Here is a 115343-nt window from a genome sequence, read left to right as displayed (position 1 = left end):
AAAGGAATGAGAGGAAAAGGGACAGACGGGTATATCAGCAAAAACCTTGTTGCTGGTTATACACATATTCATTTTGGCTCCAATCCAAGGATCGTGGATAATTGGATTCAAAGATGTCAGGAGGCAAAACTTCATGTTTAGAGGGACGCCATTGATGATCCAAGGAACCCATTCTGATGCGGGAAAAAGCGCAGTGGTAACGGCATTATGCAGGATATTTGCAAGAGATGGTCATAAAACCGCACCGTTTAAATCGCAAAACATGGCGCTTAACTCCTATATTACCAAGGATGGGAAGGAAATTGGCAGGGCGCAAGGCGTCCAGGCGGAAGCAGCTGGTGTGGTGGCCAGCACCGACATGAATCCCATTTTGATCAAGCCTACCGGTGACTACCAATCACAAATTGTGGTGCATGGGAAGCCTTTCCAAAATATGAAGGCAGGTACTTATCGGCAAGAATTCTACGAGAAAGGTCTACAAGTAATAGAAAAGAGCTATCTTCGCCTTCAAAGGGAACACGAGATCATCGTAATAGAAGGGGCAGGGAGCCCTGCCGAGGTGAATCTTAATGATCGGGAGCTGGTGAACATGCGTATTGCCAGGTTGACCCATGCACCTGTCATTCTTGTCGGTGATATCGAAAAGGGTGGAGTATTTGCTAGCCTTGTCGGTACATTGCAACTTTTAGAAGAGGAGGACCGCAAAAGGGTCATCGGCGTGGTCATCAATAAATTCAGGGGGGATGTGTCCCTGCTAGAGCCTGGGCTGGAATGGTTTGAGGCATATACCGGTGTTCCAGTTTTAGGTGTGATCCCTTATGTTTCTGGTTTACATATTGAAGCCGAGGACTCTGTCGTCCTTGATAGCTATTCCAAAGATAAAGATGAAACGAAAGACTTGGATATCGCGGTGATTCGCTTCCCATACATCTCAAACTTCACTGATTTGGACCCACTCTTTTCTGAGGAGGATTGCCATGTGAGGTATGTACAAAAGTCGGAAGAACTCGGAAGACCGGACATGGTCATCCTCCCTGGCAGTAAAAATACGTTAGGTGATCTGCAATTTTTACATGAAAGTGGACTTGGGAACAGGATACATACGCTGGCTGAACAAAGGACACAAATATTCGGGGTTTGCGGGGGGTATCAAATGCTTGGTGATGAGGTTGTGGATGAATACGAGGTGGAATCTTCGCTAAAAAGTGTTTCAGGACTTGGTCTCATCCCCATGAGAACACGTTTGGAAAAGGAGAAGAAAACCGTTCTTTCCGAGGGGATACTAGACTATGAGGGGAAACATTTTTCTATTAAAGGATATGAAATCCACATGGGGGTGACTATATTCCATGAAAGAGAAAATGGAAAGCCCTTTGCAGTGTTGGCAGACCGGACAGATGGGGTGCAAATGGACAATATTATAGGTACATACTTCCACGGGATCTTCCATAATGACAGTTTCAGAGAGGAGCTGTTGAACACACTGAGACGGAAGAAAGGGCTGTCTCCCATTATAAACAGGCTCTCTTTTGAAAGAAAAAGAGAAGAGTCGTTTGATAGATTGGCAGATGTTGTGAGTATGAATCTTTCCATGGAAAAGATTAAGGAAAAGATGCTTGAATTTCAGGCGTTAAGCAAAAAGGAGGCAAGGGAAGCGCATGGGAAAAATGTATAACATCAAGCCTATCAACCTATTGCAAGGTGAGAAGATGGAGGGGTATTTAAACTCCTTGACCAAGCCCAAGGGAAGTTTAGGAGAAGTGGAAGAAATCGCCATACAACTTGCGCAGATAACAAATGAAGATTTTCCTGAGGTGACACCCCCAGGAATCATTGTTTTTGCCGCTGATCATGGTATAGCTTCCGAGGGGGTGTCAGCATTTCCTCAGGAAGTGACTGTGCAGATGGTGCACAATTTCCTTGATGGTGGAGCGGCCATAAATGTATTGGGGAAGCAAATCGGGGCAAAAGTTGAAATTGTCGATATAGGAGTTGCGGCAGATTTGGACCGAATAGGCCTTCATAGGAGAAAAATCCGTCATGGGACAGCTAACTTCCTAGAGGGGGACGCCATGACAAGAGAGGAGGCATGGAAGGCGATTGAAGTGGGAAGCGACATGGCAACAAGTGTCATCGAGAACGGGGTAAAATGTCTGATCATCGGGGAAATGGGAATAGGCAACACCACGAGCAGCAGTGCAATTCTATCAGCCTTAAGCGGGTTGGATGTAGAGGATGTCATTGGAACTGGTACGGGGATAACTACCAATCAATTAGAATGGAAACAACAAGTTATCCGTCAGTCCCTTCAGAAGCGAACCCCAGACCCGACCGATCCAATAGATACACTTTCAAAAGTTGGAGGCCTTGAGATCGGAGGAATGGTAGGCGCCATTTTGGCGGCAGCGGAGCGCAAAATCCCTATACTTGTGGATGGCTTCATCAGCACGGTGGCGGCCCTTCTTGCCCAAAGGCTCTACCCTGAAGCCAAGGGATACCTCTTCATCGGACATCGCTCCATGGAGGTTGGGCATGAGCATGCTATCATGCTTCTGGAAAAAAAGCCGATCTTGAATCTCGGTCTTCGGCTTGGGGAAGGGACGGGAGCGGCACTCGCCTTTCCGATCCTCCAGGCAGCAACGAACATTGTAAAAGAAATGGCTACCTTTGAATCAGCCGGAGTTGCAGAAAAAATATAGAAAAACGTAGAGGAGAAAAAAAGATGGCGCAAATTAAACAAAAATGGGGAAGTATCGGTCTTGTTTTCATTATAATCGTTGGAATTTTAACAGGATGTGGATCGACCTCTGAGCAAACAAACGGAAATGGAAATAACACAGCAATCGATGGAAATACAAGCGGTGAGGTGCAATCACAAAACTCAGCCTTTCCTATCACAATTACGGACGATTCAGGTCAGGAAATCACCCTTGAAAAAGAGCCTGAAAGCATCATATCCATGCAACCAAGTAATACGGAAATCGCTTATGCTCTTGGACTTGGAGACAAAATGATCGGTGTCTCCGATTATTGTAACTATCCAGTGGAAACCGCCGATGTGGAAAAGGTGGGCGGCCAGGACATGAATGCAGAAATGATTTTGACGCTGATGCCTGATGTGATTTTTGTAACGGATTATCATCATCAGAATCATGATACCATCCTTCAACAGTATAAGGATGCCGGCATAAAGGTCATTGTCATTGGCAGCGAATCCTCTTTTGCGGATGTATATGAAACAATCGAATTGATTGGAAAAGCAACTGGTACAACTGCAGAAGCGGAAAAGCTGGTTGACGATATGAAGGAACGACTACTTACAGTAGAAGAAAAAGCAAAGCAAGTGACACAAAAGAAAAAAGTCTGGGTAGAGGTTTCACCTGCTCCGGATATCTTCACGACAGGTCAAGGGACTTTCATGCATGAAATGCTTGAATCCATACAAGCGGAAAACGCTGCAGGTAATCAGGAGGGCTGGGTGAAACTGACGGAAGAGGAAATTGTCCAGCTAAATCCAGATGTGATCATCACTACCTATGGTTATTATGTGGATAATCCAAAAGACGGGGTCATGGCCCGTTCTGGTTGGGGGGAAGTCCCTGCCATCAAAGATGGAAATGTACATGATGTGGACAGTGACACTGTAACAAGGCCTGGACCTCGCTTGATTGAAGGGGTGGAGCACCTTGCGAAACTTATCTATCCGGAGATTTTTGAGTAATAGACTATTTTGGTTATATCTTGGTAGCGGAGGGTTTGTACTTGGTGCAGCCCTCCTTGGTTTATTGAACAGCAGTGTCTCCATCCCGATCCCAACCATCTTGCATATTTTAACGGAAAATACCCTTGGGATGGGCTGGCTACCTGACATTCCGAAGAATGAAGAAATGATCATTTGGAATATCCGCTTTCCGCGTGTGTTGCTTGCCATGTTTGTCGGGGCCTCCCTTGCGCTTGCCGGCGCAGCTTTTCAGGGGTTGTTAAGGAATCCCCTTGCTGATCCCTACACCATCGGGGTTTCCTCCGGAGCTGCATTGGGGGCGGTTGCTGTGCTTTTTTTCAACATCACCATCGTAGGTTTGGGAAGTTTCACCCTCCCTGTTGTGGCCATAGTAAGTGGGCTGATATGCTTGCTCCTTGTGTTCGGACTAGTCAGGTTGAGCAGCCGGGGGCTGGCGATCGAAACCATCATCCTGGCGGGAATCATCATCAGCGCTTTTATCAGCTCAATCATTTCATTGATTATTGCTCTTGGTGATAAAGAGGCAATGACCCAAATCATTTATTGGCTATACGGAAGTGTGGGAATGAGAAGTTGGGGGCATGTACAACTCATCTTCCCGTTTATGATGGCCGGTTCCATCCTATTATTCTTTCATTATCGTGAATTGAATGCTATGGCTCTTGGGGAGGAAGCGGCAGATTATATTGGGGTGAATGTGAAACGAGGTAAAATACTCATCTTATTTGGTGCTTCGCTTCTGACAGGTTCTGCTGTTGCCGTGTCTGGATCCATTGGTTTTGTGGGACTTGTGATTCCTCATTTGGTGAGGCTATTGACTGGACCGAATCATCGTTACGTACTTCCATTATCTATGCTTATAGGTGGAGGGTTCTTGGTATTGGCAGATTTACTTGCAAGAACCATCATTGCACCAAAGGAACTGCCTATAGGTGTTATAACCGCATTAATTGGTGCCCCAGTTTTTGCTGGTCTTCTTATCAGAGAAAGAATTGGGAAGGGGAAAGAAAATGATTGAACTGAAGCATCTTGTTGGTGGCTATACGCCGGAAAAACCAATTATAAGCGGTGTGGACCTGACAATAAAGAAAGGCGAATTCTTTGCGTTGCTCGGTCCAAACGGTAGCGGGAAGACGACTCTCTTCAAACTTGTGACAGGGCAACTTCCGGTGGTAGAAGGGAAGCTGTTGCTTTCAGGGAGGCCATTGTCTTCCTTTACGAAATTGGAAAAGGCCAAAAAAATGGCGGTGCTTACACAGGAAATACAGGTTTCATTCGATTACACAGTCAAAGAAATCATTAGTCTTGGACGGTACCCGCACCAAAAAGGTTTGCTTAAGAGTCTTACCCAAGTAGATAAGGAGATCATGCAGCAAGTAATGGATATAACCGGGGTGACCTTGTACAAAAATAAACAGTTCCGCAAATTGAGCGGGGGAGAGAAGCAGCGGGTTCTCCTTGCAAAGTCCCTAGCACAGGAGCCAGAGATCCTCCTCTTGGATGAGCCGACCAACCATCTTGATATCAAGCACACTTTTCACATGTTGGACCTAATCAAAGAATGGCAGCATACGAAAGGCTTGACTGTCTTTGCCATCCTACATGATTTGAATGTGGCTTCCTTATATGCAGATCGTTTGGCACTTTTACATAATGGAAGGTTTCTGGAGGTGGGGGACGCTGACACACTCCGCAAAGAGGAGCAACTTGAAAGAGTATATGATGTGCTTATCAAAGCAGGACCACATCCTATTGTTCCAAAGCCTCAAATTTTAATGACCCCAAGGCAGGAAACAAAGAAGAGAGTGCATGGCTTTCGTGAAAATTTTTTAATGGAAGCGGATGAAAGGTGCGTTCATGTCCGATCAATCAAGCCCTTACGAACGATCTCCAATGGGGTGATAGGAGAAGGGGTTCAATGGCATAAACATTTCTGCAACTTTCATGTGAATAAGAATTATAACTGTGATGATCCTCTAAAAGATATAAGGGAATGGCTGTGTCAAAGAGGAATTCCGACTGAACAGTCAGTCGGGATGATGACGGCTGTCAAGCTTTCGGATGTGGTGATAAGCAAGAAGGAAATCGAGGGAATGGAGTTCATGGCGGTGGTTACAGCAGGGGTTGGCAATGCGGTTGATATTACAAAAACGGAATTGTGTCAGACACCGGTGACTATCGGGACCATCAACATCATGCTTTTTATCGATGCACATTTAACGGATGGAGGACTTGTCAACGGAATGATGTCTGCCACCGAGGCAAAAGTGAAGGCGCTCCATGATTTAAGGGTGCAAGACTCTAGGAGCGGCACGATTGCTACAGGAACTTCCACAGATGCCATGGTTCTCGCTGTCACCCAACAAGGTGAAATGACACCTTATGCTGGATCTGGAACCCTAATAGGGAAGGGAATTGGACATCTTGTCTATGAAGGAGTAACAAAAGCCATACAGAAGTACCGAAAGAGAATGGGACAGCAGGTATGATTGGTGAGGTTTTCTATTTAAGTTTATTTATATTGGTCGCAGCGATCGTGTTGGATCTGATCTTGGGAGATCCGCGCTGGTTGCCACATCCGGTGGTACAGATGGGGAAACTTATTTCCTTCTTGGAGAAGTCCTTCAACAAAGGGAGGAAGCGAAAATGGAAGGGCGTACTTCTAGCTTTAATGACGGTCCTCTTCGTTTATGGGGTTGTACTCCTTCTTGTAGCAATCTCCTATAGGATCCACTTTTATGTAGGTGTACTGTTGGAGGTCTATTTTATTTGGACAACCATTGCCATCAAAGGATTATCGGATGCAGGAAAAAGTGTCATGATCCCACTTCTAGATGGAAAGCTGGCTGAGGCCAGGAAGGCCCTTAGCATGATTGTGGGGAGAGATACAGAGAACTTGTCAGAGAGTGAAGTTGTGAGAGGGACTGTGGAAACTATAGCAGAGAATACAGTAGACGGCATTACCGCCCCATTGTTCTGGGCACTGCTAGGCGGAGCCCCTCTTGCCATGGCATATCGTGCCATCAATACCTTGGATTCAATGGTAGGGTATAAGAATGAAAGATTCCTGGATTTCGGGTGGGCTTCTGCCAGACTGGATGATGTGGCTAACTTTATCCCAGCAAGGTTGACAGCTTTATCCATCTGGTTTTCTTCTATATTAATAAAAGGATCTAATAGAAAAGCTGGATGGATCATTACCATGCGGGATGCAAAAAAACACCCCAGCCCCAATAGTGGTTGGCCCGAAGCCATGACAGCAGGTTTAATGGGGATCCAGCTGGGTGGTGTGAATTATTATAAAGGGCTTAAATCTAACAGGAAAACAATGGGGGATTTTCATAGAAAGCTAGTGGTAAAGGATATCCCAAGATCCATTAGGTATATGCATGGTGGTTGGGGCGTGTTTGTAGGATTAGAGATTCTATCATTATTTTTACTGGGACAGAAATGAGGGTTGAGGATGAATTGGCCAGAACATGGCGGTCAGCCAGATTTGATGAAGAAACTATTACAAGCAGAAGAACTGGAAGTCTTGGACTTTAGTGCAAATCTTAACCCTTTGGGGCCACCTGAATGGTTGCAGGGTGAATTGGAGGCTCAGTGGAAGAAACTGTTGTGTTATCCGGATCCGAACTATACTTCCAGCACTAATGCATTGGCATGGATCGAAAGGGTTGATGATGATGAAATCCTTCTTACCAATGGTGGAGCGGAAGCTATTTTTCTTGCAGCTAAATATTTTGAAGGAAAAAGTGCTGGGATTGTGCATCCTGCTTTTTCGGAATATGAACGGGCATGTAGGCATTATCATCTACCGGTGACAGACTTTATTACATCGCGTGTGGATGATTTTCGGCTACCGATGAATCAGCTCCTTGAAGCATTACCGGACTTGGATGTGCTTTTCCTATGTCGTCCCAACAATCCGACAGGGATGGTCATTCCGAAAGCGGAAATAAAAATGTTATTGGAACAGGGGCTTCATGATCATACATTCCTGGTTATAGATGAAGCGTTTGTAGATTTTGTTCCATCCGAGTCGTTAACTCCCTTACTAAAAGAATATCCCAATCTTATTTTACTTCGGTCACTGACAAAGATGTTCACAATTCCTGGCCTTCGGTTAGGTTATATGATGGCAACTGATGCAGTCATAAAAGAAATGAAGAGCTATCAGGTACCATGGAGTGTAAATGCACTGGCAAATGCCATCGCTCCGCTACTATTAACGGATAAACATTTTGTGGGGCAAACCGTCCATTGGCTTGACGAACAGACAAAGAAATTACAAAGCTTTGGAGAAATGAATGATTTCTATCTATCCAACACATCGGTCAATTTCTATCTTCTTCAGGATAATAGAAATCCTCTAAAAACGGAGACTCTTTTCTCTTTTTTGTTCCAACATGGCATTTTGGCAAGGCATACACATAATTTCAAAGGGTTGGAAGGCAGTCACCTGAGGCTTGCCATACGTTCAGACGAAGAAAACTCGAAACTGCTTACCATTCTAAAAAAGTGGAGGGAGAGGGTGTGATTATCTTTATTTCAGGAGGGGCTCGGTCAGGGAAGAGCCATTTTGCGGAAAGGTTGGCCCTATCCTTCCATAAACAAAATCCCACCACTCGTCTCGTTTATTTGGCTACCTCCCGAAAGAGTGATAGTGAAATGGAGTGGCGAATAGCGATGCATAAGGCGCAACGTGATGAAGCGTGGTTGGTGGAAGAGGTCCCGGTTGAGGTTGGCAGATGTATCATGAAAGCACGTAAAGGTGATGTTGTACTGCTGGATTGCCTGACAATCTGGCTTAGTAACATGTTATTTGATGGAATCCCAAGGGAAAAAGAGGAACTAATTGCAGCGGTTGAAGAATGGGGGAATATTGCAAGAAAGAAGGGGTTGACTTTGTTGGTTGTTTCCAATGATCTAAACGAAGAACTTTCATCCCCATATGAAACGGTCCGATCCTATGTGCGCACGTTGGAGTTACTCCATCAATATATCGTTAAACAAGCTGACTTGGCGGTGCAGGTCAGGACTGGTATTCCAAAGTATTGGAAAGGAGGAGGGGTGTCTTGGTGAAAAATAGCTTGTATGGTTTATGCTTATCCCTCCAATTCTTGACAAGGCTTCCGGTGCCAGTGGAGTGCCCTTGGAACAAGGAAACTAGTAGGTGGGCACTTAGATGTTATCCGTTGACAGGTATGGTATTGGGAGGGATTCTAGTTTTAATTTTATCCCTTTTGCATGGTGTTTTGCCTACTTGGTTGTTGGCATTGCTAATTTTGACCATTTGGATTTGGATCACGGGTGGCCTGCATCTGGATGGTTGGATGGATGTGGCGGATGCTGTAGGTTCTAATGCACCACTTGAGAAAAAGTGGGAGATTATGAAAGACCCGCGGGTTGGAAGCTTTGGAATATTAAGTTTGTTGTTTCTGCTAGTATGGAAAGCGGTCTTCATATACTTACTATTATATGAATCCTTTCAATATATCATTTGTTTCTTGGTCATCCTTGCCTGTTCAAGAGGTGTAGCGGTCTTTCTGATGTATCTTTTTCCCACTGCTCAGCAACAGGGGCTGGCATTTGAATGGAAGAAGAATCTGACTAGAGGAGATTTGATCGTGTCCCTTTTGCCTATAGCCGCATTGTGTCTGTTACTTCCAGAGTACCTTGTACTAGTGTTTGCGTATATCTTTTTCACATGGTGGTATGGCCATTGGATGATGAAACATTTTAAAGGAAGTAATGGCGATTTGTTGGGGACGGCCATTGAAGGAGGGGAATTATGCGGGTTGATCGTTATGTGGATCTTTATCTCATTCGTCATTGGATAACCGATTGGAACAGGGAGAAACGTTATCTTGGTCACACGGATCAAAATATTCTACTAGATGGAATAAATAAGTTGGATTTACTTAAAGAAGAGCTTGAAAGTCTATCATTTGATGCCATTTATTCAAGCGACTTGATAAGATGTCAAAAGACATTGGAATACTTGCACCTGTGCCATTCTCCAAACCTTGATCCGAGATTAAGAGAAATGAATTTTGGAGAATGGGAAGGGAAGAAATATGAGGATTTAAAGGAAGACCCTAGTTACCAGAAATGGCTTGATAATTGGGAGTTGCATGGCACACCATCTGGGGAGAACGGGCAAGAGTTTCAACAAAGGGTGGACGCCTTTGTATCGGATATGTTGGATAGAGACAAGCTCTCTTTTGAAAATACTAACATTCTGATAATGACCCATGGTGGAGTGATCAGATACATACTTAGTAAGTTCGAAGCCACAAACTCTTTTTGGGCATCTCCTGCTGTTACACATGGCAAAGGACTTATATTAAGATTGGTAAATAGGGAGGGGGAATGGACGTGCAACTCATTATCGGAGGTGCCTTCAGCGGTAAAAGAAATACAGTAAGAGCACTTCATGGCGGGGACCTGAGTTGGATTTCTGCTTACTATGAACATAATTTGATCGACTGGAAATCATATTGGGAGAAAGATACAGCACTTGTTTTAGAAGGCTGGGAACAGTGGATAATGGATGCCATTCAAATGGATCAAGATGATGATTCCATTCGGCGTTCTTTTTATTCCCTTCTTTTAGAGTTGACAGAGGAGGAGGGGAAGGGTGACAAAGGAATAGTTCTAATCATGTTGGAATTGGGCCGGGGAATTGTCCCTGTTGATAAACAGGAGAGGAGACTTCGTGATCTTGCGGGATGGATCTCGCAAGATGCCGCAAAGCTGGCAGATGAGGTGTACTATGTATGGCATGGGATGCATGAACGTTTGAAGTGAAGGCTTTGGTAGGTTGCATAGTACCCCCTAGCAAAGCCCAATACTTGTCTTTACATATCTGTTAGATGTTGTGTAAATGAAGGAATCGCACGCATGAATGGAATAAGAAAGTCAAAAAAGGAAAAAACCCAGAACCTATTAGACCTGGGTTTTTTCCTATTTAAATAAAATACCAATCATATTCATATCCACTAATCTATTGAACAGGGAGAACGTATAAAAGGACGAAGAAGAAATGTAAGACAGTGCCACCTAGCACAAATAAGTGCCACACCGCATGATGATAAGGGAAGGCGCGCCATACATAAAATATGGCTCCCACACTGTAAACAACCCCTCCCAATACTAAGAAGGCGATACCGGTCGAACTGACCTTTGCCGTTATTTCTCCCCAGCCAAACACGGCAAGCCAGCCCATCAGGACATATAAAAGGGTCGAGGCAAAGACAAATCTTTTTACAAAGAAGACCTTGAACACCGTACCTCCAATAGCCAATGCCCATACTACCCCGAAAAGCGTCCACCCCAAAGCCCCATCCATCACAATGAGCGTGATGGGGGTGTAACTGCCGGCAATAAAAAAGTAAATGGAAGAATGATCTAAAATCTCAAAGACGTTCTTCGCTTTTCCTTTTGGCAGGGCATGCAAAAGGGTGGAGGCTGTGTATAGCAAAAGCATGGTTACTCCATAAATAATGAACGTAAGAACATGAAGAGGCGTTCCATTTATGGCAGAGTATACAATGAGTAACACTAGTGCAGCTACACTGGTTAGTATACCAATTCCATGAGTGATGGAATTGGCGATTTCCTCGCCTTTAGTAAACGTATGAGTTTGAGCCATCTTTTATCATCTCACTTTTTGGTTGAGTGTATCATTCCATTATAACAGGTTATCTTCTGAAACTTTTACTTTCCTTAATTTAATGAAACGTATGGTATGCAGCACAATAACTTTAGATACCGCATAGGTAGGTACCGCAAGAAGAAGACCGAGCAGGCCGGCAAACTTACTGGCTACCAATAATAGTAGGATGATTGTCAATGGATGAACATCCAATTTTTTGCCCATTACCTGGGGGGAGATAAGGTTGCTCTCCACTTGTTGAACAATAATAACCACGATCAAGACCCAAAGTGCCATGATTGGTCTATCAAAAAATGCAACGACAACACTTGGAATCGTTCCTATAAAAGGACCAATGAAAGGAATGACATTGGTGAACATCGCGATTAATGCAAGCACCAGGGAATATTCCAGACCAATGATTAGAAAGCCGATATAAATCAGAACACCAACAAACACACTAACGATGATTTGACCCTGGATATAGGAGCTTAATGCAATATCCATATCCTTTAATACATTTCTTCCTTCCCGTTCATGTTGCCGAGGAATAATTTTAAGAACCTGATTGGGTAATTTTTCCCCGTCCTTAAGCATATAGAAAAGTACAAATGGAATGACAACCAATAATATCAGGAATCCAGTAATAGCACTGATGACATTCACAACATTGGATCCAAATGCGGTTAGATAGGCATTCAAATTATCTGCGATTTTCCCGGATATTTCTTCGAGAGAAAACCTTTCATCTTGTTGGAATCTAGCAATATACTCATTTTCTTGGAGCTCTACAGTAAATTTTTGAATCTCATTTACAATTTTAGGTGTGTTCTCTACAAGACTGTTCACCTGTTGTTGCAAAGTTGGGCCAATGAGGAAAAGTAATAATGTAATCAACCCGATGAACATTAGATAAATGCTCAAAATCGCTAATGCCCTTGGAATATAACGTGCCGCGAGATTAACCAAGGGTCTTAACAAGTAATAGAGTACACCTGCTAAAATAATCGGAGCAAACAGTGTACTGATCATCACCGTCAATGGTGTGAAAATAAAGTCAACCAATGATGCCAAGAAAATAATCAATAGTATTACAATAATGCCATAACCAATCCTGAACCACTTCGTCTGTGGCATATTCCCACACCTCATTCTGTTGTAAAAATAAACTATAAAATTTACTATACATGACTATCATTAAAAATGTAACAAATCCCTCTTTTTACATACGAAGTATACACCAAAAGGTTTCATCATTTTAAAAAAGCCCTTTATAAAAAGGGCTTTAATTTTAAGAATTAAGTTCCGCCAGCTGTTGTTGTACAGTTGCATCCTCTAAGTACTCATCATACGTCATCTGCTTGTCAACCAAGCCTTTAGGAGTGATTTCGATGATACGGTTTGCAATTGTCTCAATAAACTGATGGTCATGGGAAGTAAAGATCATAGAGCCTTTGAAACTGATTAATCCGTTGTTTAGTGCTGTGATGGACTCTAGGTCCAAGTGGTTCGTTGGGTCATCCAATAATAGGACATTCGATCCGCTTAGCATCATTTTGGAAAGCATGCAACGAACTTTTTCCCCTCCCGAAAGTACACTTGCCTTCTTCATGACTTCTTCTCCGGAGAACAGCATTCTACCAAGGAAGCCGCGTAAGAAACTTTCGGTTTGGTCATTTGGAGAATATTGACGTAACCAGTCAACAAGGTTCATATCGACACCTTCAAAATATGACGAGTTATCTCTAGGGAAGTATGCCTGAGAAGTAGTGATTCCCCATTTGTACGTTCCGCTATCTGGTTCCATTTCACCAGAGATGATTTTTAAAAGAGTAGTATTGGAGATCTCATTGCCGCCAACCAATGCAATTTTATCGTCTTTATTCATGATAAAGCTTACATTGTCCAATACTTTCACACCATCTATGGTTTTTGTCAAACCTTCCACACGCAAAAGGTCATTTCCAATTTCACGTTCCGGTGTGAAGTTCACATAAGGATAACGACGGGAAGATGGTTTGATATCATCCAAAGAAATCTTATCCAAAAGTTTCTTACGGGATGTAGCCTGTTTAGATTTAGATGCATTCGCACTGAAACGGGCAATAAAGGCTTGTAGTTCTTTAATTTTCTCTTCCTTTTTACGGTTCGCATCAGAAGCCAATCTTGTCGCAAGTTGACTGGACTCGTACCAGAAGTCATAGTTACCAACATAGATTTGTATTTTTCCATAGTCTAAATCAGCAATATGGGTACAAACTTTGTTTAAGAAGTGACGATCATGCGAGACAACAATGACTGTATTCTCAAAGTTGATTAGGAACTCTTCTAACCATTGAATCGCTTTTAAGTCCAAATGGTTGGTAGGCTCATCAAGTAGAAGCACATCAGGCTTACCAAAAAGAGCTTGTGCCAAAAGTACTTTTACCTTTTCGCCACCAGTGATATCGGCCATTTTTTTTGTATGAAGATCTTCAGAAATTCCTAGACCTTTTAAGAGGATTGCTGCTTCTGATTCTGCTTCCCAACCATTTAATTCAGCAAATTCTCCTTCAAGTTCTGCAGCCCGCATGCCATCTTCATCAGAGAAGTCTTCTTTCATATAGATAGCATCTTTTTCCTGCATTACTTCATAAAGGCGACTATGACCCATGATCACTACTTTAAGAACTTCGTGTTCCTCATATTCAAAATGGTTCTGTTTCAAGATGGCCATTCGTTCGCCTGGATTCATATGAACATCGCCTGTTTGTGCTTCCACTTCTCCGGATAAAATCTTTAGAAACGTCGATTTTCCCGCCCCGTTGGCTCCAATCAGCCCGTAACAGTTCCCAGGAGTGAATTTTATGTTAACATCTTCAAATAATTTTCGATCGCCATAGCGTAATCCTATATTCGTAACTGTAAGCATGTAATTAGTTTCCTCCAAAATTAATGTCGTTGAAATTATACCATTAAATGAGGAGGTTGCAAAAGATTCATTTACTATAGAAGCAATATTTATGAAAATAAATATGACCAGTCACCCGCATGACTGGTCAATTTGAGATTAATAAACATAAATGTATGCCACCATCGGAGGACTATGATGTCCATCGTGGCTCGAGTGGGTGGAACAGATGAGTTTGTAAACACCCGCTTTATCAAATTGAACATCAATTAATGTTTCCTCGCCTTTTTTTATTATTCCAGTAACATCAGTTCCTTCGATGGAATAAGGATGTTCACTTCCATTGACTCCAAATATACTTAGCGTTATTTCTTTGCCACGCGGTACGGTGATCGTTCCTGGGTCAAAACGGTAAGCCTCTATTTCTGTTCCGTCATCCAATTTGGTCTTAAACTCAGAAGTGATCATATTAAATACCTGTTTTTCTTCTGCCGGAGGTTTACCGATGGTGGGAATTACTCCTTTATTGACAATAAACCATCCACCGAATCCTGTGAGTATGCAAAGTGCAATCACTATAAGAAAGCTTTTCCTAACAACAAAAAATCTCATGGTCATGCCACCCTTCCTTTTGCTTGTCTTCTACTTAAATGTGTATGCATGGTAGGGGAGAGGGTTGTCTACATTTTTAAAAAATTATGGGACATACTAAAAAAAATGAATCTAGGGAGGGGCATGCATATTGGATAAGCAGTTGTCATCGTCGGAAATAGGTAATTTATGGATGACGTATCAACAAAAAACAATGCTGGCTAGGCTTTTAGAACACTTTCTTGCGAACAAACAAAATGAAGAAGTACACACTCTGGTACAAACCTATTACAATCAAGAAGTAAATTTTATAAATGAAATGACAGAATTGTTTAAGCAAGAAAATATAGTGGTACCGGTTGGATACGTGGAGAGCGATGTAAATCCGTTGGCAAAGCCACTTTATGATCAGTACTTTGATGCACTATTTTTGAGGGTAATGATGAAAGTAACCATCGGTCTTAACGCATTGCATGTGAGTATGTCATACCGACAAGACGTGACCGGATTATATAAAAGATTTCTGGATCTAGCCCAAAATACATACGATGAGTCGACTCAATTTTTATTGAAAGATGGGGTACTTACACGTCCACCAATGATTCCTATGCCTGAAAAGGTGGAATTTGTTAAAGGGGAAGGCTATATGGCCGGCTTTAATATTTTCAGTGAAAAGAGACCATTGAATGCAATTGAACTTTCGCTATTGTATCAAGGTATTGAAACCAACGTACTTGGCTTTCAGTTGTTAAAAGGATTTGAACAGGTAAGCAAGGACAAAGAAGTAAAGAAATATTTTGGTAAAGGGAAAGACCTGGCAAAACAAATTATTGATACTTTCAGCGATACACTCCTAAAGAGTGATATTCAGCCACCAATAGTAGCTTGGGGAAATCCTACCCTTTCTACGGAATCTCCATACTCAGAGAAGCTCATGATGTACTTGACAAACTTGCTCAGCAGCTTCGGGCTGACAAGTAATGCTCTTGGTACCTCGTTCAGTCTTCGCACGGATCTACCGACGAAGATGACGTTGATTGCAAAAGATATATTTGATTATGCCAAAGATGGTGGACAGTTAATGATAAAAAATGGTTGGATGGAAGAACCACCGCAGTCCTTAAAAAGCACTAAATAAATAAAGGCGTCCTGAGGACGCCTTCATCATTTTGAGAAAACTTTTGACCTTGTCAGGAAACGTACACCTTCTGGACCTTCTAGAGAGAACATGCCACCCCTTCCAGGTACAACATCGATGATGAGCTGTGTATGCTTCCAATATTCATACTGCTTTTTATTCATATAGAAAGGAGCACCGCCAATTTCCCCAAGAAGGACATCAGAATTTCCAATCAAGAAATCCTCTTTTGGATAACACATAGGGGAGCTGCCATCGCAGCAACCCCCTGATTGATGAAATAGTACAGGTCCATGTTTGCCTTCCAGTTTTTCGATTAATTCAAGGGCAGTGTCTGTAGCCAGTACTTTTTCCATTTTTAAAAGAATCCTAGTTTTTTTGGACTGTAGCTTACTAAGAGATTCTTCGTTTGCTGATAGTGGGAAAGCATCATTTTATGATTTTCCCTGCCGATTCCACTCATTTTATATCCACCAAATGCCGCATTGGCAGGGTAAGCATGATAGCAGTTAGTCCAAACACGGCCTGCCTCAATTTGGCGGCCGAAACGATAAGCGGTATTAACGTCTCTTGTCCAAACTCCTGCGCCAAGGCCATAAAGTGAGTTGTTGGCGATTTCCAATGCTTCTTCAGGCGTTTTAAACGTAGTGACGGAAACAACAGGACCAAAAATTTCTTCCTGGAATATCCGCATTTTATTATCCCCTTTGAAAACTGTCGGCTTCACATAATAGCCACTCGCAAGGTCGCCCTCCAACATATTACGTTCTCCCCCCGCCAAAAGCTCTGCACCTTCTTCTTTCCCGATCTCAAGGTAGGAGAGGATCTTTTCCAGTTGCTCTGAAGATGCTTGTGCACCTATCATGGTTTCTGTATCAAGCGGATTTCCTTGTTTGATTTGGGAAACCCGTTCAAGTGCACGTTCCATGAATTTATCATAGATGGATTCATGAATGAGGGCGCGTGATGGACAAGTACAAACTTCTCCCTGATTCAAGGCAAACATGACGAATCCTTCTACTGCTTTATCAAAGAAATCATCGTCTTGTGCCATGACATCCTCAAAGAATATGTTAGGGGATTTTCCGCCAAGTTCCAACGTTACGGGGATGATGTTTTGAGATGCATATTGCATGATCAAACGTCCGGTTGTCGTTTCACCCGTAAATGCAATCTTTGCGATTCTATCACTAGAAGCGAGCGGCTTTCCAGCTTCTACACCAAATCCGTTAACAATGTTTAATACACCTGGAGGCAAGAGGTCCGCTATCAACTCGGTCAGTACCATGATGGAAGCAGGTGTCTGCTCAGCCGGTTTCAAGACGACACAGTTACCGGCTGCAAGAGCAGGGGCAAGCTTCCAAGTAGCCATAAGCAAAGGGAAGTTCCAAGGAATAATTTGGCCGACTACCCCGAGTGGTTCATGGAAGTGATAGGCAATCGTATCATTATCAATCTCACCAAGGGATCCCTCTTGAGACCTGATGCACCCTGCAAAATACCGGAAGTGGTCGACGGCTAGTGGAAGATCAGCTGCCATTGTTTCGCGTACAGGCTTTCCGTTCTCCCACGTTTCTGCCACTGCAAGCATTTCCAAGTTCTCTTCCATTCTATCAGCTATTTTATTTAAAATATTCGCTCTTTCTGCCACAGAGGTCTGTCCCCATGCTGTCTTGGCCTTGTGTGCGGCATCTAGGGCCAATTCAATATCTTCTGAAGTAGACCTGGCCACCTCGCAAAATACATTTCCGGTCACAGGAGTGACATTTTCAAAATATTCACCTTTAACTGGAGCAACCCATTCCCCGCCTATAAAGTTGTCATAACGACCTTTAAAAGAGACCTTTGAATCTTTCTCGCCTGGATTAGCATAAATCATGAAAATACCTCCTTGAGTAAACTAATAGATTGTCATCTTAATATGTAAGCGCATACAAATTGACTTAATAAAAGAAAGAGGTTAGACAACCTATTGTAAGGTAAATTTTAAACATTCAGACAATAAAATGCAAGAAAAATACTGTTTTAATAGAATGATAGGATAATAAAGCTTGGTTGCACAGGTTTTTATATTCAGTTAAAATGGAGTGGTGTTTACCTCCATCGCTTTAGGCACTCCAAATATAATCTCCTTCATATTAAACTCCATCAACTTCATTTCCATTAAAAGAGGTGTATTCATGAACGAACAAGGCAAGATTCTATTGCAAAAATATTATGGTTATCAGGATTTCAGACCTGGACAAAGGAAAATTATATCTAGCATATTAAATGAATCCAACACATTGGGCGTGATGCCGACAGGAGGGGGGAAATCCATATGTTATCAAATTCCCGCACTGATATTTGAGGGTTTGACGATTGTCATTTCACCATTAATTTCTTTAATGAAGGACCAAGTCGATTCATTAGTAGAATTGGGGATAGATGCTACATATATTAATAGCTCTTTAGACGGAACAGAAATAAGGGATAGAATGCAACGGGTGGAAAGGGGAGAGATAAAGCTGCTTTATCTAGCACCGGAAAGATTGGACTCCTACGACTTTCAAAACGTCCTTGCAAGAGTAGAAGTATCCATGGTGGCGATTGATGAAGCCCACTGTATGTCACAATGGGGACATGACTTTAGACCAAGTTACCGGGAAGTGGGGATGTTTGTAAAAAAAATTCCCGGCATGCCGATTGTTACCGCGTTCACTGCTACGGCAACTGGACAGGTAATCGCAGATATCCAATCGGTGTTAGGTATTCCACCAGAGAACACGTTTGTCACCGGTTTTTCTCGCGAGAATCTGAGCTTTTCTGTACTGCGTGGGCAAAATAAAGATACCTATATGGAAAAATTCCTTAAATCAAACAAGGAAGAATCAGGTATTATCTATGCTACTACTAGAAAAGAGGTAGACCAGATTCACACAAACCTGACCAAAAAAGGATATCAAATCGGTAAGTATCATGCGGGATTATCAGAGGAGGAGAGAAAAGGGTACCAAGAAAAATTCCTGTATGACCATCTAAAGCTTATGGTTGCGACAAATGCTTTTGGAATGGGAATCGATAAATCCAATGTTAGGTTTGTTATTCATTACAACATGCCTAAAAATGTGGAGGCCTATTATCAAGAGGCTGGACGAGCAGGACGGGATGGAGAAGAGAGTGAATGCATCTTATTATTTAACGCTCGCGACATCCAAATCCAGAAGTTTTTGATAGAGGAAAGTGTGAAATCACCAGATCGTAAAAAGCAGGAATATCAAAAGCTTCAAGCAATGATGGATTATTGCTACACACAACGCTGCCTACAGGGGTACATTGTCAAATATTTCGGACAGGAAGTAGAGATAACGTGCGGAAAATGTAGCAATTGCTCTCAGGAATATGTGGAACAGGACATCACATTGGAAGCCCAGAAGATTTTCAGTTGTATCCATAGAATGAATGAAAGATTTGGTGCAACCTTGATAGCAAAAGTTTTGAAAGGCTCCAAGGATAAGAGGATTCAACAATTCCGTTTTGACCAATTGCCAACCTACGGCCTTATGAGTTCTTATACAGAAAAGGAATTGGTAGATTTAATTAATATTTTGATTGCAGAAGGATATTTGGTTCTGACGGAAGGGCAGTATCCTATCGTGAAACTAGGTGTACGGGCAGTTCCAGTTCTCAAAGGACAAGAAAAAGTTTTATTTAAAATGAAAGAACAAGTTACTTCCATTGTAGAAGACGATGAACTTTTCGAGCGCCTACGGAGACTGAGAAAAGAACTGGCGACGCAAGAGGGGGTTCCTCCATATGTTATATTCCCTGACAGTACGCTAAAGGAAATGAGTAAGCTCCTCCCACAGGATGAAACATCCATGCTTGAAATTAAAGGGGTGGGCGTGCTTAAGTATGAGAAATATGGGGATATGTTCTTAAATGAGATTATTAGTTTTTCAGATCCTGATCGAGTTATAGAGACGGTACCAACCCGCCAAGCCCCGCCCAGAAGATCTGCTACACTTACACCTGGTGAAGGAGAATCCAGTCATATGTTCTCATTTAGGCTATTTGAAGAGGGTACATCTTTGAAGGAAATAGCCAAGGGCAGAGACATGAGTCTCATCACCATACAAAACCATCTTTTTAAATGTGCCACAGAAGAAGAGGTGGTTGTAGATTGGGATACGTTCATTCCAGAAGAACACGAAAAAGAGATCATCAAAGCCATTGAAAATGTAGGCACAGAAAAATTGAAACCAATTAAAGAAGAGCTTCCGGAAAATGTAGACTATATGGCAATTAAAGCCGTAATGGTCAAGCATGGGTTTATTTAAGGGTTTGCTTCCATGTTTAATAAATTCTAAGCAGGGAATATCAAACCTATAAATAAAATCAACAACCAGGAGGCGTTTCATTATGAATACACGTCAACTAAAAAAACCGTTATTAATAGCAGGGGCAGCGAGTCTCACAAGTGCAGGGTTGCTTGCATATAAGCCTTATAGGGAGAAAGTTGTCCAATATTCCAAGCGTATAAAAAACAAAGTCATCCCACTCAAATTCAGAAAAACAGATCTTCCGATAGAAAAGGCAGGAAATCCTGATCCAGAAGATATCCAGGACAATAAAATGGTAAGTGAAGGCGCACAGTATTCGGTGGATTATTACAATAAAAAGATGCAATAGTAAAGAGGCGCACCGGTATATATACCGGTGCGCCTCTTTAAGTTTAGTTCACCAAACTTTAAACAAAGAATATGGCGTACGCAACTCCGATTACTCCAATCAGAGCCAACGTATAGACTGGTTTGATCGGCATTTCTCCGTTATTTTCCATCGCTTTTCCAAACATGAAGAAAACAAGTGGATGGACTAAAAATGGCATGGAGAAAATGAAAGGTATTAAAGCAGCGGCTTCAGATCCGAACATATCCCCTTGGATCGCAGCAAATAATCCAAAGTGTGAGATCGCAGACGACTGCGCCATAGCTGCATAATCAATCGGCATGGTGCTTAGGCTCAATAATGCCAAACCACCGAATACCGCACACATCTGCCAACCGAAAGAAAATTGCATCAATGCCTTCACTTCTTTTTTATCTTCCCCGTTGGATTTTCTAAGATTGATTAAGGCAAGAATAGTCAATCCAACTCCCACTGCAACGATTAGTAAAGAAGGGAACACCCATAGGCTTCCACGCTCCGCACTGATTGCAAGAACAGAGAAAACAAAAATATGTCCAAAAAATGGTATGTTAATCATGATGGGAGCACGCTGTGCAGCAGTCTTCCCAAAATCTCCCGCAGTACATGCACCAGTCAAACCGGAATGAGAAAGGGAACCTGCCATACCAGGAGCAAGATTGCGAGCATTTGCTGTCCTTGCAAAGAACATAATCAAGGCTATTCCACCAAACATCCAGAAAAGTTGACCAAAGAATCCGTAAGCAAGTACGGCATTCATCCCTTCAATTTCAAATGCATCTCCTATACGGGAGCCCCCGATCATGAAGTTTGCTGCCAAAACAACCGGTATACCTGCAACAAGGAGCGCTCTAATGGTTGGGCCGAAACTCCAATTGTAGAAGATGGCCCCTAAAGCGGCTGCGATCATCATGGCAAAGAATATTTGAGGCAATGCAATAACGGATTTTACTGCCATTGCAATTTGATACGAAATGACTAATAGGATAATGATCGCAATCATTTCCAAAAGACCTTTTTTCATATATTGATGCTTGTTCGTAATTTTTGCTTTATTATCTATGAAAAGAATAGAACCAATGATCCCGATGTAAGCTATCAATGGATAACTATTGTCAAACATACCGGTACCATCTGATAGGATGAAACGGGTTATCCCTTCAAGTCCGAATAAAAGGAAAAAGGCGCGAACGATATAAAAGAATTGTGTCCTCGTAGTTCCAAGAAACGTTTCTTCATCGGAAACTACTACCGTATCTTCTACTGCCAAATCTTTGTTTCCAAGAATTTTTCTAAGTTCCTGGCCTCCTACAAAGAAAGAAACGGTTAATGCAATGATGGTGGTTCTGGCCATCAGGTCAACAAATGGGAACTCAACCAATCCAGGAGTGGCAACACCAGTAAAGACTAGTAAATATCCCATTCCCAGACCAAGAATGACGATGATTAATATAGGGGAAAAACGTGTTCCCGCTACCACCATTCTAGAAATTAAAACCATGGGGATGAGGAAAAAGAGTATCAACCAAAATTGATTCAATAACTCCATATTTGAAAACTGTTCTATCATTCTCTAATCAGACTCCTATCGTTCATTTATTCACAAAGAATTATCGTACAATACTCTTATAGAAGTGTAAATGATTGTAAACGCCATCATGAAAATGTTTTATTATTTCGTTAATAATGAATATATAATAATCTTGTTCTGTAAAATTCATTATTCCATAAACAATGTTATTGTATCTACTAGATGTATAGTGTAAAATTCCATCAAGCATGGTAATAAGTAAGCGTGAGAGGTGTTGCATAATGAAAAATAGTAAAACAGAATTAGCTACCTTTGCTGGTGGATGTTTCTGGTGCATGGTCAAGCCATTTGATGAGATGCCTGGAATTGAAAAAGTTGTATCCGGATATACCGGGGGAGAAATCACTAATCCTACATATGAGGAAATAAAAAAAGGCAACACTGGACACTATGAAGCGGTCCAAATAGAATTTGACCCTAAGTTATTTCCTTATGGAAAATTATTGGAATTATATTGGCCGCAAATAGACCCAACAGATGACGGAGGGCAGTTTTTTGACAGAGGTAGCCAGTATCGTACCGCGATTTTTTACCATAATGACCTTCAGAAAGAACTTGCTGAGAAGACAAAAGATGAGCTTCAATCAAGTGGACGTTTCCAGAAGCCGATTGTAACAGAAATAAAACCGGCAACAACATTTTATGAAGCGGAAGAGTACCACCAGAAGTTCTATGAGAAAAACCCTGAAAAATATAAACAAGAACGTCAAGAATCCGGAAGAGATGCTCATATTAAGGAATATTGGGGAGAAGAATATACAAAGTAACAGCATAAGTGGACAAGCAACTGTGTCTCACCCGCTTAGCTGGACCAAACTGATAAGGGGGACTATTTTTGATTCATTTATTTACTCACAATGATTTGGATGGGGTCGGCTGTGGTATCTTGGCCAAGCTGGCTTTTAAAGAAAAAGTGAAGGTCCATTATAATTCTGTCGGAAGCCTGAATTATCAGGTGGCTGACTTTATGGAAGAAGCAACTCCCCAACATCAAATATACATAACTGACCTTTCTGTGAACGAGGATAATGCCAAAAAACTGGATCACTTTGTCAAAGAGCTAGGAGGAAAGGTTCAATTTATCGATCACCATAAAACTGCCATCCACTTAAACGAATATAGTTGGGCTGCTGTAACTGTGGAATATGAGGACGGAAGACTAACGAGCGCCACTTCCTTATTTTATGAGTACCTCTTAGAAAAGGAGCTCATCACTAAAAGAGAAGCACTCGAGGAAGTGGTGGAATTGATCCGTCAGTATGATACATGGGAATGGGATCGTAATAATAATACCAAAGCCAAAAGGCTGAATGATTTACTATATATGATCTCCATTGATGATTTTGAAGAGCGGATGCTCCAGAAACTTACAAAGGCAGACAGATTTGATTTTGATGATTTTGAAACGCAAATTCTTGATATGGAAGAACAGAAGCTGGAGAGATACTTACGGAAGAAAAGACGAGAAATCGTTCAAAAGCCTGTAGGTGACAACTGGGTCGGAATCATCCATGCAGAGTCGTTCCTTTCAGAAATTGGGAATGCCTTAGGGAAAGAAAACCCACATCTTGACTATATTGCCATGATCAATATGGGCAGCAAGCGGATCAGTTTGAGAACCATCCATGATGATGTGGATGTCTCTCAAGTGGCTGCGAAGTTCGATGGGGGAGGCCATGCCAAAGCCTCAGGTTGTAATTTAAACGAGCAGGCTTATAAACTCTTTGTTTCAGAGGCATTCCCTCTGGAACCTCTGAAGCAGGATGCCCCTAAGAACGTCTTCAATGTAAAAGAATCTCCGAATGGCGTACTTTATGACTCCAAGGAAAAAGGAACTCTGTTTCTTTTACCGAAGGAAGAAGGTACCTGGCAAGTCGAGAATAAGGAAAAGCTTATGGAGAAAACCTTCTCATCCTTTCAGGAAGCAGAAACGTTCGTTAAGAGAAGTTATGCTGCCTGGCTAGTTAAAGATGAGGAGTATGTGAATTTCTTAGTGGAAAACATCAGAAGGCTACGTACAAATAATTAATAAATTTGGGGAGAGAGCAGAGAATGGCAATCAAACGTTTGGAGCATGTTGGGATTATGGTACAGGATATAGAAACTTCCATAACTTTTTATAAAAATATATTGGGCTTTTCATTAAAGGGTCAGCTTGATCACCCTAATGGGGTCATTAAACTAGCTTTTTTGGGATTTAATGAAAGTGATGAAACGGAATTGGAACTCATTCAAGGCTATAACGATCATCTGCCTGCTGAAGGCAAAGTTCATCATATCGCGTTGACAGTGGATGATGTAGAAAAGGAATATGAGCGACTAAAACTACTAGATGTTACCTTCTTAGAAAAGGAAATTACCACATTGCCAAATGGAGCGAGATACATTTTCTTTTCGGGTCCGGACGGCGAATGGATAGAGTTATTTGAAACCAAAACCAAATAAATAAGAAGAAGGGCCAGGAAACTTTATTATAGTTCCCTGGCCTTTTTTACATTTAATCTTTACTCATCGATTTTCCTTTGGCACGTGCACTTTTCAACATATGCTTATACGTGAATCCAAGGCAGACTATTCCTGTTAATGAACATGCATAACGGATAATGGACATCCAATCCATTGGTGGTCACCCCTAAAAGGTATTTGTTCTTATCTTTTCATTTACGGTGACAATTATTCACGAACAGGTCAGTTGCTGTATTTTTTATTCATCCTTTCCAGTATCATGGTCAGTTCACTTGGTTTGAGCATCTCGACAGGAGACACATTTTTCTCGAATTGGAGAAAGTCGCCTTCTAGAAGGACGACATACCGGTCATTAATTTTGGCGATATGGACATTCTCCCCAAAATCCGCAAGTAAGCTTTTTACAGAAATGTGATCCAGCTTGAATTTAAGTTCGATGTCCGGTGTCTGCTCAATGATGCTTGAAGAGGCCTCCATTACCTGTTCATCCGACCATCTTTCTTGCAGTTCACGTTTCGGTGAAGTTGCCCATGCCTCCATTGCTTGTTCCATTTTCTCTTTTTCTTCACTTTCTTCCTTGTATGTTTCAGAAATCTCCTGATGCACCATCCCCATCACCTGATTTTTGATGATTTCAGGCATCGACTCCCCATATTCCACATATTTTAGAAAATCCTCAAAATAACGAGAGTGGGAGGATTGATGGATCTTCAATTCGCTTTCTTCTACCATCCCATCCTCCACCATGAAGGGATATTGGATGGACTTCATATTCTTGGTGGTAATGGCCATCTGAACATTATGGATAAGGGTTCTTTCATCCGTTATGGACGCTACCTTCTGTTCAAAGTCACATTTCAATATGAATACAAAAGGTTCATCAAAGTATTTATTCAATTTAGCCTTTGCAACAATTAGAACCCCGCCTCTTACGGCAGTTGTATCCGTATAGGTGGTTGCTATTTCTTCGGCCGCCTGGGAAAATAATTCGAGTGTGTTCGCATTTCTTATTCGATTGAATTGATTATAGTTTGGATTGGAACCCAAGTCATATCCAGGCTCCACCATGAATCTTCCAATCTTAGTTGGGACTTGCTCATTTTTAGGATGTCGATCTACCTTTCTTTTCGTTATTTTCATCAATTCTCCATCTAGGAAAGGTTTCAAAGCGCTCTCTTCATATGTATCCTCATCTAAAACTGCCATCGGTTTATAATGCTTTTTGGCACTATCTCCGCTACCTTCCACTTCAATCAAGTAAAAGGCCAATGATTTTATATCAAAATCCATCATTATCACCATTTTCACTAGGTATCTTTTAACACTTGGCTCTGTTTTACACCGCTGGAGTCTTCGCCTATTGCTCCAATCAACAGCTAGGTTGCTGCAAAAATCAACAATATGTTTTTAGAGAGCCTAACACTTAAACAAGTATAGGCAAAAGAAAAGAAAGGGTCAACAGGAACCCTTTCTTCTCGTTAGTCATGCATTTCCCTAACTTTTTGATCTGTTGGCAGAAAGAAGGTCAATAGTCCGATTAATGGAAGACAGACTGTGAAAAGGATAGTATTCGTCAACCCGATCCAATCTGCCAGAACGCCAAGAGCAACAGATCCCACTGCCCCCATTCCGAAGGCAAGTCCTACAATGAGACCGGAAACCAATCCAATTCTCCCAGGAACAAGCTCCTGAGCATAAACGACGGTCACCGAGAAGCTAGAGAGAATGATAAAACCAATTATGGCAATCAATACATAAGCAAAGGTGGGACCGACAAATGGAAGGAGCAGGGCAAGTGGTGCAGAACCGAGCATGGAAAGAGAAATGACCAATCTTTTTCCAAAGCGGTCAGCCAATGGACCTCCGAAAAACGTGCCGATCGCACCTGCACCCAAAAACACAAAAATATAAATTTGTGAATCTGCTATCGGAAGTCCATAGTTTTGTATCACGTAAAAAGCATAGAAGTTTGTCATTCCTGCATGAAACCAGGAGCGAGCAAACACAAGGAATATCAATAAGGATATAGAGAATAGAATGATACGCTTATTTTCATTGGTGTCTTTTTTTGCCTTTACTTTCATTTCTATTTTCTTCTTAACAGGCTTTGCCTTTTCCAAAACCTGTTGCTTATACCATGCTGCGATGTATAAAAGTAGGATGACTCCTGCTGCTGCGACTATCGTGAACCAAAGCACACCTTTTTGACCCAATGGTAAAAGGATATATGCCGCCATTAATGGTGCAAGGGCCTGACCTGAATTCCCCCCAACCTGGTAGATGGACTGGGCGAGTCCTCTCCGATTGCCAGCAGCCATATAGGCCACACGAGAGCCTTCTGGATGAAAAGCGGCTGATCCAAGTCCAATGAATAATACTGACACGATTATGAGCCAGAAATTTTGTGCAAGAGCCAGCCCGATAATTCCAAACAAGGATAAGGTTAGCCCAATCGGTAATGCATAGGGTGAAGGCTTCTTATCCGTATAAATCCCAACTACAGGTTGAATCAGGGAAGAAGTCGCATTCAGTGCAAATGCAATTAAACCAAGCTGTGTGAAGGTAAGCCCCATGGAACTTTGCAGAACCGGGAACAATGCTGGAACAACAGATTGTAGGGCATCATTTAGCAAGTGTACTAGTCCGATAATATATAGGATGGGATAAACGGTAGTGCTTTCAGGTTTCGCTGTATCTATTCTCATTTTTTGTGCCTGCATGATAGGTGCTCCTTTATAGTAACTGATTAAATAATAATAGCATGGGAACCGGAAAAGGTGTCAGATTATTTTACGGAATGCGAAATAAATCGCAATCTGGTAAACTATAATAAAAAAAGGGAAGGGGACATGGAAAATGATTGACCTAAGAAGTGACACCATAACAAAGCCAACTGAAGAGATGAGAAAAGCTGCATATGAAGCGCAAGTCGGGGATGATGTATATGGAGAGGATCCGACAGTAAACCTATTAGAGGAAAAAGCCGCTGAGATCCTTGGTAAAGAAGCTGCATTATTTGTGACGAGTGGTACGCAAGGGAATCAGATAGCGGTCCTGACACATTGCCGTCCTGGAAATGAGATATTGCTAGAAGCCGAGTCTCATATTTTTTATTATGAATCTGGTGCAGTTGCAGCTTTGGCAGGGGTTCAGACGAGAACGATACAAGGAGTTAATGGGGTGATGAATCCTTTACATATCGAGGCTGCAATTCGTGGGGAAGATCAGCATTTTCCAGAAACGGGACTTATTTGTATAGAAAATACTCATAATCGTGCAGGTGGAGCAGTGGTACCCTCTTCTAATATGAAGGAGATATATGAGGTGGCACAACGATATTCCGTTCCTGTCCATGTGGACGGAGCACGTCTTTTCAATGCCGCGGCAAGTGCAGATTGTTCCATCAAAGATTTTACCCAGCATTGCGATACCGTTCAAATATGCCTTTCTAAGGGACTAGGGGCACCCGTGGGATCCATCATTGCCGGATCAGAGGAATTTATCAACAAAGCAAGGAAGTGGAGAAAAAGGCTTGGTGGTGGATTAAGGCAGGTTGGAATCATTGCTGCTCCCGCATTGATTGCTCTAACAAAGATGAGAGAAAGACTAGTGGAGGATCATGTGAATGCCAGATTTTTAGCAGAGAGCCTTATCAACTATGGAGGATTGGAAGTGGTCAATTCTGTTGATACCAATATCGTCGTACTCGATATTTCGGGATTGAAGATGAATGCCACTGAATTTGTGGAAGCGTTAAAAGTAGAGGGTGTATTGGGAGTGACGTTTGGGCCAACACTAGTGCGCCTTACCACTCATTATGATGTTAATAGAAAAGATATTGAAAAAGCAGTGAGTGTTATTGGAGGAATAGTAAAAGGGAAGAGGCACTGAGCCTCTTCCCTTAACAATTTATTGATTTACCAAGGTCTTGACCGCATGTTCCTTTAGTTTAAATTTTTGTATTTTTCCTGAAGCGGTCATCGGATAGTCGTCAACAATCTCTACATAGTAAGGAATCTTATATTTAGATATTTTCCCAGTACAATAATCCTTCACTTCTTGGCTGCCCAACACTTCCCCTGGTTTAACTTTTATGAAAGCGGCCACCTGTTCTCCAAACCTTTCATCCGGGACCCCAACAATTTGGACGTCAAATACTTTAGGGTGGGTGTAAAGGAATTCTTCTATTTCACGGGGATATATATTTTCACCGCCACGAATAATCATATCCTTCAATCGACCTGTGATGACTACATATCCTTCTTCATCCATTGTCGCAAGATCACCGGTATGGAGCCAGCCCTCCGTATCGATGGTTTCACGAGTTTGGTCCTCCATTTTATAGTATCCCTTCATAACAAGATACCCCCGTGTACAGAGCTCGCCTTGGACACCATTTGGAACTTCTTCTCCTGAAGTTGGATCTACAATCTTCACTTCCACATTCTCTAAAGCGCTTCCAACTGTGGAAACACGTCTTTCTATACTATCATATGGGCGAGTCTGGGTAATCACAGGTGACGACTCTGTCTGCCCGTATGCAATCGTTATCTCTTTTGCGCCCATATCATGTACTACTTTTTTCATGATTTCTGTTGGGCAAGGAGATCCTGCCATAATACCTGTTCTTAAACTTGAAAGGTTGTAGTTAGAAAAGTCCTGATGGTTCAATTCAGCGATGAACATGGTAGGGACCCCATACAAAGCCGTACATTTTTCCGATTCTACCGCTTTTAGTACTTCTAATGGGTCGAACAGGATAAGTGGCACCATGGTTGCTCCAGTAGCCACTGCGGCCAACGTCCCCATGACACAACCAAAGCAATGAAAGAATGGAACAGGAATGCATATCCTATCTTCATAGGTAAGTCGCTGGCACTCTGCGACATTAATTGCATTATTGATAATGTTGGAATGTGTTAGCATGACTCCTTTTGGAAAACCGGTAGTTCCAGAAGTGTATTGCATGTTGATGACTTCATCATAATGGGTACTTTTTTGACGTTCCTCTAATGCTTGATCGGAAACAAGGAGCGATTTATCCAGTAAATCATTCCATATGAACATACCTGGATGTTTTTGGTCTCCCATATAGATGACATTCTTCAATTTTGGTAGTTTTTTGGCATTCAGTTCGCCTGGAGCACTTTTTTGGAGCTCAGGACAAAGTTCCTTAAGCATGTCCAAATAGCTGACACCTTTAAATTCATCCATTAATAAAAGTGTGGTAGAATCTGATTGTCTTAACAGGTATTCCAATTCCTTGGATTGATAGCTTGTATTTACCGTCACAAGGACCGCGCCTATTTTAGCACTGGCATATTGGGCAACAAGCCATTCTGGTTTATTGGAAGCCCATACCGCGATATGATCGCCCTTTTTTATACCTAAACTCATAAACCCTTTAGCAACCTTGTTGCAGGCTTCTTGAAATTCCTTATAGGTGTAGCGGAGACCTGTTTCAGGATATACGACAGCTTCTTTATGTGGGTATTGTGAGACAGTATCGTCCATTAGTTCTCCTATTGTTTTATGTACTAGTTCTGCCATTATCTAACCTCCAATAAAAAGTATGAACTAATTAAATATTATTATGAATCTTCAGAAAAATCAAATTAAAAACAGGAGCAGTTTTGATGCTACTCCTGTTTTACTTCCACTTTGTTTTGCTCTTTATTTACTATTTCACTTGTTGGCTTTTGGATAATTCTCTCCTTTAAGCCAATCATACCGGCTAAGTATTGAAGTGTTTGTTTATATTTACTATCAATGGAAAGGATGGCTGCTTCCAATTTTTCTACCAGTGTTTGTTTTAACATTTCCATCTGAACAGACATTTTTTGTGAGACGGCGTCTTGACTGTCTAGTCGGTCCATTACAGACTTGTGGAACATCTCTTGGATTTGGAGCTTTTCGTTGATTTCAAGATAAATGTGTTCTTGTTCTGATAATCGAGTCTGAATATCTTCATAGAGTTCTTCATACTTTTCAAGCTTATTATGAATGCCTCTTGTCAAGTCCTCCTGGAAAGCTAATTGGTCGAGGGTTGCCTGGCTTAAATGCATTTCTTCTTCGACTAATAATTCAAGACTATCTAATCTCTTATTTATTTGCATATTGGAGGCTTTCGTTGACCTAATGCTTTCATGTAGTTCATCACTTATGCTTGTTTGGACTTTTAACTGATCATGAAAATGCTGTTGATTGATATCTTGTGTATTCAATTTATCCGTTATTTGCTGGAAGTACCCTTGGTGAACGGTCAAACTTTCCGTTATCTTTTGATGGAAAGTATCATGAACATTTAGCTTGCCGAGTATATGCTCATAGTTGTTTTCTTGGTCGGTCAATCCTTGCTGAAGGTTTTTGTTTAGATCTGTGACAGTCGTAGTAAATTGATCATTCGTTTCTTCCTGTCGCTTCAAAATTTCCTTTAAATAATTTTTTCGATACTCCTGCTGATTGGATGTACTTACCGTAGTTTGATAAAAAATTTTAGGGTGTGGCAGCAGGCCTTTATTATTCTCTCTCATAAGTGAACTCCTTTATCTTTTCGTTAAGTTTCCGGGATACAGTATCTTATGAGAGAGTCTATGTTTTGCGCGTATTTTATGTAAAACTAGGCAAATAACTAGATTCAAAACGATGAAAAAGAAGACCTTTTTAGGTCTTCTTCTTCGACGAACTAGTTGTAGGTGTGGTGGTGTGAGACGGGTCATACTAGGAGGCGAAACATATTATGCTATTGCGGGAACGGAAGGCGGCCGTTCCCGGCTTAAGTTTCATCCTTTTTAACGTCATATAAAGCGACAAGACTTTTCTATTATTATAAGATGTCTACAGCTACAACTAGGGCAATCAATAGTTGAAGAAGTAGTTGGATGTTCAATACTAGATCTGTGTCAGTAGTTGTTACGCGTACACCACGAGAGTTCTGGATATACGTTTGTTGACTATTTACTTGTACAGATTTGGAGCTTTGAAGCAATTCTTGGATTACTTGCTCCGCTTTGTTGCTGTCAGCAATGCTTACACTGATTACTAGAGCTATAGCAGCTTGGATAGCAGCTTGCAGTGAAACCGCAATCTTTGTGTCAGTAGTTGTTACTTCAATATCACAAGAGTCTTTAATGATAATTTGCTCATAGGATTTTTGGACCATTTTGTTTACTTGGGCAGCTTCTTGAGCTACACCATCATTGTCAAACGGATGTCTGCATCCTGCATCAAGTGCATTCCAGCCTCTATTATCTCCACAACCATGGTCGAAACCACAGCTTCTTCCACCGAATAACCAATCTTTACTCATAATTTAAATCCCCCATTTAATTTAATTTTTATTTTTGTTTTTTTATTTTTCTTCTTTTTGAAGTTTTTCCAATTTACCAAAGGAGTCTTGGATGTCTGAAACCAATTTTTTTAATTGCGCTTTTTGTTCTTTCGAGAAATTCTTCCCACTTAGTTTGACATTGTGTTTCTTTAAAACATTTTGAAGCATCATGTTGGTGGTTGCCTGTGTCAGTTTTGAAATATCTCGTTTCATCTCATTTCCGTCTGCCATTATAACACCCCCTTTTTCTTATCTACCATATTGTATGTAGTTGATAGAGAAGGGAGTGGACATATGTCCTCTAATAAAAGACCAATTTACTAGATTTCATAAAAAAGGGCGAAAATCTATAAAATAATGATAGAGGCATTTTTTTATGGATAGGCTCTGTTAAAGTTGCCTGTTGATAATGAGCAAGTTTCCAGCTGTTGATTGGAGCAAGAGGCGTAGACTCCCTGCGGGAGAGTAGCGACAATCTTGAGACCCCCAAGTGTTGCGAGGAGGCTCAAGGTCGCCCCGCGGAAAGCGAAGCCTATTGCGGAAATCAACAGCGGCCTTTAACAGAGTGTATGGATAAAAAAAAGGAACCACCCTTATAAAAAGACGATTCCTTTGGAAACTATTAAATATATTATTGGTCGGCAGGGTAGACCAAGCCTATTTGAGAGCGGGCTTCCTCTATCAACTTCATGGTGGTAAGGGAATTGCTTAGAGAATTAATGGGGGAACCCTTTTCACCCGACTTAACTAAACGAATGAACTCTTCCGCTTCATAAAACATAGATTTTGCTTTCTGTGAGACAGTAATCTCCTCTTCCGATCCATCCTTGTACTTTATGATTACTTTTTCAGGAGTATGGATCTTATCGAGGATAATCGTTCCTTCTTCTCCTTGAATTTCAGTAGGCAGGTAGGAGTTTGCTATTTTCGAATAGGAAACAGTGGCATCCATGCCGGTATATTGGAATACAATGCTTCCTTGTCCATCAACACCTGATTCCAGTATATGAGATTTTGCATGTAAAGAGTCTGGCTTACCGAACAATACCACCATCGGATAGATGGTATATATACCAATATCCATGAGCGAGCCATTGGAGAATTCAGGCTTGAAAGCATTTAGTACGATGCCTTCTTTGTATTTATCATAGCGGGAGGAATATTGACAATAGCTTGCACTGTACCGTCTGATCTTCCCAATCTTATGTAGGTTTTCCTTTACGGCTATAAAATTTGGTAAAAGAGTTGTTTTCATGGCTTCCATAAGGACCACATTGTTTTTTTCTGCTGCTGCTTTCATTTCAAGTAATTCTTTTGTATTCGAAGCTATTGGCTTCTCACAGATGACGTGCTTTCCTTTATTCATGCAAGCTATAGCCTGTTTGGCATGTAAGGAGTTTGGGCTTGCTATATAGACTGCATCTATTTCACCGCACTGGGCAAATTGTTCTAAGTCGGTATAAATAGTAGATACACCATATTTATTGGCGAATTCTTTTGCTGTCTCTTTTTTTCTGGAGAAAACAGCAGATAAGCGGAAGTCTTCCAGCTCTAGTGCCGCATCAATGAAAGATTCTGTAATCCAATTTGTTCCGATAACCCCAAAACGTATCATAGTGATTCCTTCTTTCATAAAGCTATTTTCGTAAACTTTGTTGCTATTACGTATTTTTAGATCATCCGTAATACTACTTATTGTCGTGCTCTTTTCACTGTAATACTAATTATATTTCATGCTTATCGAGTGTATCCAAGCTGTAAAAAGTCCAATTGCCGACTTTTTACTAGTGAATAGCAACAATCTTTGAGAAAAGAGCCTTCTATAAAGATGAAGCCAGTATACCACAAAAAAAAGAAGGTACCTATAAAGGTACCTTCCTGCGTATTGAGGCGAGGGACAGCATGACCACATTCATGCCTTGCTCATAGAGCGCGTCCGTCGACTTACACAATTCAGCTCATCGCCTATTAAATATACCATAGATTAATGGAAATCCATAATAAATTGTTTATTCAGATAAGAAATATTTTTAAGGAAAATAGGTTTGAATTATTAAAATAGGTAGAATAAAGGAAATATAGGACTTAATAAGTAGAAAAGGTATAATGGTGGATGTAGATAAATATATGTATATAGAAAAACAAGGTTGATGCGTCTATTATGTCAGGAGAGAGTAAGATGAAAGAGTTTTTACAAAACAACCAATCTGAAATGCTAGAGTTATTGGAAAAACTGGTCAATATTGATAGTGGTTCTACTTCAAAAGAGGGAATAGACCAAGTTGGCACTATCCTATCAAAGGAATATAGAACCATTGGTTTTTCCGTTCAAGTTTTGGAAGAAGAGAAATATGGGAATCATTTGGTCATACAACATCCATTAGCAAAAGAACCGAAGATTATTATTGTGGCACATATGGATACTGTTTTTCCTAATGGTACTGTACAATGTCGACCCTTCAAGGTAGAAGGCGACAGGGCTTATGGGCCGGGTGTTATTGATATGAAAGCAAGCCAGGTTTCCATACTGTATGCCATGAAAGCACTGATTCATTCTCATTCGAAAGCTTATCAGGATGTTGTTCTAGTATTAAACAGTGATGAAGAGATTGGTTCTCCGTCTTCCAAGGCCCTGATTGAAAACAAGGCAAAAGATAAAAAATATGCTCTGATCATGGAACCAGCGAGAAAAGATGGATCATTGGTAACAGCGAGAAGAGGAAAAGGGAAGTATACGATAAATGTTCGCGGCCGGGCAGCACATTCCGGGATTGAACCTGAGAAAGGAAGAAGTGCTATTGAGGAATTGGCACATAAAGTCATCCAGTTACATGCGCTTAACGACCATTCTAAAGGAATCAGTGTAAATGTAGGTCTGATCGAAGGGGGATCATCCGTTAATACAGTGTCCGATAGTGCCGTTGCCCATGTCGACATCCGGATAACGGAACAAGATCAGGCAAGGCCGATCGAGCGTAAATTGGAAAAAATCTGTGCCTCCTCAGATGTCTTAGGAACAGAGGTGGAGCTTATCGGGGAAATGAATAGGCTTCCGATGGAAAAGACAGAGCGGACAGAGTCTTTGTTACATGTTATTGAAAAAGTAGGGGAGGAAATTGGTTTGGAGGTAAAAGATACCGCCACTGGAGGCGGGTCTGATGCATCTTTTACTGCAGCTATGGGAATAGCCACCGTCGATGGCATGGGCCCTGTGGGAGGGAATGCCCATAGTGAACAAGAGTACCTTGAAATCCCATCGCTGACTGAAAGAACCGAACTATTGGCGAAGACCATTGCAGCTTTAGGAGACTAGATTAATACATTAACCATAGGAGCATATAGCTTCTGTGGTTATTTTTTTTGGTTTCTTGAAAAAACATATTGTATTTTTATACATACGTAGTTATAATAATTCATATTATAAATCCATGGAGAGGATGAAGAACTTGAAGGTTGGAATTATAGGAGCGAACGGGTATAGCGGGGCAGAACTAATAAGAATTCTACAACAGCATCCAGAAGTGGAATTAAGTTTTATGGCGTCTCACTCAACGAGCGGTCAAATGATAACAGAACAATACCCTCATTTACAAGGTATTGCAGAGACAAGGCTCGAAGAAATTAATATAGAGGAGATGATGGGAAAGGCAGACTTGTTCTTTTTTGCTACACCTTCTGGAGTGTCTAAGAACTTGATTCATCATTTTATAGAGAAAGAGATACCTTGTATCGATCTATCAGGTGACCATCGTTTGAAAGATTCTGCATTATACGACAAATGGTATAAATATTCATCTGCACCTGAGTCTGTTTTGCAAAAATCTACATACGGACTTCCTGAACTTTTTCGGGAAGAAATCAAAACCTCTTCATTTATTGCAAATCCAGGTTGTTATCCGACCGCCACGTTGCTTGGCCTGGCACCTGTATTGAAGCAAAAGTTGATCCATACCGGTTCCATCATCATAGATGGAAAGTCGGGGGTTACCGGCGCAGGAAGGAAAGCCTCCATGGGTACCCATTATTGTGAAGTGAACGAAAATGTTAAGGCATATAAACTTGGAAACCATCAACATATCCCGGAAATGGAACAAGTGATTCAAGCCTATTCCGGTGATTCTGCTACCATCACTTTTACCCCACATCTCGTCCCGATGTCTAGAGGCATCATGTGTACAATATATGCTGATTTAGTCGAACAATTAACCACTGAAGAAGCACTGAAATTCTATCAGGAGTCTTATCAAGGTGAATATTTTGTTCGAATCAGACAGGAAGATCAATTTCCTGCAACCAAAGAAGTATTTGGTTCCAACTTTTGCGATGTTGGAGTGAAAGTGGATGAAAGGACAAATAGAATAATGATCGTTTCCGTTATTGATAATGTAATGAAGGGCGCTTCGGGCCAGGCAGTGCAGAACATGAACATAATGAACGGGTGGAATGAGAATACAGGACTGACGATCACACCTGTCTATCCATAAGGCCGGGATAATCCATAAAAAAGAGGTGAGCTAATGAAGGTGGAAACTTTAACAAAGACAGAAATGTGGGTGGAGAAGAAAGAAGGAAACATCTGTACCCCTATAGGCTTCATGGCGGGTGGGTTGCATTGCGGGATAAAGCGTAAGAGAAAAGATCTTGGTTGGATATATAGTACAGTAGCTGCAAATGCGGCAGCAGTTTATACAACAAATCAATTCCAGGCAGCTCCATTAAAGGTTACCCAAGAAAGCATCGCAAAGGATGGCACCCTTCAGGGAATCTTGGTGAATTCGGGAAATGCCAATTCTTGTACAGGAAAAACAGGTTTAGAAAATGCATATAAAATGAGAAAACTTTTTGCTGAAAAGACAGACCTGCAGGAACATAACATTGCCATCATCTCTACGGGAGTCATCGGAGAGCAGCTTCCGATTGAGAAAATAGAAAAGGGAGTGGAATCGATATCAGCTATTGATTCCACCTTAGATGCCTCCTCTTTTGAAGAATCCATCCTGACTACAGACACCTTTACGAAAAATGTTTGTTTCCAAATGCAAATAGGCGGCAAAACCATCACCATAGCTGGTGCTGCCAAAGGGTCCGGAATGGTTCACCCAAACATGGCGACGATGCTAGGATTTGTCACTACGGATGCAAAAATAAATCCAAAAGCGTTACATCAAGCCTTAAAAGAAGTAACGACGGATACGTTCAATATGATTACAGTTGATGGGGATACAAGTACAAATGATATGGTATTGGTGCTTGCAAACGGGATGGCAGGAAACGAAGAAATACAACAAAATGACTTGGATTACCTGGTATTAAAAGAAGGTCTTCAACTGATATGTCAATCTCTTGCACAACAGATAGCACGAGACGGGGAAGGAGCGACCAAGTTAATTGAAGTACATGTAAAAGGCGCTGAAACTGTCCATGGGGCACAAGTAATTGCCAAAACCATCGTTGGATCAAGCCTAGTCAAGACAGCGGTGTATGGAGAGGACCCTAACTGGGGTAGAATCGTTAGCGCAGTAGGCTATAGTGGAATAAAAATAGATACGGAAGAAATCCAAGTGAAAATAGGTCCAATTGAAGTTGTCCAAAAAGGTATGCCGGTGCCATTCAGTGAAGAAGATGCAAAAAACTATCTTAAAAATGAAAGAATTGAAATAATGGTGGACCTGTTTGCGGGTGATCACCAAGCAACAGCCTGGGGCTGTGATTTATCCTACGACTACGTGCGAATTAATGCTTCATATCGAACATAAAAGGAGGGGCAATATATGATGAAAACTCTTGTTATCAAATGTGGCGGCAGTACCATTGAGAAACTTCCCTCCACCTTCTTTAAGGAACTTGTGGAATTGAAGAGCGTACATGATATCCAACCGATCATCGTACATGGTGGAGGTCCATCCATCTCCACTCTGCTTTCTGCGCTTAAGGTGGACACCACTTTCGTAAATGGGCTTAGAAAGACGACGGAACCTGTATTGGAAGTGGTGGAAATGATTTTATCCGGGAGCATGAACAAGCATCTTGTTCGTCAGGTGATGAAAGCGGGAGGAAATGCACTTGGCTTGAGCGGAGTGGATGGTAAGTTTATGATGGCAAAACCCATTTCCAATGCGGAGGAGTTAGGGCTTGTCGGAGAGATTGAAAAAGTGAATAAACAATTATTATTAGCGGTAATGGCACAGGGGGTGATTCCGATTATTTCCCCAGTTGCTGTGGATAATCACGGACAGCACTATAACATAAATGCAGACCTTGCAGCTGCTGCGATAGCATGTGCTTTTACATCTACGTTATGTCTGGTAACAGATGTAGATGGTGTGAAAGTGGGGAAAGCCATTGCTAGTGATTTATCAGATACACAAGTTACCAGTTTAATAGAAGAAAATCACATTACCGGAGGGATGATCCCGAAAGTTAATGCAGCAATTTCCTGCTTAGTAAACGGTGTAAGCAAGGTTGGAATCATAAACGGATCGACACCTGGGGCTTTAACCCAATTCGCTTTAGAAAAGGCCGGAGTGGGTACTACATTCCATTTGGAGGAGGTTATGGAGAAAAGTGTCTAAATCTACCTTGAATCAAACACCTGTCATGAATACATACAGCAGGCTTCCACTATCCATACAAAAGGGAAAAGGGACTTTTGTCTGGTCTGACACCGGAGAGGAGTACTTAGACTTCACCAGTGGAATTGCCACATGCAATCTTGGACATTGTCCGCCAAAGATTCAAGCGGCTCTTGAAGAACAGATCACACAAATATGGCATACTTCTAACCTTTATCACATACCAAAACAGGAAGAGCTTGCCGAGCTATTGGTTGAAAAATCCTGCTTTGATCAAGTGTTTTTCTGTAATAGTGGGGCAGAGGCGAATGAGGCTGCCATCAAACTGATTCGCTCTTTTGCTAAAAAAAATGGTGGCAAACAGGCAAGCATTGTGACGTTTGATCAAAGTTTTCACGGAAGAACACTTGCCACAGTGGCCGCGACCGGTCAGGAAAAAATAAAGGCAGGCTTTGAACCGATGCTTGAGGGGTTCATCCACTTGCCATTCAACGACGATCAAGCTCTCCAAACAATCAAAGAACTTTCTCCAACAGCTGTAATGTTGGAACTTCTACAGGGAGAAGGAGGGGTAATACCAGCTGACGACAAATGGATCAAAGAATTGTCCTCTATCTGTAAGGAGGCTGGAATCCTGCTGGTCGTGGATGAAGTGCAAACAGGTATGGGACGCACAGGAAGCCTCTTCTTATATGAACAATACGGCATCGAGCCGGATATAATGACACTTGCTAAAGGATTGGGCTCTGGATTTCCGATCGGAGCCATGCTGGCAAAAGCAGATGTCGGTGCGGCCTTTCAGCCAGGCATGCACGGAAGTACCTTTGGAGGGAATCCATTAGCAAGTTGTGCAGGTACTGCAACAGTAAAAGTTCTAAGTGAGACCGACCTTATAAAAAAATCCGTAGAGCAAAGCCAATATATACTATCAAATCTTGAGGACTTAAAAGATAATCGTTCATTTATCAAAGAAATCAGGGGAAGGGGCATGTTAATTGGAATCTTGATAGAAGGTGAAGCTATTGAGCTTGTGAAAATAGCATTGAAAGAAAAGCTACTACTATTAAGCGCCGGACCAAATGTGATAAGACTTCTTCCACCTCTCACGGTTTCAAAAGATGAAGTGGATGTATTTGTTCAGAAATTCACCAAGGTATTACAGCAATATGAGGAGGAACAGCATGGATAATGGATATTTAATACTTGAAACGGGGGAGGTCTTCCCTGGCGTATTAATAGGGAGCAAGGAAGAAGCGGTCGGGGAAGTGGTTTTCAATACGAGTATGACCGGTTATCAAGAAATCATGTCAGACCCTTCATATGCAGGACAGATTATTGTTTTTTGTTACCCTTTAATAGGAAATTACGGTATTAATCCCCATGATCATGAAGCGGAAACCATATATGCCAAAGGTGTTGTGATGGGAGAGGCATGTCAAGAGCCTAATCACTATGCCTCCGTTGGAGACGCTCAAGAGCTGCTGGTGAAAATGGGCGTCAGTGGGTTAAGTAATGTTGACACAAGAGAACTGGTGAAAACAATACGTAAGCGTGGATCAGTTAAAGGATATATCACAGACTCTGTAAAAAACTTTCCAAATGTGGAAGTGGAGGAGAATTGGGTGGAGCTCGTGTCCACCAAAATTCAGAAAACTTATCCAGGACCAGGTCCGCATATCGTTTTAATGGATTATGGTTATAAAAAATCCATTTTGGACGCTTTACTATTCTCAGGTTGTCGGGTAACGGTGTTACCTTTCACAACTAGCTATGAAAAATTGCAATCCCTCAGCCCAGATGGCGTACTATTGAGTAACGGACCTGGAGATCCAGAAAACTTAAAAGAGCAACTTCCTAAAATCATAAAAATAGCACAAGCATATCCAACACTCGGAATATGTCTGGGTCATCAATTGCTGGCACTCAGCTTCGGGGCAAAGACCAGTAAATTGCTTTTTGGACACAGGGGCGGTAACCACCCTGTAAAAGATGTTGCCACTGGGAAGGTATACATCACTTCACAGAATCATAGCTATAACGTCTGTGAAGACTCCATAGATAAAGAGATTTTTGAGATAACCTATAAGAATATCAATGATGGGACCTTGGAAGGGCTTCAGCACAAAGAACTTCCGGTATTAAGCGTCCAATTCCACCCAGAAGCACACCCAGGGCCACAAGATACCAATTATGTGTTTACACAATTTCTGAAACTCATCAACGAAAAAACGGGAGTAATGACATATGCCATTCATTAACGAGATACAAAAAGTGTTAGTAATCGGCTCTGGCCCCATCGTCATCGGTCAAGCTGCAGAATTTGATTATGCAGGGACACAAGCGTGCCTGGCCCTGAAAGAAGAGGGCATCGAAGTGGTTCTAGTAAACAATAATCCTGCAACAATCATGACAGATTCTGACATTGCAGACCAGGTGTATATGGAACCATTGACGGTTGAATGTTTGGAGAAAATAATCATCATGGAGAAGCCTGACGGGATAATCGGTACCCTTGGTGGTCAAACAGCCTTAAATTTGATTGTGGAACTCTACCAAAAAGGTATCCTTGAGAAAAACAATGTTCAGGTTCTAGGTACATCTGTAAAATCCATACAGCAAGGGGAAGATAGAGAGAAATTCCGTAAGTTGATGATGGAACTTAATGAACCGATTCCTGAATCACAAATAGTCCACACATTTGAGGAAGGAATCCAATTTGTAAAAGAAATAGGATATCCCATCATCATAAGACCCGCCTACACACTAGGGGGAGAGGGTGGAGGTTTCGCCCATAACGATCAGGAACTTGAATCGTTATTGGTAAATGGATTGAACCTAAGCCCTATACATCAAGTGTTAGTAGAAAAAAGTATCAAAGGGTGGAAAGAAGTGGAGTATGAAGTGATGCGCGACGACAATGACACGTGCATTATCGTGTGTAACATGGAAAACCTCGATCCAGTTGGGGTCCATACAGGAGACTCCATTGTAGTGGCTCCTTCACAAACGTTGACGGACAGACAATATCAAATTTTGAGAAATGCAAGTCTGAAAATTATAAGAAGCTTAAAGATTGTGGGAGGGTGTAACATCCAATTTGCCATGGACCCGCAATCAGATAATTACTATATCATTGAAGTGAACCCGCGAGTCAGCCGTTCATCGGCACTTGCTTCGAAGGCTACTGGATATCCGATTGCCAGAATCGCTGCAAAGTGTGCCATCGGCTACCATTTGGACGAAATCAAAAATCCTATCACAGGAAGCACATTTGCATCCTTTGAGCCTGCATTGGACTATGTAGTAGTAAAACTTCCAAGATTTCCTTTTGACAAGTTCCCAGAAGCGGATACTAACCTCAGTACACAAATGAAAGCAACAGGTGAGGTTCTCGCAATAGACCGAACATTTGAAGGGGCTTTGAATAAAGGTTTACGATCCATGGAAATAAAGGTACACGGGATAACGCACCCGATCATGGATAAAATGAGTGAAGAAGCACGGACGGAACTACTCCGTGAACCTACACACATGAGACTATTTGCCATCACTCATGCATTGATGAAAGGGTTGTCTGTCCGTTCCATCCATGAAGTGACATCCATTGATGAGTGGTTTTTGAATAAACTCTTGCAAATGGTATTGTTGGAAGAACAGATCTCCGATAAAACATTGGCTACTGTTTCTCACCATCTGCTAAAGAAGGCTAAGAGTCAAAACATAAGTAACGAAAGACTTTGTGTTCTTCTGGGATGTACTAATGAAGAGTTAATAGAGTTATTGAAAGAGAATCAAGTTAAACCATCTTATAAACTAGTTGATACTTGTGCTGCAGAATTTGAAGCAATCACTCCTTATTACTATTCCACCTATAACGGGAGCGATGAGGTGATTGTAAGCAAGAACAAGAAAGCTCTTGTCATCGGTTCCGGACCGATTCGGATCGGGCAGGGTATTGAATTCGACTATTGTTCCGTACACGCGGTGAAAGCATTGAAAAAAGCAGGATATGACACAATCGTGGTCAACAATAATCCTGAAACAGTAAGTACGGACTTTTCCATAGCTGATAAATTATACTTTGAACCAATTACAGTAGAAGATATTCTACCAATCATCCACAAAGAAAATGTCGACCTTGTATTTATACAATTTGGAGGTCAGACTGCTATCAATTTGGCGGAAGGCTTGGTACGTGAGGGAGTAATAATCGCAGGAACCAGCATGGGTTCCATTGATCAGCTGGAGGACCGTGCCCATTTTTACAATCTGCTGGAAACAGAAGGTATCCCTCATATTGAAGGTAAGATGGTAGATCAACCACATCAATTGATGGCAGCAGCAGAGGATATCGGCTTTCCGGTATTGGTGCGACCGTCGTATGTGATTGGTGGTCAATCCATGTACACCCTATATAATGAAGAAGAGTTGGATGAATTCATCCACATGCATGAATCGGATGATTCGCTCTGGCCTTTGTTGGTTGACAGTTTCATTCCTGGCCTTGAATGCGAGCTGGATGTTATATCTGATGGGGAAGAAGTATTTATTCCTGCAATTTTTGAGCATATAGAAAAAGCTGGTGTTCATTCAGGTGACAGCCTCGCCATTTTCCCTCCCCTGTCATTAACAAAACATATGAAAGATAAATTGGTGGATTACACACAACGAATTTGTAAAAAAGCCCAAATCATCGGGATTGCCAATATTCAATTTGTTCTTTCAGGAGACAGTATTTATGTACTGGAAGTCAACCCAAGAGCATCAAGGACTGTACCTATTGTCAGCAAAGTAACAGATGTACCCATGATAGAGATGGCAGTCAGGGCACAATTGGGTGAGAAGCTCACTCAGATAGGATTGAAAGAGGAACCTGGCTTCTGGACTGTAAAAGCCCCTGTTTTCTCAGCTTCCAAGTTAAAGGACGTCGATCATGTTCTTGGACCGGAAATGAAGTCTACCGGAGAAATCATCGGAATGGGGATGACAGTAGAAGAAGCATTGAATAAGGCCTTGTTTGCCGGCAAGAAAAGTCCATTTACGAAATCAGGAGAGCAAAAATCCGTCTTTTGTTCGATAGCCGATCGGGAGAAACAACAGGCTCTTACATTACTTGCGGAACTCCAGAAGAAGTGCATAAAATTATATGCAACAGAAGGAACGGCGGCCTACTTGAGGAAACACGGAATTGCTGTGACAACAGTTCTAAAAGAAGAAATCGACTCCACCTTAAAGAAACAATCCTTGGCGGCGGCGATCATCATCCCGACTAAAGGGAGAGATCAATCGCGGGAAGGAGCCTTTTATCGAGCATTGTGTACGAAGCACGGTATTAAAACTTTTACATGTCTAGAAACGGCTCAACAAGCAAACTTGTTGGACCAACCAATAGCGCAAAATTATCAAACCATCAAAAATTATTTAAAAAACAGTAAAAGAGAGGTTGAATATTTATGCAAAGTGTACTAAAATGGGAAACGAACAAGGATACCTATCAATTGAGTCAATCTCATTTTTTGACACTTGGATCCTTGACACAAAATGATATCCATTATTTATTGGCAGATGCTATTAAACTAAAAAAATATCAAAAAGAAGGAAGAGCTCATCCTTATCTACAAGGAAAAGTACTTGCCATGCTTTTTGAAAAGTCATCCACAAGAACGAGAGTGTCATTTGAAGTAGGCATGCTGCAGCTTGGCGGCCATGCAATATTCTTAAGCTCCAATGATATTCAATTGGGGCGCGGAGAATCTCCTTCCGACACGGCAAAAGTGTTATCCCGTTATGTGGATGGGTTGATGATCCGTACTTTCGAACATCAAATTCTAGAAGAGTTCGCCCTTCATTCCACCGTACCGATAATCAATGGTCTAACAGACTCCCATCATCCTGCACAAGTATTGGCAGACCTGCTTACCATTCAGGAGCATAAGGGGAAGCTAAAAGGATTAAAGCTTTGTTATTTGGGGGATGCAAACAATAATATGTCCCATTCATTGATAGAAGGTGCTGTAAAAGTTGGAATGGACATTTCCATTGCATGTCCTGTTGGTTATGAACCGGATGCTTCCATTATAGAAAATGTGAAGAATGAGACAATTGTAACAGGGTCGTCCATTTTGATTGGTGAATGTCCAGAAGAGATGATCAAGGATGCAGATGTAGTAGTGACGGATGTCTGGACCAGTATGGGGCAAGAAGCTGAAACCGCAGAACGCCTAAAGACATTAGCACCATTTCAAGTAAACAAGGAACTTTGCAAGCACGCCAAACATGATTTCATCTTTCTGCATTGCCTACCTGCCCATCGTGGAGAAGAGGTTACTGCAGATATTATAGATGGCCCACATTCCGTGGTATTCGATGAGGCCGAAAACCGACTTCATGCACAAAAGGCCATATTGAAGGCTTTACTTGGAAACTAATTTTTTTTACAATAAAATGTATAAAAATACAACACCGTAGATTTTTATACCAGAGGAGGAACTTTTTATGGGTAAAGAGAAAGTGGTATTAGCTTATTCCGGAGGACTTGATACCTCCGTTTCAGTTAAATGGTTACAGGAGAAATATGGGTATGATGTCATTGCCCTCGGATTGGATGTTGGTGAAGGAAAAGATCTTGAATCCATCAGACAGAAGGCATTGGATGTTGGGGCAATCAAAGCAATTATGGTGGATGCAAAAGAGATGCTAGCCAATGACTATATTGTACCTGCATTGAAATCAAATGCAATGTATGAGGGGAAATATCCTCTGTCATCTGCCTTGTCACGTCCACTCATCTCCAAGCTCCTTGTTCAGGTGGCGGAAGAAGAGGGAGCGGTAGCAGTGGCGCATGGTTGTACAGGTAAGGGGAACGATCAAGTTCGCTTTGAAGTATCTATCCAAGCGTTGAATCCGAACCTAAAAGTCATTGCACCTGTTCGTGAGTGGGGGATGACCAGAGATGAGGAAATTGAATACGCCGTAAAACATAATATTCCCATTCCGGTGAATTTGGAAAACCCATTCTCCATTGACGCAAATATTTGGGGAAGAGCTTGTGAAGCGGGTGTATTGGAAAATCCATGGAATGAAGCACCTGAAGCCGCATTTGACTGGACCAACCCTATTGAGCATACGCCAGATCAACCGGAATATGTGGAAATCACTTTTAATCAAGGGGTACCTGTTGCCTTAAACGATAAACAGATGGATCTTGTAGGTTTAATTGAAGAATTGAATTTGTTAGGTGGAAAACACGGGGTTGGAAGAATCGATCATATAGAAAATCGTCTCGTGGGAATAAAATCCCGTGAAGTGTATGAAAACCCGGCAGCCCTCATTCTTATTCAAGCACACAAAGAGCTTGAATTCCTGACTCTTCCAAGAGAGGTTACGCAATTTAAGACGTCCATTGATGAACAAATGGCTAAGGTCATCTACGAAGGGCTTTGGTTTTCTCCATTAGTGAACGCCCTTGGAGCATTCATTGAAGAAACTCAGAAAAATGTAACAGGTAAAATTCGAGTGAAACTTCAAAAAGGGAACCACACCGTTGTAGGACGACAATCTCCATATAGTCTTTATAATGAAGAGCTTGCAACTTATTCCAAAGGGGATATGTTTGACCACAATGCTGCAGTCGGCTTCATTAAACTATGGGGTTTGCCGACAAAAGTATATGCAGAGATCCATAATAAAGAAAAAGTGAGCCTATAATTGGCAGCAACGAAATAACAAGCTAGCTAGCATGAAGAGGAGGAAACAACATGTCAAAGCTTTGGGGCGGACGTTTTACAAAAGAGACAAACAAGCTAGTCGAAGATTTTACAGCATCCATCGAGTTTGACAAAGAACTCGCACTTGAAGATATACAAGGAAGCATAGCTCATGTACAAATGTTGAGCGATTGCAGCATCATTTCCGAGGATGACGCGGTTACAATCAAACATGGATTAAAAATGATCGAAAAAAAGATAGTGGCAGGAGAAGTGGAATTCTCCGTTGCCCATGAAGATATCCATATGAATATTGAAACGTTATTAATTGATGAAATTGGACCGGTGGGAGGGAAGCTTCATACCGGCAGAAGCCGCAATGACCAAGTGGCAACAGATATGCACTTATATTTGAAAAAGCAAACACAAAGTATTATTACCTTATTGACAGATGTCCAAAAATCCATCTTATTCAAATCAAAAGAAAATGTGCATACTATTCTTCCTGGATATACCCATTTACAGCGTGCCCAGCCTGTTTCTTTTGCCCATCACCTCATGGCCTATTTCTGGATGTTGGAACGAGACAAGGAACGCTTGCAGGATAGTTTAAAGCGGATTAACTGGTCACCTCTTGGAGCAGGGGCATTGGCCGGCACAACTTTTCCGATAGACCGTGAACAGACCGCTTCCTTATTAGGGTTTGAAAGAGTTTATCCTAATAGCATGGACGCTGTAAGTGACCGTGACTTCATCGTAGAATTCCTTTCTCATGCATCCTTGATCATGACCCACATCTCACGCCTTTCGGAAGAATTGGTTATCTGGTCGAGTCAGGAGTTCCAATTCATCGAACTTGATGATTCTTTCTGTACAGGGTCAAGTATCATGCCTCAGAAGAAAAATCCGGACGTACCTGAACTACTTCGCGCCAAAACTGGAAGAGTGTATGGAAATCTTGTTGGATTATTGACTGTCTTAAAGGGACTTCCACTGGCATACAACAAAGATATGCAGGAAGACAAAGAGGGGATGTTCGATACAGTTAGAACGCTTGATGGTTCATTAAGACTACTTGCGCCAATGATTGAAACGATGACTGTAAATCAGGAGAATATGTTTGCAGCAGTCTCACAGGATTTCTCCAACGCAACAGATATTGCCGATTACCTGGTGACTAAAGGGCTTCCCTTTAGACAGGCTCATGAGATTATCGGAAAAATTGTTCTCTACGCCATCAACCAAGATAAATATCTCCTCGGACTTTCCCTGGAAGAATACCAACAATTTTCGCCTTTATTTACTGGAGACATTTTTGAGATCCTTCAACCGAAGCATGTTGTGGATGCTCGTAAAAGCGAAGGCGGTACATCATTTGAACAAGTGAAAAATCAACTTGCTTTAGCTGAAAAGTATATATGATGTAGTTATGCTTTTTAGAATTTGCAAAACCGCCAGCCCTCCTTCACAATGGAAATATAATATTGTGAAGGAGGTTTTTCTTTTGACTTTACATAACAAAAAAGTCATTCAATTAGTGAGCGATGAATTTGAGGATTTAGAGTTATGGTATCCTGTGTTGCGCTTACGCGAAGAAGGGGTTCAGGTCGTTATTGCGGGTGAAAAGGCGGACACTACTTATGTCGGAAAATATGGTGTACCGATAAAATCAGACATCTCTTTTCATGATGCCGACCCTAACGATTTTGACGCCATTCTGGTGCCCGGGGGCTGGTCCCCTGATAAACTCAGACGATTTGATGATATATTAACTATGGTTCGCACCATGAATGATCAACAGAAACCAATTGGCCAAATCTGCCATGCCGGTTGGGTACTCATTTCCGCTAAGATCCTCCAAGGAAAGAAAGTTACCAGTACTCCAGGCATCAAAGATGATATGATGAATGCAGGGGCAGAATGGGTAGATGAAGCGGTAATCGTGGATGGCAACATTGTCTCCAGTCGCAGGCCACCAGACCTTCCCGACTATATGAGAGAATTTATCCGCGTATTGGCTGACTAAATGTAAAACTTTTTTCAACAGACAGCTTTCACCAAGAAAGCTGTTTTTTTATAGGGGGAAAACATGAAAAATATTTATAATGTAGGTATTGTCGGTTTAGGAGTAGTCGGCCAAAGACTGATTTCAGAATTTAAAAAACACTCAGATATTCATATCGTAGCACTATGTGATTTTAATCAAGAACTTATACAAGAAACAGTACAGCAATGTGAAGGTGCCCATTGTTTTTCAGACTATCATGACTTATTACAACTCGAAGAAATTGATTTTGTCTATATAGCGGTTCCACCTGCTGTTCATTATCAAGTGGTCATGGCGGCATTCCAGCATAATAAGCATGTGCTTTGTGAAAAGCCACTTGCCAATTCCGAGCAAGAAGCACTAGAGATGCTATCAACTGCAGAGAAATCAGGGTTAATACATGCCATGCACTTTCCGCTTGTTTATGAACAAGCATATGCCACCATTGAAAAGATGATGAGTGAAAATGCGTTCGGAGAAATAAAGCGAATTACTCTTAAAATGCATTTTGATCGCTGGCCAAGACCTTGGCAACAGACAAACTGGATAAATAGCCGTCTCCAGGGTGGTTTTACAAGGGAAATATCTCCCCATTATCTTCAGATGATTTTACATTTTTTTGGAGAAGTAAAAGAAGTTTCCAGCTCCATCGATTTTCCTGCAGACCCTGAACTTAGCGAGAAAGGAGTCATCGCTACGTTGAAACTTGAAAACGGGGTGAAAGTACTTATCGATGGTCTTGTAGGGCAGGCTGAAAAAGAAGAAATAGCCTTTACGATTCACGGTTCGAAACAAAGCTTATCATTATTAAACTGGAGGCAAGTGAACATTGCTACCAAAGGGGAAGGATGGACCACACTAGATCCGTCTTTATTGGTACCTTCAAATAGTTCATTAGTCGAAGAATTTGTCAAAAAATTAAACAAGCAGGAAGCAAAAGTAGTGGGATTTGATCAAGGGTTACGTATTCAAGAAGTACTGGAGAAACTAATCGAACAATAAGCGTTTCCAAAGAATATCTCTTTTTCATCATTTTTACCAATAATACTTTCCACTAAAAAAGCAAAACTAAGGAAGTATTAACGATGAAAAGGAGATGTACCATGAAAAAACTTATTAAAATCACCACTATCACTGCCTTTGCATTATCTATGATGGTAGGTTGTAATAACAACACAGCAAACGATAATATGGATACTAACAACACGGCTTTTAACGATAATGACTTTGGAAACGGTATTACTCAAGTTAGAAATGATGCAAGAGGGAAGGGTCAAAGCGCAGATGTCCAAGAAATTAACAACGGATACTTAACGATTGATCAAAACTCGTTTAGCACTTCTATTCCAAGTGAAAAGTTCCCGCATGTTGAAAAGTTCCAACAGCAGGGACCGTTTGCCATCTACAAATTCCAGCAAGAAGCACCTCAAGGTCAGCCTGAGCAAGGACAGGCACCTCAAGGTCATCCTGAACAAGGGCAAGCACCTCAAGGTCAGCCTGAACAAAGGCAAGCACCACAAAATGAGCAGGCTGCACCTCCAGAAAACCAGCCAGCTGAAGAACCGACGGAAGATAATCAGCAACAAGCTGAGGAATCCACAGAAGGTATTTCTGAAACAGAAATGAAAGTTATTGAGCTTACTAATGCTGAACGCCGTAAGAATGGCCTTTCTGACCTCAAAGCTGACGCTTCTTTAAGTAATGTAGCACGAGACAAGTCGAAGGATATGCAAACAAACAACTACTTCTCACATACAAGCCCAACACATGGCTCTCCTTTTGATATGATGAGGGATTATGGGATCTCTTACAATACTGCTGGAGAGAATATTGCGATGGGCCAACGTTCACCTGAAGAAGTTGTTCAGGCTTGGATGAATAGTGAAGGTCATCGTAAGAATATATTAAACGGTGAGTTTACACATATCGGTGTTGGATACGTTGAAGAAGGCAACTATTGGACACAAATGTTTATCGGAAAATAAATAAATAACAATGAAAAGCAAATTTAATTACTATAATTAGATTTGCTTTTTATTTTACAAAAAGGTTTAGTCAATTCTCGGTTTAGGGAATACACATCATAGAACAATACATATAAGTTGATCGGAGGATTTTAAATTGACGATAAACCTTGAACAAACAAATCGTGCGATAAGACATACATGCACAAGTGAATTCGGTGAATTAAAGAAGGTGGTTGTTTGCCCACCGACACATATGAGTATCAGCGAAATTATAAACGAAACCCAAAAACATTACGCCGAAGACAACATTGATGAGACATTGGCATCCAAGCAACACCGTACTTTCGTTCAAACCATGCTTGCCAATGGAATTGATGTTTACAGTCTGCCACCTTCCGATAAATTGCCTGAACAAGTATTTACCAGAGATATCGGATTCACGCTAGGAGACACTGTTTTTATCTCTCATATGGGAAGTGACATCAGAACTGGGGAGGAAGAAATCCTTAAATCATGGTTAAGGGAAAACCATTCTTCTTTTACCGCGTTATCTGGACATAGTGTGGAGGGCGGAGATGTGATGATTGATCGTGATATTGTCTATGTGGGAATTAGCGGAAGGACAAGTTCCGAAGGCTTGGATAAGATACGTGGTGCCCTTCCTGAATACACGGTGTATCCAATTCCTATCGAACAATCCTACCTCCATCTTGACTGTGTATTCAATGTGATCTCCCCAACGGAAGCGTTGATTTACACTCCTGCCCTTAGGGAGCAGGAAATCGGATATTTATCTAAACGGTATGAATTGATTGAAGTAACCAAGGAGGAACAATTCACGATGGGAACCAATGTCCTTTCCATTGGGAACAAAAAGATTTTCAGTCTTCCCTGTAACTCAAATGTAAATGCACAGCTTAGAAAAAGGGGATATGAAGTCCTAGAAGTGGATATCTCTGAAATCATCAAGTCCGGTGGTTCTTTCAGATGCTGCACATTACCTTTACTAAGAAAATAGCCACCCGGAAAGGAAGGGGAAATAAATGGGTCGTTTTATACGATTTATAAAAAGATTAGGCAACGAAATGAAAAACGACAGAGCAACAGGACTAGCGGCAGAACAAGCATATTACTACATGCTCTCCGTGTTCCCCTTACTGGTTTTAGCCCTATCTATTATTCCGTATCTAAACATTGATCCACAAAAAGTCATTGAATTTCTCCAAACTATAATGCCTCCAGAAACTGTTTCGGTTTTTGAAGAGAACATAAATGATTTCGTAAACAAACCTAATGGAGGACTATTGACTGTTGGAATTTTAGGGACCATCTGGTCAGCATCAAATGGGATGAACGCATTCATCGGTGCCATGAATCAAGCTTTCAACGTAGAAGAATCCAGACCTTTCTATCTTGTAAGGTTACTATCCATCGGACTTACCATCGGTTTGATATTCGCTTTCCTGATTGCTTTTTTCCTTCCCGTTTTCGGAGGAATCATTATTCGTCAATTGGAAAATATAATATATATTCCGGGAAGCACTGCTATGATACTTAATGTACTGAGGTTCATCATTGCATTTTTCGTTATTTTTACCATTATTACTACACTCTATAGAATTGCACCAAATGTGAACAAAACGTTCAAGGAACTTTTTCCTGGCGCGATCGTGGCAACTGTTATCTGGCAAATGGTTTCCATCGGGTTTTCATTTTATGTAAGTAATTTTGGTAATTATTCGGCAACTTACGGAAGTCTTGGTGGAGTTATCATTCTTATGCTTTGGCTCTTTCTAACTGGTTTAGCCCTTGTCATAGGTGGAGAAATCAATGCAATATATCATAAGGACAGATTGCGCACTGAGATAGAGTATCACGATGAAAAATTTACAGCCCTCTAACAAACAGAAAGAAACCGACCATACTGGTCGGTTTCAGTGTGTAGACAAAGTATAATCTTAAGAAATATGCAATACCCTGTTGATCGTAGTGGAAGCCGCGAAGACTCCCTCGGGAGGAAGGGACAGGTAAGACCCCTGAAGCGGAGTGAGGAGGCTTACGGACCGCCCGCCGGAAAGCGAAGCGCCTGTAACGAAGAACAACAAGAGAATGCAACACTAAAGATAATTAGAGTTTGTTAACAGTCTAAAACCGACCATGTTTGGTCGGTTTCATTTTGGTCTTACTATATACCACGTTCATACTCATTTAGTTTTTGTTTGGAAGTGCTTTTAAACGTATTTGGTATTTTTTTCATTTCAGCAAGTGTAAACGTGAAAACTGACTTTTTCCAATCGATATCATTTTTGATAGCTTCTTGTTTGCTTTTCATTTGTTCCACTTGCTCTGTTATGGCATTGTTTTCTTCCTGCATTCGTTCCCCTACCGAGCTGAAAAAGGAAAAGGTCGGTTGTGTTTTTTTCTTGAATTTAATAATGGAGAAAACCAATAAGCAAGCTGAAACAACTAGTATACCGATACTTACATATATAACAATCATTTTCATTCCTCCAAAGGGTATTTTATTATCGTTACCCGTTTAAGGAATAAACATAACAAAAAAAAAGAACCTAAGCAGGGTGCGCAAGACTTCTTCCGTTACATCATGTTATTTTGTAAGTTTAACTAGGTCTAATCTCTTCTTCAAAATAAAAAGTTTTAGGGTTTTCTTTTATTGTGTAGGAGTATCTTTTTAAATTGGGGACATAGTTGAATTTTAAGATGGTAACTTCTTCGCCAGTGCTTTTTAGAATGACTTTCTCATTGTCTTGGAACTTGTTTTTTTGTTTCATTGATGTTCCTTCTTTCCATTTGGAATTTCAAATCATTCTTTCATTATCTCATAAACCTGCGTATATTCCCACTTAATCTGTAAATATATTTTCAGATGATAACGTATAATAATAGAAAATGGTGGTAGAAACTGGCTGAAGGGGTTACACTATAAAGATAAGGTAAGTTCCTTTGGTATCCTGGTGTTAAGATTCACCGTCTAAAGGTGTGAAGCCGACACACAGAGAGGATGACCTATATGTCATGTCTATTGTTCCAAGCAAAAGCTGGAGATGGAATCAAAAAAAGAGGATTGAAAAGATCTGATACTTTTTTGGGCACTGCTGAGGATGCTGTTTCAGAAGCGCTTGGATTAAAAGAAAGAATGGATAAAACCTACAAAAACAATATTACATGGGACTATGAAGAACTATTGAAAGGTTCTACTACAAAAGTGAAAATCCTTAAAGGGTATCTAGATGGTGATAAAACCTCCAACCCATTTTATCTTGAAATTTCCACAATGGAAAGTGCTGATAAAACTGCTGTTGCTCCTATTAAACCTAAGAAAATTAGCAAGCAGGATAAGAAAGTATTAAAGAACGTAGTAAGTTTTTACAAATAATAGAGCCAGGATTCAGCACCTATAGGTTGCCAGAATCCTTGGCTTTTTTATTTTTTTTGTGTTTGTGATATAGTTTGGAAATGAAAATTCACAAATTACTAAAGGAAGAGCTGAATGAAAACCTCATCATACATAAAAGAGTGGAAAAAAGCTTTACAGGCTGAAATACAACATTTAAAGAAATACGGAAGCACAAAGTATCTTATTAAAAATGGCCATCTTGTGACAAAAGAAGACACCTTCACATATTTTTTCGAGACCTACACTTCTGTGCGAATCCCTGTGGGTTCACAAGTGAAAGTGGAGTGGGGTGGGATAAAAACAGAAGGGAAGATTCTTTCTTCCGAAGGGAAAAACGTCATTATTTCATTTGGTGAATCTTTAGGGGATATGATTACAGAAGCATATCTTTTTCATGATCCTTGGGAATTACTGGACCAGCTGATCCAAAGGCTGGATGAAATAAAAGAAAGTAAGAAAAAAAGGGCACGTATTAATAGGTTGATGAATCCGGTTAATGTGACAAAACATCCAACTGATATCATTAAAAGCAATGTCCATGAATTGATTCTTCGCTCAAAATACAACCCTGTCACCTTTGTATGGGGGCCTCCCGGAACTGGAAAGACTTATACCTTGGCCAGGGTAGCCGCCAATAAATATTTTAAAAAGAAAAAAGTTTTGCTACTTTCTCACAGTAATCAATCTGTAGACGTACTTATGCGAGAAATTTCATCGTTCCTTTCTAAAAAAGAACGATACACTGAAGGAGATGTGCTTAGGTACGGATCCCATAACAGTGAACTGTTGTCAAACCTTCCAGCCATCACTTCCTCACAGTTACTGCAAAACCGGGACCCGAGGCTTGCAGAAGAAAGGGATAAAGTGATAGAAGAAAGAAAGTATTTAAAGATAGATTTATCCAAATCTTTCAGTAAGCGGGATTCTGAAAGCTTACTGAAACTTGAATCGAAGGTTGCGAGAATACTGGAGAAAATTCGTCAAAAGGAATTGGAATTTTTACAAGATGCATACATTACCGGAACTACATTGGCCAAAGCGGCAATGGATCCTGCCATATATGAAAAGGATTATGATGTTATCATTTTGGACGAGGCTAGTATGGCCTATGTTCCACAAGCTGCTTTTGCAACATCTATGGCTAAACATATAATTATTTGTGGAGATTTTAAACAACTTCCTCCTATTGCATCTGCAAGACATGAACTTGTGGAAAAGTGGTTAAGAGAGGATGTCTTCCACCGTACAGGAGTTGCGGATAGCGTGCATTCATCAGAATTGCATCCCCAATTATTTTTGTTACAAGAACAGCGTAGGATGCACCCTGACATATCCTCTTTTACAAATAAATATATTTATCACTCTCTTGTAGGTGATCATCCAAGTGTCTCAAAAGCTAGAATTCATATAGCAAGACAGCAACCTTTTCCCGATAAAGCGTCAATACTTTTAAGTACCAGTTTTACTGGAGAGCATGCTTTTGTAGAAAATAGCAGCAAATCCCGCATAAATCTTTGGCATCTACTACAATCCTTTCAATTGATTCATGAAGCATATATGGATGGAGCACGATCAATCGGTTATATTTCTCCATATCGAGCACAGGCACAATGGATGGACATCCTGCTACAAGACTTATATCAACATGAAAAAGAAACGGCGGATATCATGGCAGCTACGGTTCATCGCTTTCAAGGGAGCGAGCGGGATGTCATCATCTTCGATTCGGTTGACAGCTATCCTCTTGAGAGACCAGGGATGCTGTTACTCGGGAAAGAAAGTGAGCGTCTCCTGAACGTTGCCGTAACAAGAACCAAAGGCAAGTTTGTTCATATCAGTGACACTCACTTCATTAAAAGAAATGTATCTTCCAATAAAATGATCAGAAAGCTAGTGGAGTTTCAGGAAAAATCTAAACTCCAGGTACATCCACATGAAATAGGAAGTTGGATAAAGCATCAACACCACAGGGTTCAGTGGCAGCATGCGAGAAAATGGGAAAGAGTTTTTGAAGATATGGAACATGCATACACCTCGATTTTAATGGGTTTACCCAATCAAGTTACCCTTCCCGAAGAGTGGGAAGACACGCTTAAGAAATGTAAAATAAGGGTTTCGAGATTATCTGGTGAAGTAAGCTTTCCTTTTGTTATGATTGACAATCGAATTCTTTGGCTGGGAATACCGGTAGAAGCAACCCGGAATACAAAGCCTCCTTATGTAAGCGTGAGGGTAGATTCTGAAGCAATATGCAGGGAGTTCATCCATCAGGTTGGACTCTAGACAGGCGATGGGCACATTGAAGGGCCTGTTATATTGGATGAAAAATCTCTTTTTATGTATCATCATGATAAATAGGAGTGGAGGTTAGTCATGATGGGAAACTTTGACTATGATTTAATTGTAGTTGGTGGTGGTTCGGGGGGATTGACGATAGCTGCGGGTGCATCTTCACTTGGTGCAAAGGTGGCACTGGTGGATAAAGGGACGCAACTTGGCGGAGATTGTCTGCACTATGGATGTGTGCCATCAAAAACGCTAATTGAGGAAGCAAATAAGTTGCATCAGGCAGTTTCATTAGGGTATCGTCCTGACTATTCCAAGTATTTCAAACAAGTGCAGCAACGAGTCAGAGATGTCATTGCAACCATTCAACACCATGATGATGCCGATCGGTTTCGAAAAATGGGTGTAGATGTTTTTCAAGGAACTGGCTCATTTCTATCCAAGAATGAGTTGGCAATAAATGATGGAGAGAAAATCATTTCTGGAAAAAGAGTGGTACTTGCAACGGGATCTCGTCCATTTATACCGGATATACCAGGGTTGAAGGAAGCCGGATATCTAACCAATAAAACCATATTCGATATTGAATCTTTGCCAGAAAGCTTATTGGTAATAGGCGGTGGACCGATTGGAATAGAGCTGGCACAAGCATTTTCGAGGCTGGGTAGTAAGGTCACTGTGGTACAAAAATCGGAGAATATCCTTGCGAAAGAGGATAATGACATCATTCACTTTGCCGAAAACGTCCTCTCAGAAGAATTTCAAATTTACAGAAAAGCTCAACTGCTGGAAGTTACAATGAAACAAGGAACTAAAGTCGCGATGGTACAGGTCGGAAACGAAAAGTTCACTCTCCAAACCGATGCCGTTCTTGTAGCAACAGGAAGAGTGCCAAATACCAATCAACTGTCACTAGACCGTATCGGGGTGGCAACGGACAAAAAAGGTTACGTTAAAGTCAATAAACTGTTACAAACTTCCATTCCATCTGTATATGCGGTAGGGGATGTAAATGGGAGCTTTCCTTTTACTCATGTTGCCGGTATGGAAGGTAAATTGGCGGTGCAAAATGCGGTTTTAGGTTTGCGCCGAAAAATAAACTATAAGCAAATTCCTTGGGTAACCTATTCTTCTCCAGAAATATTCCATATGGGATTAACGGAACAGGAAGCAATAGAGGAAGGGTTACATTATAAAGTTTACAAAATGAAGTTATCTGAAGTGGACCGTTTTGTAACGGCAAATTCCACCAAAGGTTTTGTGAAACTGATGACAGACAAAAAGGGAACGATCATCGGCGCGCATGCCATTGGTAGAGGGGCAGGGGACTGGATGCAAGAAGTGGTGGCTGCCATTCATTTCGGCAAGAGGATCGGTGATTTGTCCATGGTAATCCATCCTTACCCAAACCATGCTGCAGCCGTTCAACGAACCGCAGATCTTTACTGGCGGGAAAAGCTCTTTGAGGGTAAACTCACAAAGTTAATAAAGAAATACATCAACTTGTTCAGGTAGGCCTTCTTCTTGAAGTATGCATATTGTAAGAGCTTTTCCGCACATTATGATATGATAATACATACTAGTTCAGGAAAAGAGGTGCAACGATGAAAATAGAAATCTGGTCTGATTATGTTTGTCCATTCTGCTATATCGGTAAACGAAGATTGGAGAAAGCATTAGAAGATTTCCCACATAAAGATAAAATAGATATCGAATTCAAGAGCTTTGAGTTAGACCCAAATGCAAAGCGTGATACTGATTTGACCATATATGAAATACTTGCAAAAAAATACGGAATGCCTGTGGAAGAGGCAAAGCGGATGAGTGCAGGAGTTGCAAAACAGGCGTCTGAGGTCGGTTTGCAATTCAACTTTGATGCATCCATTCCAACTAACACGTTTGATGCACACCGCCTAGCAAAATATTCGGAGACTCAGGGTAAAGCGAAAGAAGTGACAGAAAGCCTTCTTAAAGCTCATTTTACTGATTCCAAGCATATTGGCGATAAGGGGTATTTAAAGGAGCTAGGGGTAAGCTTAGGTTTGAATGCTGCGGAAGTGGAAGATGTGTTAGCAGGGAATGCCTTTGAAAAAGACGTTCGTTATGACCAAAGGGAAGCAAAAGAGATTGGCGTTCAGGGAGTCCCGTTCTTTGTGTTGAACAGCAAGTATGCCATATCCGGAGCCCAGCCCCCGGAAGTATTTGCAGAGGCTTTGGCCAAAGTATGGGAAGAGGAAAATGAAAAGCCGAAATTGCAAAATTTTGAGTCCAAAAACAAAAGCGAAACATCTTATTGCTCGGATGATTGCTGTGAATAGCTGAAGCGGTGGAGCTTGTTGAAGCCAGAACCTTTTTATGAGGGTTCTGGCTTTTTTGTGGTTAGGGGATTGGAGGAGTGTAAGGAAAATAGGAAGAACTACTAATGAGGGAGGATGAAGACTTTTAGAAGGTATATTTGCGTTAAAAGTGTCTTCATTATCAATTTAATAAATTGTAATATAGTTATGTAAACAGGCGATTCTTAGAGCAATAAAAAAGCGCCTTACCTATAAAAGGCGCCAGATAAAAACTAGTTCCCTACATACCTCGACAATGGCCGATAGATCACATTATCTTCTGCTTGTTCTAAAACATGGGCGGTCCATCCAACCATTCGACTTGCTGTAAAAGTTGGCGTAAATAGGGAAGCATCAAAATTAATTGCTTTCATAATGGCGGCAGCATAAAACTCAACGTTCGTATATAGTCCTCTTCCAGGCTTCAATTCTTCCAGTACTGTTATTGCTGCATTTTCTACCTCTAAAGCCAAATCCAACCACACATCTTTTCCCACAAGGCCCAATAACGTTTCTTTAAGCGCAATAGACCGTGGATCGTGCGTTTTATAAACACGATGCCCGAATCCCATCAGCTTTTCTCCAGCCAGTATTTTTTCTCGTAAATGTGATTCTTTATCCTTAACTTCACGCAATTCATTTAATAGGAAGATTACCTCTGAGGGAGCCCCGCCATGAAGTGGTCCTTTCATCGTCCCGACCGCAGAAGTTACCGCAGATACTAGGTCCGATTCGGTAGATGCAGTTACTCTGGCAGAAAAGGTGGAGGCATTCATCCCATGTTCCATTGTTAAGATCATATAAGTTTCTAATGCACGTATATGCTCTGGTCTTGCTTTGTCCCCGTCTAACATATGCAAATAGTTTTCCACATGCCCATATCCTTCACTAGGAGGAATAACATCTTTTCCATCTAATATCCTTTTTCGATAGGCGATGATTGTAGGTACAATTGCTGTGAGTGTCATTGCCTCTTCAACTGTTGGCTTCCATTTCCTCGATGGGTTTCCTGCACTTGACAATACGGTTCTAATAACACTCATCATATCCATATCATCCGGGAGGATATACAAAACCTTTTCCATAGTAGAAGAGAGAGACCTATAGGATGCGAAATTTAATTTAAACTTCTTTAACTGTTCACTAGAAGGCAGCTCACCAAACCATAAGAGATGGGCAATCTCCTCAAAAGAATTAGTAGTTGAGAAGTCTTTTATCTCATATCCTCGGTATACCAAGCGACCATTAGAACCATCCACCTCACTAATGCTGGTTTCTGCTGCAATGACACCCTTTAACCCTTTTTGAAGACTCATTATTTATCACCCTTTCTTTTATTACCTATATTCTATAAAATAAGATTGATTATGAATATTAAATATTTTTGAACTAGTTGATTAATAATAGTAATCAGGAGTGAATTTTCTTTGGAGCTTAATTGGATAAGAACGTTTATAGTTGCAGCTGAAAAAAATAATTTTAGAAAAGCGGCAGAACATTTGTATATATCCCAGCCAACAGTGACTGTACATATAAAGCAATTGGAAAAAGAAGTGGGAGCAATCCTGTTTGTCCGGGATGGTAGAAAAGTATGCCTAACAGAGGCAGGAAGGAAGTACTTGAAACATGCGAAGAGATTACTCTCCCTTCATGAGGAGGGAATAGAAGATCTTCATTCCTTTCAACAGGGGTTCACCTCCCGTTTAACAATTGGCATATCTCCAATAATTGCAGATACCATTTTACCTTACGTTTTAAAAAAGTTTGTAGAAACGCATCCCACTATTGAAATAAACGTTCGGATTATTGAATCAATTGATATTGAACAGGCCGTGGAAGGGGAGGAAGTGGATATTGGCTTATCCTGCCTGCCTAAAAGGGAAATGGACTTGTTCTGCCATCTTCTCTATGATGACGAACTGGTTCTTGTGGTACCACATGATGGATTTGATTCTGAAACGGGCAATCCTTTAGAGGAAGAAGATATGTTTCAACACCATACTTTATTGACACATAACCATCCAGGGTACTGGGATGAATTATGTCAACAGATAAAAGTAATATATCCTTTTACGAAAATGATGAAAGTATCTCAGACTCATATAACTAAAAGGTTTATTATTGAGGGGCTGGGCATGTCGATTTTGCCTAAATCAACTGTAAGAAGAGAGTTGCTAGAAGGTAGGTTTCTTGAAGTAGACTGTCGCAGCATAAGTCTTCCCGGTTCAAAAACTTATGCACTGATAAAGTATGAGCATTCTATTCAGAAGGAATTCTTAAGCTTTCTTTCTAAATATAGAATTTAACTATTTAATAGAGGGTTATTAAATAAAATAGAGAAGTAGGTTTACAGTCAAAAAAGGAAGGAGTTTCGATATGTCAGACAAATGGTTGGATTGGGCAAAACAAATACAAGCAATAGCACAAGCAGGCTTAACCTACTCTAAGGATATCTATGATATAGAACGTTTTGAACAATTAAGGGATATGAGTGTAGAAATGATGTCAGAGCAGACAGGTGAGGATAAAAAGAAAATAAGGGGCTTGTTTGCCAATGAAACGGGTTATCAAACTCCAAAAGTAGATATACGTGCAGTTATTTTTAAAGAGGGTAGGCTATTGCTTGTAAAGGAGAGGCAAGATAAAGGTTGGTCGCTTCCCGGTGGATGGGCAGATGTTGGGTTTTCTCCTACAGAAGTTGCCATAAAAGAAGTGTTTGAAGAATCAGGTTTCCATGTAAAAGCTACGAAGTTACTGGCTGTCCTGGACAAGAAGTGTCATCCTCATCCACCATCTCCATATCATGTATACAAATTATTTATAGCATGTGAAATAATTGGAGGGGAAGCCCGCTCTGGGATAGAGACATCCAAAGTTGCATTTTTTCATAAGAATGAGCTACCTGCTCTTTCCATAGACAGAAATACTGAATCTCAAATTATGCAGATGTTCGAACAGTATGATAATCCATCTGCAGAAGTTCAGGTAGATTAACTAAATTTGGTACGTCATCAGTCAAGGCATTACTCCCCGCCAATGGAGAGTAATGCCTTTTCTTTTGCACCAGCTTGTCAACAAATCTATAAAAATCGGTATTTTCTCTTAAATAACTTTATATAGTAATAGTAGTGGAACGAATATACATTATTCATCATGAACCTATTCACCAAATAGATTAAGAGGGCAGGAGGGAATAGATTTGCTTCACATAGTTGCCTGTATAAAGCAAGTACCGGATACGAAAGTAATTAAGATGAATCCCAAAACGAATACGATGGACCGGGCAAGTGCGCCCGCGATATTAAATCCTTATGATGCCCACGCGGTAGAAGAGGCTGTCCGCCTGAAAAATAAATATGGAGGTATCGTATCTGTCGTCACCATGGGTCCACCACCAGCGGTAAAAGCCATTCGGAAATGCATAGAAATTGGAGCCGACGAGGGATACATGATTTCAGACAGGGCTTTTGCAGGAGCGGACACCTTAGCAACCAGTTATGCACTGACAAAGGCGATCAATAAGATCAGTGAAATCAAGCCGATCGATTTGATTATCTGTGGGAAAATGACCATTGACGGTGATACAGGACAAGTAGGGCCCGGTATTGCCCGACGGCTTGATATTCCTCCATTGACTTCTGTTAATAAAGTCGTCGAAATCCAAAAAAAGGATGGCTATATGGTGGTTCATAGGAAACTTGAAGATGGATTTGAGGTCGTACAGACTACATTGCCTTGTTTGCTTTCTGTAGAAAAAGAGATTAATGAGGTTCCCTATTCTTCTTTTCCTAACATGCTAAAGGCTGCCCGATATCAACCTGTCATTTGGTCTGTCAATGATCTTGAGGATATAGATCGAAAACAGTTAGGGTTAAAGGGCTCCCCAACCATTGTGGCGAAAGTATGGGCCCCGCCTAAACCACAAGGAGGAAAGTTACTTGAGGGCAACTCGGAAGAACAAGTGCAACAGCTGCTTTCCGTCGTACTCGAAAAGAAAGAGTTGTTTGCAGAAATGAGGGGATCAAAGTGAGTTTTGAGGATTATAGCGGGGTCTGGGTTTTCATTGAAGAAAATGAAGGGAAGGTTGCACCGGTTTCCTTGGAACTACTTGGGGCCGGGAGAAAGCTTGCGGACAAACGTGGAGTGGAACTTGCTGGAATTATAATTGGTGAAAATGTAACAGAACTTTCAAACACAGTTTTTGAATATGGAGCAGATACGGTGTATGTATATGACCAACCGATCTTTAAGCTCTATCGTACAGAATCCTTTATGAAAGCACTGCTTCATTGCAGTGAAAAGTACAAGCCGGAGATCATTTTGTACGGAGCAACATCAACTGGTAAGGACCTTGCTAGTGCAGTTGCGACGGATCTTCCCACAGGCTTAACTGCTGACACAACCGAACTGGATGTGGAAGAGGATACAGGACTCCTATTGGCAAGTCGTCCTGCATTCGGGGGAAATGTCATGGCGACCATCCTGTGTAAAAAGTATCGGCCACAAATGGCAACTGTCCGTCCAAAAGTGATGAAAGCGCTGCACCCTGAGAAGGGACGTGCCGGTAAGTTGATTTCAGAACAAATCGATATTAAAGAAGAAGATATGCGTACAAAGGTATTAAAGATTGTCAGGGAAACTACCAAAAAGATAAGAATCGATGAAGCGGATATTGTCGTCGCTGGCGGAAAAGGCCTTGGAAGTGCACAAGGATTTGAACTTGTTCATCAACTTGCCAAAACGCTAGGAGGAGTGGCTGGTGCAAGCCGGGATGTAGTGGAGGCAGGCTGGATCGAGCACCATCATCAGGTTGGACAGACGGGAGTGACGGTAACCCCAAAGATTTATTTTGCCATCGGTATCTCCGGTGCCATCCAGCATATTGTGGGAATGAAGAATTCAGGAATGATTATCGCCATTAATAAAGACCCTGATGCAGCCATTTTCCAATCTTGTCATTATGGGATTGTCGGTGACGCTTTCGAAATTGTCCCATTGCTTGTAAAAGAATTTCATAAAGCTTTACACGGAGAGGAGGTCGAGGTGTAATATGCCGGAAAAGTTTGATTGTATCGTAGTTGGTGCGGGGCCTGCGGGTATCTCTTGTGCATATGAACTCGCTAAGGGCGGTGCGAATGTTCTTTTGTTGGAAAGAGGGGAATACCCCGGGTCTAAAAATGTAATGGGCGGAGTGTTATACAGAAAGATGATGGAGGACATTATTCCTGATTTTCATAAAGAAGCACCGCTTGAAAGGCCCATTGTCGAGCAGCGCTTTATGATGATGGACAAGGAATCAGCCGTTACATTCGGTTACAAAGGCCTCGAGTGGGCCCAGGAACCTTATAATAATTTCACCGTCCTAAGGGCGAAATTTGATCAATGGTTTGCAGGGAAAGCCGTGGAACAGGGGGCATTACTTGTCAATGAAACGGTCGTTCTGGAGTGTATCGTTGAAAACGGAAAAGTGGTGGGGGTAAGGACAGATAGGCCAGACGGTGAGGTCTATGCGGACGTAGTGGTCCTTGCTGATGGTGTGAATTCCTTACTCGGTAAATCGCTTGGTTTCCACAAAGAATACCGGCCTGATGAAGTAGCCCTTGCCACAATGGAAATCATTAAACTGGACAGTAAAGTGATTGAGGATCGTTTTAATTTGGAAAAGAACCAAGGTTGTACCATTGAGCTTTTGGGGGATGCCACGAGAGGCATTCTTGGTACAGGATTTCTCTACACAAATAAAGACACGTTAAGTATCGGGGTCGGAACACTTCTATCCGGATTAATTGAGCATAAAATAAGACCATATGAGCTTTTAGAATATGTGAAAACACATCCAATGGTCCGACCGTATCTTGCTGGCGGCGAACCTGTTGAGTACTTGGCTCATCTAATTCCTGAGGGTGGTCTGAAATCAATGGGGCGTATTGTGGCAGACGGGGTATTAGTGGTAGGGGATGCGGCACAGCTGGTGAATGCCATCCACCGCGAAGGATCAAATCTTGCCATGACCTCCGGAAGGCTGGCGGCCGCCACTATTCTTGAAGCCATGTCTATAGGGGATTTCTCCGAACGGACGCTGGATCAATACAGGGTCAATCTCATGAAGAGCTTTGTCGGGCAGGATATGAAAAAATACAAGGATTCCACCCATCACTTTAATAAGTTTCCACAATACTTCGACCAGTATATCCCAATGGTCAACCGTGCAGCCAGCCAGATGTTTACGGTTGACGGTAAATCCAAATGGGAGAAGCAGAAGAAGATATGGAAGGATCTTGGCTCACCAAAAGAAAAACTCAAACTAGCCCGAGATGCATACCGGGCATGGAAGGTGATGAAATAATGAGTGAACAGAAAAAGGGTCAGTCTATCGAAGAAAAACAATACCTTGTTCGTTTCAACGCCGATACCAAATCTCATTTGACCGTGATGGATGAAGACATTTGTTTGACTAAATGTCCCGACAAGATTTGTACTATTTTCTGCCCGGCGGAAATTTACAAATGGGAAAACATCAGAATGCATGTAGGTTATGAGGGTTGTCATGAGTGTGGAAGCTGCAGGATTGGTTGTCCTCATCAGAATATCAAATGGGAATATCCAAAAGGCGGTCATGGAATTGTGTTCCGTTTAGCTTAAGAGTCTATCGCATTAGCGGTGGGCTTTTTTTTGAATGTAGAGGAAGGAGGGAAGCTCGGAGCATCATATGTATATTCTTTCACAAACGTTTGCAAAAAGAAAAACAGAGCGTTTTTCTTTTTTTACACTTTTCTTTCCTAACCAGCAATAGTATATAGTTGACCGTCACTTGCAATCCGTTCCACTTCAGAGGTGTAGTCAATGGCCTCCTCAATGGATAGGAAGAAGGAAGAAACATACAGTGGATGTTTATAGTCGAAGCCTCCACCTATTTCTGCCGGGAACACAACCACTTGCCAATGGTAATAATCTTCTCCCGTCCCCATTGCTCTGCCTTCAAGGGCAATCAACCAATGACTGTAATTGTCACAGCACTCAAAGTCTGTCACTTTCTCTAGAAAGATCAGAAGATCATCCTTATTGATCGGTACCAATGACTTTGGATAAAATTCTCCGTAATTCGGAGCTTCTCTCATAAACATCTCTCCTTCACATGAAATGTGGGTAAGTAGTAGTTGTATTATTATATGAAGGACCACCTTAAATATTTTGTGTTTTTTGAAAATTTAATTTTATTTCATACTAAAGGCCAGGTCCCATGTGTGGAACCCGGCCTTTCCTAATCATTTATCTATGGTGAAAGAAATCACTGAATGCTTTCACGAACTCAATCCCTTGAAATAATAAGAGACTAATAGAAGTGAACGAAAAAAAGCTGATGGCTATGATGCGTACCCATAACATGATGACATTCCTCCTTCATTATAATTCGAATAAGAATGAGGCAGATCATCAAGCATCAAATATAACTACCCTGGTAAAAAACAGTCACAAGGTGGAAGTTTAATTTAATAATTGATTGTTCGGGAATAAGTAAGGTGAGGCTGTTTTTATCATTTATACCGTCAGATACTATCCCAGTAATGCTCTCGTCATCGGGATTTTTATCCAAAGGGGCATTCTCCAGCTCGAAATAAAAGGATTTCTCATAATTAGCTAGAATACTATTGGGAGTGGAATGATCCAGATTAAAAAAGACAGTCATTAGGAAAATAGCAACCGGTAAAACTATTCTAAATAAATACATTCGATCCCTCCCAGTCAAACATAATGTTATTAACATATTAAATGATTCACAAGGTAAAGAACAGTGAATGTTTTTGACAAATTTCTTCTATAAACAAGGAGTGGGCGTATTGAACCAAACGGAAATGTTAACAGAAATTCAACAGCTTGAGAAGGAAATTTTTGAAAAGAAAAAGCAATTGGCGGAAATGAAACGCAATATAGAGAAAGAGAAAGTCGAAAATTATATTTTCTCTTCTTTTCAAAATGATAAGGTAAGCTTGGCAGAGTTATTTGAGGATAAAAGTGAATTGTTTGTAGTCCACAATATGGGGAAAAGCTGTTCCTATTGCACGATGTGGGCAGATGGATTTAATAGTGTATACCATCATATACGCAGGAAGGCTGCGTTTGTCATATCGTCTCCGGATGAGCCAGAAGTACAAGAGAACTTCGCAGCAGAAAGAAGCTGGAACTTCCCAGTCGTATCCACTAGGGACACAACTTTTAAAGAAGACATGGGATTTGTGGTGAATGGTGGCTATTATCCTGGGGTTACCGTCTTTACAAAAGATGATAAGGGAGAGATATATCGTCATTCAAGCGCTTTTTTCGGACCAGGAGATGATTTTTGTTCGGTATGGCCCTTATTTGATCTACTACCTTCCGGATATGAAGATTATAGACCAAGTAAGAAAATCAATGACCGTTCCCCTTATCAGTTGACTAATAACATAGCAATACAAGTAAAAGATTATGAGAATGCTATTGAATTTTATCATCAAATCCTTGGGATGAAACCAGAAAAAAGTACAGATTCTGAAACTCTGTTTTCTATCAATGGCACGAATTTATATGTTGAGAATTATAAGGAAAGTAATGATCAATCCGTATTTTTCGAATTCGCTGTTGAAAATATGGAAGATGCTAAGAGAGTCTTAAGTTCAAATAACTGCATCATTACGAAAGAGAATAGCGAGAACAGTATTATGGTAAGTGACGCTTATGGATTGAAATTCCATCTATTTCAAGTGTAATGACCAAGCTTGGGATCGCTTTTCTTTTTGAAAAGCGGTTCTTTTTGATATACTGGGCTAAATATAGTAATAGTTTAGAAGGGAATTACATGCACCTATGAAATTAGTATCTTGGAATGTAAATGGTATTAGAGCTTGTGTTAAGAAAGGATTCATGGATTACTTTAATGAAATGGATGCGGATATTTTCTGCATTCAGGAAACAAAGCTTCAAGAAGGGCAAATCGATTTAGATACCCCTGGGTATTACCAATATTGGAACTATGCGATCAAAAAAGGATATTCTGGCACAGCTGTTTTCACTAAAGTAAAACCTTTACAAGTGAGCTATGGTTTGGATGAGGAAAAGGCTGAGGAGTGTGAACCGGAAGGAAGGATACTCACACTTGAGTATGAGGATTTTTTTCTGGTAAATGTGTACACCCCGAATTCTCAGCGTGATTTGGCCAGGCTTCCTTTCAGATTGGATTGGGAAGACCGCTTTTTAGCTTACATAAAAATGCTGGATCAGGAGAAGTCCGTTATTGTATGCGGCGACCTAAACGTAGCGCACACGGAAATTGACTTAAAAAACCCTAAATCTAACCGCAACAATTCTGGCTTTACGGAAGAAGAGAGAGGGAAGATGACCAGATTGCTAGGAGAAGGTTTTACGGATACATTCCGCCATTTTTACCCTGAAACCACTGAAAAATATACATGGTGGTCGTATATGAATAAGGTTCGCGAAAGAAATATAGGGTGGCGAATTGATTATTTCATCGTATCCGATAAGTTAAAGGAATCATTAAAGGACGCTGAAATTCACGCTGATATTATGGGAAGCGACCATTGCCCTGTGGTACTTGTATTGAATAAATAACACATGTGGAGGTACTGAAATGAAAGTATTGATGAATGATGAGATAATCAACAGAAGTGAAGCGAAGGTGGACATTGAGGACAGAGGGTATCAATTCGGGGACGGGGTCTATGAGGTCGTTAATATATACGAAGGAATTCCTTTTACTCTAAAAGAACATATTGCAAGATTGTATAGAAGTTCAATGGAAATAGGCATCCAACTTACAGAGCAACCAGAACAGCTTTGTAACAGGTTGCTTGAACTAATTAAAGCTAATAGCATGACAAATGGGGGACTTTATCTCCAAATTTCAAGAGGAGTCTCTAACAGGACACACCATTATGATCAAACACTAACTCCCCAATTTGTTGCATATCCTCTCCCTTACAAAAGTGTACTGGATGCGCAAACTAATGGAGTAGAGGCCATAACGGCAGAAGACTTACGATGGCTTCGATGTGATATTAAAAGCCTCAACTTACTCTACAATATCATGGTCAAGCAAAAAGCAAGCGAGGCGGGGGCATTTGAGTCCATTTTAATCAGAGATGGGATAGTTACGGAAGGTTCATCATCCAATATATTCATCGTCAAAGACGGGATTCTCCAGACCCACCCAGCCAATAACTTGATTTTGAACGGGATTACGAGAACGAAGCTGTTAGAAATTATGAATAAGAACGGGTGGAAATATAAACTAGAACCATTCTATAAAGAGGATTTGATGGAGGCAGATGAAGTATTTCTTACATCAACAACAAGTGAAGTCATGCCTATCATCAAAATCGATGGCATCACATTTTCACAAGCAAAGCCAGGCCCATTTACTCGAAAATTCCAAACAGCCTTCCGGGAAGCAGTAAAATCTGAAACCAAAAGCACCACAGAAAAAGCATAGAGTCCAATCTCTATGCTTTTTTATGTCTTCTTTACTTGTGAAGGAGGTATACCCATCCATTTTTTAAACATCCTATTAAAATAAGACTGATCACAATAACCTAAATGCTCTGAAATTTCCTTGATCGTCATCTTCGTTGTACTAATTAAATTCCAAGCATTGTTAATGCGAGTCTGATGAAGATACTGGATAGGGGTAATACTTAACACCTCTTTAAACAACACTGTTACATAATTGGGGGTCACCCCAATTAAATCTGCCAATTCCTCTATGGTAATGTTCCGTCGATAATGCTGAAGAATATATTCTTGCATCTCTCGGACAGAAGATTCTTTTACAGGGGAAGTATGCCATTCTGCTTTCTCCTGTGCGATCATGATTAGGAGTTCCAATAAGATATTCTGAGACAACTCTTCGTGCAAAACCCTTTTACTAAGCCACTGCTCATTTAAAAAAGTCAGTCGTTGTTCATAATAAGCAGACTTGCGTGGTTTGAATGAGACAATCTCATTTTCTATAAAATTTTGATAGGCTGTCTCACTCTTCTCAAAAACGACGGTATATTTACGATGTTCCTCGTCTTTATCGTTTTTCCATGACCTAGAATACATAGAGGGAATGAATAAAAGGTCTCCTTTGGTCAATTGCATAACCCTATCTTCTACCTGGTAATGAACTTTTCCTTCTGTCACATAAACAAGCGTGTCTAAACCTTTTGCTTTCTCTACGTCCCAATGTGGGGAAATGTCATAGAAAACCCCATGAATAATGGGCATCACACTCTCACCTTTCTATTAAAATCGATGAATTATCCAACTAGTGAAGTTTTGTCTATTTTCACAGAACAATAAATTTTGTATGATAATTATATCATTTCCAGTAACAAATAAGATCAGACAAATAATACATATGCATGAAATATACAAGATTCTTCCCATTAACTGGATGAAAGGGGCAAAAGAGATGCCAACCAACGAATATAAAAATCTACCAACTAAAGTAAAAGAGTTTTTTGATCGTCAATTTTTTGATTCCTATGCACTATATGAAGCTTCGCGAAATCAACGAACAGGTTTATATGCAGACGGGTATATGACACTTGGACAAAATCCTGATTTCCGCTCCTCCATAGCTGCCACTGGTGTCGGTCTGATTAGCCTCGCTATTGCAGATCTAGAAGGTTGGGATGATAATGCAGGTTCTAAGGCATTAATAACCTTACAAGGGGTATCAGGGGAAATAGAGGGATGCCAGGTTGCCAGAGATGATAAATCGGGTTTCTTTGCACATTTTGTTGATATGGAAACAGGGGAAAACTTGAATTCAGAGTTCTCTACAATTGATACGACACTTCTCCTAACGGGTGCGCTATTCGCTGGAAATCATTTTGCTGAAAAAGAGCCAAGGATCCTGGAGATGGCCGAAAAACTTCTTTACTCTATTGATTGGAGTATCGTGGTTGCAGATAAAGATAAAGGTGTCATTAACATGATATCAAAGGACGGGGAAGGGATTGCCCCACTACCGGCCTTCAATGAATATGTAATGGTCTCTTACCTTGCTCTACTAGGAAATTCTCAGGACAAGAACATCCAGGCACTTTGGTTGAACAATTTTGCAGAGGATAAAATGAAGGAACTTCCCCAAGAAAAGTTCCGTGGGCTAGCCGTTCTAAACGATCATCCCGGGGCGTTTTTATCATCCTTTGTTCATCAGTTTCCATATTATTTAGTTCCAGAATATGCAGAGAGTACAACTTATCTGGAGTTCTATAAAAATGCATGTCTTGCTGACAGAATGAAATGGAAAGAGCTTGAGGATGTACCATCTTATATCTGGGGGTATGGTGCAGGTCCGAACGATGGCCTATTCGGTGGATATCATGCTGACAGAATTAATGATGCTCCACATAATATTGCTTCGTCCTATATTATTGGGGGGTACCTACCTGTTTATCCTGCAGGAATTTATGATTTATACGCACAATATTCTTTGCACATCCCTTATGATATGTATGCTAACCCAGAGGATAAAGAAGACGAAGAGAAATTCAAAGCTGCTTACAAGTACGGATTACACCGTATATCCTGGTGGCATCTTGAACAACCAAACCGCTGGTATCCAACGAAAGTAACCCTAATCGACTGGAGCAGCATGTTATATGGCCTAGCCGCATTCAAACACGGCATGACACTATTCAGTTCAAACCTACCTAGAGTAAATGAGGTTTTGAATAGGTGAAGTCTTTTTCGGTAATCAACAGCGGTGTCTAAGCTACATTTAAATTTATTGAATTTTTCAGTAGCGTACAACGAAGTGAGGAGGCTCCCGAACCGCCCGCGGAAAGCGAAGCACCTGGAACGGAGATTAACAGTAAGCGTAGCCCTAAGGCAGGACCAACATTGGTTCCTGCCTTTTTGCTTTAGAAAACTAGACAAATCCTAGTGAACATGATATTTTTTGGGAACATAGGAAAATTCTTAGGGGGGATACATAATGAGCAATCTTCACACAACCATGGAAAAATACGCTGAACTTACTGTTAAAGTCGGAGTTAATATTCAAAAAGGTCAAACACTAATTGTAAACGCTGACATCGCAACAGCACCATTCGTTAGACTTGTTACAAAAAAAGCATATGAAGCAGGAGCAAAATTAGTTCAAATTGAATGGTCTGATGAGCAAGTAACAAGAATCCGTTATGATAAAGCACCGGACGAGTCATTTGGATACTTCCCTAAATGGAGAGCAGAAATGCTTGAGAAAGCATTTGGAGAAGGAGCAGCAATGCTTGCTATTACCTCAGTTAATCCAGATTTACTAAAAGGTGTAGATGCTTCTAAAATTGCAACCTTACAAAAAGCAGCAGGTGAAGCAACCAAAGGCTATCGCAATATGGTCATGGCTGATAAAATTAGCTGGTCTATCGTGGCTGTTCCATCTAAAGGCTGGTCCGCAAAAGTATTCCCTGAGCTACCAGAACAAGAACAAGAAGAAAAGTTATGGGAAGCTATTTTCCATGCAACAAGAGCAAATCTTGAGAATCCAGTCCAAGCTTGGATGGACCATAAGGAAAAACTTAGTGAGAAAGTGGAGTTCCTAAACAACAAAAAGTTTAAATCTCTTCTTTACAAAGCTGAAGGTACTGACTTAACGATTGAGTTAGCTGAAAAGCATATTTGGATTGGACCTGAAAGCATTAACGAAAATGGGGTCGCCTTTATAGCCAACATGCCAACAGAGGAAGTCTTCACCACTCCACTTAAAACAGGAGTTAATGGCACGGTGAGGAGCTCCAAACCACTAAACTATGGCGGAAACATGATTGATAACTTTTCCATCACTTTTGAAAATGGAAAAATTGTTTCCTTTGAAGCAGAAGAAGGTTATGAAACGCTTCAAAAACTGATTGAAACAGATGAGGGTTCACAATATTTAGGAGAAGTAGCACTTGTACCACATGACTCTCCTATTTCTAATACCAATCTTATTTTCTATAACACGTTGTTTGATGAGAATGCATCGCACCACTTGGCAATTGGAAATGCCTATTCTTTCGCCCTTGAAGGTGGCAAGCAAATGTCAGAAGATGAACTTGAAGCAGCAGGTGCGAATTCGAGCATAACCCATGTTGATTTTATGATCGGATCCAGTGACATGGATATTGACGGGATTACAATTGATGGAGAAAGAGTACCGTTGTTCCGCCAAGGTAATTGGGCATAATCCCCCACAGAACATTTCTAGCTTAAAAAACATTCCTTAGCCTATACGTAGGACAAGTATCATGCATAGATTGTATTGTAGTCTACATGAAGGAGGGAATTGTATGTCAGGTGGAAGTTATGGTGGAGGATTTGCGCTGATTGTAGTGCTTTTCATTATTTTGATTATCGCAGGTGCAGGGGCGTTAAGATACTAAATTAACAAAAAAAGCGAGTGGTTGGAGTGACTTCCAACCATTTTTTCATATCCATTTAACGACAAGCATAGGGGAGATGTATGAATGACACAGCTACATGATAAGTTGTTGCTGCCGAATGGGGTAGAAATTAAAAACAGATTTTTTAAAGCAGCGATGAGCGAAGGAATGGCTGATGAATACAATCGACCGACAAAAAAACTCGTTCGTCTATATGAAACATGGGCAGAAAGTGAAGCAGGTATTGTGGTGACAGGTAATGTCATGGTCGATAAACGTGCACTTGGTGAACCTCGAAACGTCGTAGTGGAAAATGAAAAAGACCTAGATTTGTTAAAGTTGTGGGCAAAGGCAGGTACAAAGAATGGAACCCAATTATGGATGCAAATAAATCATCCAGGCAAACAAGTATTCAAAGGAATCGTAAAAGAAGCGGTGGCACCGTCTCAAGTGGAGTTTGAACCAAAACTTCAACGTTACTTCCCCGTAGCGAGGGAGCTGCAAGAAAAAGAGATAATAGACATAATCCAACGTTTTGCCCATACAGCTACTATTGCCAAGAAAGCTGGATTTACGGGGGTTCAGCTCCATGGTGCCCACGGTTATCTCATCAGTCAGTTTTTATCACCCAGACACAATAAGAGGACAGACAAGTGGGGCGGTTCACTCGAAAACAGGATGAGATTTCTGTTGGAGATCTATAGAAAGGTCCGTGAGCAAGTTGGTGAATCTTTCCCAATTGGAGTCAAACTAAATTCAGCAGATTTTATGAAGGCTGGTTTTACAGAGGAAGAAGCACTACAGGTTATTAAAGCATTGGATCACTTGGGAATAGACTTGATTGAAATATCAGGGGGATCCTATGAAAGTCCTCAAATGACAGGGGTAAATGTAAAAAAAAGTACTAAAAAAAGGGAAGCGTACTTTCTTGAATTTGCAACAGAGGCTAGGAAAGTATCAACAGCACCACTTGTGGTAACCGGAGGATTCAGGTCGTTAAGCGGAATGAAGGAAGCAATCATGGAAGGAGCAACATCTATGGTTGGGCTTGCTCGTCCAATGGCTGTGTATCCTTACCTACCCAAAGAATTTCTACATGGTAAGAGGGATTCTATCGAACTAGAACCAAGAAAAACAGGGATAAAACTTGTAGATCAAACCGCCATGTTAGAATTGACTTGGTATAGTAATCAATTGGAACGAATAGGAAAAGGAGAGGCAACAAAACCTGGTCTATCTCCTAAAGTAGCGCTAATGCAGTCATTGTGGAAAAATGGATTAGACGTCTTTCAAATGAGAAGGGTATAATCTTAAAGGAGTTTCCTATAGATAGGAGCTCCCTTTTTTTGAGGCAAAATATTATTATTTGAAGAAACTTCATGTTACTATATTTCCATTCACTAAATAAATTGTTTAAAGGGGATTAATTAATGAAGCAAATCATAACAGATTTCCTTGATTCACATAAAAATGATTTTTTTGAGATTTGTACATATATAGGTGAAAATCCTGAGCTTGGACATGAAGAATTCAAATCAGCCAAAGTCCTTTCAGATAAACTTTCTGAACAAGGGTTTAATGTGGAAATGGGGATTTGTGACCTGCCAACTGCTTTCGAGGCTGTTTATGATAGCGGGAAACCGGGTCCGACCATCGGATTTATGTGTGAATATGACGCACTACCTGAGATCGGACATGCTTGCGGTCATAACTTAATAGGTACAATGGGGATTGCAGCTGGGATTGCCACTAGTAAAGTATTACAAGAAACTGGCGGCAAAGTAATCGTATATGGTACTCCTGCCGAAGAGACCAAGGGCGGCAAGGTGACAATGGCTGAGCAAGGTATCTTTGATAAATTGGATGCAGCGATGATGGTCCATCCATTGCATTCCTATGTTAAGAGTGGCTCCTCGCTTGCGATGGATGCTGTCCAATTTGAATTCTTTGGGAAACCGGCACATGCAGCGGCAAACCCGGAAAAAGGAATTAATGCATTGGATGCTGTGATTCAGACTTTTAACGGCATCAATGCCTTAAGGCAACATGTAACTAGCGATACACGTATTCATGGAATCATTCCTGAAGGCGGCAAAGCTGCAAATGTGGTCCCAGATTATGCTGTTGCTCAATTCTACGTTCGCGCCAAAACACGCAGTTATGTGAATGAATTGGTAGAAAAAGTGAAATCTATAGCTGAAGGCGCAGCATTGATGACAGGTGCAACAATGAAAATGTCCAACTATGAACTATCCTACGATAACATGGTGACCAATGAAACACTTTCAGATATCTTTACAGAACAGCTGATATCGCTTGGAGTGGACTCAGGAGAAATTGATGAAAATAGAGACGGATCTGGCTCCTTAGATATGGGAAATGTAAGTCTAGTAGTTCCGTCCATTCATCCGTATATAAAAATCTGTAATGAGTTGTATAGCTGCCATACTACAGAATTCCGTGATGCAGCATTGAGTGAGCAAGGAAAAGTAGCAATGATCCTTGGTGCAAAAGCAATGGCAACAACTGCTTATGAACTTTTAATCAGACAAGATTTACTTGTGAAAATAAAAGAAGAGTTCGAGAAAGCTCCAAAGTAAGAAAGGAGATTTTATAATGACCGTTCGTAATAGCCAGATACCATTATCTGTTTTGGATTTAGCCCCAATCGTGGAAGGAAGTAATGCTCAAACATCTTTTAAAAATAGTGTGGAACTTGCAAGACATGTGGAAATTCTAGGATTTACCCGCTATTGGCTTGCCGAACACCATAATATGCGAGGTATTGCAAGCTCAGCCACTTCTGTCGTGATCGGGCATATAGCAGGTGCTACAAAATCAATAAGAGTTGGTTCCGGCGGGATTATGCTACCCAACCATGCACCCCTTGTCATAGCAGAACAGTTTGGGACGTTGGAATCCTTGTATCCTGGAAGAATCGACCTCGGCCTTGGCCGCGCACCAGGAAGTGACCAACTGACTGCATCCGCCCTTAGAAGAGAACGCAGAACAGGGGGAGAGGATTTTCCTAATCAGTTAGCGGAATTACGTTCCTATTTTCACCCTGATGGAACCACTAAGGTAAAAGCCGTACCTGGAGAAGGTCTGAATGTTCCCATTTGGTTGCTCGGTTCAAGTGGCTTCAGTGCTAAGCTTTCTGCAGAACAAGGGCTGCCTTTTGCTTTTGCCAGTCATTTTTCACCAGACTATACGCTTCCTGCACTTCAAATCTATCGTAGTTCTTTTAAAGCATCAGAGCATTTGGAGAAGCCATATGCCATGATTGGTGTGAACGTTATTGCTGCGGATAGTGATGAGGATGCGGAATACTTAGCGACATCGATTCAGCAGCAGTTCCTTAATTTGATTCGTGGCAACCCTGGCCAGTTGAAGCCACCAGTGGAAGATATGGACACTCTTTGGAGTGAGTATGAGAAACATGTGGTTGCACAACAATTGAAATATACAGTTACAGGTAATGCAGAAACAGTTAGGAATAAGCTTGCAGCAATTGTGGAAGAAACACAAGCGGATGAACTAATTGTGAATACGCATGTGTATGATCAACAAGCAAGGTTGAAATCATATAAGATTTTGGCTGATACTTGGTTTGGACAATAGAAAGACCTCAACCTCTACTTTTTTAAGTGGAGGTTTTTTGTTTTGGTATCAAGGGGATGGTGAGATTCGTTTTTAATTAGTAATTTTTGTATTAACTTGACGTGGAGTAAAGAGCTCTTACCATAACAACCGAGGTTGTAGACCAGCAGTAGACCAGCAGGAGCCATTATTTGAGGTAGAGATTGTCATTATAAGGTGGATAAAGACAATCTTGTGCGATTTTTGAAGTTGAGATTGTCATCATAAGGTGGATAAAGACAATCTTGTGCGATTTTTGAAGTTGAGATTGTCATCATAAGGTGGATGAAGACAATCTTGAGCGATTTTTGAAGTTGAGATTGTCTTCATAAGGTGGATAAAGACAATCTTGAGTGATTTTTGAAGTTGAGATAGTCATCATAAGGTGGATAAAGACAATCTTGAGCGATTTTTGAAGTTGAGATTGTCATCATAAGGTGGATGAAGACAATCTTGAGCGATTTTTGAAGTTGAGATTGTCATCATAAGGTGGATAAAGACAATCTTGAGTGATTTTTGAAGTTGAGATTGTCATCATAAGGTGGATAAAGACAATCTTGAGCGATTTTTGAAGTTGAGATTGTCATCATAAGGTGGATGAAGACAATCTTGAGCGATTATTGAAGTTGAGATTGTCATTATAAGGTGGATGAAGACAATCTTGAGCGATTTTTGAAGTTGAGATTGTCATTATAAGGTGGATAAAGACAATCTTGTACGATTTTTGAAGTTGAGATTGTCATTATAAGGTGGATAAAGACAATCTTGAGCGATTTTTAAAGTTGAGATTGTCATCATATCATGTACTCCATGAAAACAACTTTTATAGCCATTAAAAATCAAACCTGCAAACTGGTTATTCCAAGAAACAAATGAATCTTTTTCCTTTAACCAATATGGAAATTCATGTATCCTTAAAACAAAGAGACAAGAAAGGATGGGGGCTTCAATGAAAAAGGGATTATTTACGATAATCTTATTGTTAATACTAGCCGGGTGTCAAAAGGAACCCGTCAATCCTTATGATGTATTAAACGACTACATAACTATTTGGGAGGAACAAGATTTCTCAAGTATGTATGAGGAATATCTCCAACCTGAATCAAAAGAGAATGTACCACTGCAACTTTTTGAAGAAAAACATAAAGAGGTTTATGAGCTTTTTGAAATGGAAAATCTACAAGTAGAAGTGTTGGATCAGGAAGTTGAATGGGAAGGTCAAGAAACCGTCACCATTCCAGGTAAGATCACCTATGACACATTTGCTAGAAAGATAGATTACGAAGTGAATTTTGTCATGGATAAAGTTCTAGATGAAGAGGATAACGAACATTGGTATATCCAGTGGGAACCCAGTTTTATTTTCCCTGAATATGATTTGACAGATGAGTTTGAAATTGAGTACACCAAAGCAACAAGAGGTGAAATTTTAGACAGTAAGGGGAACAAGCTTGCTGCTAATGAAGAAGTGATGAATCTGCATATCACTCCAGAAAAATTCGATGCTGATAAAGATTTAACACAATTAGCTCAAATGATTGATATGTCAGAAGAAGATATAATTAAAGAATATACTGTAAGTTGGGCTCAACCTCACTATGCAATGGTGATTAAAGATTTTCGTGAGAAAGATCAATCTTTAATTTGGGAAATTGTAAATGAATTTGAAGGTGTGGGAAATAATAGATCAATTGAGCGAGTCTATCCTTATGAAGAGGCAACAGCCCATTTGGTAGGTTATATCAGGGAAATCAATGGTGAAGAATTAGAAAAGTATGAAGGATATAAACCTGGTGATAGACTTGGAGTAAAGGGTATTGAAGGTCTATATGAACAACAACTTAGAGGCACAAAGGGCATGGAAGTTACCCAGATAAAAGATGGTTCAACAAAAACGATAGCTCGAACTGAACCCATCCGCGGAGAAGATATCACGTTGACTATAGACGCAGAAATGCAGGCCAAATTATATGAGACTATGAAGGATGATGCCGGTCTTGCCACTGTCATAGATCCTACAACAGGAAAAGTACTCAGCTTGGTTAGTACGCCGGCATATGACCCCAATTATTTCACGATGGGTCCAACACAGAGTAAAGAGGATAGGTTGAAAGAGTTGGGGATTGATTCAAACCTAAATCGTTTCCCATACACCTATTCCCCAGGCTCCACCATGAAGCTCCTTACAGCTATTATCGGTCTTGAAAGCGGCAAGCTTGACCCGAACCACCAATATGATATCCATGACAAGCAATGGGATATCGGAGGCAGTAAAGTAACAAGGGTCTATGAAGACGATAAGAAAGTAGATTTAGTGAGTGGACTGAACAACTCAGATAATATTTACTTTGCTAAAGCAGCAATTGACATTGGAATAAAGGATTTTGAAGAAGGATTAGCGAAATTAGGTATTGGAGAAGAACTTCCTTTCGCTTATCCTCCTGTAAGCAATTCTCAAATTTCCAACTCTGGATCCTTCGACAATGAAGTCCTATTGGCTCACACCGCTTATGGACAAGGAGAATTCTTGTTGAACATCGTGCACCTTGCAAGCATTTACGGTGGGGTAGTCAATGATGGATCAATGATGAAGCCTTTACTATTGGAGGAAGAGTCATCTGATGTTTGGAAAGATATCGTATCCCCTGAAAATGCTAAGCTTCTTCAGAACAATCTTAGAAAAACAGTTACAGAAGGTAAGTCTAGTGTGGCAAGCCTTCCAGGCCGTGAGATTGCAGGGAAGACCGGTACAGCAGAGATCAAGAAAGAAGAAAGGTTGGAGAATGGCCTTTGGGTTTCTTATGATCAGAAAGACCCGACATTATTGACCGCAATGCTGATCGAGGATGTTATCGACAGAGGCGGAAGCAGATACACGATAGAATTGACTAACAAATTCTACGAAGCTCTTTCAAACTAAATTGGGGCAGGTGTTATTGATGGAGGGTTATATCAGTGTATCCAAGCAAAGGAAAAAAGAAATCGTCACCAAGATTGTTAATGAATGGGACCCGATGGATCTGCTTGCAATGGGAGCCGGGGAAGACAGGTACCAACAAGAGATAGAAAAAATGGTAGATGCATTACAACAAGTTAACACGGTAGACGAATTTGCTGAACAGATTAAACAGTATATGGATTATTCTTTTTCAACTGATTTTTCCTCCATAACATGCTTGCAAGTTGCGGTATTAATTTGGGAAGAAGTGAATAAATAAAAAATAGGGAATTGCCAATGCGACAATTCCCTTTATTTTTCTAGATAGTCCTTAACCTTTAGCAGCTTGAAGTTGCAATGCAATTTTAATCTGATCTCCAACCAGCACGCCGCCAGCTTCAAGTGGAGCATTCCATGTTAAGCCATAGTCACTTCGCTTAAGTTTTCCTTCAACTGCAAAACCTGCTTTTTCATTTCCCCAAGGATCTTGACCAGTTCCTTCAAATACAACGGAGAATGTTTCTGATTTTGTGGTACCACGTAGAGTAAGATCTCCTGTTACGTTATATTCGTTATCGTCTGTTTTTTCAATGGTTGTCGCTTTGAACGTCATTTTTGGATGATTATCTACATCAAAGAAATCAGCAGAGCGAAGGTGAGCATCACGGTCACTGCTACGTGTATCGATACTTGCAACATCCACTGTAAATTCAATATCAGCTGTTGTTAAATCTGTTGGATCTGCAACGATTGTTGCATCATATTCATGAAATCCGCCTTTAACTGTAGCGAACATCATGTGCTTCACAGAAAAGTCCACTGTGCTGTGGGATTTGTCTACATTCCATACTGTTTTAGCCATAATAATATTCCTCCTAAATTCCCTTTTAATAAAATATCTTTAATTCAAGATTTATAACTTCAAGATAAATTATATGCTCGGTATGATAAATTGTCAACAACTATTTTTTCCTATTATTTACTCTGTTTTAAAAATCTGAGATACAAACCGTGACAAGGGAATATTCTTATGATATGTTTCATGAAACACCAAGTTGAGATAAGAGGTGGAGCTTTGAAAAAGGACGAGATGGAAGAATTAGAGGAGTTTGAGGAGCCTTCGTTGGAGGATTTCCAAATAACCGAAGAAGAAATAGAAGCGAAAGCAAAGAAAAAACAACAACGACAAAAGACAATCAAGTACATAACATTTTTTATCATATTAGCTTTATTAGTGAATATATGGGGCATCTTTCCCCGTATTGTGAATATCCCCTCTATACAATTTTTGTTAAAATCCAATGAATTATCAAAAGATAGTGATATACAATCATGGAAGGAAGCTATCGTAACCATTAATGGAAATGGTAGGAAAGGTACAGGGTTTGTGATTGACCCTGAAGGCATAATTGTTACAAATTTTCATGTTGTTGATAAAATGGAGCTAATCCAGATTTCCTTTTCCACTGGAGAAACATACTCAGCAGAGATATCTATGGTAAATCCTGATAATGATATCGCATTGTTAAAGATTGTTGGACGTGAAGAAAATCTCTCCTCACTTCCGTTAAGTGATAAATTGGTGGAAGCAAATCTACCTATTTATATTATTGGAAATCCACTCGCACATACTTTCGTTGTAAATGAAGGTACTACAGGTGAAATGGTTCGTTCCTCTCTACGTTCGGAAGTTTTAATCATTGATGTTCCTGTTCATTCCGGTAACAGTGGGAGCCCTGTCATTACGGAGGACGGTGTAGTGGTGGGGGTGGTATATGCAACAACGAAGGAAAATAAGGGACTTGCTATACCAGCGAAGCAAATACTAGAGCTTTTAGACTCAGATTAAAACTAACATCTAAAGTCTCTAAACACACATTTATAAAGGAGACTTCATCATGGACAAATTGACTATTATTCACTACACATCCTTGGATCGAACAAAATTTAAAATTGAGGAAGATATACAGCAGTATTTTGAAACGAAAGAGGATTTGCCAACCTTTGTAGAATATATGGAAGATCGAAAGCATTACGTGGAACAAATTTGGTACAATGTGTGGCTAAATAAGGTGACAAATGATGTTCCCCGAAAAGAGAAAAAACAGATATTGAGTGCACGAGGCTTTGAAGTAGAAGGGATAGACAAGAAAATTATCAACCAACTATTCAAAAACGAAATGAGGGAATATGAACCTTTTGATGCCGTGGAGTGGTTACAGAATTCCCCCAATACGAATCCATCTGTTTGGGAACAAAAGTACGTAGAGGCCCGTGAGCATTTCCAAAAAAGAATGGAAGAAAAACGCCTGCAACTACGAATGGATGCTATTACTGATACGGTTGATCAGGCTGCTCATAAGATAGTGGAAGAAAATCAATCCAACTATTTTTTATATGTCAGACACTTTGTTGCCAAGAAGGTAAAAGAGGACCTACAAAATAACCCAAAGTTTGAGGAAACAGATTCCTATAGAAGGGAAGATGTGTTAAAAGAGGCTGGACCTATGAATGCTTATGACTATCATACGATGAAGGATTTCTTTAGTGAGCTGACAGGTGCTGTCCATCAGAGTTTTGATTATTATGAAGAGTACTTGGAGTATGAAACGTATTATTTTTTCTATGAAAAAAGAATAACGGATTACCTGTTCGGGTTTCTCCCGGGGCTCATAATGAAAGACCTACCTAGCGAGATGTTATCTGAGTATTCAACCGTCACAACGGAAGAATTCACGGTATCTAAGCTAAGAAAACTTCTTGCAAATTCTTTCTATTTATTGGTCAATAACTATATGGAACAACTACAAGGAGAATTTGTTACAGACCTCCTTGAACTTGCAGAACAACCTTTCAACTTAGAAGTTCATGAGAAATATTTAAAAAGGGATATCAATGACCGTAAACGTAAAGAAGAAGAGATTCTGGCAGAAATTCAAAGAAAGCAAGAAGAAGAAGAGAGGATGCTAGAGGATATCTTTGGAAGGGAGTATATTCCCTCCAATGGTAGGAGTACAAGATACGTTATACATATAGGGGAAACAAACACAGGAAAGACTTTTCAGGCCTTACAAAGAATGAAAGAAGCAAAAAGCGGCCTTTATCTTGCTCCATTGAGACTATTGGCCTTGGAGGTTTACGATACCTTAAATTCCGATGGAGTTCCATGCTCCCTTAAAACAGGGGAAGAAGAGAAGCTGTCACCAGGTGCCTCCCATTTCTCTAGTACGGTTGAAATGTTTTATGAAAAAGAATTCTATGAAGTAATTGTGATTGATGAGGCTCAAATGATTGCAGATAAGGACAGGGGCTTTTCCTGGTATAAAGCCATTACAAAGGCTAATGCGGATGAAGTGCACATTGTGGGTAGCTTCAGTATGAAGGAAATGGTTTTGCAGCTTCTTGGCGATGCCGCTATAGAGATTAACGAGTATACAAGGGACACACCTCTACAAGTAGAGAATCGGCCGTTTACTCTATCGGATACAAAAAGAGGCGATGCTCTTGTATGCTTCTCGCGCAAAAGGGTCCTAGAGACGGCATCCGTACTTCAAAATAATGGCCACCAAGTCAGCATGATTTATGGAAGTATGCCTCCTGAAACAAGAAAGAAGCAAATGCAACGCTTTCTCGATGGGGAAACAACTGTGATTGTTGCTACAGATGCAATTGGAATGGGATTGAATTTACCAATTAGAAGAGTGGTCTTCTTGCAAAATGAAAAGTTTGATGGCACTCGCAGGAGACGTTTAACTTCACAGGAAGTGAAACAAATTGCTGGTAGGGCAGGCCGCAAAGGTATGTATGATGTCGGAAAAGTGGCATTTACGGGAGACATAAAAGCAATGGAAAGACTTTTAGGTGGGAAAGATCGTCAAGTACATACCTTTGCGATTGCCCCAACTAGTTCTATATTGGAACGGTTTCAGAAGTATTCCAACAAACTAGGTGTATTCTTTGACCTGTGGGAAAAGTTCGAGAGTCCTGCAGGTACAGAGAAGGCCTCTCTACATGAAGAACAGATTCTGTATGAAACGATCGAGGACACCATGATTGAAGCTAGGGTAACAGTCAATGATCTGTATGGTTTTTTACATCTTCCATTTTCTACAAAAGAGCAAACACTCGTTAACCAATGGAAGCAAACTATGGAAGCTATCGTAACAAGGGATGAATTGCCCGAACCGTTCATGAATAAGGATAGCCTGGAGAATGTGGAGCTATCATATAAGTCAATCGGGCTTCATTTGCTCTTCTTATATAGATTGGACAGAAGAACGGAAGCGGCGTATTGGGAAAGAGTGAGGGAATCTTTTAGTGACGAGGTGCATGAACGTCTGCAAACGGACGTGAAGACGCTGACCAAACAATGCAAGAAATGTGGGAAGAGACTGGATTCTGATTTTAAATATGCAGTGTGTGATGCCTGTCACTTTTCGAAACTACGGAAAAAGCATAAGAACTTTAATATCAAGCGACCATTTTAGAAGCTTATTATGTAAGGAGGTGCTATAGGAGCACCTCTTTTTTAAACAAAAATGACATATGCTTCAACAAAAAATCCCCCTTGATTGGTTATGTATTCATATATATTTACATGAATCTTCCACATTATAAGTCTATTTGTCGGAATATTCAATATAAACTAGTACATACGACACCATTAGAGAAGATCTGACAATCATTACTTTTCACCCATTTTACTACCTACTCCTAAAGCTAGAGTGTATTTAGTATGAATTTTCTGAATTCTATATTGACAACGCTTTCACAGATTAGTAATCTTTTCTTGTATACATATATAGAAAGAGGGAGGAATTAGGGTGAATTCTGTATGGTTGGCAATTGTCGGATTTATCGTTTTTGCTCTGGGCTATCGTTATTATTCCAAATTCATCGCAGAAAAGATTTACCGCCTGGATCCAGATTATGTTACACCTGCCCATAAGTATAATGATGGGGTGGATTTTGTACCAACGAAGAAGGTTGTCCTTTGGGGACATCATTTCTCCTCTGTGGCTGGTGCATCGCCTATTTTAGGCCCTGCAATTGCACTTTACTGGGGATGGGGACCAGCATTCCTTTGGGTCATACTTGGTACGGTGTTTGCAGCCGGTGTTCATGATTTCGGAACTTTGGTGCTTTCAGTCCGAAACAAAGGACAATCTATCGGTACGTTGACTGATCGCTTGATCGGTAAACGTGCTAAGATGCTATTTTTATTTATCATTTTAATATTAGTTCTTATGGTCAATGCTGTGTTTGCATGGGTTATCTCCAATCTATTCATTCAATTTCCGGCTGCGGTCCTACCAATCTTCATCGAAATTCCAATTGCAATCTGGATCGGCTATGCCGTCTATAAAAGAAAAGCAAAGATGCTGCTGCCATCCTTGATTGCACTCGCTGTCATGTATGGGACGGCGGTACTAACAAGTAAGGTGCAATTCTTACAAATCGATTTGGTTCGTTATTTCGGTGGGGCGGATAACACGGTAATCTTCGGATTGGACGGGGTATCCATGTCCTTCTTTGTCTGGATCGTGATACTTCTGATTTACTGCTATATCGCATCCACCTTGCCTGTTTGGAAACTTCTGCAACCACGTGATTATATCAATTCACATCAGTTGGTTGTAGGTTTATTGATGCTTTATGCAGGATTGCTTGTATTGCGTCCTGAACTTACAGCCCCTATGACAAATGAAGTAAGTGATGTCTCCTGGTTCCCATTGCTATTCATCACCATTGCTTGTGGGGCCATTTCCGGATTTCATGGACTTGTTGCATCGGGTACAACTTCCAAACAGTTGGATAAAGAGACAGATGCTCGCTTTGTCGGTTATTTGGGATCTGTAGGGGAAGGGGTTCTTGCCTTGATCTCCATTATCGCCGTTGCGACTTTGTTTGCAAATGCTGGTGATTTCAGGGCCGCGTACTCAGACTTCGGTGCAGCTAGCTTGGGGGGGATGTCCAACTTCATCAATGGGGCGGCCCAACTTGCTACAGGTATCGCCATACCGCCTGACATTGCCCGAACGATCGTTACAGTAATTGTGGTCAGTTTTGCCGCAACGAGTCTGGATACTTCTTTACGATTAATGCGCTATATCATTGCGGAAATTGGAAGCGAGTATAACTTTAAGCCGTTGACAAAAATGCATGTTGCGACATCGGTAGCTGTTGTTTCTAGTGCTGCGTTGGTGTTGATACCTAAAGGTCCAAATGGCTTTGGTTCAGGTGGTTACTTGCTCTGGCCACTTTTCGGTACAAGTAATCAGCTTTTGGCGGGTGTCAGCTTACTGTTAATTTCCGTATGGTTGAAAAAACAAGGAAGGAACTTCTTCTATACTTTCGTGCCGATGGTTTTCATCTTCTCTATGACCCTTTATGCGATGTTTGTTCAAGTGGTGTTCACATGGTCAGGACTCGGGGAAACAGATGCGAATATGCTCCTATTCATTCTAGGTGGAATAATCTTCGTCTTCGCATTTTGGATCATCTTAGAGGCCTTTAGAGTATTCTTTAAGGATGATAAAGAACCACCGATAGATCCATCCATGTAATAAACCAAGGGGATGAAGCGACTTGCGGCATCCTCTTTCTTTCCTAATCGATAAAGCAGAAAGGAGCCCAATATGGACATCCTGGAAAAATTCAAGAAGGTCATCGAGATCTACGATGAAATACTCCAACAGCCACACAGAACTGAAATTGCAAGGGAGTTGAGGGAGGAAGAGGACTTATTCACCCTGCTTTGCTTTTCTGAAATGCTGGGACTTCCAAATCCAGCATTTTACTACACCCTGGAGCTATATCCATTTGTCATAGAAAGGTTCCATGATTGGCATCTCCGAATGGGGATGGAAAAATCACCGCTTAATGGAATACGCTGCTGCTAGGAGGAGTTTGTATGAGTAAGCTTTTAACCCATAAGATTATGTTTATCGGCGGTAAAGGAGGAGTAGGAAAATCCACTACAGCTTCCGCAATCGCACAATTACTATCAGAAGGCAAAAGAAAAGTACTCTTGGTTTCAACAGATCCTGCCCATAATATTGGGGACATTTTTCATGTTAAGCCCAAAGATACACCATTACCAGTCAGTCCATTCCTGCATCTACTGGAGATTGATCCACAGACCGAATCAAAAAGGTATATAGACGAAGTTAAAACCAATTTAAAGGGTTTGGTAAAAGCGACCATGGTGGAAGAAGTGCACCGACAAATAGACCTTGCCAGTGCTTCACCAGGAGCTGATGAATCCGCTCTCTTTGATAAAATCACTACCATAGTATTAGAAGAATTCGAAGCATATGATCACATCATTTTCGATACCGCTCCGACTGGACATACAATCAGGCTGCTTTCATTGCCTGAACTTATGAACGTTTGGATCAGTGGGCTTTTGGATAAAAGAAAGAAGGTCCAGCAAAACTATACTCAGCTGTTAAATGATGGAGAGCCGATGGATGATCCGATCTTCGATAAATTACAAGCAAGAAAACAGAAGTTCGTAAAAGTAAGGGATATTCTGCTTGATCAACATAAAACAGGTTATGGATTCGTACTGAACGCAGAACGACTACCCATCCTTGAAACGGAAAAAGCTATTAACATGTTGGATAAGCATGACATTAAGGTATCCACCATTTTTGTAAATAAAGTTATTCCAGATCATGCAGATGGTGTTTTTATGGAAAACAGAAGGAAAAATGAACGACCTTATTTACAGCAGATTCATACTATTTTTCAAAAACAAGAAATTATTAAAATCCCTTTGTTCGAACATGATATTTCCACAGCAGAACATCTACTGAAGTATAAAGAGACACTGAAATCTACTCAAACTATCTTTAACTCCTAAGAAAAGGACATAGATCCCCTTTTCTTAGGAGTTTTTTAGTTGTAGATGGAAAGCCTAATTAAAAACGAGTGCGGGAGTAATGTACATGAAAATGTTATGTCTTGATGGGGGAGGGATCAGGGGCGTTTTTGCAGTTTCTATTCTCCTTGAAATAGAAAAAGAGTACAACCAACCGGTTTCAGAATTAGTGGATCTTGTTGCCGGAACTAGTACAGGTTCCATTATCGCTTCATCCATATCAATAAAAAAACCGATGGAAGAAGTGTTAACTGGATACAAGGTATTTGGAAAAAAGATATTCACCCGTCAAGCGAAGGTAGGGCTGTTTAAAAGTATCTACAGCGATCGCCATCTACGTCGCTTTATCATGCAGGCATTTGGGAACAGGAGGATGACTGACATTACAAGTCCCCTGTTAATTCCTGCTGTGGACCTGACACATGGCCGGCCTTTTGTTCACCGCTCCAATTTTGGAAATAAGGCTGCGAAGGATCTCTCCATTCATCTTTGGGATGCTGTGCTTTCCTCCTGTTCTGCTCCTGTTTACTTCCCTCCAAACAACATTGGAAATGACTATCTATCCATTGACGGGGGATTGTGGGCAAACAATCCCTCTATGGTATGTATAACGGAAGGGTTGGAATATTTCAAAATGAATCTAGAAGACATGGAGATACTGTCCATTGGAACAGGGCTTCAAAAAATTGATTTTACCATTCAGAAGAATAAATATTGGGGTGTTAGACAATGGCTGCCATTTCACTTTCCATCCATGAAGGTCACTCCCAAACTTTTAGATCTTGCTTTACAATTATCATCTGAGTCTGTGTCCTATCAATGCCAGCACCTTTTGGGGGACAATTACATCCGGCTTAATAAAGAGCTTGGAGAGGAAATACCCTTTGACGATATAACATACATGGAAGAACTGATACAACTGGGTCAAACGGTTTATTATGAGCAGAAAGAGTTGATCAGGAACTTCCTGAAATGTTGATTTGTTTTTTTCTATAAGAGAAAGGGTACTATAGATAATAGAAAAAATTGAAGGGGGAATAAGATTTGACTTCAGAAAAAAGGATTACACTACATGAATTTAATAATTTGACTAAGTCTCTGAGTTTCAACATGTATGATATTTGTTATACCAAAACAAAGCAGGAACGGGAAGCCTATATAGATTACATCGATGAACAATACAATGCTGATCGTTTAACCAAAATATTGAAAAATGTTGCGGACCTTATAGGCGCCCATGTATTGAATGTGGCCAAACAGGACTATGTGCCACAAGGTGCCAGTGTAACCGTTCTTGTTTCTGAGGGACCAGTGGTAGAGGTTCCGAACGAGTCCTATGAAGAATCACCTGGACCTTTGCCGGATTCAGTGGTATGCCAGCTTGACAAAAGTCATATTACCGTCCATACCTATCCGGAATACCATCCGGTAGAAGGAATAAGTACGTTTCGCGCTGATATTGATGTATCAACCTGTGGGGAAATTTCTCCATTAAAAGCATTAAACTATCTGATTCATTCCTTTGAAACGGATATTATGACCATGGACTACCGTGTACGCGGATTTACAAGAGATATAAATGGTAACAAGCTGTTTATTGATCATGACATCAACTCTATACAAAACTACATACCGAACGACGTGAAAAGCCTGTACGATATGATTGATGTCAACATCTATCAGGAGAATATATTTCATACAAAATGCCGCTTAAAAGAGTTTGATTTGAACAATTACCTATTTGGTTATTCCAAAGATACGCTGACAGATGATGAGCGGTATGAAATTACAAACAAGCTTACAAATGAAATGGATGAAATATTTTATGGGAAGAATATCAATTTCGGCCATTCTGAAAAAGATTAAAAAACAATAAAGTAGCGGTAAGTCAATTAGACTTATCGCTTCAGTGTATAGACAAAGTCCATAAATGATGATAGTTTCAAGTTGATCGCAGTGGAAGGAGCGGAGACTCCTGCCGGAGGAAGGACTGGGAAGACCCCGCAAGGCGTAGCCTGAGGAGGCTTCCGGACCGCCCGCGGAAAGCGAAGCTCCTACAACGGAGATCAACTGTTTCAACAGTTAACCTAACTAAATTATAGTTTGTCAACAGTCTGTAGCGGTAAGTCAATTAGACTTATCGCTTTTTTATGGAATGATTTCTCCAAGTTCTGAATAACTCCTATTAATAGGATTTATAAAGGGGTTGTCAATATGGGGCACGATAACGATCCGAATCTGAGCGGTACAGATAAAATCATCCTGGCCATTTCTATGACGTTTCTGGTTATTCTTGCTATATTCGTCATTGGCGGCGGGTTTGTTTTTGGATTCGCAGGACTTTTTCAGCTCTTCAGTGTTAATTATGAATCAAAAAGCGCTCTAATTTACTATGTGATGTTATTGATCCCTCTCACTTTACTATTTGAAGTAGCAACATTCTTCGTTTTACTCCGAGTTATCATTCTTCTTAAAAAGCGTTGGGCCATCCTTGCGACAACAGCTGCTACCAAATATCTATTCAGCTGGATTCCTTTGTATGTAACAGATGAAATAATTTCCACCATGACAGTTCCTCTTCATACAGAACTTGTTGCTGCATTACTCCTTTGTCTTCTTGATAGTATTTTTTACAAGAAAAGATGACTAACCTCTTTTATTTTTTAACTCTAGAGACCTAGTGAATTGAGAACATCGACCAAATCCTGTACACTTATCAAAGATATCATTAAGAAAAGGGGCATATGGATGAAAAGTGTAATAATAATCGGAGCGGGTGTACTTGGAGCCTCTACCGCCTACCATCTATCCAAAAATGGTGTGAGTGTGACCGTTGTGGACCGCTTTGATAAAGGACAAGCAACAGATGCTGCAGCAGGAATCATCTGCCCTTGGATTTCCCAGCGACGAAATAAAGCTTGGTACACACTTGTTAGAAAAGGAGCGAAATATTATACCTCCCTTATAGAACAGTTACAACTGGACGGCGAAACGGAAACCGGGTATAACCGTGTTGGGGCGATCAGTTTACATAAAGAGCCGGAAAAACTTTTGAAATTGGCGGAAAGAGCCATAAAAAGAAGGGAAGAGGCACCTGAAATTGGTGAGGTTGCAGTTTTGAGCCCCGCTCAAACAAAAGAGCTTTTCCCAGTATTATCAGAGGAGTATGGATCCGTACTTGTAAGCGGAGGAGCTAAAGTAAATGGAAGAGCTTTACGCAATGCGCTAATAAATGCATCTAAAAAACATGGCGCAACATACATTTCTGGCGATGCGAAGCTTGCGAAGAAAGCTGATTTGGTAACAGGGGTTCAAGTGGGAGAGAACAGAATCCAAGCCGACCAAGTAATACTTACCTGTGGTGCTTGGTCTAAAGAAGTCCTTCAACCAATTGGAATCCACTTTAAAGTCGTTCCACAAAAAGCTCAAATTATCCATTTGAAAATCTCTAACAAAGATACACACAATTGGCCTGTTGTGATGCCACCGAACAATCAATATATCCTTTCTTTTGACAATGGAAGGATAGTAATGGGTGCAACGCATGAAGATGAAGCAGGCTTTGATACCAGAGTGACGGCTGGAGGTATGAATGAAATTTTAGGGAAGTGCTTGGAGGTAGCTCCTGGACTAACTGATGGTACTGTATTGGAAACAAGAGTTGGTTTCCGTCCCTTCACACCTGGTTTTTTACCTATTATCGGTAAGCTCCCAACGCATGAAAATGTTTTACTAGCAAATGGCCTTGGGGCATCCGGATTAACTAGTGGTCCTTTTTTAGGTGCAGAGCTTGCAAGACTTGCAATGGGGGACCCAATGGAACTTGACATTCAAAACTACGATATTCATGGTGCAATAGAGGAGCAATTGTAATAACACTATAGCTATTACTACCTGATTGTGTTACCATTTAGCTCTACTGAAAAAGAGGACGTGACATATATTGATTAACATATCTATACCAAACCCGAGCGTTTCCATTACAGAACGCCAGCAAATTCGAGTACAAGATGAGCCTATCATAACACCTATCAATGGGTTTATTGATTTCCACAAAATACCAAGGGACCAAGGTGGAATTTTTATGTTCTTTAACATAAATGATGACTTGCTCTTCGTGGGCAAAGCAAGGAAGCTTCGTCAACGCATTAAGAAGCATTTTGAAGACAATGTTTCCCCAATAAAGAACCATCGAGATGAAGTATATCGGATTGATGTTTGCATCGTTGAAGATCCAATGGAAAGAGAAATTTATGAAACATATATCACCAATACTTTGCGAGCAAAATACAATGTTGAAAAGGTTTTTTATAAATAAAGGCAAATGAGCCGTTCTTTCACACCAACTAGGGTGAAAGGACGGCTTTTTTTATACGCTCTGCTAAAGCATACTGTATATTTTAGCAGCAACCGATGTTGATTGATTGGAACAATGGGCGAAGATTCCTCAGGGAGATAGCGTTTAGAGGAGAACCACAGGTACAAGCAGAGGAGGTTCCCCAAACGTCCTAGAAAAGCGAAGCCAAGTGCGGAGAGCAACAGCATTTTTTAACAGAGCCTAGGTATTATTAAATACTGAAGCAAACGGAAAATGTATCCAGTTTAGGACTAATGGTTTACTTATGGAAATTTATGTGTATTTAACCAAATATAGAATGAACTTACAAAAATAATAAACTGGAGGCTTCTATGAAAAATTCCCTTTCTTTTTTGACCCTTATCTTATTTCTGCTTCTTTTATCAGGATGCAACAATGAATTGGTAGAGGAAACGACAGCTGAAGCTGAAACGGTAAATGAAGTGCTGACGGTAGAGAAAGTGATCGATGAGTATATGGCTGCCCATGAAAATGTAACTAATTTGGAAGTAACCTTTTTGGAAACAGTTCAAACTCCAGAGGAATATACCACGGAAGGGACGATGCAAATCGACTTGGAAAATGACAAAACGTATATGGAAAATATTAAGAGTGTTGGCATAAACCTCATGTATAGAGAAAAAGAAAGTGTCGTGGTAAGCGATGGTGAATTTACTCAAGAGAGTATGGGCCAGGAACTGCAACAGTTGCTGATGATCATCAATTTAGAGCAGGAAATGCACACCAACTCGATTTCGTTTTATCAAAAGTATGACCCTGATTTTGCAGAAAAGCTTAGCCTCCAAGAAGAAAATGATGATCACTATGTCCTAATATATGATGCGGAACCGGAACAGAAAGAAGAATTGATAACAAATGTTATGGTAGATTATTATTTTGAAGATGACGGCAGTTCCATTTTTCCTGGGATAACACCAGATCAATTGAACGGAAATGACTTCGCCTTTACTGTCTATATTGCAAAGGATACCTTTCTTACTGCAGAAGTCGAAGAAACAATAAGTTATGCATTTTCAAATGCAGGAGAGAACTTAGAATGGGAAGCAACAAGCAACTATTCTTATGTATTCAACGAAATAGATCAAATCCAAACACTAGAACAGAACAATACGAATACAGCTTTTGAAGAGGAAAACGAAGAAGTTTCCTCTTTGGAAAATAACAACACTTATGAAAGCGATCCGGAAAAGGAACTTCATACATTGGAGGCCCAGCTGTACGTAGATGCCCTCATACAGGCTACAGTGTTCCAGGATGTAGAAGCTTTTGTCAACCTGCACCCTTATTCTACAGACATGGAACTTGTTAGAGAAAAAGGGGAAAACCATCGCCAAATGTTTAAAGATATTTTCATTTCTGACTTTATGAGAGGTTTTAACGAAAATTCCATTTCCCACTTTATTAGTGATGAACAAGCAAATGAGTTCATGGAAGCCTTCTTGTCGGCTTTAAGTCAAACAAGATACTATACGGAAGGTGCCACTTATGACTCGACGAACGATATCTTTTTAGTTAGTGTTTCCATTGAAGGTTTCAGTATTGAAAAGTTAATTACAGAAGTTCTACTACCAATTGCTTATCGTTTTGAAAACGGTGAATTAAGTGAGTCTCAAGCAATGGAAATGTACATCACGAACCTCACCATGCGACTTCAGGAACCAATCGTACTTGAACCTCCTGCAACAGCTGAAGTGCCTGTAATAAGAAATGGTGAAAGTCATTATGAAGTCCTTATGCAAGACTCCTATTTAAGCCATTTTGTCAATTGGACGGAACAGGAAGTGGATACATGGTAAATGGATAAAATATAGAAGCATGATGCCTTCCATTCTAGGATATTTTAGGAGGAAGGCATTTTGTTTGTATTTTTGTAAAAGAGAATAAATAAAACTCGAAATTTAATAGAATAATGGTAAAATAGTCGATATGACAACATATGGAATAGTAGTTAAGAGGAGGATAAGTGTTGAATAATCAATTGAATAAACCTAAAGGATTCGGAGAAATCCTAGATCAGACATTTAGAATTAGTAAATATAAGTTTAAGGACTTTTTTATTATTTTATTAATGCTTGTTGGACCCATTTATCTATTACAAGCGATCATTGATTTAGCTTCCGGTAAGAACTTCTTGCGTCAAGAGGCGACCGGAGAAAACTGGTATGAAACTATGATGAGCAATTTTGAATTTGCTGAAGCTTCCTCTACCAATCTAGCAGCAGATCTCGGTTTTGCTTTTTTATCATTGATCGTTCTATTTACATACCCAATTGCTCAAGCTGCAATTTTAATAGGAGTGAATCATTTAAAAGAAAATCGTGACTTTACGATTGGTTCCCTAATTAAGCAGGCTATTAGCCGATTCTTTCCTATGATTGGGTCTACCATTATTTATGTGCTAATCGCATTAGGCATCTTTATTGGGCTATTATTTACCGGTATTTTTTCTTCCATGATATTTATCGTTGTGGAATTTATTATCGGAACCATCCTTTCCATCGTTATCTGGATAGGGTTGTTCTTAATTGGCGCTTTTCTACTTACAAGATGGAGTTTTTATTTTGGTTCGGTTGTCCTGGACAGAAACTCCCCTGGTCTGACACGAAGTTGGAGACTTTCAAAAGGCAGAAGCTTCAAATTGATTGGATTATATATGATCTTCATTTTTATTACATTTTCCATTGGAATAGCTTTACAGCTATCTTTTCAAGCTTTCCTGGGGGACAGCGTGTTACTTGGATTGATTGTCAGTTTCACCACTTTGGTGACGACGCTTATTATGGCTGTAGGATATGCTGTTATGTACCTAGACTTAAAGGTTCGTCATGATGCGGATGACTTAATAGATTTAATTGATGACTATCACACTAGTAGGATCGACGACGTTTTATAGGGCAGGTGATGAACTTTGCTGAAGGAAGAAGAAGCAAGGGAGAAGCTGGAAGAAATTTTAAACGGGGATGAGTACCGGATCTATTATGCTGATACTAGGAATTCATTGCAAAAGTGGTGGGAAGAAATAAAGGCCTGGCTGGCAGACTTTCTCTCCAGGCTTTTTCCATCCATGGACGATACAAGCGGAACAGCCGGAAACATTTTGATTCTTTTGTTAGGGCTTGTGATTATTGGAATGGTAGTTGTCCTGGCCCTGTACATAAGCAGATACAGAAAAAACAAGGTCTTTAAAGCCAAACAGCCATTTCGCTCTAGCAATGAATTGGAATGGTCTTATCACCAACATATCGATGAGGCAAAAAAATATGAAGGAATGAAAGACTATTCGTTGGCAACACGACATCTGTTCTTAGGGATGCTCTTATATTTCCACGAAAAAGAATGGTTGGAAGCAAAAATTTGGAAAACGAACTGGGAGTATCACGAGGAATTGAAAGAGGGCCATAAAAAACAAGCGAATCTTTTTAAAAACTTTGCCCTATTGTTTGATCGGGCAACATATGGAAAACAACAGGTCCATAAAGATGAATATCAACCATATCTGGACCTTGTAATGAGATGGGTAAATGATACCGACGATGAAAGCTAGATGGAAGGAGGGAGGCATTTGCAAAGTTCTTCAGCTATGAAAAAGAGTTGGCTATGGCTTGGTCTACTACTCTTATTATTCCTGATCTGTAGCTACTTTATTTTATCCAAACAACCAAAGGAATTCGCACCTTTTGATTCCGAATCCCCCTCTCCCAATGGAATAAAGGGATTCTATACCTACTTGGATAATGAAAGCTTTGATGTGGACAGATGGGAACAGCCATCTACACTACTTCCAAAAACACAAGGTCGTCAATTGTTACTGATGGTTGAACCATACTTCATGCCCGACACTGAAGCGATGGAAGATTATATCAGTTTTATGGAAAAAGGAAACACTATCTTAATGATGAAGACCAATCCAAGGGGCTTTTTTGATTTACAAACCACATATATAGAATTATTGTTTCCTGAAACAACCGTGTTTGATTCCCATGAAAAAAGCCACGTAGCAGACATGTATTCTACCGTCAGAATAGATGTGTCAGGGGATGATGAGGTTCTGCTTTCTGATTTTCACGGTGCTATTGCTGTGAAGCGGACATACGGAGAAGGGGCCCTTATTGTCTCCTTGGCTCCTAACTGGCTTATGAATGGAGAAATCTTGACAAAGGACCATCTTCCATTAATACTCGGCCTTTTACAAGAAGAAGGAATGGATTATACCAATATTCTTTTTGATGAATTCAATCACGGAGACACCGGTTCAACCTCCCTAGATGTCTACCAGGATTGGTTTTTGCTTTTACTTTTTCAAGGCTTGATAATAACTTGCTTTTTGCTTTGGATGCTTGGAAAAAGATTTGGTCCGATTTTACATCCTAGAGAAGAAACAGTCCGGTTCAGTGATGAGAGCATTCGTGCATTGGCAGCATGGCACCTTAAGGGCAATGCATATCGCGATTCCCTCCTAACACAGGCGGATTATGTAAAGTACTTGATGCAAGATAAGTGGGGAGTACCTTTCAATAAGGATTGGAAAGATTGTGCGGAAATTCTACATAGGAAATGGAAGACGAAAGATAATGGAGAAATTGATTTGTTTTTACAGCAATTAACAACGGTGTTAAACAAAGAAAAGATATCGAAGCAGGAATATTTACTATGGTCCAAACAACTGGACACATTACGAAATGAGGTGGAAGAGGGATGAAGCCTGAATTAGCATCTCTTCTTGAAAAATATGAGGAAAGAATACTTGGACAACAGATGAATGTAAGACTTCTACTAGCTTCCGTATTAGCAGGGGGGCACGTACTGTTGGAAGGGGTGCCTGGAACGGGGAAAACACAGATGGTTCGTACACTCGCCACGTTAATGGGAGGTACATTCAATAGGATCCAATTTACACCTGACCTCTTGCCGAGTGATATCACAGGAAGCTCTATCTATAATATGAAAGAAGGGACATTTGAAACATTAAAAGGCCCAATCTTTACAAACATCATGCTTGCAGATGAAATAAATCGTACGCCAGCAAAAACCCAGTCGGCTTTACTGGAGGCTATGGAGGAGAAGCAAGTAACTATACAAGGGGAGACTTATCCATTGCCAGAGGTGTTTTTTGTCGTGGCAACTCAGAATCCGATTGAATATGAAGGAACTTACCCTTTGCCTGAAGCACAGCAGGACCGATTCCTATTCAAGTTGAATATCGATTTTCCAAGGCTTGAAGAAGAGACAGAGGTTCTAAAACAGGTGATCGGCAAAAGGTTTACCCATTCTGACGTCCCACCCGTATTGGATATGGAGTCTTTCCTTTCGATAAGAGAAGAGATCCAGCAGGTCACACTTAGTGACAATATCTTGGATTATATTATGCAAATCGTCAGAAAAACACGAGAGTCGGACTCCATCCGCTTTGGGGCAAGTACCCGTGCGGGAATTTCCATTGGTAGAGCTGCACAGGCTTGGGCCTACTTGAGCAACCGGGACTATGTAACGCCTGATGATATAAAAATGGTGACAAAACCAGCCTTACGACACCGCATACAATTATCTCCTCATATGGAATTGGAGGGATCGACTGTTGAGCAAATCATTGAAGAACTTGTGGGAGCGGTTCCTGTTCCGAGATAAGGGTGTTCTGCCAACAAAGAAGCTGTTACTCCTATATGCTTTTCTTTCAACAGGGTTCATTATTGCAAGCTTTTTTGTAGCAATTTCATGGCCTGTCATCTTTTTGCTAAATGGATTTTTTGTTCTTTTCACCCTGGTGGACCTTGTGTTCTCTCCAAGTAAGGATGTATTGAAAGTTACCAGGGTTCTACCTTCTGAGATGGAGCGTGGCATTACCTATGCTGTCAAGATGGTGGTGGAAAATCCATCCGATCAGGACATGTTTTGTGAGTGGAAAGATGGAATCCCACAGTCCTTTGACAGGCCTTTCCCAATAAGTGGCATGGTTGAAAAAGGTTCCAAGAAGTTGTTCACCTACCAAACAACTGCCCCGGTAAGAGGAGACTATGAGATTGAGAAACTCTTTTTACGCTATAAAAGCCGTATCGGTTTGTGGCAAAAGCAAATGACGGTGGAGCAACGCCGTTCCGTTAAGGTGATTCCTGACTTGACGGAAACAAAGCAATATTTGGAGAACGCACAAAGATATCTGATTCATGAAGGAGTTAACATTCGCAAACAAAAAAGTGGAGTCGGGGAATTCGCAAAGATCCGGTCCTATGTGGTCGGTGATGACCCTCGAAAGATTAACTGGCGCCAAACTGCAAAGTTGCAGGAAGTCATGACGAATGAGTATGAACCAGAACATGGAAAGTATATAACGATACTAGTGGATTGTGGAAGAATGATGGGGGCCGAGCTGAAAAGAGGAAATCGCTTAGAGAAATCGCTTGAAGCAGTCCTTACAGTAGCAACAGCCACCCTGCAAAAAGGGGACTATGTCGCTGTACTTGCTTTTTCTAAAAAAGTGAAAGCCTATGTTCCACCCGCCAAAGGAATGCAACACTTGCAAACCATCTTACAGTCGATCTACAACGTGCAAGTCGATGCAGCAGAATCCAATTATGCGGAGGTTTTTCAATATTTACAGCTTGTACAGAAAAAGCGGAGCCTCATTCTTTTGTTCAGTGATGTTAAAACATTTCTATATGAAGAAAGCGCCCTCATCTATTTAAAAAGAGTCAGACAAAGGCATCTTTTCTTTATGATTGGGGTCGAGGACGAAACGTTGGTTACAAGAGCAAAGTCCGCTACCAACAACCTGGAAGCAACCATGATAAAAGCTATCGCACAACAGCAACTTCTTATAAAGAAACGCGAGAAATTAAAATGGGAAAAACAAGGCCTCTTAATGATGGAGGCCCGTGAAGAGAGACTTGCAACAGCCGCTGTCTCCCATTATATTGACACTATCAACAGAGGTCTATTGTAACTGCGATTTTTGCAATCTGAATTTACCTATTGCAACGTAAAGAATCAAACCGATGACCGTCATACCTGCAACAAAATACTTGGCTTCCAGCGGTATAGCCGCAGGGGTAATGAATCCTTCAATTATCCCTGCTATAATGAACAACGGTATGGTCCCAAGCAGCAGTTGGACAGAACGCTTGGCATTCACTTTCAGCTGGTAGCCTCTTGAATATTCTCCAGGCACAAACAGCTTATAACCCATCAGAAGACCCGCACCACCAGCTATAAAAATAGCTGTCAATTCAATCATACCGTGGGGAACGATGTATGCCCAGAACTCGTATGTCATACTATGATGCCAAAATAACCCTGCAATGGCTCCGACAATGACGCCATTGTAAATTAATACATAGACTGTCAGCAGGCCAAAGGTGACTCCACCGGCAAACGCAAGAATCGCCACCTGAATATTATTCGTCAATATGCTGGCAGACATCACAGGAGCATCCTGCATCCCATCACTCGTACCAAGCTTTTCTGGATCGATGCTTTGTGCCATATCAGGAGAAAGAATGGAATACACATAAAGAGGGTCTTGCAACACAGCAAAGAATGCCCCAAGCCCTCCAACAGTGAATAGAAGCATGGCAATTACTACAAACTTCCATTGTTCATAGAGTAGTCCGATGAACTTATGTCCAAAAAAATCACCCGCCTGCTTCCAGCTCGTAATCTGATCTTTATATAGTAGATTATGAGATTTGGATATGAGTCCATTTAAGTACACTGTCACTTCTTCTTCGGGAAAGTAGGTCTGACTGTATGATAGATTCTGCGCAGCCTTTTGGTAGAGTCGGTGGAACTTTTGCAGATTTTCACCCGTTATATTTTTTCTTTTATGTAAGTCGGTAGCAAGCTGTTCAAGCTCTTTCCATTGATCACGATGTTGTTTTATAAATTGTTTGACATTCATCCCTTTACACCTCGTGTCTAATTTCATCAATCTACTCCATTATAGTAATATTATAGAAAAATAGAAACACTTCTTAGTTAAATTTATCCATAGAAAGAGGGAATCATCTTGAACACAGAACAAGTGGATATCAAAACTCCTGAATATGTATCCCTGCAATTCCAGGCAGCAGGCTTAGGCAGCAGGGCAGCCGCCTTTATTATTGATTCACTCATATTGATAGCCATCAATATTCTTATTGTGATCTCACTGATATTCGGACTAAATGCCAGCTTTTTCGATTATTTTCAGTCGGATATTCCATCCTATCTGTTTGCAGGAGTCCTCATAATCATGTTTGTCCTAAATTGGAGCTATTACTTCCTCCTAGAATACTTTACAGGCGGACGGACACTTGGAAAAAAAGCGCTCGGCATCCGCGTTATACAAGAAAATGGGCATAGTATTACATTGTTATCCAGCTTAATACGAAATTTTCTGCGAATCATAGATATGCTGCCGATCAATTACCTGGTGGGGATGTTGATGATCTTTTTCCATTCCAAGCACAAACGCCTTGGAGACCTGGTGGCTGGCACCATCGTCGTTCATGAAAGAAGAGGGAAAAAGAAAAAGAGGGCTTCAAAGCTAGACAAACTAATTGCTGAAAAAGGACTTGGCGCGAAGGGCGGCCTAGTAGAAGAAGGGGCTTTGAGAGCCTTAGGTGCAAAAGAATGGAAACTTTTGAAGACATACGCAGAACGTTTTGACTCTTTAAACACAGATGACAGAATCGTTTTGACTCGTAAATTGGCAGATATCCTGTTTCCAAAGATTGATCTGGACCCTTCTAGTAAACATTATGATGAATTGGAAGATATGCTGCTCGAGCTTTATATTCAGATGAAGGAAGAGTGGGAGTATGAGTTGTAGTGGGAGAAGGGGGGGACGGCTCTTTGTGGAAGAGTAGTTGCTTACTAGAGTATGGAATCATTTGAGGGAATCGCCATAGAGGTGGGGCTGGGGGACAGCCTCTTTGGGCGAACTTTTATAATTTAAGCGTTCGCCCGATTGTACTCATTTTTCGCCCGTAAAGTTGGATTTTCGCCCGTAAAAATTTAAAAGCGCCCGATTCTTCGGATTTTCGCCCGTATTTATTAAAAATCGCCCGTAAATTCAAATTACCGCCCGATTTGAAAAACGCGCCATTTCCTTCATTTAGTTAGGGACATATCCCTGTCACTCCTATATAATTTAGAATAGAATAAAAAAATTGGAGGTCAAAGATGATAGTAAAAAAGAGAGATTTTCCTGTTAATATTTTATTTTTAAAGGCTATTGAAAGACGGCTGAAGGAAGACCACCCTTCAATACCTCGCGTAAAGGAATTGATTGCCAAATATACTAAAGGTTATAAAGGTGAAACCTCCATTGATTACCCCCTAAGCATCCTTCCCGATCAAGACTATCTCATTCTCCATTCCATCAGCTTACAATTTCAGAATCAAAATTTCCATATTGATTCTTTACTGCTGTCTACCAACTTCATTTTACTGTTGGAAGTAAAGAATATGAGTGGGACCATTCACTTTGACAGGAGTTTCAATCAGCTGACTCAGACATATATGGGAATTGAGTATTATTATCAATGTCCAATCATCCAGGTCAGCAACCAAGAACGATTCCTTAAACAATGGATTAAACAATTTGATTTCCCATCCATCCCGCTTACCTCTCTTGTCGTCATCTCTAATCCCTCTTCCATGATCCAAGTTGACCCTGGAGATAGGACAACTTTTCAAAAGGTCATACACAGCCATTTTCTTCCTGCGAAAATCGAACAACAACATACAATCTTCAACCGAGCGATTCTTTCCCCATCAGAAACTAAAAACCTTGCCAGCTTAATAATCAAGCATCATAAAGTCAAACCAACCATAACCTTAAGACAGCTTAACATCGATTCAAAAGAGCTTTTATTCGGCGTACAATGCTCAAATTGCCTTGCTATACCAATGAAAAGGGCTCATGCATTTTGGCGCTGTGATTTCTGTAACTTCAAATCAAAAGATGCACATATTCCTGCGTTAAGAGATTATTGTTTATTGTTTAACGAGAGCATTTCTAATCAAGAGGGGAGAGAGTTTTTACTCGTACCATCAAATAATAGTATGAAAAGAATACTAACTGCGATGGGACTCGAGGTTACCGGTAACACTAAGAATAGAAGGTACAACCTTTATCCTCTAATTATCCACACACCACCAATTTGACATCTCCATCCAACCACGATATAATTATCTCGAATTCAAGATAATTGCCATAACCTTATTTTATAAAAAGGGGAGAACCATATATGATAAACGGTTTAAAAGGGATCCATCACGTAACAGCGATAACAAGCAGCGCGGAAAAGAACTATGAATTTTTTACCTATGTTTTAGGGATGAGGCTTGTTAAAAAGACAGTAAATCAGGATGACATCCAGACATATCATCTGTTTTTTGCGGATGATACGGGGAGCCCCGGAACGGACATGACATTTTTTGATTTCCCTGGCATTCCAAAAGGAAGCCATGGGACAAATGAGATTTTCAGAACCGGCTTCAGAGTTCCATCAGATAATGCTTTAGCATATTGGGTGGATCGTTTCGACCGACTAAATGTAAAGCACAATGGTATCAAAGATCAGTTTGGGACAAAAGCTCTTTCTTTCGTTGATTTTGACGATCAGCAATACCAATTGGTTTCAGATGAAAACAACAGTGGGGTAGAGCCGGGCACACCATGGCAAAAGGGGCCGATACCTTTAGAATATGCAATCACTGGATTAGGGCCTCTCCACATTCGTGTCGCAAATTTTGATTTCTTTAAAGAAGTATTAGAGAAGGTATTACTTTTCAAAGAAATTGCACAAGACGGTGACACCCATTTATTCGAGGTAGGAGAAGGGGGCAACGGGGCACGAGTGGTTGTAGAACATAATGATAAGCTACCTCAAGCCCAGCAAGGTTTCGGGACCGTACATCATGCTGCATTCCGGGTGAAAGACCGCTCTGTGATAGATGAGTGGGATGCGAGATTGAAGGGGTTCGGTTTTAATACATCCGGACATGTAGATCGCTATTTCTTTGAGTCCTTGTATGCAAGGGTTGCACCGCAAATATTATTTGAATTTGCTACAGACGGCCCGGGCTTTATGGGTGATGAGCCTTATGAAACGTTAGGGGAGAAGCTTTCTTTACCTCCGTTCCTTGAACCAAAGCGCGAACAAATCGAGAAGCTTGTCAGACCTATTGATACTGTAAGAAGTACAAAAGACTTTAAAAAAGAATAACTATTTAAAAGCCTATTTCTTTTACGGAGAAATAGGCTTTTTTACGGATTTTTTTCACGGCCCAAAATTTAAACAACCCTTACAACGTACATTCCCAAACAATCGGCATAGGATAATCTAATGAAATTCAAAGGAGTTGAAAATATGTATTATCCTCCACAAATGTATCCTTATCCATATGCATATACGCAGAATCCGCCTGTCCATAACTATTTAAGAAATAATTACTGGCCATATGCAAACAATTATAATCCAAATTATTTCTCAAACAGTCATAGAGCAGTTGAATTAAAGGACTACGGACCAAATCCTTTTGCAGAAGATATAAACGAACTCACCTTGCAAAATAATAACTTTCGTACTGCATTATGGACGGGGTCACTGTTTCAGATTACATTAATGAGCTTAAATCCCGGAGAAGATATCGGGTTAGAAATGCATCCCGATGTTGATCAGTTCCTGCGTTTGGAACAAGGGCAGGGACTGGTTCAAATGGGTGACACTAAGGATAATCTAAGCTTTGAGAAAATGGTATCGGATGATTATGCAATAGTGATTCCTGCTGGCACATGGCATAATCTAACGAATACCGGCAATACCCCGCTAAAACTATACTCCATCTATGCTCCTCCTAACCATCCGTTTGGTACGGTCCATCCAACCAAAGCGGATGCGGAGGCCGCAGAGGAACATGATGATGGGGCTACCGTCATAGGTGGGAAAACACCGGATGAATGGGTTCAGCACACTGAATTCTTGGTAAAAGAAGGATTAGAAGATGTTAAAAGAGGAATAAATGCGGTTCATATTCTTCAAGAGTTCATCCTGATGGGTGTACTTGTCGGAAAAGGTTATTCCCCTCAGCAAGCGTATGAAACTGTAGAAGAGTGGGAGCGAACAGGAGAATCCAAGCTCCTTCAACAAAGTAAAAATATGTAACAAAAAACAGCACCTTATTTTGGGGGTGCTGTTTATCATTCTAACCTTGAATGAGCCTTCCCCTGGACTGCCCTTTATGGTGGATCAGTCATTCAGATCATCCAAGCGTCTAGCTACCCTCTTAATGACTTTCTTGGCCAATTTTACTCGTCTTGCCAAGCATTCTTCACCCTCTTGAATCAGGTTTTCTCTTAATCTTGTGACATATTGGTAATAACGTAACATATTGTCACCCCCTTTTTCTCTATCATATGAATAATGATAGATTCGGACAGGGTGTTTAACCTTGTTTTTTACCATTTTTTTGCATGACTCTATTAAATTGGAAGGTCCTTGAAATGTGATAAGCATAGAGTATAAATAGAAGTGCTCATCTAGCTAGGGCCATCTTATGGGTTATTAAAATTCAGAAACAGAGAGGATGATGAAGACCTCAGCCAAGCGTAAACTTCTTAATAGAGGTCTTCATTATGCCTATGAAGCCCCCTGGTAAGCTTAAACTCTAGAACAGAGGTCCTCATCCAGCAATTGAAGCCCCCTGGAACGCGAAATCGCTAGAACAGAGGTCCTCATAATGTTTCACTACTTTCTATCCAAACAACACAATCTTCAAAATGACTCCATAAATAATGGCCAAAAGAAAGGAGGTCAGGGTTCCGAGCAGGAAGTATTCGGCCCAGTCCCGATCATCCATCTGTTTGAAGCGCGTAAGAGATTTAGCAGCGACGATGAAGCCAACTGCATGAAAGGACCCCATAAGTATCAACGCTACCACAAGCAAACGCTCCAGATAGCCGATTACTTTACCGCGAGAAAGATCCTGGTGTTTCATCACCATATAGGTATATTCTTCCGACATGTTCTTTTCACTATTAGGGCTAACGGCCAGATCGCGCAAGGTATATTTCCCTTCGAATAGAGAAATATGCTTGGTAAGGGAACCCAGCATGATACGGATAAAGTGGCCAGTTACTGTGGTACATATGATGAATATGATTAGTACAAAGAGCAGAGTGTTTATAAGCCCGGGCTCTGGCTTTATTCCATCAATTAATTTCAGCATAATTAGTATCTCATTGGTCAAGGCATGTAAATCTACTTGTAAAGTAAAATAGCAAACTGCCAAAATAGTTAAGATATGCAAGGCTTGATCACCTATGAACAGTCCTAGATTCCAAGCGTTTCTCTGGATTGATTTGGCACTTTTCTCCTGCAAGGAAATTTTAAGAAAGTCGATGATACCATGAAAAAATACCAAAAGAAGGGAGGGGATGACCACCTCATTTAAAAAATTTTGTCCTTGCAAGAAAAACAGAATACAAAGGGAGAGGAAGAATATAACCGCATGATGCGTCAGGTGGATGTTGAAATATTTTCGTTTCTCCTTCACCATTTTCTCTGTCTGCAAATAAAAATCAGCTACCAAATGGGCTAAGATAAGGCACAAGAGAATCATTTAAACCGCTCCTAACTTTCCAGTTCAAGGGATTATAATGTTCAAATTCTGTTGAAGCTGGTTTTTTATCGTTTTCGTCAATTCTTTTGTGATATTATGTGGGTTGTTCTGTAATATAGTTGCTTCGAGCTGGTCTAGCGTTTCCTGGATGGTTTTAAGGGTTTTCAATATTATCTCACAATTGCCTTTCTTATAGTGACTGGAGATAGTAGAAGGAGACTTATTTACTAATCTTGCTATTGCTTTTTGCTCATCCAATATCGTAAAGAGCTTCATTATCAAATGCTGTAGCTCAGTTTGTTCACTCATTAATTTTTGCTGATAAGCCAACAACAGGTTTGCCATGTCCAGGGAGGGTTTGGTCATTAACTCACCCTCTGGTAAAAAGAGAATGGAGGTCCTCTGAACAGAATGTTTTATTTTGTCATTTGCACTGCGAGCAAGACCCATTAATGGATGATTCCATTTATCAAGATCAATATGCTTAATATCTTCCTCCACTGTACCAAAGGTAATACCAAAATAGGGTGGTTGCTCTCTGTACTTCCAAAGTTGACTGATATAAAAAGCAATAGTGTATGCGGTAGAGAAGTGGTCGAATATCCCTACCATTTCGTCTCCCAGACGATGCTTCACTTTGGCACTAGGCAATCCTCTTGTCCACTTTTGCGTAATTCCTTCCACTTCCTCTAGATAACCTATGATCTCCTTCCAGTTATTTGAAGAATTTGTAACATCCATGATTAATATGGATACCGGCTTTTTCATCTACTACATCCTTTCGAACTTCTATACATGATAGTATCTTCTATGTATTGTATTTCAATTCGACTATTTAATCAACATAAAAAGAATTCGATAGATTAATCGAATTATAGATAAGTAGATGAAATTGTCAAATTTTTAAAGAAATATAGAATATAAGCTTGATGGTTTACAACTATAAGGAAAAAAGTTATTATATCAACTAATATAAATTCCGATAAAAACAATAGGATAAGGTGTGATTATAGTATGGCTTATACAACTACAACTTCGGAATATCCCGTTGATCGGAAAAAACCGAAGACAACCATCGTGACTAAGTTAAACCCCATGCAAAAACCATTTTTAACTCTTGGATTGGGAGCCGGGTTTCTTTTGCTGGTTGCCATAGTCGCAACAACAGACTGGATACAGGGGGCACTCTATATTATCGGAGTGGCACTGGGTATGACACTGCTTCATGCAAGGTTTGGCTTCACTTCCGCATTCAGACGATTAATGTCTGTCGGCAATGTTCAAGGCTTGCAAGCGCATATGCTGATGCTAGCAGTGGCAACCACCTTGTTTGCCATCATTTTAAGCACAGGATTCAGCTTTACAGGTAATACGCCGGCAGGATATGTATCGCCTGTAGGAATAAGTGTACTTGTAGGTGCTTTTATATTCGGGATTGGCATGCAGCTCGGAAGCGGCTGTGCATCAGGAACATTATATTCAGTCGGTGGGGGATCGTCCTCCATGATTTTGACATTGGCTTCTTTTATAGTAGGTTCTGTTATTGGTGCATATCATTTTACATTCTGGATGGAAGATACCCCGGCACTTCCGCCGATTTCCCTTGCAGAGTCTACAGGACTGGGGTTCTTTGGCGGCTGGGTTGTTCAAATGCTTATCTTCGCAGGAATCTATTGGATCACGGTGCAGATTGCAAGGAATAAGAAGCCGCCACAAATGAAGCCTTTAGCAACCACGACAGGTTGGAAAAAAGTAGTTCGAGGTTCTTGGCCTCTATTTGCGGCAGCCATTATATTGGCAATACTCAACGCACTTACTCTGGTGATTCGCGGAAACCCTTGGGGCATCACTTCCGCATTTGCCCTATGGGGAGGGAAAGCTTTGATGGCCGTAGGGGTGGACGTTACGAGCTGGGGCTACTTTGCCGGAGAAAATGGAGTGGCATTGACACAGACCGTTCTTGCTGACTCTACAAGTGTGATGAACTTTGGTATTATACTCGGGGCATTCATTGCAGCTACTGCTCAAGGTACCTTTAAGCCTAAGAAAATAAAGCCCGGCATAGCCGGTGCCTCCATTGTAGGGGGACTACTGATGGGGTATGGGGCACGGCTTGCTTTCGGTTGTAATATCGGGGCATATTTTGGCGGTATAGCATCCTTCAGCTTACATGGCTGGGTATGGATGGTCATGGCCATGCTCGGTACACTACTGGCTGTATTTATCAGACCATTATTCGGTTTAAAGAACCCCAAGCCAACGGATTCAGTATGTTAAATATTTAAAGCGACTCAAAAAATGGGTCGCTTTTTTTTGAGAAATACAAGAGTGGGAAATAATATTAAAAAAGTATTATTGATTTGAGAACGTTATTATTCTAGAAAAACAAACAAATACAAACAGGTTAATCCGTCGTTATTCTACTAAAACTCCAGAAGTTTTTGACGATAGATTATTTCCCGCGCCCTAAATATCGAAATACATAGAATAATAAAACCAATTATTATAAAATAAAAGGAAATCAGGGGGAGATCAGGATGAGACTACATATAAAACCGGTACGTCTGCAAACAAAGATAATCATCCTCATTGTGACGTTACTCATCGGCATCATTGTTGTAATATGCGGCGTTTTCTTTTACTTAGAGATGAATGAGCTTAAAACGAATACCGGCAACCGAGCTCTCCAAATTGCTAAAACGATCTCCTTTATGCCAGAGGTACAAGAAGCAATGGAATCGGACAATCCGAGTGAAGCGCTGCAGCCGCTGACATTAAAAATCCAGCAGGAGATAGACGCTCAATTTGTGGTGATTGGGAACACTCAAGGCCTTCGTTATACCCATCCAGATATTGAGAAAATCGGACAAAAGATGGTGGGGGGAGATAATTTAAGGGCCTTGGAAGAAGGGAAAGCTTATATATCAGAAGCGACAGGTTCACTTGGGTTATCCATCAGAGGGAAAGCTCCTATTATTTCAAATGATGGAACGATCATCGGGGTTGTATCGGTCGGTTTTCTCATGGAGAATTTAAAAAGTCGGATGGAAGAAAAGTTGGCGGAAATATCGCTGATCGCTCTGCTGGCAATTAATATCGGAGTGGTTGGAGGGTATTTGCTTGCTAGGAACATCCGAAAAGATATACTCGGTCTGGAACCCCATGAAATCGCTACCTTATACAGGGAAAGAAATGCCATCTTAGAATCAGTAAAGGAAGGAATCATTGCCGTTGACTCTAATGGGTACGTTACCATGGTTAACCCTTCTGCACTTGATATTTTAGAGCTGCGGGAAGAAGAACTGCTGCATAAACAAATAACCGACATCGTACCTGATACTGATATAATGGAGGTTGCCCGAACAAGGCATCCACAGGAGAACAAAGAGATCTATTTATTTGATAAAGACGTAATCGTCAACAGGATTCCTATTATGGAAAAAGAAATTGTGGTCGGTGTCGTATCCAGCTTTCGTGATAAAACAGATATGAAAAAGTTGCTTCACACCTTGGTGGAGGTAAAAAAATATTCGGAAGAATTGCGAGCTCAGACCCATGAATTTACAAATAAGCTTTACGTCATATCAGGGATGCTAGAGTTAGGAAGGTTTCAAGAAGCTTTGGAGTGGATCCAAAAAGAGTATAAGGTTAATCAGGAACGAAATGATATCTTATTTGACAGGATAAAGGACGAGAAACTTCAGGTCATCCTGCTTGGGAAGCTTGCTGTCGCATCAGAAAAAAAGAAACTTCTCCAACTTAATGAAGAAAGTTCAGTCCAAGTAATACCTTCTAAAATAGAGTTTTCTAGTTTAGTGGCCATTGTGGGTAACTTGCTAGATAATGCTTTGGAGGCCGTTGAGGAAGTAGAGGATGGAATGGTGTCCTTTTTTGCTATTGATTATGGAAACGACATAATTTTGGAGATAAGTGATAATGGACCAGGTTTTCCAGATGGAACAATAGATTTGATTTTCGGGAAGGGATATAGTACCAAACAAGCTGTTCAGCCAAGGGGATTCGGCCTTGCTATCGTGAAGAAGGAAGTAGAACAGTTGGGTGGAACGGTAGAAGTTCAAAGAACCTTGGAAAATTCAACGGTGTTCACCGTATACCTCCCTAAAAATAATACCTATGGAGGTGAAAGAAATGATAAATGTAGCAATAGCAGAAGATGATTTTCGGGTTGCGAGCATTCATGAACAATTTTTAGAAAAGGTAGAAGGAGTAAGGGTGGTTAATAAAGCGCTAAATGCTTCGCAAACGATGGATCAACTTGCAAAAGGGGAAATTGATCTTATCCTCTTGGATAATTTCATGCCTGATGAAAGTGGAGTTTCTCTGCTACCGCTCATCCGCGAGAGATTCCCCGAGGTGGACGTCATCATGATAACTGCAGCAACTGAAAAAGCGGTGGTGGAAGTGGCTCTGAAATATGGAGTGGTCGATTACTTAATCAAACCGGTAACGTTTGAAAGATTTCAACAAGCCATAAAATCATATCTTGAGAGAAAAGCTTTCATTAAAGAGAAGGAATCCTATGATCAAACAGTTATTGATCAGTTTTTTCATAGAAACGGTTCGATGGAACGAGAAAAGCAGAAGGATTCTCTCCCTAAGGGAATTGACCAATTAACCTTGGAAAAAGTGGAAGGACTCCTTGATAGGTATCACCATGATGGATGGACAGCCGAACAAATGGGAGAACTGATGGGGGCATCCCGGACAACAGCAAGGAGGTATCTTGAGTACTTGATTTCTCTGGATAAAGCAAAAGCTGAGTTAGAATACGGCATGGTAGGGAGACCCGAAAGAAAATATTATCGGATAGGACAATGAGACAATGGAGAATTTAAAGATTTTCAATAAAGAAAGAAAATATCTGGGCACTGCATCAAGAGATGAAGTACATATTAAGGGGCATTGGCACGAGACTTTTCATTGCTGGATAAAAGCTGAGTTACATGGCAAAGAATATCTTTATTTTCAATTGAGAAGCAAGGATAAAAAAGATTACCCAGGCTTATTGGATATCACAGCGGCCGGACATCTGTTATCACATGAAAAAGTGGAAGATGGGATCAGGGAGGTAGAAGAAGAAATAGGTATAAAAGTTGGCATGGATGAACTGTCATACCTGGGTGTCATCCCTTATGAAAAAGAATTGGAAGGTTTTATCGATAGAGAGCATGCCCATGTTTATCTGTTAAAGGAGTACATACCATTAGAGGCATTTACTCTGCAAGCAGAAGAGGTTAGTGGGATTTTTATGGTTCCTTTAGAGGACTTTTACCATCTATGGTTCGGAAAAAAGACGCATGTAGAAATGGAAGGAATAAAGGAAAATGCCCACGGCGAGAGAAGTAAGGTTACTATGAAAGTGGATAAAAGTATGTTTGTTCCACACAGCGATTCTTTTTACAAGGAAACATTGGAGGCATTGAGGTCGGGTAGGGGATAAAAGCTGCTAAATATAGAGGTTGTCCTAAAGGGAATTCCTAAGGGCGGCCTCTTTTTTTATGTACATTTGGGCAAACCCTCCCGTGAACAAAATGAACAAAATAACTAATATATCTTTTATATCGCTTATTTTGTAAACGGTTACATTTATAAGAATATTCTTTACAATCACATACAAGACAATAGCAAAGGGGAGTTAGTAGATGAAAATGAAATGGAAAAACAAAGCAAGTGCAGTGGGGTTAACATTATTATTATCCGTGACAGCAGCTTGCTCCAGCTCAACAGGGGGAACAAGTGCGGATGGTACCTGGTCTCCTCAGAAACCAATAGAAATGGTAGCACCAGCCGGGGCAGGAGGAGGATGGGATACAACTGCTCGGATGGTAGCTCAAACATTTGAGCAGGAGGAATTGATTGATAAGAGAATGCCAGTTGTCAATAAGCCAGGTGGCGGCGGTGCTGTTGCTTGGTCTTACATCGCAAAGAAAGAGGCGGATCCACACCATCTGTTTGTTTCTTCTCCGCCATTATTATTGGTCCCACTTAACGGACAATCAGATAATACGTATGAAGATTTCACTCCGCTTGCCAATGTTATCGCGGACTACGGTGCTTTTGCAGTACGGGCTGATGCTAAGTGGAATAATTTAAATGAGTTATTTGAAGATATGAGAAAAGATCCAGCGAGCATCACGGTTATCGGTGTATCTTCTCCTGGTAGCATGGATCATATCCAATTTGTCAAAATAGCTAAAGCAGCAGGTGTGGATATCACCAAGGTCAAGTATGTATCCGAACAAGAGGGCGGAACCTTGACGGCATTACTTAACGGAAGTGTAGATGTCTATTCCGCCGGTACCGCAGAGACGGTGGAGCAGGTGAAAGCAGGGAAAATCAAGGTATTAGGCATAACAGCTGAAGAACGTCTAGAGGGAGAGGTCCTTTCTGACTTTCCAACTGCCAAGGAACAGGGAATAAATGAAACCTTCGTGAACTGGAGAGGATTCTTTGGCCCAGCCAATATGGATGAAGCAGCCGTGGCCTATTATGTAGATAAATTTTCAAAATTAAACGAATCAGATGCGTGGGATGGAATCAGAAAGAAATACGGCTGGAATGAGCTTTTCATGACAGGGGAGGAATATCAGGAATTTCTTAAAAAGGAGAATGAAGAAATGCAAGCCTTATTGGAAGAATTGGGGCTCGGAAATTAAAGAAAAATAGGTGGACCGCTACCCTGTAATACGAGGGAGCGGCTCCTATGGATTGGGGGGAGTTACATGATACTAAAACCGGTAAATCGTAAACTTGGATTGGCCCTAGCCTTCTTTGCAGGAGTGTACCTGTTTTTAAGCTACCAGATCCCCAGTTACCCATATGCGTTAGTCGATGCAGATGTCGTACCGAAGGGATTGGGATTCTTACTTTTATTATTGTCCATTTTACTTTTCGTCCAGAAAAAAGAAGAAACCGAACAAGAAAAACAAAAAAGAACGATCCCTAAGAAGGAACTTTATGTTCTGCTAGTTGTCGCAGGGTTTATCTTAATCTATATTTTTTTACTTGAAATAGTAGGTTTTGTCATAATGACAGCAACGTTTGTTTTTACATGTTCTTCGTTTCTTGGATATAAAAAATATAAAGTAAGTGCCATAGTGGCAATCATTTTTTCGTTGCTTTTATATTTTCTGTTCAATTACTTGCTCCTTATTCATTTACCACCAGGAGTGTTACCATTTTAGGAGGTGAGAGACATGGGTTCCATGGAAGGTCTTTTTTCCGGGTTTCAAGTCGCATTTAGTATCGAGGGTATTTTATTTGTATTTTTAGGGGTGTTTATCGGGACCTTTATTGGGATGATGCCGGGTCTGGGACCAATCAGTGCGATTGCCATCATGATTCCCGTCACATACAGCATGGACCCGGCGTTGGCATTGGTCATGATGGCAGGGGTCTATTATGGAGCAGTATTTGGAGGATCTTCCTCCTCCATTCTATTAAATGCACCTGGAATATCTGGTACAGTCGCAACCGCGTTTGATGGATACCCAATGGCACAACAGGGGAAGGCAGGAAAAGCTTTGGCCATTGCTGCCATCGCTTCCTTCACGGGAGGTACCATCAGTGTTATTCTGTTGATGCTCTTTACCCCATTATTAGCTTCTGTCGCTGTCGTTTTCGGTCCTGTAGAGTATTTCGCTTTGATGCTGATGGGCCTGACTGCCATATCAAGTTTGTCTGATGGATCCACAATAAAAGCAATGATTTCTGCAGTATTAGGTTTCATGGCGGTAACAATTGGCATAGATGCCCAAACAGGAACACAGCGCTTCACTTTCGGGAACATCAATCTCCTTGAAGGGATAGACTTTCTTGTGATCGCCCTTGGACTATTCGCACTGGCAGAAGTTTGTATTTTGATCTTCAACCGTAAAGACAGTTCAGGGGGAATGAGTGGAAACATTGGCAGCCTGAAGCTATCCAGAGAAGATGTCAATGAAATGAAGGGACCTGTTACGAGGCAATCGTTTCTAGGATTTTTGCTTGGTGTCTTACCTGGCGCAGGGGCGACAATTGCATCTTTTATTGCTTATGTGACAGAAAAACGAATTGCGAAAAAGCCAGAAGAGTTCGGGAAGGGTTCCATAAAAGGTCTTGCTGCACCTGAAGCAGCGAACAATGCGGCGACAGGCGGGGCCTTTGTTCCCCTCCTTAGTTTAGGTATTCCTGGATCGGGTACAACTGCTGTCCTTCTTGGTGCCTTCCTTGTTTTAGGTGTACAGCCAGGCCCATTACTGGTGCAGGATAACCCTGAAGTGTTCTGGGGAATTATCGCAAGTATGTATATAGGTAATGTGTTTTTATTGGTATTGAATCTCCCGCTTATCCCATATATAGCCAAGGTACTAAAGGTTCCAAGGCCATTATTGATCTCCTTGGTCATCATGTTCAGTCTTATCGGAGTTTATGCGATAAGCTTCAATACCTTTGATTTATATATATTGTTATTATTCGGAGTAGCAGGATTTTTGATGAGAATTTTCTCCTTTCCTGCAGCACCGTTCATTCTCGCATTCATTCTTGGCGGCATGATGGAGCAGGCCATGCGCCAATCCCTGACCATTTCAAATGGAGACTGGTTGGTCTTTCTAAAAAGTCCTATCTCCGCTACATTGATAGGTGTCGCTTTGTTGTCACTAATCATTCCGTTACTTAAAAAGAAACCGACACCGGTTTCAGACGATAAAAATCTGGATGTGTAAATGTACGCCTTTAACATTTTACAATTTAAGTGAAAACAGCCCTACAATAAATACTGGAGGGCTGTCAGACTGCTAATTATCTTTAGATTTGTATATGACTGTTGATCTCCGTTTTATTGCACATCCTGAAAACAAACTATCTTTTTCTAAAGTCTTACAGCCCTGCCGTATAACCGGCGGGGCTGTTTTATTCATTATTTATTTATATTTTTCCTTCCCCTTAGCTCCCCATAAGAACAAAAGGAAAACACCTGTAACGACAATTAATGGTGAAGCATACATGATCAAGAAGTTTTCCATGGAATGAACCTCCTTATTTTTTTCCCTGGACGTATTTGTTATCAAATAGGAACAAACGCATCAATAGATATAATGAAGGAATCAGTAAGCAAAGCCCGGCAATGAACGCGGTAATTAACGCTATCGCCATTGCTTCATTAGTGAATCCATCATAAATGGTCAAGTACGGGTATAAAAGGTACGGCATATGGGATGCCCCGTAACCGAAGAATGCCGTTGCGAACTGCAGCATGACCAAAATGAATGCCACACCAAGACGTTTCTTTTTCCACATAAGAAACACTGCTCCAAGGAAAAAGAGGAACGAGAGACTGAACATCCAGGAAAGCTCCAACATTTTATCAAAATGTACTGGATTATGATCGCTTAAAGCGAAGAAAACGAGAACACTGGCCAAAATGGTCGGAAGGCTCCAGTTTAATGCATATTTCCTCAATACCTCAAAAGCTTTTTCATCTCGGGCTGTTTTGGCGTAGTATGCAAGGAAATAAGCAGAGATGTAAAGAACACTTACTAGTGCCAATATGACGACGGCCCAGGAATAGAAACTGGTGAACAATGCTGCATAATCAAGCCACACTGTATCTTCGTACTTGTAGATAAAACCACCCTCTGAGATTGTCAGTACAACAGATAGGGAAGCAGGAATCAATAATCCAGTCGCACCATATAAAGCCTGATAAAAGATGTTCCCTTTTTCCCCATAGTGATGGAATGCGTAATAAGATCCTCGAATGGCAAGTAATACAATGGCTATACTACCTGGAACCAATAAGGTCGTTCCATAATAATAGGCGGTAGAAGGGAAGAAGCCTACGATTCCAATAAAGAAGAATACAAGAAATACATTTGTTACCTCCCAAACAGGGGAGAGGTAACGGACAATCACTTTGTTGATCAAGTGATTCTTTTTCGTGATGGTAGAATAATAACTGAAGAAGCCTGCTCCAAAATCGATGGAGGCAACAATCAGGTATCCATAAAGAAATGTCCACAATACTGTAATTCCAATCACTTCATAGCTCATCCGTCATCCTC

The 115343-nt window shown here is 40.7% G+C and carries 110 protein-coding genes (1 of these 110 cut by a window edge); 82 read left to right on the top strand and 28 right to left on the bottom strand.

Going from position 1 to position 115343, the window contains the following annotated elements:
- The 12 genes in view from EKQ44_RS04790 to EKQ44_RS04735 are tightly spaced (at most 23 nt apart) and all read left to right on the top strand, a layout consistent with a single transcriptional unit that may run on beyond the window.
- Positions 1-141 carry the 3' portion of a cobyrinate a,c-diamide synthase gene (locus tag EKQ44_RS04790; protein ID WP_237662403.1) on the top strand. The gene continues 1242 nt to the left of window position 1, outside the view, so only the last 141 of its 1383 coding nucleotides appear in the window; its start codon lies beyond the left edge, outside the window; it ends in the stop codon at positions 139-141.
- Entirely contained in the window at positions 134-1675 is a 1542-nt protein-coding gene (locus EKQ44_RS04785) for a cobyric acid synthase (protein ID WP_237662402.1), read from the top strand. The genes EKQ44_RS04790 and EKQ44_RS04785 overlap by 8 nt, the downstream gene beginning before the upstream one ends.
- Positions 1659-2699: a nicotinate-nucleotide--dimethylbenzimidazole phosphoribosyltransferase gene (cobT, locus tag EKQ44_RS04780; protein WP_237662401.1), complete on the top strand. Its 1041-nt coding sequence runs from the start codon at positions 1659-1661 to the stop codon at positions 2697-2699. The genes EKQ44_RS04785 and cobT overlap by 17 nt, the downstream gene beginning before the upstream one ends.
- Positions 2700-2722: 23 nt before the next feature.
- Positions 2723-3721, top strand: coding sequence for an ABC transporter substrate-binding protein (locus EKQ44_RS04775; protein ID WP_237662400.1), 999 nt, complete (start codon positions 2723-2725; stop codon positions 3719-3721).
- On the top strand, positions 3687-4760 hold the full coding sequence (locus tag EKQ44_RS04770) for a FecCD family ABC transporter permease (protein WP_237662399.1): 1074 nt from the start codon (positions 3687-3689) through the stop codon (positions 4758-4760). Before EKQ44_RS04775 ends, EKQ44_RS04770 begins: the two co-directional genes overlap by 35 nt.
- A complete protein-coding gene (locus tag EKQ44_RS04765; protein ID WP_237662398.1) occupies positions 4753-6231 on the top strand; it encodes an adenosylcobinamide amidohydrolase in 1479 nt (492 codons plus the stop codon). The genes EKQ44_RS04770 and EKQ44_RS04765 overlap by 8 nt, the downstream gene beginning before the upstream one ends.
- The gene (gene cbiB / locus EKQ44_RS04760; RefSeq protein ID WP_237662397.1) at positions 6228-7196 is read left to right on the top strand and encodes an adenosylcobinamide-phosphate synthase CbiB; all 969 of its coding nucleotides are present in this window, start codon (positions 6228-6230) and stop codon (positions 7194-7196) included. Before EKQ44_RS04765 ends, cbiB begins: the two co-directional genes overlap by 4 nt.
- Before the next feature lie 9 nt (positions 7197-7205).
- Positions 7206-8282: a threonine-phosphate decarboxylase CobD gene (gene cobD, locus EKQ44_RS04755; protein ID WP_237662396.1), complete on the top strand. Its 1077-nt coding sequence runs from the start codon at positions 7206-7208 to the stop codon at positions 8280-8282.
- On the top strand, positions 8264-8827 hold the full coding sequence (locus EKQ44_RS04750) for a bifunctional adenosylcobinamide kinase/adenosylcobinamide-phosphate guanylyltransferase (RefSeq protein ID WP_331254641.1): 564 nt from the start codon (positions 8264-8266) through the stop codon (positions 8825-8827). Before cobD ends, EKQ44_RS04750 begins: the two co-directional genes overlap by 19 nt.
- The gene (cobS, locus tag EKQ44_RS04745; RefSeq protein WP_237662394.1) at positions 8824-9585 is read left to right on the top strand and encodes an adenosylcobinamide-GDP ribazoletransferase; all 762 of its coding nucleotides are present in this window, start codon (positions 8824-8826) and stop codon (positions 9583-9585) included. Before EKQ44_RS04750 ends, cobS begins: the two co-directional genes overlap by 4 nt.
- Positions 9537-10172: a histidine phosphatase family protein gene (locus tag EKQ44_RS04740; RefSeq protein ID WP_237662393.1), complete on the top strand. Its 636-nt coding sequence runs from the start codon at positions 9537-9539 to the stop codon at positions 10170-10172. The genes cobS and EKQ44_RS04740 overlap by 49 nt, the downstream gene beginning before the upstream one ends.
- A complete protein-coding gene (locus EKQ44_RS04735) occupies positions 10124-10555 on the top strand; it encodes a bifunctional adenosylcobinamide kinase/adenosylcobinamide-phosphate guanylyltransferase (protein ID WP_237662392.1) in 432 nt (143 codons plus the stop codon). The genes EKQ44_RS04740 and EKQ44_RS04735 overlap by 49 nt, the downstream gene beginning before the upstream one ends.
- Positions 10556-10751: 196 nt before the next feature.
- Here the strand turns inward: EKQ44_RS04735 and trhA are convergent, their stop codons facing one another.
- The 4 genes from trhA to EKQ44_RS04715 form a co-directional block, all read right to left on the bottom strand.
- The gene (trhA, locus tag EKQ44_RS04730; RefSeq protein WP_237662391.1) at positions 10752-11399 is read right to left on the bottom strand and encodes a PAQR family membrane homeostasis protein TrhA; all 648 of its coding nucleotides are present in this window, start codon (positions 11397-11399) and stop codon (positions 10752-10754) included.
- A 39-nt stretch (positions 11400-11438) separates the two neighbouring features.
- Entirely contained in the window at positions 11439-12539 is a 1101-nt protein-coding gene (locus tag EKQ44_RS04725; RefSeq protein ID WP_237662390.1) for an AI-2E family transporter, read from the bottom strand.
- 154 nt (positions 12540-12693) lie between these two features.
- Complete coding sequence (locus EKQ44_RS04720) at positions 12694-14313, bottom strand: ABC-F family ATP-binding cassette domain-containing protein (protein ID WP_237662389.1); 1620 nt, start codon at positions 14311-14313, stop codon at positions 12694-12696.
- Between the two features lie 138 nt (positions 14314-14451).
- Positions 14452-14904, bottom strand: coding sequence for a cupredoxin domain-containing protein (locus EKQ44_RS04715; RefSeq protein ID WP_237662388.1), 453 nt, complete (start codon positions 14902-14904; stop codon positions 14452-14454).
- Positions 14905-15034: 130 nt separating this feature from the next.
- Here EKQ44_RS04715 and EKQ44_RS04710 point away from each other — a divergent pair, with 130 nt between their 5' ends.
- Positions 15035-16021 (top strand): DUF3231 family protein, encoded by a 987-nt coding sequence (locus tag EKQ44_RS04710; RefSeq protein ID WP_237662387.1) that lies wholly within the window; start codon positions 15035-15037, stop codon positions 16019-16021.
- 26 nt (positions 16022-16047) lie between these two features.
- Here EKQ44_RS04710 and EKQ44_RS04705 read toward each other — a convergent pair whose 3' ends face one another.
- Together EKQ44_RS04705 and adh are read right to left on the bottom strand one after the other, a co-directional pair.
- Complete coding sequence (locus EKQ44_RS04705; protein WP_237662386.1) at positions 16048-16377, bottom strand: DUF779 domain-containing protein; 330 nt, start codon at positions 16375-16377, stop codon at positions 16048-16050.
- A gap of 2 nt (positions 16378-16379) precedes the next feature.
- Entirely contained in the window at positions 16380-17900 is a 1521-nt protein-coding gene (gene adh / locus EKQ44_RS04700; protein WP_237662385.1) for an aldehyde dehydrogenase, read from the bottom strand.
- 301 nt (positions 17901-18201) lie between these two features.
- Between adh and recQ the strand changes: the two genes are divergently transcribed.
- Entirely contained in the window at positions 18202-20340 is a 2139-nt protein-coding gene (recQ, locus tag EKQ44_RS04695; RefSeq protein WP_237662384.1) for a DNA helicase RecQ, read from the top strand.
- A gap of 82 nt (positions 20341-20422) precedes the next feature.
- Complete coding sequence (locus tag EKQ44_RS04690) at positions 20423-20692, top strand: hypothetical protein (RefSeq protein WP_237662383.1); 270 nt, start codon at positions 20423-20425, stop codon at positions 20690-20692.
- Positions 20693-20750: 58 nt separating this feature from the next.
- On the opposite strand, the gene EKQ44_RS04685 is transcribed toward EKQ44_RS04690, so the two are convergent.
- Positions 20751-22280, bottom strand: a complete 1530-nt coding sequence (locus EKQ44_RS04685; RefSeq protein WP_237662382.1) for a hypothetical protein — start codon at positions 22278-22280, stop codon at positions 20751-20753.
- Between the two features lie 242 nt (positions 22281-22522).
- On the opposite strand from EKQ44_RS04685, the gene msrA reads away from it, so the two are divergent.
- The 3 genes from msrA to EKQ44_RS04670 all read left to right on the top strand — a co-directional run bounded on the left by msrA (position 22523) and on the right by EKQ44_RS04670 (position 24746).
- Positions 22523-23068: a peptide-methionine (S)-S-oxide reductase MsrA gene (msrA, locus tag EKQ44_RS04680; RefSeq protein WP_237662381.1), complete on the top strand. Its 546-nt coding sequence runs from the start codon at positions 22523-22525 to the stop codon at positions 23066-23068.
- A 68-nt stretch (positions 23069-23136) separates the two neighbouring features.
- Positions 23137-24330: a DHH family phosphoesterase gene (locus EKQ44_RS04675; protein ID WP_237662380.1), complete on the top strand. Its 1194-nt coding sequence runs from the start codon at positions 23137-23139 to the stop codon at positions 24328-24330.
- A 23-nt stretch (positions 24331-24353) separates the two neighbouring features.
- Positions 24354-24746, top strand: coding sequence for a VOC family protein (locus EKQ44_RS04670; RefSeq protein WP_237662379.1), 393 nt, complete (start codon positions 24354-24356; stop codon positions 24744-24746).
- A gap of 52 nt (positions 24747-24798) precedes the next feature.
- On the opposite strand, the gene EKQ44_RS21390 is transcribed toward EKQ44_RS04670, so the two are convergent.
- The 3 genes from EKQ44_RS21390 to EKQ44_RS04660 form a co-directional block, all read right to left on the bottom strand.
- The gene (locus tag EKQ44_RS21390; protein ID WP_269151529.1) at positions 24799-24921 is read right to left on the bottom strand and encodes a hypothetical protein; all 123 of its coding nucleotides are present in this window, start codon (positions 24919-24921) and stop codon (positions 24799-24801) included.
- A gap of 68 nt (positions 24922-24989) precedes the next feature.
- A complete protein-coding gene (locus EKQ44_RS04665; protein WP_237662565.1) occupies positions 24990-26057 on the bottom strand; it encodes a DUF3900 domain-containing protein in 1068 nt (355 codons plus the stop codon).
- A 188-nt stretch (positions 26058-26245) separates the two neighbouring features.
- Positions 26246-27487: an MFS transporter gene (locus EKQ44_RS04660; protein WP_237662378.1), complete on the bottom strand. Its 1242-nt coding sequence runs from the start codon at positions 27485-27487 to the stop codon at positions 26246-26248.
- A 136-nt stretch (positions 27488-27623) separates the two neighbouring features.
- Here EKQ44_RS04660 and ltaE point away from each other — a divergent pair, with 136 nt between their 5' ends.
- Positions 27624-28658: a low-specificity L-threonine aldolase gene (ltaE, locus tag EKQ44_RS04655; RefSeq protein ID WP_237662377.1), complete on the top strand. Its 1035-nt coding sequence runs from the start codon at positions 27624-27626 to the stop codon at positions 28656-28658.
- A gap of 18 nt (positions 28659-28676) precedes the next feature.
- On the opposite strand, the gene EKQ44_RS04650 is transcribed toward ltaE, so the two are convergent.
- From EKQ44_RS04650 to EKQ44_RS04630, 5 genes are all read right to left on the bottom strand, one after another.
- Positions 28677-30317: an AMP-binding protein gene (locus EKQ44_RS04650; RefSeq protein WP_237662376.1), complete on the bottom strand. Its 1641-nt coding sequence runs from the start codon at positions 30315-30317 to the stop codon at positions 28677-28679.
- Between the two features lie 89 nt (positions 30318-30406).
- Positions 30407-31300, bottom strand: a complete 894-nt coding sequence (locus tag EKQ44_RS04645) for a hypothetical protein (RefSeq protein ID WP_237662375.1) — start codon at positions 31298-31300, stop codon at positions 30407-30409.
- A gap of 293 nt (positions 31301-31593) precedes the next feature.
- Entirely contained in the window at positions 31594-32076 is a 483-nt protein-coding gene (locus EKQ44_RS04640; RefSeq protein ID WP_237662374.1) for a spore coat protein, read from the bottom strand.
- 42 nt (positions 32077-32118) lie between these two features.
- Complete coding sequence (locus EKQ44_RS04635) at positions 32119-32328, bottom strand: hypothetical protein (protein WP_237662373.1); 210 nt, start codon at positions 32326-32328, stop codon at positions 32119-32121.
- A 400-nt stretch (positions 32329-32728) separates the two neighbouring features.
- Positions 32729-33712, bottom strand: coding sequence for a Gfo/Idh/MocA family protein (locus EKQ44_RS04630; RefSeq protein ID WP_237662372.1), 984 nt, complete (start codon positions 33710-33712; stop codon positions 32729-32731).
- Positions 33713-34276: 564 nt separating this feature from the next.
- On the opposite strand from EKQ44_RS04630, the gene EKQ44_RS04625 reads away from it, so the two are divergent.
- The 15 genes from EKQ44_RS04625 (at position 34277) to EKQ44_RS04555 (ending at position 52290) form a co-directional block, all read left to right on the top strand.
- On the top strand, positions 34277-35410 hold the full coding sequence (locus EKQ44_RS04625) for a M20 family metallopeptidase (protein ID WP_237662371.1): 1134 nt from the start codon (positions 34277-34279) through the stop codon (positions 35408-35410).
- A gap of 133 nt (positions 35411-35543) precedes the next feature.
- Positions 35544-36581 carry an N-acetyl-gamma-glutamyl-phosphate reductase gene (argC, locus tag EKQ44_RS04620; protein ID WP_237662370.1) on the top strand — a complete coding sequence of 346 codons (1038 nt, stop codon included), beginning with the start codon at positions 35544-35546 and terminating at the stop codon, positions 36579-36581.
- A gap of 33 nt (positions 36582-36614) precedes the next feature.
- Positions 36615-37853, top strand: coding sequence for a bifunctional glutamate N-acetyltransferase/amino-acid acetyltransferase ArgJ (gene argJ, locus EKQ44_RS04615; protein ID WP_237662369.1), 1239 nt, complete (start codon positions 36615-36617; stop codon positions 37851-37853).
- 15 nt (positions 37854-37868) lie between these two features.
- Positions 37869-38669, top strand: a complete 801-nt coding sequence (argB, locus tag EKQ44_RS04610; protein WP_237662368.1) for an acetylglutamate kinase — start codon at positions 37869-37871, stop codon at positions 38667-38669.
- On the top strand, positions 38662-39858 hold the full coding sequence (locus EKQ44_RS04605; RefSeq protein WP_331254640.1) for an acetylornithine transaminase: 1197 nt from the start codon (positions 38662-38664) through the stop codon (positions 39856-39858). Before argB ends, EKQ44_RS04605 begins: the two co-directional genes overlap by 8 nt.
- The gene (locus EKQ44_RS04600; RefSeq protein WP_237662367.1) at positions 39851-40927 is read left to right on the top strand and encodes a carbamoyl phosphate synthase small subunit; all 1077 of its coding nucleotides are present in this window, start codon (positions 39851-39853) and stop codon (positions 40925-40927) included. Before EKQ44_RS04605 ends, EKQ44_RS04600 begins: the two co-directional genes overlap by 8 nt.
- A complete protein-coding gene (gene carB / locus EKQ44_RS04595) occupies positions 40914-44138 on the top strand; it encodes a carbamoyl-phosphate synthase (glutamine-hydrolyzing) large subunit (protein ID WP_237662366.1) in 3225 nt (1074 codons plus the stop codon). Before EKQ44_RS04600 ends, carB begins: the two co-directional genes overlap by 14 nt.
- On the top strand, positions 44123-45097 hold the full coding sequence (gene argF, locus EKQ44_RS04590; RefSeq protein WP_237662365.1) for an ornithine carbamoyltransferase: 975 nt from the start codon (positions 44123-44125) through the stop codon (positions 45095-45097). Before carB ends, argF begins: the two co-directional genes overlap by 16 nt.
- 67 nt (positions 45098-45164) lie before the next feature.
- On the top strand, positions 45165-46376 hold the full coding sequence (locus EKQ44_RS04585; protein ID WP_237662364.1) for an argininosuccinate synthase: 1212 nt from the start codon (positions 45165-45167) through the stop codon (positions 46374-46376).
- Positions 46377-46426: 50 nt separating this feature from the next.
- Complete coding sequence (gene argH / locus EKQ44_RS04580; protein WP_237662363.1) at positions 46427-47797, top strand: argininosuccinate lyase; 1371 nt, start codon at positions 46427-46429, stop codon at positions 47795-47797.
- An 82-nt stretch (positions 47798-47879) separates the two neighbouring features.
- Positions 47880-48401, top strand: a complete 522-nt coding sequence (locus EKQ44_RS04575; RefSeq protein ID WP_237662362.1) for a type 1 glutamine amidotransferase domain-containing protein — start codon at positions 47880-47882, stop codon at positions 48399-48401.
- A 63-nt stretch (positions 48402-48464) separates the two neighbouring features.
- Positions 48465-49424: a Gfo/Idh/MocA family protein gene (locus EKQ44_RS04570; protein WP_237662361.1), complete on the top strand. Its 960-nt coding sequence runs from the start codon at positions 48465-48467 to the stop codon at positions 49422-49424.
- A gap of 101 nt (positions 49425-49525) precedes the next feature.
- A complete protein-coding gene (locus EKQ44_RS04565) occupies positions 49526-50407 on the top strand; it encodes a CAP domain-containing protein (RefSeq protein ID WP_237662360.1) in 882 nt (293 codons plus the stop codon).
- A 136-nt stretch (positions 50408-50543) separates the two neighbouring features.
- Positions 50544-51407 (top strand): dimethylarginine dimethylaminohydrolase family protein, encoded by an 864-nt coding sequence (locus tag EKQ44_RS04560; RefSeq protein WP_237662359.1) that lies wholly within the window; start codon positions 50544-50546, stop codon positions 51405-51407.
- 25 nt (positions 51408-51432) lie between these two features.
- Entirely contained in the window at positions 51433-52290 is an 858-nt protein-coding gene (locus tag EKQ44_RS04555; RefSeq protein ID WP_237662358.1) for a YihY/virulence factor BrkB family protein, read from the top strand.
- Positions 52291-52574: 284 nt separating this feature from the next.
- On the opposite strand, the gene EKQ44_RS04550 is transcribed toward EKQ44_RS04555, so the two are convergent.
- Positions 52575-52889 (bottom strand): hypothetical protein, encoded by a 315-nt coding sequence (locus tag EKQ44_RS04550; RefSeq protein WP_237662357.1) that lies wholly within the window; start codon positions 52887-52889, stop codon positions 52575-52577.
- A gap of 121 nt (positions 52890-53010) precedes the next feature.
- Complete coding sequence (locus tag EKQ44_RS04545; RefSeq protein WP_237662356.1) at positions 53011-53181, bottom strand: hypothetical protein; 171 nt, start codon at positions 53179-53181, stop codon at positions 53011-53013.
- 239 nt (positions 53182-53420) lie between these two features.
- On the opposite strand from EKQ44_RS04545, the gene EKQ44_RS04540 reads away from it, so the two are divergent.
- The 4 genes from EKQ44_RS04540 (at position 53421) to EKQ44_RS04525 (ending at position 58411) form a co-directional block, all read left to right on the top strand.
- A complete protein-coding gene (locus EKQ44_RS04540; protein WP_237662355.1) occupies positions 53421-53786 on the top strand; it encodes a hypothetical protein in 366 nt (121 codons plus the stop codon).
- Positions 53787-53900: 114 nt separating this feature from the next.
- The gene (locus tag EKQ44_RS04535) at positions 53901-56090 is read left to right on the top strand and encodes an AAA domain-containing protein (protein ID WP_237662354.1); all 2190 of its coding nucleotides are present in this window, start codon (positions 53901-53903) and stop codon (positions 56088-56090) included.
- 90 nt (positions 56091-56180) lie between these two features.
- On the top strand, positions 56181-57608 hold the full coding sequence (locus tag EKQ44_RS04530; protein WP_237662353.1) for a dihydrolipoyl dehydrogenase family protein: 1428 nt from the start codon (positions 56181-56183) through the stop codon (positions 57606-57608).
- Between the two features lie 89 nt (positions 57609-57697).
- Complete coding sequence (locus EKQ44_RS04525; RefSeq protein ID WP_237662352.1) at positions 57698-58411, top strand: DsbA family oxidoreductase; 714 nt, start codon at positions 57698-57700, stop codon at positions 58409-58411.
- Between the two features lie 251 nt (positions 58412-58662).
- Here EKQ44_RS04525 and EKQ44_RS04520 read toward each other — a convergent pair whose 3' ends face one another.
- Complete coding sequence (locus tag EKQ44_RS04520) at positions 58663-59745, bottom strand: citrate synthase/methylcitrate synthase (RefSeq protein ID WP_237662351.1); 1083 nt, start codon at positions 59743-59745, stop codon at positions 58663-58665.
- A gap of 111 nt (positions 59746-59856) precedes the next feature.
- Between EKQ44_RS04520 and EKQ44_RS04515 the strand changes: the two genes are divergently transcribed.
- The 6 genes from EKQ44_RS04515 to EKQ44_RS04490 all read left to right on the top strand — a co-directional run bounded on the left by EKQ44_RS04515 (position 59857) and on the right by EKQ44_RS04490 (position 65071).
- Positions 59857-60735 (top strand): LysR family transcriptional regulator, encoded by an 879-nt coding sequence (locus EKQ44_RS04515; protein ID WP_237662350.1) that lies wholly within the window; start codon positions 59857-59859, stop codon positions 60733-60735.
- Positions 60736-60805: 70 nt separating this feature from the next.
- Positions 60806-61423 carry an NUDIX hydrolase gene (locus tag EKQ44_RS04510; RefSeq protein WP_237662349.1) on the top strand — a complete coding sequence of 206 codons (618 nt, stop codon included), beginning with the start codon at positions 60806-60808 and terminating at the stop codon, positions 61421-61423.
- Positions 61424-61628: 205 nt separating this feature from the next.
- Positions 61629-62459: an electron transfer flavoprotein subunit beta/FixA family protein gene (locus tag EKQ44_RS04505; RefSeq protein ID WP_237662348.1), complete on the top strand. Its 831-nt coding sequence runs from the start codon at positions 61629-61631 to the stop codon at positions 62457-62459.
- On the top strand, positions 62456-63478 hold the full coding sequence (locus EKQ44_RS04500) for an electron transfer flavoprotein subunit alpha/FixB family protein (RefSeq protein WP_237662347.1): 1023 nt from the start codon (positions 62456-62458) through the stop codon (positions 63476-63478). The genes EKQ44_RS04505 and EKQ44_RS04500 overlap by 4 nt, the downstream gene beginning before the upstream one ends.
- 1 nt (position 63479) lies before the next feature.
- Complete coding sequence (locus tag EKQ44_RS04495; protein WP_237662346.1) at positions 63480-64775, top strand: FAD-dependent oxidoreductase; 1296 nt, start codon at positions 63480-63482, stop codon at positions 64773-64775.
- Complete coding sequence (locus tag EKQ44_RS04490; RefSeq protein WP_148986245.1) at positions 64757-65071, top strand: ferredoxin family protein; 315 nt, start codon at positions 64757-64759, stop codon at positions 65069-65071. The genes EKQ44_RS04495 and EKQ44_RS04490 overlap by 19 nt, the downstream gene beginning before the upstream one ends.
- 137 nt (positions 65072-65208) lie before the next feature.
- Here the strand turns inward: EKQ44_RS04490 and EKQ44_RS04485 are convergent, their stop codons facing one another.
- Together EKQ44_RS04485 and EKQ44_RS04480 are read right to left on the bottom strand one after the other, a co-directional pair.
- Positions 65209-65547: a hypothetical protein gene (locus tag EKQ44_RS04485; RefSeq protein ID WP_237662345.1), complete on the bottom strand. Its 339-nt coding sequence runs from the start codon at positions 65545-65547 to the stop codon at positions 65209-65211.
- Positions 65548-65870: 323 nt separating this feature from the next.
- Positions 65871-66158, bottom strand: a complete 288-nt coding sequence (locus EKQ44_RS04480; RefSeq protein WP_237662344.1) for a hypothetical protein — start codon at positions 66156-66158, stop codon at positions 65871-65873.
- Positions 66159-66267: 109 nt separating this feature from the next.
- Here EKQ44_RS04480 and EKQ44_RS04475 point away from each other — a divergent pair, with 109 nt between their 5' ends.
- From EKQ44_RS04475 to dat, 3 genes are all read left to right on the top strand, one after another.
- Positions 66268-67173: a DUF899 family protein gene (locus tag EKQ44_RS04475; RefSeq protein WP_237662343.1), complete on the top strand. Its 906-nt coding sequence runs from the start codon at positions 66268-66270 to the stop codon at positions 67171-67173.
- 97 nt (positions 67174-67270) lie between these two features.
- Positions 67271-68035, top strand: a complete 765-nt coding sequence (locus EKQ44_RS04470; RefSeq protein ID WP_237662342.1) for an exodeoxyribonuclease III — start codon at positions 67271-67273, stop codon at positions 68033-68035.
- Between the two features lie 19 nt (positions 68036-68054).
- Positions 68055-68915, top strand: coding sequence for a D-amino-acid transaminase (gene dat / locus EKQ44_RS04465; protein ID WP_237662341.1), 861 nt, complete (start codon positions 68055-68057; stop codon positions 68913-68915).
- A 20-nt stretch (positions 68916-68935) separates the two neighbouring features.
- On the opposite strand, the gene EKQ44_RS04460 is transcribed toward dat, so the two are convergent.
- Positions 68936-69691, bottom strand: coding sequence for a helix-turn-helix domain-containing protein (locus EKQ44_RS04460; RefSeq protein WP_237662340.1), 756 nt, complete (start codon positions 69689-69691; stop codon positions 68936-68938).
- 187 nt (positions 69692-69878) lie between these two features.
- Between EKQ44_RS04460 and EKQ44_RS04455 the strand changes: the two genes are divergently transcribed.
- The 8 genes from EKQ44_RS04455 (at position 69879) to EKQ44_RS04420 (ending at position 79694) form a co-directional block, all read left to right on the top strand.
- Complete coding sequence (locus EKQ44_RS04455; RefSeq protein WP_237662339.1) at positions 69879-71156, top strand: hypothetical protein; 1278 nt, start codon at positions 69879-69881, stop codon at positions 71154-71156.
- A 255-nt stretch (positions 71157-71411) separates the two neighbouring features.
- A complete protein-coding gene (locus EKQ44_RS04450) occupies positions 71412-72641 on the top strand; it encodes an aminopeptidase (RefSeq protein WP_237662338.1) in 1230 nt (409 codons plus the stop codon).
- A 103-nt stretch (positions 72642-72744) separates the two neighbouring features.
- On the top strand, positions 72745-72837 hold the full coding sequence (locus EKQ44_RS04445; protein ID WP_230501511.1) for a YjcZ family sporulation protein: 93 nt from the start codon (positions 72745-72747) through the stop codon (positions 72835-72837).
- An 84-nt stretch (positions 72838-72921) separates the two neighbouring features.
- Positions 72922-74145: an NADH:flavin oxidoreductase/NADH oxidase family protein gene (locus tag EKQ44_RS04440; protein ID WP_237662337.1), complete on the top strand. Its 1224-nt coding sequence runs from the start codon at positions 72922-72924 to the stop codon at positions 74143-74145.
- Between the two features lie 122 nt (positions 74146-74267).
- Positions 74268-75437 carry a M20 family metallopeptidase gene (locus tag EKQ44_RS04435; protein ID WP_237662336.1) on the top strand — a complete coding sequence of 390 codons (1170 nt, stop codon included), beginning with the start codon at positions 74268-74270 and terminating at the stop codon, positions 75435-75437.
- A gap of 16 nt (positions 75438-75453) precedes the next feature.
- Positions 75454-76458 carry an LLM class flavin-dependent oxidoreductase gene (locus EKQ44_RS04430; RefSeq protein WP_237662335.1) on the top strand — a complete coding sequence of 335 codons (1005 nt, stop codon included), beginning with the start codon at positions 75454-75456 and terminating at the stop codon, positions 76456-76458.
- A gap of 967 nt (positions 76459-77425) precedes the next feature.
- Positions 77426-79396, top strand: a complete 1971-nt coding sequence (locus tag EKQ44_RS04425) for a penicillin-binding transpeptidase domain-containing protein (RefSeq protein WP_237662334.1) — start codon at positions 77426-77428, stop codon at positions 79394-79396.
- A 19-nt stretch (positions 79397-79415) separates the two neighbouring features.
- Complete coding sequence (locus EKQ44_RS04420; protein WP_237662333.1) at positions 79416-79694, top strand: DUF1871 family protein; 279 nt, start codon at positions 79416-79418, stop codon at positions 79692-79694.
- Positions 79695-79745: 51 nt separating this feature from the next.
- Here the strand turns inward: EKQ44_RS04420 and EKQ44_RS04415 are convergent, their stop codons facing one another.
- Positions 79746-80276, bottom strand: a complete 531-nt coding sequence (locus EKQ44_RS04415; RefSeq protein WP_223493520.1) for a YceI family protein — start codon at positions 80274-80276, stop codon at positions 79746-79748.
- A 213-nt stretch (positions 80277-80489) separates the two neighbouring features.
- On the opposite strand from EKQ44_RS04415, the gene EKQ44_RS04410 reads away from it, so the two are divergent.
- From EKQ44_RS04410 to EKQ44_RS04335, 16 genes are all read left to right on the top strand, one after another.
- A complete protein-coding gene (locus tag EKQ44_RS04410) occupies positions 80490-81263 on the top strand; it encodes a S1 family peptidase (RefSeq protein WP_237662332.1) in 774 nt (257 codons plus the stop codon).
- Between the two features lie 49 nt (positions 81264-81312).
- Positions 81313-83901: a DEAD/DEAH box helicase gene (locus EKQ44_RS04405; RefSeq protein ID WP_237662331.1), complete on the top strand. Its 2589-nt coding sequence runs from the start codon at positions 81313-81315 to the stop codon at positions 83899-83901.
- Positions 83902-84237: 336 nt separating this feature from the next.
- Positions 84238-85980: a carbon starvation CstA family protein gene (locus tag EKQ44_RS04400; protein ID WP_237662330.1), complete on the top strand. Its 1743-nt coding sequence runs from the start codon at positions 84238-84240 to the stop codon at positions 85978-85980.
- A 72-nt stretch (positions 85981-86052) separates the two neighbouring features.
- Positions 86053-86316, top strand: a complete 264-nt coding sequence (locus EKQ44_RS04395) for a cory-CC-star protein (protein WP_237662329.1) — start codon at positions 86053-86055, stop codon at positions 86314-86316.
- A gap of 11 nt (positions 86317-86327) precedes the next feature.
- A complete protein-coding gene (locus tag EKQ44_RS04390; RefSeq protein WP_237662328.1) occupies positions 86328-87281 on the top strand; it encodes an ArsA family ATPase in 954 nt (317 codons plus the stop codon).
- A gap of 85 nt (positions 87282-87366) precedes the next feature.
- A complete protein-coding gene (locus EKQ44_RS04385) occupies positions 87367-88278 on the top strand; it encodes a CBASS cGAMP-activated phospholipase (RefSeq protein ID WP_237662327.1) in 912 nt (303 codons plus the stop codon).
- Between the two features lie 65 nt (positions 88279-88343).
- Positions 88344-89165: an adenosylmethionine decarboxylase gene (speD, locus tag EKQ44_RS04380; RefSeq protein WP_237662326.1), complete on the top strand. Its 822-nt coding sequence runs from the start codon at positions 88344-88346 to the stop codon at positions 89163-89165.
- Between the two features lie 348 nt (positions 89166-89513).
- Complete coding sequence (locus EKQ44_RS04375; protein WP_237662325.1) at positions 89514-89945, top strand: YrvL family regulatory protein; 432 nt, start codon at positions 89514-89516, stop codon at positions 89943-89945.
- A gap of 102 nt (positions 89946-90047) precedes the next feature.
- Positions 90048-91172 (top strand): NAD(P)/FAD-dependent oxidoreductase, encoded by a 1125-nt coding sequence (locus tag EKQ44_RS04370; protein WP_237662324.1) that lies wholly within the window; start codon positions 90048-90050, stop codon positions 91170-91172.
- A 70-nt stretch (positions 91173-91242) separates the two neighbouring features.
- Complete coding sequence (locus EKQ44_RS04365) at positions 91243-91617, top strand: nucleotide excision repair endonuclease (protein ID WP_237662323.1); 375 nt, start codon at positions 91243-91245, stop codon at positions 91615-91617.
- A 371-nt stretch (positions 91618-91988) separates the two neighbouring features.
- Entirely contained in the window at positions 91989-93473 is a 1485-nt protein-coding gene (locus EKQ44_RS04360) for a DUF6612 family protein (protein WP_237662322.1), read from the top strand.
- Positions 93474-93643: 170 nt separating this feature from the next.
- Positions 93644-94570 carry a hypothetical protein gene (locus EKQ44_RS04355; RefSeq protein WP_237662321.1) on the top strand — a complete coding sequence of 309 codons (927 nt, stop codon included), beginning with the start codon at positions 93644-93646 and terminating at the stop codon, positions 94568-94570.
- Between the two features lie 15 nt (positions 94571-94585).
- A complete protein-coding gene (locus EKQ44_RS04350; protein WP_237662320.1) occupies positions 94586-95221 on the top strand; it encodes a DUF4129 domain-containing protein in 636 nt (211 codons plus the stop codon).
- An 18-nt stretch (positions 95222-95239) separates the two neighbouring features.
- Positions 95240-96376 carry a DUF4350 domain-containing protein gene (locus tag EKQ44_RS04345; RefSeq protein WP_237662319.1) on the top strand — a complete coding sequence of 379 codons (1137 nt, stop codon included), beginning with the start codon at positions 95240-95242 and terminating at the stop codon, positions 96374-96376.
- Positions 96373-97302 carry an AAA family ATPase gene (locus EKQ44_RS04340; protein ID WP_237662318.1) on the top strand — a complete coding sequence of 310 codons (930 nt, stop codon included), beginning with the start codon at positions 96373-96375 and terminating at the stop codon, positions 97300-97302. The genes EKQ44_RS04345 and EKQ44_RS04340 overlap by 4 nt, the downstream gene beginning before the upstream one ends.
- Positions 97253-98614, top strand: a complete 1362-nt coding sequence (locus EKQ44_RS04335) for a DUF58 domain-containing protein (RefSeq protein WP_237662317.1) — start codon at positions 97253-97255, stop codon at positions 98612-98614. The genes EKQ44_RS04340 and EKQ44_RS04335 overlap by 50 nt, the downstream gene beginning before the upstream one ends.
- Here EKQ44_RS04335 and EKQ44_RS04330 read toward each other — a convergent pair.
- Entirely contained in the window at positions 98606-99568 is a 963-nt protein-coding gene (locus EKQ44_RS04330) for a stage II sporulation protein M (protein WP_237662316.1), read from the bottom strand. The genes EKQ44_RS04335 and EKQ44_RS04330 overlap by 9 nt on opposite strands.
- 108 nt (positions 99569-99676) lie before the next feature.
- Here EKQ44_RS04330 and EKQ44_RS04325 point away from each other — a divergent pair, with 108 nt between their 5' ends.
- The 4 genes from EKQ44_RS04325 (at position 99677) to EKQ44_RS04310 (ending at position 103823) form a co-directional block, all read left to right on the top strand.
- Positions 99677-100480 carry an RDD family protein gene (locus EKQ44_RS04325; RefSeq protein WP_237662315.1) on the top strand — a complete coding sequence of 268 codons (804 nt, stop codon included), beginning with the start codon at positions 99677-99679 and terminating at the stop codon, positions 100478-100480.
- A 353-nt stretch (positions 100481-100833) separates the two neighbouring features.
- Positions 100834-101820 carry a nuclease-related domain-containing protein gene (locus EKQ44_RS04320; RefSeq protein ID WP_237662314.1) on the top strand — a complete coding sequence of 329 codons (987 nt, stop codon included), beginning with the start codon at positions 100834-100836 and terminating at the stop codon, positions 101818-101820.
- An 86-nt stretch (positions 101821-101906) separates the two neighbouring features.
- Positions 101907-102884 (top strand): ring-cleaving dioxygenase, encoded by a 978-nt coding sequence (locus EKQ44_RS04315; RefSeq protein WP_414491248.1) that lies wholly within the window; start codon positions 101907-101909, stop codon positions 102882-102884.
- A gap of 144 nt (positions 102885-103028) precedes the next feature.
- Complete coding sequence (locus tag EKQ44_RS04310; RefSeq protein WP_237662312.1) at positions 103029-103823, top strand: cupin domain-containing protein; 795 nt, start codon at positions 103029-103031, stop codon at positions 103821-103823.
- Positions 103824-103907: 84 nt separating this feature from the next.
- Here the strand turns inward: EKQ44_RS04310 and EKQ44_RS04305 are convergent, their stop codons facing one another.
- The 3 genes from EKQ44_RS04305 to EKQ44_RS04295 all read right to left on the bottom strand — a co-directional run bounded on the left by EKQ44_RS04305 (position 103908) and on the right by EKQ44_RS04295 (position 106047).
- Positions 103908-104048 (bottom strand): hypothetical protein, encoded by a 141-nt coding sequence (locus EKQ44_RS04305; RefSeq protein WP_237662311.1) that lies wholly within the window; start codon positions 104046-104048, stop codon positions 103908-103910.
- Between the two features lie 364 nt (positions 104049-104412).
- Complete coding sequence (locus tag EKQ44_RS04300) at positions 104413-105279, bottom strand: DUF3307 domain-containing protein (RefSeq protein ID WP_237662310.1); 867 nt, start codon at positions 105277-105279, stop codon at positions 104413-104415.
- A 24-nt stretch (positions 105280-105303) separates the two neighbouring features.
- On the bottom strand, positions 105304-106047 hold the full coding sequence (locus EKQ44_RS04295) for a hypothetical protein (RefSeq protein WP_237662309.1): 744 nt from the start codon (positions 106045-106047) through the stop codon (positions 105304-105306).
- A gap of 246 nt (positions 106048-106293) precedes the next feature.
- Between EKQ44_RS04295 and EKQ44_RS04290 the strand changes: the two genes are divergently transcribed.
- From EKQ44_RS04290 to EKQ44_RS04260, 7 genes are all read left to right on the top strand, one after another.
- Positions 106294-107556, top strand: a complete 1263-nt coding sequence (locus EKQ44_RS04290; protein ID WP_237662308.1) for a YeeE/YedE family protein — start codon at positions 106294-106296, stop codon at positions 107554-107556.
- Positions 107557-107816: 260 nt separating this feature from the next.
- Positions 107817-109457: an ATP-binding protein gene (locus EKQ44_RS04285; protein WP_237662307.1), complete on the top strand. Its 1641-nt coding sequence runs from the start codon at positions 107817-107819 to the stop codon at positions 109455-109457.
- Entirely contained in the window at positions 109429-110118 is a 690-nt protein-coding gene (locus EKQ44_RS04280; RefSeq protein ID WP_237662306.1) for a response regulator, read from the top strand. The genes EKQ44_RS04285 and EKQ44_RS04280 overlap by 29 nt, the downstream gene beginning before the upstream one ends.
- Positions 110119-110122: 4 nt before the next feature.
- Positions 110123-110740, top strand: coding sequence for an NUDIX hydrolase (locus tag EKQ44_RS04275; protein WP_237662305.1), 618 nt, complete (start codon positions 110123-110125; stop codon positions 110738-110740).
- 202 nt (positions 110741-110942) lie between these two features.
- On the top strand, positions 110943-111956 hold the full coding sequence (locus tag EKQ44_RS04270; RefSeq protein ID WP_237662304.1) for a tripartite tricarboxylate transporter substrate binding protein: 1014 nt from the start codon (positions 110943-110945) through the stop codon (positions 111954-111956).
- A gap of 66 nt (positions 111957-112022) precedes the next feature.
- Positions 112023-112484 carry a tripartite tricarboxylate transporter TctB family protein gene (locus EKQ44_RS04265; protein ID WP_237662303.1) on the top strand — a complete coding sequence of 154 codons (462 nt, stop codon included), beginning with the start codon at positions 112023-112025 and terminating at the stop codon, positions 112482-112484.
- 12 nt (positions 112485-112496) lie between these two features.
- Complete coding sequence (locus tag EKQ44_RS04260; protein ID WP_237662302.1) at positions 112497-114005, top strand: tripartite tricarboxylate transporter permease; 1509 nt, start codon at positions 112497-112499, stop codon at positions 114003-114005.
- A gap of 198 nt (positions 114006-114203) precedes the next feature.
- Here EKQ44_RS04260 and cydS read toward each other — a convergent pair whose 3' ends face one another.
- Both cydS and EKQ44_RS04255 read right to left on the bottom strand, forming a co-directional pair.
- Positions 114204-114305: a cytochrome bd oxidase small subunit CydS gene (cydS, locus tag EKQ44_RS21615; protein WP_414491241.1), complete on the bottom strand. Its 102-nt coding sequence runs from the start codon at positions 114303-114305 to the stop codon at positions 114204-114206.
- A gap of 13 nt (positions 114306-114318) precedes the next feature.
- Positions 114319-115332, bottom strand: coding sequence for a cytochrome d ubiquinol oxidase subunit II (locus EKQ44_RS04255; RefSeq protein ID WP_237662301.1), 1014 nt, complete (start codon positions 115330-115332; stop codon positions 114319-114321).
- Positions 115333-115343: the final 11 nt, after the last annotated feature.

Origin of the sequence: Sutcliffiella horikoshii (genome assembly GCF_021991925.1) — a bacterium.
In the GTDB taxonomy this organism is placed as follows: Bacteria; Bacillota; Bacilli; order Bacillales; family Bacillaceae_I; genus Sutcliffiella_A; species Sutcliffiella_A horikoshii_F.
The sequence above is the reverse complement of the archived record's forward strand: the minus strand, read 5'-3'. Positions and strand labels throughout refer to the sequence as shown.

Bases quoted from the DNA above. Each gene is read 5' to 3' on its own strand.
- EKQ44_RS04785 (WP_237662402.1), top strand. From the start codon at position 134: ATGTTTAGAGGGACGCCATTGATGATCCAAGGAACCCATTCTGATGCG.
- cobT (WP_237662401.1), top strand. From the start codon at position 1,659: ATGGGAAAAATGTATAACATCAAGCCTATCAACCTATTGCAAGGTGAG.
- EKQ44_RS04775 (WP_237662400.1), top strand. From the start codon at position 2,723: ATGGCGCAAATTAAACAAAAATGGGGAAGTATCGGTCTTGTTTTCATT.
- EKQ44_RS04765 (WP_237662398.1), top strand. From the start codon at position 4,753: ATGATTGAACTGAAGCATCTTGTTGGTGGCTATACGCCGGAAAAACCA.
- cbiB (WP_237662397.1), top strand. From the start codon at position 6,228: ATGATTGGTGAGGTTTTCTATTTAAGTTTATTTATATTGGTCGCAGCG.
- cobD (WP_237662396.1), top strand. From the start codon at position 7,206: ATGAATTGGCCAGAACATGGCGGTCAGCCAGATTTGATGAAGAAACTA.
- EKQ44_RS04740 (WP_237662393.1), top strand. From the start codon at position 9,537: ATGCGGGTTGATCGTTATGTGGATCTTTATCTCATTCGTCATTGGATA.
- trhA (WP_237662391.1), bottom strand. From the start codon at position 11,399: ATGGCTCAAACTCATACGTTTACTAAAGGCGAGGAAATCGCCAATTCC.
- EKQ44_RS04725 (WP_237662390.1), bottom strand. From the start codon at position 12,539: ATGCCACAGACGAAGTGGTTCAGGATTGGTTATGGCATTATTGTAATA.
- EKQ44_RS04720 (WP_237662389.1), bottom strand. From the start codon at position 14,313: ATGCTTACAGTTACGAATATAGGATTACGCTATGGCGATCGAAAATTA.
- EKQ44_RS04715 (WP_237662388.1), bottom strand. From the start codon at position 14,904: ATGAGATTTTTTGTTGTTAGGAAAAGCTTTCTTATAGTGATTGCACTT.
- EKQ44_RS04705 (WP_237662386.1), bottom strand. From the start codon at position 16,377: ATGGAAAAAGTACTGGCTACAGACACTGCCCTTGAATTAATCGAAAAA.
- adh (WP_237662385.1), bottom strand. From the start codon at position 17,900: ATGATTTATGCTAATCCAGGCGAGAAAGATTCAAAGGTCTCTTTTAAA.
- recQ (WP_237662384.1), top strand. From the start codon at position 18,202: ATGAACGAACAAGGCAAGATTCTATTGCAAAAATATTATGGTTATCAG.
- EKQ44_RS04690 (WP_237662383.1), top strand. From the start codon at position 20,423: ATGAATACACGTCAACTAAAAAAACCGTTATTAATAGCAGGGGCAGCG.
- EKQ44_RS04685 (WP_237662382.1), bottom strand. From the start codon at position 22,280: ATGATAGAACAGTTTTCAAATATGGAGTTATTGAATCAATTTTGGTTG.
- msrA (WP_237662381.1), top strand. From the start codon at position 22,523: ATGAAAAATAGTAAAACAGAATTAGCTACCTTTGCTGGTGGATGTTTC.
- EKQ44_RS04670 (WP_237662379.1), top strand. From the start codon at position 24,354: ATGGCAATCAAACGTTTGGAGCATGTTGGGATTATGGTACAGGATATA.
- EKQ44_RS21390 (WP_269151529.1), bottom strand. From the start codon at position 24,921: ATGGATTGGATGTCCATTATCCGTTATGCATGTTCATTAACAGGAATA.
- EKQ44_RS04665 (WP_237662565.1), bottom strand. From the start codon at position 26,057: ATGGATTTTGATATAAAATCATTGGCCTTTTACTTGATTGAAGTGGAA.
- EKQ44_RS04660 (WP_237662378.1), bottom strand. From the start codon at position 27,487: ATGCAGGCACAAAAAATGAGAATAGATACAGCGAAACCTGAAAGCACT.
- ltaE (WP_237662377.1), top strand. From the start codon at position 27,624: ATGATTGACCTAAGAAGTGACACCATAACAAAGCCAACTGAAGAGATG.
- EKQ44_RS04650 (WP_237662376.1), bottom strand. From the start codon at position 30,317: ATGGCAGAACTAGTACATAAAACAATAGGAGAACTAATGGACGATACT.
- EKQ44_RS04645 (WP_237662375.1), bottom strand. From the start codon at position 31,300: ATGAGAGAGAATAATAAAGGCCTGCTGCCACACCCTAAAATTTTTTAT.
- EKQ44_RS04640 (WP_237662374.1), bottom strand. From the start codon at position 32,076: ATGAGTAAAGATTGGTTATTCGGTGGAAGAAGCTGTGGTTTCGACCAT.
- EKQ44_RS04635 (WP_237662373.1), bottom strand. From the start codon at position 32,328: ATGGCAGACGGAAATGAGATGAAACGAGATATTTCAAAACTGACACAG.
- EKQ44_RS04630 (WP_237662372.1), bottom strand. From the start codon at position 33,712: ATGATACGTTTTGGGGTTATCGGAACAAATTGGATTACAGAATCTTTC.
- EKQ44_RS04625 (WP_237662371.1), top strand. From the start codon at position 34,277: ATGAAAGAGTTTTTACAAAACAACCAATCTGAAATGCTAGAGTTATTG.
- argJ (WP_237662369.1), top strand. From the start codon at position 36,615: ATGAAGGTGGAAACTTTAACAAAGACAGAAATGTGGGTGGAGAAGAAA.
- argB (WP_237662368.1), top strand. From the start codon at position 37,869: ATGATGAAAACTCTTGTTATCAAATGTGGCGGCAGTACCATTGAGAAA.
- EKQ44_RS04600 (WP_237662367.1), top strand. From the start codon at position 39,851: ATGGATAATGGATATTTAATACTTGAAACGGGGGAGGTCTTCCCTGGC.
- carB (WP_237662366.1), top strand. From the start codon at position 40,914: ATGCCATTCATTAACGAGATACAAAAAGTGTTAGTAATCGGCTCTGGC.
- argF (WP_237662365.1), top strand. From the start codon at position 44,123: ATGCAAAGTGTACTAAAATGGGAAACGAACAAGGATACCTATCAATTG.
- EKQ44_RS04585 (WP_237662364.1), top strand. From the start codon at position 45,165: ATGGGTAAAGAGAAAGTGGTATTAGCTTATTCCGGAGGACTTGATACC.
- argH (WP_237662363.1), top strand. From the start codon at position 46,427: ATGTCAAAGCTTTGGGGCGGACGTTTTACAAAAGAGACAAACAAGCTA.
- EKQ44_RS04570 (WP_237662361.1), top strand. From the start codon at position 48,465: ATGAAAAATATTTATAATGTAGGTATTGTCGGTTTAGGAGTAGTCGGC.
- EKQ44_RS04565 (WP_237662360.1), top strand. From the start codon at position 49,526: ATGAAAAAACTTATTAAAATCACCACTATCACTGCCTTTGCATTATCT.
- EKQ44_RS04555 (WP_237662358.1), top strand. From the start codon at position 51,433: ATGGGTCGTTTTATACGATTTATAAAAAGATTAGGCAACGAAATGAAA.
- EKQ44_RS04550 (WP_237662357.1), bottom strand. From the start codon at position 52,889: ATGATTGTTATATATGTAAGTATCGGTATACTAGTTGTTTCAGCTTGC.
- EKQ44_RS04545 (WP_237662356.1), bottom strand. From the start codon at position 53,181: ATGAAACAAAAAAACAAGTTCCAAGACAATGAGAAAGTCATTCTAAAA.
- EKQ44_RS04540 (WP_237662355.1), top strand. From the start codon at position 53,421: ATGTCATGTCTATTGTTCCAAGCAAAAGCTGGAGATGGAATCAAAAAA.
- EKQ44_RS04535 (WP_237662354.1), top strand. From the start codon at position 53,901: ATGAAAACCTCATCATACATAAAAGAGTGGAAAAAAGCTTTACAGGCT.
- EKQ44_RS04530 (WP_237662353.1), top strand. From the start codon at position 56,181: ATGATGGGAAACTTTGACTATGATTTAATTGTAGTTGGTGGTGGTTCG.
- EKQ44_RS04525 (WP_237662352.1), top strand. From the start codon at position 57,698: ATGAAAATAGAAATCTGGTCTGATTATGTTTGTCCATTCTGCTATATC.
- EKQ44_RS04520 (WP_237662351.1), bottom strand. From the start codon at position 59,745: ATGAGTCTTCAAAAAGGGTTAAAGGGTGTCATTGCAGCAGAAACCAGC.
- EKQ44_RS04510 (WP_237662349.1), top strand. From the start codon at position 60,806: ATGTCAGACAAATGGTTGGATTGGGCAAAACAAATACAAGCAATAGCA.
- EKQ44_RS04495 (WP_237662346.1), top strand. From the start codon at position 63,480: ATGCCGGAAAAGTTTGATTGTATCGTAGTTGGTGCGGGGCCTGCGGGT.
- EKQ44_RS04490 (WP_148986245.1), top strand. From the start codon at position 64,757: ATGGAAGGTGATGAAATAATGAGTGAACAGAAAAAGGGTCAGTCTATC.
- EKQ44_RS04485 (WP_237662345.1), bottom strand. From the start codon at position 65,547: ATGAGAGAAGCTCCGAATTACGGAGAATTTTATCCAAAGTCATTGGTA.
- EKQ44_RS04480 (WP_237662344.1), bottom strand. From the start codon at position 66,158: ATGTATTTATTTAGAATAGTTTTACCGGTTGCTATTTTCCTAATGACT.
- EKQ44_RS04470 (WP_237662342.1), top strand. From the start codon at position 67,271: ATGAAATTAGTATCTTGGAATGTAAATGGTATTAGAGCTTGTGTTAAG.
- dat (WP_237662341.1), top strand. From the start codon at position 68,055: ATGAAAGTATTGATGAATGATGAGATAATCAACAGAAGTGAAGCGAAG.
- EKQ44_RS04460 (WP_237662340.1), bottom strand. From the start codon at position 69,691: ATGCCCATTATTCATGGGGTTTTCTATGACATTTCCCCACATTGGGAC.
- EKQ44_RS04455 (WP_237662339.1), top strand. From the start codon at position 69,879: ATGCCAACCAACGAATATAAAAATCTACCAACTAAAGTAAAAGAGTTT.
- EKQ44_RS04450 (WP_237662338.1), top strand. From the start codon at position 71,412: ATGAGCAATCTTCACACAACCATGGAAAAATACGCTGAACTTACTGTT.
- EKQ44_RS04445 (WP_230501511.1), top strand. From the start codon at position 72,745: ATGTCAGGTGGAAGTTATGGTGGAGGATTTGCGCTGATTGTAGTGCTT.
- EKQ44_RS04440 (WP_237662337.1), top strand. From the start codon at position 72,922: ATGACACAGCTACATGATAAGTTGTTGCTGCCGAATGGGGTAGAAATT.
- EKQ44_RS04435 (WP_237662336.1), top strand. From the start codon at position 74,268: ATGAAGCAAATCATAACAGATTTCCTTGATTCACATAAAAATGATTTT.
- EKQ44_RS04430 (WP_237662335.1), top strand. From the start codon at position 75,454: ATGACCGTTCGTAATAGCCAGATACCATTATCTGTTTTGGATTTAGCC.
- EKQ44_RS04425 (WP_237662334.1), top strand. From the start codon at position 77,426: ATGAAAAAGGGATTATTTACGATAATCTTATTGTTAATACTAGCCGGG.
- EKQ44_RS04420 (WP_237662333.1), top strand. From the start codon at position 79,416: ATGGAGGGTTATATCAGTGTATCCAAGCAAAGGAAAAAAGAAATCGTC.
- EKQ44_RS04415 (WP_223493520.1), bottom strand. From the start codon at position 80,276: ATGGCTAAAACAGTATGGAATGTAGACAAATCCCACAGCACAGTGGAC.
- EKQ44_RS04405 (WP_237662331.1), top strand. From the start codon at position 81,313: ATGGACAAATTGACTATTATTCACTACACATCCTTGGATCGAACAAAA.
- EKQ44_RS04395 (WP_237662329.1), top strand. From the start codon at position 86,053: ATGGACATCCTGGAAAAATTCAAGAAGGTCATCGAGATCTACGATGAA.
- EKQ44_RS04390 (WP_237662328.1), top strand. From the start codon at position 86,328: ATGAGTAAGCTTTTAACCCATAAGATTATGTTTATCGGCGGTAAAGGA.
- EKQ44_RS04385 (WP_237662327.1), top strand. From the start codon at position 87,367: ATGAAAATGTTATGTCTTGATGGGGGAGGGATCAGGGGCGTTTTTGCA.
- EKQ44_RS04375 (WP_237662325.1), top strand. From the start codon at position 89,514: ATGGGGCACGATAACGATCCGAATCTGAGCGGTACAGATAAAATCATC.
- EKQ44_RS04370 (WP_237662324.1), top strand. From the start codon at position 90,048: ATGAAAAGTGTAATAATAATCGGAGCGGGTGTACTTGGAGCCTCTACC.
- EKQ44_RS04360 (WP_237662322.1), top strand. From the start codon at position 91,989: ATGAAAAATTCCCTTTCTTTTTTGACCCTTATCTTATTTCTGCTTCTT.
- EKQ44_RS04340 (WP_237662318.1), top strand. From the start codon at position 96,373: ATGAAGCCTGAATTAGCATCTCTTCTTGAAAAATATGAGGAAAGAATA.
- EKQ44_RS04330 (WP_237662316.1), bottom strand. From the start codon at position 99,568: ATGAATGTCAAACAATTTATAAAACAACATCGTGATCAATGGAAAGAG.
- EKQ44_RS04320 (WP_237662314.1), top strand. From the start codon at position 100,834: ATGATAGTAAAAAAGAGAGATTTTCCTGTTAATATTTTATTTTTAAAG.
- EKQ44_RS04310 (WP_237662312.1), top strand. From the start codon at position 103,029: ATGTATTATCCTCCACAAATGTATCCTTATCCATATGCATATACGCAG.
- EKQ44_RS04305 (WP_237662311.1), bottom strand. From the start codon at position 104,048: ATGTTACGTTATTACCAATATGTCACAAGATTAAGAGAAAACCTGATT.
- EKQ44_RS04300 (WP_237662310.1), bottom strand. From the start codon at position 105,279: ATGATTCTCTTGTGCCTTATCTTAGCCCATTTGGTAGCTGATTTTTAT.
- EKQ44_RS04295 (WP_237662309.1), bottom strand. From the start codon at position 106,047: ATGAAAAAGCCGGTATCCATATTAATCATGGATGTTACAAATTCTTCA.
- EKQ44_RS04290 (WP_237662308.1), top strand. From the start codon at position 106,294: ATGGCTTATACAACTACAACTTCGGAATATCCCGTTGATCGGAAAAAA.
- EKQ44_RS04285 (WP_237662307.1), top strand. From the start codon at position 107,817: ATGAGACTACATATAAAACCGGTACGTCTGCAAACAAAGATAATCATC.
- EKQ44_RS04280 (WP_237662306.1), top strand. From the start codon at position 109,429: ATGATAAATGTAGCAATAGCAGAAGATGATTTTCGGGTTGCGAGCATT.
- EKQ44_RS04275 (WP_237662305.1), top strand. From the start codon at position 110,123: ATGGAGAATTTAAAGATTTTCAATAAAGAAAGAAAATATCTGGGCACT.
- EKQ44_RS04270 (WP_237662304.1), top strand. From the start codon at position 110,943: ATGAAAATGAAATGGAAAAACAAAGCAAGTGCAGTGGGGTTAACATTA.
- EKQ44_RS04265 (WP_237662303.1), top strand. From the start codon at position 112,023: ATGATACTAAAACCGGTAAATCGTAAACTTGGATTGGCCCTAGCCTTC.
- EKQ44_RS04260 (WP_237662302.1), top strand. From the start codon at position 112,497: ATGGGTTCCATGGAAGGTCTTTTTTCCGGGTTTCAAGTCGCATTTAGT.
- cydS (WP_414491241.1), bottom strand. From the start codon at position 114,305: ATGGAAAACTTCTTGATCATGTATGCTTCACCATTAATTGTCGTTACA.
- EKQ44_RS04255 (WP_237662301.1), bottom strand. From the start codon at position 115,332: ATGAGCTATGAAGTGATTGGAATTACAGTATTGTGGACATTTCTTTAT.